This is a genomic window from Streptosporangium sandarakinum, from assembly GCF_013409935.1.
Lineage (GTDB): Bacteria > Actinomycetota > Actinomycetes > Streptosporangiales > Streptosporangiaceae > Streptosporangium > Streptosporangium nondiastaticum.
Genome location: NZ_JACCCO010000001.1, coordinates 1478230 through 1592184 on the forward strand (window position 1 = coordinate 1478230; position 113955 = coordinate 1592184).

The following is a 113955-nucleotide window of genomic DNA, read 5'->3' on the forward strand; positions in this document are numbered from 1 at the left end:
CGCCGCCCTGGGCTGGGACCTCGCCCCGGCCGACGCCTGGCGGCGCATCCTCGGCTCGGTCACCACCTACGCCGACCTGGAGCCGGAGCTCCTCGGCCCGGTCGAGCGGCTCATCGACTTCGTGACCGTCCCGCAGGAGGACGGCTGAGACCGGTGGCCGGCGCGGTCAGGTGAGGTCGCGGACCAGGGCGTCGGCCAGCAGCCGGCCGCGCAGCGTCAGCACCGCCCGGCCCGCCTTGAACGGCTCGACCTCCAGCAGCCCGTCGGCCAGTGCCCGGGCGACCACCGGCGGCCGCTCGATCTCCGCCAGGGGGAAGCCCTGGGCGAGCCGCAGCTCCAGCATCAGCCGCTCGACCGTCCGGTCCTCGGCCGACAGCACCTCGCGGGCGTGGGCGGGCGAGACGCCCTCGGCCAGGCGGCGGGCGTAGGCGGCCGGGTGCTTGACGTTCCACCAGCGGGTGCCGCCCACGTGGCTGTGCGCGCCGGGACCGACGCCCCACCAGTCGCCGCCCGTCCAGTAGAGGAGGTTGTGCCGGCAGCGCGCGGCCTCCGAGGTCGCCCAGTTGGACACCTCGTACCAGCCGAAGCCCGCCTCGGCGAGCATGGCGTCGGCGATGAGGTAGCGGTCGGCGGCCACGTCGTCGTCGGGCATCGGCAGCTCGCCGCGCCTGATCCTGGCCGCCAGGCGGGTGCCGTCCTCCACGATCAGCGAGTAGGCCGACACGTGGTCGGGCCCCGCCTCGATCGCCGCGGCCAGCGAGTCCCGCCAGTCGTCGTCGCTCTCGCCGGGCGTGCCGTAGATCAGGTCGAGGTTGACGTGGCCGAACCCGGCCTCCCTGGCCTCTCGTACGGCGTGCGCCGCCCGGCCCGGGGTGTGGCGGCGCTCCAGCACCCGCAGCACGTGCTCGCGGGCGCTCTGCATGCCGAAGCTCACCCGGGTGAACCCTCCATCGCGCAGCCCGGCGAGGTAGGCCGGGTCCACCGACTCGGGGTTGGCCTCGGTGGTCACCTCGGCGCCGGGGGCGAGCCCGAACTCCTCGTCGATCGCGCCGAGGATGCGGACCAGGTCGGCCGCGGGCAGCAGGGTGGGGGTGCCGCCTCCGAAGAACACCGTCTCGACCGGCAGGTCCGCGTCGCCGAGGACGGCCCGCGCCCGCCGCACCTCCGCGACGGCGGTCGCGGCGTAGTCGGCGTGCGAGGCGCCGGGCCCCAGCTCGGAGGCGGTGTAGGTGTTGAAGTCGCAGTAGCCGCAGCGGGTCACGCAGAACGGCACGTGGACGTAGAAGCCGAACGGCCGCTCACCGAGCCCGCGCAGCGCGCTGCCGGGGAGCCGGCCGGAGGCCGGTACGGGGTCGCCGTCGGGAAGTGTGGATGGCACGGGTCAAGTCTGCCGCCCCGGGACGGATGCCCGGTACCGCGCCCCCACCGCCCGGGCGGCCTCGTCGTACGCGCCGATCGCCGGGACCCCGCCCGCCGCTCCCCCGGCGGCGGGCGGCGGAGACCCTACTTCTTGGTCTTTTCGGAGGAGGACTCGGTGGACAGCGCGGCGACGAAGGCCTCCTGGGGGACCTCCACCCTGCCGACCATCTTCATCCGCTTCTTGCCTTCCTTCTGCTTCTCCAGCAGCTTGCGCTTACGGGAGATGTCGCCGCCGTAGCACTTGGCGAGGACGTCCTTGCGGATGGCCCGGATGTTCTCGCGGGCGATGACCCGGGCGCCGATCGCGGCCTGGATCGGCACCTCGAACTGCTGCCTCGGGATGAGCTCACGCAGCTTCTTGGCCATCTCCACGCCGTAGCCGTACGCCTTGTCCTTGTGGACGATGGCGCTGAAGGCGTCGACGGCCTCGCCCTGGAGCAGGATGTCGACCTTCACCAGCTCGGCCTCCTGCTCGCCGTGCGGCTCGTAGTCGAGCGAGGCGTAGCCGCGGGTGCGGGACTTGAGCTGGTCGAAGAAGTCGAAGATGATCTCGCCGAGCGGCATGGTGTAGCGGATCTCGACGCGGTCCTCGGACAGGTAGTCCATGCCCTGCAGGGCGCCCCGGCGATTCTGGCAGAGCTCCATGATGGCGCCGATGAACTCCGACGGGACCAGCACGGTCGCCTTCGTCACCGGCTCGAAGACCTTGTCCACCTTGCCGGTGGGGAACTCCGAGGGGTTGGTGACGTCGACCTCCTTGCCGTCCTCCATGATCACCCGGTAGACCACGTTGGGCGCGGTGGAGATGAGCGAGAGGTTGAACTCCCGCTCCAGGCGCTCACGGACGATCTCCATGTGGAGCAGGCCGAGGAAGCCGCAGCGGAAGCCGAAGCCCAGGGCGGCGGAGGTCTCCGGCTCGTAGACCAGGGCGGCGTCGTTGAGCTGGAGCTTGTCCAGGGCCTCGCGCAGCTCGGGGTAGTCGTCGCCGTCGATCGGGTACAGGCCGGAGAAGACCATCGGCTTGGGATGCTCGTAGCCGCCGAGCGGCTCGGTGGCGCCCTGGGCGGCCGACGTCACCGTGTCGCCGACCCGCGACTGGCGGACGTCCTTCACGCCGGTGATGAGGTAGCCCACCTCGCCGACGCCCAGGCCCTTCTCCGCGATCTTCGGCTCCGGCGAGATGACGCCGATCTCCAGCGTCTCGTGCGAGACGCCGGTGGACATCATCTGGATGCGCTCGCGCTTGCCCAGGTGGCCGTCCATGACGCGGACGTAGGTGACCACGCCGCGGTAGGTGTCGTAGACCGAGTCGAAGATCAGCGCGCGGGCGGCGGCGTCGGCGTCGCCGACCGGGGCCGGCACCTGCCGGACCACGTGGTCCAGCAGTTCCCGGACGCCCTCGCCGGTCTTGCCGGAGACCTTCAGCACGTCCTCCGGCTCGCAGCCGATGAGGTGGGCCAGCTCGGCGGCGTACTTCTCCGGCTGGGCGGCGGGCAGGTCGATCTTGTTGAGCACCGGGATGATCGTCAGGTCGGCGTTCATCGCCAGGTAGAGGTTGGCCAGCGTCTGCGCCTCGATGCCCTGCGCCGCGTCGACCAGCAGGATCGCGCCCTCGCACGCCTGCAGCGACCGGGAGACCTCGTAGGTGAAGTCGACGTGCCCCGGAGTGTCGATCATGTTGAGGACGTAGTCGGTCTCGCCGGCCTTCCACGGCAGCCGGACCGCCTGCGACTTGATGGTGATGCCGCGCTCGCGCTCGATGTCCATCCGGTCGAGGTACTGGGCGCGCATGGAGCGGTCGTCGACCACGCCGGTGATCTGCAGCATGCGGTCGGCAAGGGTGGACTTGCCGTGGTCGATGTGCGCGATGATGCAGAAATTGCGGATCACCGCGGGATCGGTCTGGCCAGGCTGAATGCGCACCGGTGTCCGTTTCGCAGTATTGACGAGATCTACGGCTGGCATCCCAGCCGTCTTCCATGGTGACATGTCCGGGTGATTGCCCGGACCAGAGCACGGCGCGGCCTGCGGTTTCTCGCGGTGGTGGCGGCCGTCCTCCTTGTGCTCCCGGGGGTGGCCGCGGCCACCCTCACCCTGCAGTTTACCGGGACCCCGGCGTCCTGGGCGAAGACGAGCGGCCACGACGCCCTGTGGCTGGGCCACGCCTGGGTGGACGGCCGCAAGAGCGCGGCGGACCTCAAACGCCTGGCCGACCGGCTGCGCCGGACCGGGATCCGGGACGTGTACGTCCACACCGGGCCGTTCAACGCCGACGGCTCGCTGCCCGACCGGAGTCCCGGGGCGCGCGACTTCGTGAAGCGGTGGCACGCCGAGCTGCCGGACGTGCGGGTGTCGGCGTGGCTCGGGCAGAAGGTGGACGGCTTCCTGGACCTCGACGACCGGGCCGTCCGGGACCGGGTCGTGGAGAGCGCCCGCTCGGTCATGGCGCTGGGCTTCGACGGCGTCCACTACAACTTCGAGCCGGTCGGCGACGGCGACGCCGACTTCCTGGACCTGCTGGAGCGCACCCGCCCGGTCCTCGGCGGCGGCCCACTGTCCACCTCCACCCCGCAGATCGAGCCGTTCCCGCTGACCCGGCCGGTGGTGCGGGGCGTCATCGGCCACGACAAGTACTGGTCGCCGGACTACTTCCGCCAGGTCGCGGCCCGCGTCGACCAGGTCGCGATCATGACCTACGACTCCTTCCTCCCCTCCGAGCTGCTCTACGGCGGCCACGTCGTACGGCAGGCCGTCTTCGCCCTGGACCTCGTGCCCCCGGACAAGACGCTGCTCATCGGCGCGCCCGCCTACCACGACCACGCCATGTCGTGGTCCGACGGGGCCGAGAGCGTCGCGACGGCGGCGCGGGGCGCGCGGCTGGCGCTGACCGCCCACGGCGAGCGCCGCGAGCGGTTCGGGCTGGCGCTGTACGTGGACTTCGCCACCACGGAACAGGACTGGGAGGAATACCGGCGGTTCTGGTTCCGGCCCTGATGAAAGAAGGGTAAGCTTGTCGGGCATCCTTCTGACCCGGCTGTCGATTTGAGCGATCGTCCGGTCCGTTGGTAGCCTGTTCAACTGCGTGTGGCGCGCCCTCTCTGCCCGCGCGCCCCACTCCGACAACTTTCACCGAGGCTTCTTCGTGGCGAACATCAAGTCCCAGATCAAGCGCAACCGGCAGAACGAGAAGGCCCGGCTGCGTAACAAGGCTGTCAAGTCGTCCCTGAAGACGGCGATCCGCAAGTTCCGCGAGGCCGCCGAGCAGGGCAATGTCGACGAGGCCATCGTGCTGCAGCGCGCCGCCTCCCGCCAGCTGGACAAGGCCGCCAGCAAGGGCGTCATCCACAAGAACCAGGCTGCCAACCGCAAGTCGGCGATCGCCCAGCGCGTCGCCGCCCTGTCGGCCGCCAAGTAATCCCGGTTCTTTCGGAGCGCCGCGTCCCTTCGGGGCCGCGGTGCTCCGGCTTTTCCGGCCCACCTCGCATCCCGCCCCGCCCGCCTCCGGGCCGCTGGCCGCCCACCGCGTCCGCCGCGTACCGTGAGCGGGCCGGGGCGGCCGTTCGTACGCCCCGGTCCCGTGCCGGCGCCGGCCGGGGCGGCCGGGTCCCGTTCCGTGGATCGTCCCGCCTGCGGCGGGGATCCACGGAACAGAACCTACCGACCGGTACGGCTGGCGACGACGGTCTGGATCATGTGCTCCAGCGCGTAGGCCGGGTCGGCGCCGCCGCCCTTGACCTGGGCGTCGGCCGCGGCGACGGCCTGCAGGGCGCGGGCGATGCCCTCGGGGCCCCAGCCGTTCAGCTGCTTCCTGGTCCGGTCGATCTTCCACGGCGGCATGCCGAGGTGGCTCGCGAGCTGCCCGCCCCGCAGGTTGCGCGGGGCGCCGCCCACCTTGGCCAGCGAGCGCAGGCTCCCCGCGAGCGCGCTGACCAGCAGGACCGGGGCCGTGCCGGTGGCCAGCGCCCAGCGGAGCTGCTCCAGCGCGTCCCCCAGCCGGCCCTCCACGGCCGAGTCGGCCACGGTGAACCCGCTGACCTCCGCCTGCCCCCGGTGGTAGCGGGCGACGGCGGCCTCGTCGATGGTCTTGCCGGGGGTGTCGAAGGCGAGCTGGTTGCAGGCCGCAGCCAGCTCCCGCAGGTCATTGCCGACCGCGTCGAGCAGCGCGGCCGCCGCGTCCGCGCCGATGGACCGCCCTGCCCGCTTCATCTCGGCCCTGATGAACGCCAGCCGCTCGGCCGGCTTGGTCAGCTTCGTGACGGTGACCACGTGGGCGCCGGCCTTCTTGACGCCGTCGGCCAGCGCCTTGCCCTTGGCCCCGCCGGCGTGCGCGAGCACCAGCACGGTGTCCTCGGCCGGGTGGGCGGTGTAGGAGACGATCTCGGTGACGACGTCCTTGACGAGGTCCTGGGCGGAGCGGATCACCACCACGGTCCCGCCGCCGAACAGCGACGGCGAGGACAGCCGGGTCAGCTCCCCCGGCTCGACCTTCGACCCGACCAGGTCGTGGACCTCCGCGCCGGAGTCGGCGGCACGGCACGCCGCGATCACCTCGCCCACCGCGCGATCGGCCAGCAACTCCTCGTCGCCGACCACCAGTGTCACCCGTGCCGGGTCGTTCGCCGCCATGCCCAGCAGCATGCCACGTGCGGGTGACCGAATCGCAATCAGCAAGCCGTTCGCGACCCGGACGCGGTCGTCCTCGGGCACGCTGTGGAGCAGCCGAAGGAGTTGACATCCTCCCCACGGCTGAAGCCCGGGGTCTCCACGCTCAAGGAGTTTCGATGAACCCCATGATGCGCTCCGCCGTCTGCCGTAACACCTGCCCGCGCTGCGGGTCGCCCCTTGACGAGGGGCCCGTCGTGTACCGCTGCGCGTGCTGCGGCCGTTCGGTCTACGCCGCCGACGTGAACACCGAGTTCCGCCGCCCGGCCCCGGCCTCTGCCTCGGCCCTGGCTCCGCCCCCCGCTCTGGCCCCGGCCCCGGCTCTGACCTGAGCCGGGGCCGGAAGGCGCCCGGCGGAATCCGGCGGGGCCTTACGGCGGTGGACCGCGCCCCCTGACGACGATCGCCAGGCCGTCCTTCCCGGCCACCACGGCGAGGTCTCCTGACAGGTCGGTGCGGTAGACCCGCACGCCCAGGTGACCGAGCCGGGCCAGGGTCGCGGGGGCGGGGTGACCGTAGTCGTTGCCCGCCCCGACGCTGATCAGCGCGGCCCGGGCACCGGTGGCCGCGAGGAACCCGGGGTCGCCCCTGGCGGACCCGTGGTGGGGGACCTTGAGGACGTCGGCCCTGGGCAGGCCCCGCCGCAGCAGCTCCGCCTGGGCCTCCGTCTCGGCGTCCCCGCTGAGCAGCGCCGACCCCGCCGCCCAGCTCACGTGGACCACGACGCTGGCGTTGTTCACGGCCGTCTCCTCCCCTCCGCCGGCGGCGGGCGCGCCCTCCGGCGGGCCGATGACCGTGAGCCGGGAGGGGCCGAAGGTCCAGCTCACGCCCGGCCGCGCCGCCCACTCGGGAATCCGCCGGCGGGCGAGGTCGCCGCTCAGCCGGAGCCGCCCGGGCCCGGATCCCCCGTGCGGGGTGACGACCACCGCTCCCACCTCGCGCCCCCGGAGGACCCCGTCCAGGCCGCCGATGTGGTCGAGGTGCGGATGGGTGAGGATGACCAGCGGCACCTGGCGGATCCCCATGGCGCGCAGGCACCGGTCGGTGGACACCGGATCGGGCCCGGCGTCGACCACCACGGCCCGCCCGGGGCCGGCGGCCACCAGGAGGGCGTCTCCCTGGCCGACGTCGCAGGCGACCAGCAGCCAGCGTTCGGGCGGCCAGCGGGACACGGCCGGCCCGGCCACGGCCACCGCGACGGCCGCGCCGGCCGCCAGGGCGAGGACGACCAGGCGCGGCCGCCGGTGACGCAGCACCAGGACGGCGGCGGGCACGGTGACGGCCAGCGCCACCAGACCGGGCACGCCGCCCGGCCACGGGATCACCGCCAGCGGGAGCCCGGCGGCCCGCCCGGCCACCGCGATGATCCACCCGGTGGCCAGCCCCGCAGGGCGGACCAGCAGCCGGGCGAGATCCATCTGCACGGGGGCGACCAGCGCGGCGAGGAACCCGATCAGCGTGGCGGGCGCGACGGCGGGCCCGGCGAGGAGGTTCGCCGGGATCGCCACCGGTTCGAGCTGCCCGGCCATCAGGACCAGCACGGGGGTGACGGCGGCCTGCGCCGCCGCGGGCACGGCGACCGCCTCCGCCGCCCAGCGGGGCAGCCGGGTGGCGAGGCGGTCGCGCCAGCGCGGTGCGAGGAGCAGGATGCCGCCCGTGGCGCAGACCGACAGCGCGAAGCCGTAGGAGCGGGCGAGGACGGGGTCGAAGAGGATCAGCCCGAGGACCGTCGCCGACAGGGCCGCCACCCCGTCGCGGGACCGGCCGGTGCCCAGCGCCACCACCGCGACGAGGCCCATGACGAGGGCGCGCAGCACGCTGGGCGACGGCCGGGCCACCACGGCGAAGGAGAGCATGGCCACCGCCGCGAGCACCGCCCTGGCCGGCAGGGGGAGCCCCGCGACACGGGCCAGGGCGATCGCCGCTCCGGCCACGATCGCCAGGTTGGCTCCGGAGACCGCGGTGAGGTGGCTGAGCCCGGCGGCTTTGAAGTCGGCCGTGACCTGCCGGTCCATCCCGGAGACGTCACCGGCCACCAGTCCGGGCAGCAGACCGCGCTCGTCGGGCGGCAGCACCGCGGCGGCCTCCCGCAGGCCGGAGCGGAGCGCCCCGGCCACCCGCTGCTCCCAGGAGGGCGCGCCCAGGACCCGCAGCGGCCCGCGCACGAGCACCACGGCGGCGAGCAGCTCGGCGGAGTCCGCGTGGACGAACCGGCCACGGACGGCGACCCGCTGGCTGGGCAGCAGCGGCCGCCACTCCCCGCCCGTGGTGAGCAGCATCACCGGGGCGCGCAACGCCACCCTGCCGCGCGCCGTCTCGACCGACTCGACCCTCGCGGGCACCGCGAAGCTCTCCCCGCGGTAGGGGCCCGCGCGCCGGGGCAGCTCCCGGGGGTCTCCCGTCAGCACCGCCTCGATCCCCGTCGGGGCTCCGCTCCTGACGAGCTCGGCCACCGGGCCCGTGCCGACGGCGTGGACCCGGAACGCCACCGTCCCGGCGACCGCGGCGACGCAGCCCAGCACCGCGAGGGCCGTGTTCCGCCAGGCGGGGTGCGCTCTCAGCACGCGCGCGCCCGCGGCCGTAACGAGAGCAGCCGCGGCGGCGAGCACGGCGGTGACGGCGCCCGCCGGGGCCGGGCAGCCCAGAAGGACGAGGGCGGTCGCCCACGAGGCGAGTGCGGGCAGGGCGAGCCGCGGAGTCCGGTCGAGGATCCGCGCCACACCCTCCGCCCGGTCCCTCCCGTCGGGGGTCCGCGCCACACCCCGCATCCGGTCCCTCCGGCCGAGAAACCGCGTCACACCCGTACCCTGTCCTTCATCTCGGCGTACTTCCGGTCGCCGATGCCACTGACCTCGCGGAGTTGCTCCACGGCGCGGAACCCGCCGTGCCCGTCGCGGTATTCGACGATGCGGCGGGCCAGCACCTCGCCGACGCCCGGCAGCTGTTCGAGCTGTTGCGGGGTGGCGGTGTTGAGGTCGATGACGGCCTCCGCGGGATCGGCCCCGGCCGGCGGCGCGGCGGCGGGTCCCGGTGCGCCGACGTCGATCTGCTCGCCGTCGACGAGTCTGCGGGCGAGGTTGAGGTGGCCGGTGCCGGCCCCCCGGCGGACGCCCCCGGCGGCCCGGACCGCGTCGGTGACCCGGGAACCCACGGGCAGGGTGATCACACCCGGACGACGGACCTTGCCGGTGACGTGGACCACGACCTCGGGGACGGCTCCGGGGGGCCGGCCGGCTCCCGCGGCACCCGGCCCCGGCGGCTCCGGGCCCTGCCGCGCGAGGTCAGGCGATGCGGAGGGAGGCGGGGGCGCCGGAGCCGCGAGCGGAGCGCCGGAGACGGGGACGGGCGGGGTGAGCGGTTCGGGCCGGGGCTGGGACCGCCAGGCGTAGAGACCGCCCGCGACGGCCGCGGCCAGGGCGACGAGGAGGAGCAGGCGCAGGCCGGGGCCGCTCGGTGCGAGCGCGGGGGCCTGCGCGGCGATGGCCGTGCGGAGGGCCTCGAAGGAGGTGGGGACGGAAGGGGGGACGGGTGCGGAACGCGGGCGCGCGGCGGGACCGCCGGGCGGAGGAGCACCCGGCGAGGACGGATCGTCCGCGAGCGGAGACAGGCCGCCGGACCGGAGCGGGCCTCCAGTTCGGAGCGGACCGGCGGGCGGCGCGAACGGGCCGCCCGGCGGGAGCGAGCTGGCGGGCGGCGTGAACGGGTCGCCCGGCCGGAACGGGCCGGGTGAGGGCGGGCCGGTGGGGACGGGCGCTGTCAGCGCCCGCAGCCGCGACTCGGCCCGGAACCGCTCGGTGTCGTGGTCGGTGATCCGCACATCCGGGACGCTACGGCGGCCTCGCCGACCGCATCCGGGCCGAATCCCGTTCTGGGGACAACCCGCCCTCCCGGGACGGCCTGTGGAAAAGCCCCGCCCGGTTCCGCCCGGTCCCGGCGCCGCGGGGAGACGCGGGCTCCCAAGGCCCTACGCCGGAGGAAGCCGGGTAAGGGGTTCAGCAGTGCGGGGAGACCGTCAGGCCCAGCATGCCGGGGCCCACGTGGGCGCCGATCACCGCGCCGACCTCCACCACGGTCACCGAGGCGAGTCCGGGGACGCGCTGGGGCAGCCGCGCGGCCATGGCGCCGGCACGGTCCTCCGCGGCGAGGTGCTGGACGGCGATGTCCACCGGACCGCTCCCCGCGGCCTGGACGGCGAGGTCCTCCAGGCGGGCGATGGCCCGGGAGGCGGTGCGGACCTTCTCCAGGGGGACGATCACGCCGTCGGCGATGTGCAACAGCGGCTTGGTCCGCAGTGCGGAGCCGAGCAGCGTGGCCGCCGCGCCGATCCGGCCTCCCCTGCGCAGGTGTTCGAGGGTGTCGACGTAGAAGAAGCTGCGGGTCGCCTTCATGCGGCGGCGGGCGGCGTCGGCCACCTCGGTACGGGTGGCGCCCCGCGCGGCGGCCTCGGCGGCGGCGAGGACAGGGAAGCCGAGGCCCATGGCGATCGACTCGCTGTCGACGACCTCGACGGGCACCAGCGAGTCCTCGGCCCCGGCGCGGGCCGCCTCGACCGTGCCGGACATCTCCCCCGACAGGTGGATGGAGACGATCCCGGCCGCGCCCCGCGCTGCGGCGGCCTCGTAGGCGTCCGCGAAGCGCTGGGGCGCGGGCCTGGAGGTCGTCACCGGAGCCCACTCGCCGAGCGCGTCGCTCATCCCCGCGCCGTCGATCTGGGCCACGTCGTCGAGCCCTCTGCCGCCGACGACGACCTGCAGCGGCACCACGGTGATCCCCAGGCGGGAGACGGCCTCCTCGGGGAGGTAGGCGGTGGAGTCGGTGACGACGGCGACCGATGGCGGCATATGCCGAGATTACCCGGCGGGACCGGCCGGATGCGGGGCGCCGTCGCCGGACCCGGCGGGCGGCGTCCCGGTGACCGGCCCGGCCCGATCACGGGATCGCCGGGCCACCCCGCTCACCGGGCCACCCGGGTGACCGCCTCGATCACCGGATCGCCGGATCGCCTTGATCGCTGGAGCGGCCCGTCCACCGGACCACCCCGATCGCCGGAGCGGCCCGTTCACCGGACCTGGACGGTCACCGGACCTGGACGGTCACTGGACCGGGACGCCGCCGCGCCACACGCGGCGGGGCTTGAGGCCGAAGGCCCAGGCGAAGGCGCCCTCGTGGTCGGCGTCCCACTGGACGATGTCGGCCAGCCGTCCGGGGGCCAGGACGCCCCGGTCGGGGGCGCCCAGGACGGTGGCTCCGCCGAGGGTGGCCGCGCGGAGCGCGTCGCCGACGCTCATGCCGAAGGCCGCCACGGCGAGGCTGATGACCAGGGACATCGAGGTGATGCCGCAGTGGCCGGGGTTGTGGTCGCTGCCGAGCGCGACCGTGACGCCCTGGCCCAGCATCCGGCGCACCGGGGGCAGGCTGCCGTGCTGGAGGGCGGTACCCGGGCAGACCACGGCGGGAACGCCGTACCTGGCCATCAGCGCGATGTCGTCGTCGGAGGTGTGGTGGAGCAGGTCGGCCGACGCGCAGCCCATCTCCGCGGCGAGCTGAACGGCGCCGCGGCGACTGTGGACACCGGCGTGGATGCGGGGCAGCAGGCCGACGTTGCGGCCGGAGGCGAGCACCCAGCGGGCCTCGTCGGTGGTGAAGTGGCCCTCGTCGCAGTAGACGTCGACGCTGTCGGCCCCGGCCGCCGCCGCGTCGGCGCACCAGGAGCCCACGGCCTCGACGTAGTCGCGCTGGCGGCCGAAGTACTCAGGAGGGACGACGTTCGCGGCCATGAACGTGACGTGCACGCGCGGCATCATCGGCTCCTTCTCCAGCTCGCGCAGGAGCCGCACGTCGGCCAGCTCGCCGTCGCGGGTGAGGTGGTAGCCGGTCTTGGCCTCGACGGTGGTGGTGCCGCTGAGCAGCCACTCGCGCAGGCGCTCGCGGACGCCGTTGCACATGGTCCACGGGTCGGTGCCGCGGGTCACCGTGACGGTGGAGCCGACGCCGCCGCCGGCGGCGGTGATCGCGGACATCGACGAGCCGCTGGAGCGCATCGCCATCTCGGCGTAGCGGTTGCCCGCGTAGACCGGGTGGGTGTGAGCGTCGATCAGGCCGGGGGTGACCAGCGCGCCGCCGAGGTTCTCCACGTGGTCGACGTCGACGATGTCGTCCACCACACCGGGAACGCTCTGCGGGAGGTCGGCCGCGCGGCCGACCCAGGCGATCCGGTCGTTGTGCACGAGGATCGCGCCGTTGCTGCAGACGTCGTTGCCGGTCCAGAGCCGGCCGATGTTGGTCAGGAGGCGGACCGTCATCGCATCACCGCCTTGTGCGCGGGGGGAGGCGTCGGGGAGGAGACCTGTCGCGGCCGGGCCGGGCCGCCCCGGCCGGTGCCGGACGCCGTGCCCGCCGGGATCGCTGTGCATCCGGACGACATCGGGGGGTCTCCTGCTCTTATCCGCTTGCTCGTTGGTGGGGCGGCGGTGGCGCCGGGATCATGATCAGGCGATTTCAGTTCAGTTACGTTATTTCACAAGTGAGCTTGCTGTACAGGCTAATTGGGAAGAACGCCGTTTCACCGTGACCACCGCCCACCGGCCGGCCCGGGAGCCGCGCCCGGAGTGAGGGGCCCTCTCGCAGCTCAGGCCACTTTTTCCTCATCCGTAACAGCGGACCCCGGGATACCTTCCGGCGTGCCGTCTTGCCGAAGTTTTTATCATGGCGACCTCGCCCTCGGCGGGAAAATGTCGCTTTTAACAACTTCTGTACGGTTTCTCGGAACCCTCAGTCCATTCCATCAAGGCCCCCGGCCGCAAGCGAAACCATTGAAACCCGGCCGGCGGAATATCTAGCCTGAGCACCCGCGGCGACGAGGACGCCTCCGGCGCGTGGCCGGAAACGGTCACCCCGGCGGGCGCGGAACCACCCGGCGCGTACGGCCCGCGCGCCGCGGAACCATCCCGCGCGTACGGCTCCGCACGGCGGAGGACCGAGGGCGTCACGACGGGCCCGCGCGACGGCCCCGGGGCGCTCCCTCTCCTCCGCCAAGCCCCCCTACCAGCAAAAATGCCATCGAAGTGGGGCCCAGCATGTAATCTTTCGTGGAACCACCCGTCAGCTGTAAGCATGGGAGCTACCTTGTCGGTCTCCGCGGACGCCGGTCGGCATCGCATCGAAACACTTCTGGCCACGCACGAAGACCAGATCTTCAGGCGTTGGCTCGAGATAGCGGGAGCTTCCTCCAGCGGGCACGTCGACCGTGGAAACCTCAACGGTCAGCTTCGTGAACTCTACAACGCCCTCGTCCGGTCCTTCGGCGACTCCGGCGACCCGGACGGCTCCAGCGAACTGCGCGGGCTGCTCGCCGAGCTCTCCCGCAACCGCGCCCGCCAGGGCTTCACCCCGACCGAGACCGCCACCGTGGTGTTCGGGCTGAAGGAGGCGATCTACGAGAGCGTCGGCGACGACGGCTCCTCCGAGGCGCTGCAGGGCTTCCTCTGGTTCTCCCGGCTCGTCGACGACCTGGGCCTCTTCACCATGGAGACCTACAGCGCGACCCGAGAGAAGATCATCCTCGACCAGGCCGAGCAGCTCCTCGAGCTCTCCACTCCCGTGGTCAAGCTCTGGGAGGGCATCGTCGCCGTGCCGCTGGTCGGCACGCTCGACTCGGCCAGGACCCAGGTCGTGATGGAGAAGCTGCTGCAGACGCTGGTGGACACCGGCTCCGAGCACGCGGTCATCGACATCACGGGTGTGCCCGCGGTGGACACCCAGGTCGCCCAGCACCTCCTCAAGACGGTGGTGGCGGCCCGGCTGATGGGCGCCGAGTGCGTGATCTCCGGCATCCGCCCGCAGATCGCCCACACCATCGTCACGCTGGGCATCGAGTTCGGCGACATCGTGACCAAGGCCACGCTCGCCGACGCCCTCGCCCACGCGCTGCGCGAGAGCGGCGTCGAGATCGTCAGGAATCGCGGGTCCCGCGTCGCCCTGCGGACCGTGGAGGAATGATGGATCGCGTACCCGTCCTCAAGCTCGGCGACATCCTGATCGTCTCCATCCAGATCGACCTCCAGGACCAGAGCGTGCTCGCGCTCCAGGAGGACCTGGCGAACAAGGTGGTGGAGACCGGCGCCCGCGGTGTGATCATCGACATCACCGCGGTGGAGATCGTCGACTCGTTCATCGGCCGCATGCTGGCGACCATCGCGGCCATCTCCCGCATGCTCGACGCCGAGACGGTCGTCGTGGGCATGCGGCCCGCCGTGGCGATCACCCTCGTGGAGCTGGGCCTTTCGCTGGGCGGCGTGCGCACCGCCCTCAACCTCGAAAAGGGTGTCGCATTGCTGAACCACATCGACGGCTCCGAGATCGCCACGGCAGCACGGTGACTGCCCCCGCCGAGCTGCCCATCCACGGCAACAGCGACATCGTGCTGGTCCGTCAGCGCGTCAGGACCGCCGCCGTGGAGGTCGGCCTCTCTCTCGTCGACCAGACGAAGGTCGTGACCGCGGCCAGTGAACTGGCCCGTAACGCCCTGGTCTACGCGGGGGGCGGGCAGGTTCGGATCGAGGTCGTGCACAACGGCGTGCGACGGGGCCTGCGGCTCGCCTTCAGCGACGACGGCCCCGGCATTCCCGACCTCGACCAGGCGCTCACCGACGGGTGGACCACCGGCGGCGGGCTCGGGCTCGGGCTCAGCGGCTCACGCCGGCTGATGGACGAGTTCGAGCTCAAGTCGGCTCCCGGCGAGGGGACGCTGGTGACGGTGACCAAATGGGCAAGGTGATCCGTTCCCAGAACGACACCTGGCGGCGGGCCGAGGACGCCAGCGCGATCGGCGCCCTGCGGCGGGTCGCGGTCGCGCTCGCCGAGGCGCGGGGGTTCGGTGAGGAGGACGCCGGGCGGGTCGCGGTCGCGGTGAGCGAGGCGGCGTCCAACCTGGTCAAGCACGCGGTCGAGGGGGTCATGCTGATCCGGCCGCACCCGGAGATGCCCGAGGCGATCGAGGTCGTCGCGCTCGACCGGGGTCCGGGCATGCGCGACGTCACCCGCGCCCTGCGCGACGGCTACTCCACCACGGGCACCCTCGGCATCGGCCTCGGCGGCATCGCCCGTATGGCCAACGGGTACGAGGTTCATTCCATGCCCGGCCGGGGCACTGTGCTCGGCATGTACTTCGCCACCCGCGGCGCCCCGCGGCCCGAGGCCCGGGTCAGCGGGGTCACTCGCCCCATCGGTGAGGAGATGGTCTGTGGCGACGCGTTCGCGATCGTCGAGACCGGCACCACCACGACCGTGATGCTCTGCGACGGGCTCGGGCACGGAGGTTTCGCGGCCCAGGCGTCGCAGGAGGCGGTGCGGCTGTTCCTGAAGGACGCGGACCAGTCCCCGGTCACCATCCTCGAACGGCTGCACGGCGGCATGCGGCAGACCAGGGGCGGCGCCGCGGCGGTGGCCCGCATCGACCGGGCCGCGGGCAGGATCACCTTCGCCGGGCTCGGCAACGTCTCCGCCTGGATCGCCTCCCAGGACGGTCGCCAGGGGATGATCTCGGTGCCGGGCATCGCCGGGCACCAGGCCCGTACCCTGCGCCAGTACGAATACGACATGCCACCGGAAGGCGTGGTCGTGCTCCACTCCGACGGGCTGTCGGACCGGTGGGACATCACCTCCTATCCGGGGCTCGTCACCCGCTCCCCCTCCGTCGTCGCCGCCACGCTGCTGCGGGACGCCGGGACCCGCAGGGACGACGCCTGCGTGGTCGCGGTGAGGACCGGCGAATGACGGGCCGGACGGCCGGCGAGGAGCTGATCCGGATCCGCGTCCGCGACGACTCCGACATCTTCGTCATGCGGAAACTCGGCCGCGAGGCGGCGGAGGCGGTCGGGCTGACACCCCAGGACCAGATCCGGGTGGCCACCGCGCTGAGCGAGATCAGCCGGGAGGTGCTGGGCGAGGGCCGCGAGGCGTACGCCGCGTTCCTGCTGGACGGCGAGGCCCTGGTCGTGACCATTGACCTTCCCACGACAACCGGTTTCCGGTCGGCGGACGGCGTGACGCTGGCGGGGCGTCTCCTCGACGAGATCGAGTTCGACCCCGCCGGGGGACGGGTGACGATGCTGAAACGGCTTCCCGCGGGGCGGCCCGACCGTTCGGTGGCTGAGATCCGCGCGCGGCTCGCCAGGCTGACACCGGCGACCGCCGTCGACGAGCTGCGGCAGCAGAACCGCGAGCTCGCCGAGACCCTCCAGGAGGTCCTGCAGCTCAACGCCGAGCTCCAGGAGACCAACCAGGGCGTGGTCGCCCTGTACAACCAGCTCTCCGAGGAGCTGGAGGAGACCAACCGCGGCGTGGTCGCCCTGTACGCCGAGCTCGACGAGAAGTCCCGGCAGCTCCGGGCGGCGAGCGACGCCAAGAACAGGTTCTGGGCCACGGTCAGCCACGAGCTGCGCACCCCGCTGAACTCGATCATCGGCCTCGTCCGGCTCCTGGTGGGCCCCGGGGGCGAGCCGCTGGCCGAGGAGCAGCATCACCAGATCCAGCTCATCGGCTCCTCGGCCGAGACGTTGCTGACGATGGTCAGCGAGCTGCTCGACATGGCCAAGGCCGAGTCCGGGCGGCTCGAACCGCACCCGTCCCGGGTCGACCTCGTCGCGCTGACCGAGCGGTTGCGGATGACGCTGCGCCCCACCAGCGGGAACGACCGGATCACGCTCTCGGTGGACGCCCCCGGCGAGGCGTCGGAGATGCTGGTGGACGAGGTGATGCTCACCCGGATCCTGCGGAACCTGCTGTCCAACGCGCTGAAGTTCACCCAGGAGGGCGAGGTCAGGCTCGACGTGCGGGCCGACGCCCCCACCCAGGAGATGGTCTTCACCGTGACCGACACCGGCGTCGGCATCCCCGAGGAGCACCTGGAGCGGGTCTTCGAGGAGTTCTTCCAGGTCCCGGGACCGATCCAGGTGCAGGTGAAGGGCACCGGCCTCGGCCTGCCGTACGCGCGCCGCCTGGCCGAGGCGATGGGTGGCACGCTCCAACTGGACAGCGCCCTCGGCGAGGGCACCCGGGTCACCGTACGGCTGCCGCACCCGCAGGACGGGGAGCCGGTGATCGGGCGGATCCTCGTCGTCGACGACAACGAGGAGTTCCGGGCCACCGTGCGGCGCATGCTCGCCGGGTTCGCCGCCCACGTCGACGAGGCCCCGGACGGGGAGGTCGCGCTGGAGATGATGACGCACGAGCGGCCCGACCTCGCGCTGGTGGACCTGCTCATGCCCCGCCTCGACGGCGCGGCGCTGATCGAGCGGATGGCCTCCGACGAGCGGCTCCGCGACGTGCCGGTGATCGTCGTGACCCTCGCGACCTCCCACCAGTACCCCCAGGGCGTCAGCAGGGTCCTGTCCAAGCAGGGACTGCGGAAGGAAAACCTGCTGGAGACCGTACGAGAGACCCTGGGGCGTGACGATGCCTGACGGACCGGCGACCGTGCTGGTCGTGGACGACACACCGACCAAGCTCTACATCCTGTCCAGCTGGCTGCGCCGCTCCGGGCACGAGGTGCTGCAGGCCACCGGCGGCGTGGAGGCGCTGGGCAAGGTCCGGGACCTCCGCCCCGACCTGGTGGTCCTGGACGTACGGCTGCCCGACATGAGCGGCTACGAGGTCTGCGAGCGGATCAAGGCCGACAAGGCGACGTCCTCGATCCCGGTCATCCAGATCTCCGGGGCGGCGATCACCCCCGCCGACCGGACACAGGGGCTGGAACGCGGGGCCGACGCCTACCTCGCCGAGCCGGTCGAGCCGGACGAGTTCGCCGCCACGGTCGAGGCGACGCTGCGCTACTACCGCGCCCGGCAGCGGGCCGAGCGGATGGCGGACCGGCTGGCGACCCTCACCGAGGTCACCCTGGAGATGAACTCCGCCGACACCTTCGAGGCCCTGCTGAGCACGGCCGTCGAGGGCGCCTCCCGGATCCTCGGCCGGCGCGCCGGGGCGCTGGCGATCCCGCCGGACGGCCGGACCCGCAGGTTCGCCGTGATGCCGCCGTCCACCGTGGCCGTCTCCAGGGCCGTCGCTCCCGACCTGCTGCGCCGGATCGGCGCGATGTCGCTGGGCAACGCCGCGGGGACCCAGGTGTTCACGGCCCCGGCGGATGAGTGGCTGAAGATGATGCCCGACGCCGGCGTCGACGACGGCGGCAGTGCCACGGCCGTGTTCTGCCGGACCAAGGTCGGCCGCCCGCCGGTCTGCCTGGGGGTGTACGCGGCCCCGCCGCTGGACCCCGACGAGACCAACATCCTGCGCCAGCTCGGCCAGGCCCTGGCCCTCACCGCCGACGCCCTCCGCGCCTACGCCGAGGAGCACGCGATCGCCCTGACGCTGCAGCGGAGTCTTCTGCCGGCGCGGATCCCGGAGACCCCGGGACTGGAGATCAGCTGGCGTTACCAGCCGGCCGTCGACAACATCGAGGTCGGCGGCGACTTCTACGAGGTGCTGCGGCTGGGCGACCAGGTCCTGCTGGCCATCGGCGACGTGCAGGGGCACTCCCTGCTGGCCGCGACGGTCATGGCGGAGCTCCGCCACGCGCTGCGCGCCTCCCTGCTCGGCCCCGTGGACCTGGGCGCGTCCATGGCTTTGCTGAACAACGTGCTGCGGTGCTACCACCAGCGCATGACCGCGACCGTGTGCCTGGTCCTGATCGATCCGGCGACCGGCGAGATGGAGATCGCCAACGCGGGGCACATCCCGCCGCTGCTGATCGGCGGCGAGACCCGCTACCACGGTCTGGGCAACCTGCTGCTGGGGGTGGCGGACGAGACCTACCGCGTCGACCGGCTCACCCTGGGCGAGGAGGAGTCCGTGCTGATGTTCACCGACGGGCTCATCGAGGACCGCGACAAACTGCTCGACGAGAGCCTGGAGATTGTGCGGTCCATGGCCGAGGCGTCCGACGAGGGCCTGGAGCCGTTCTGCGACCGGCTGATCCGGCAGTTCGGCGCCCGCGAGGACGACGTCGCCCTCGTGGCGTTCCGCCGCACGAAGACCGCCTGAGACCGCACGAAGGCCCCGGGACCGTACGAAGGGGCTTGGGACCGTACGAAGGCCGCCCGGGACGGCGGGCGCCTCGCGGGCCCGGCTCGGGACGAAGGCCGCCCGAGGACCTCGGACACGGCTCGGGGCCGGCCCGGCGACGCGGACCGGCCCCGAGGGGACGGCGGATCAGACGGTCTCGACCGGCTTGGCGGTCCGCTCCAGCTCCGCGAAGAGGCTGGGCATGACCCTGGCGTGCAGGATCGTGCCGTCCTCGGTGTGCTCCACGTCGATGACCTCGCCCTCGGCGTGGGCCCGGGAGATCAGGTCACCGCGCTGGTACGGCACCAGCATCCTGACCTCCTGGTCGAAGCGGGGCAGCTCGCGCTCGATGACGGCCATCAGCTCGTCGATCCCGGCGCCGGTGCGGGCCGAGACCACGACGGTGTGCTTCTCCCGCGCGGTCAGCTGGGCCAGCACCACCGGGTCGGCGACGTCGGCCTTGTTGACGACCACGATCTCCGGGATGTCCAGCGCGCCCTCGATGTCGGAGAGCACGGATCGCACGGCGGCGAGCTGGGACTCCGGGTCGGGGTGCGAGCCGTCCACCACGTGCAGGATCAGGTCGGCGTCGCCGACCTCCTCCAGCGTGGAACGGAACGCCTCGACGAGCTGGTGCGGCAGGTGCCGGACGAACCCGACGGTGTCGGCCAGCGTGAACAGGCGGCCGTCGGGGGTGTGCGCCCGGCGGACGGTCGGGTCCAGCGTGGCGAACAGCGCGTCCTCGACCAGCACGCCGGCACCGGTCAGCCGGTTCAGCAGGGACGACTTGCCGGCGTTGGTGTAACCGGCGATGGCCACGGCGGGGACCTCGCGCTGCACTCGGCGTGCCCGCTTGGTCTCCCGCGCGGTGGTCATCTCGGCGATCTGCCGGCGCAGCTTGGCCATCCGCTCGCGGATCCGGCGGCGGTCCAGCTCGATCTTCGTCTCACCGGGGCCGCGGCCGCCGATGCCGACGCCGCCCGCGGCCCGCCCGCCGACCTGACGGGACAGGTTGCCACCCCAGCCGCGCAGCCGCGGCAGCAGGTAGTTGAGCTGGGCCAGCTCGACCTGGGCCTTGCCCTCGCGGCTCTTGGCGTGCTGGGCGAAGATGTCCAGGATCAGCATGGTCCGGTCGATGACCTTGACCTTGACGACGTCTTCGAGCTGGCGGAGCTGGCCGGGGCTCAACTCACCGTCGCAGATGACGGTGTCGGCGCCGGTGACCGAGACGACGTCGGCGAGCTCCTGCGCCTTCCCCGAGCCGATGTAGGTCGCCGTGTCGGGCTTCTGACGGCGCTGGATCAGACCTTCCAGCACCTCGGAACCCGCGGTCTCGGCGAGCAGCTTCAGCTCCAGGAGTGAGTTCTCGGCGTCCACCGCCGTGCCGGAGGTCCAGACACCGACCAGGACGACCCGCTCGAGTCGCAGCCGGCGGTATTCGACCTCGGTGATGTCCTCAAGCTCGGTGGAGAGTCCCACGACCCGGCGCAGTGCCTGGCGGTCCGCCAGGTCAAGCTCACCGGTGTCGATCGGCTCGTCGAACAGGTCGATGTCCAGCGGCTCACGAGTGTCTATGTCGTTGCTCCATTCAGATGCATGGTTCATACGCGTCCTCATCTCACAGAGAACAACGCCTGAACCCTCCGGGTATCTTCCCTCGATGGTGCCACGCGGGCACCGCCATTCTCACCCGGTTATCGGCTGTTTCGCGGTAAGGACCCGCAGCGCGTCCCGGCCGTTCCGCCGCCGCCGGACCGGGACCCGCGCCGCCCGCCGCCCACCGTACGCGGGTCGGGCCGTTCGGGAGGGGAGGTTCAGGAGGGCAGCACGCCGATGTTCCCCGAGCCGGAGCGCGCCTTGACCTTCCTGGGGGAGGCCGGGTCGTTCCCGACCTGGACGGTCTTGTCGCCGGAGCCGGTGTCGAGGGTCAGCGCGTAGGTGTTCCGCGGCAGCCGCAGGGTGACGTCGCCCGAGTCGGATACGGCGGCGACCTGGTCCGGCGCGATGACGAACGCCGCCTCGACCGTCCCCGATCCTGCCTCGGCGGTGAGCCGCCGGGCGGTCAGGGAGCGGGCGGTGATGTCGCCGGAGCCGGTCTCGGCCCGCACGTCCTCGCTCTTCAGGCTCCGCAGGGTGATGGTGCCCGAGCCGGTCTCGGCGGTGAGCTCCCCGACCTCCGAGGAGCCGGCGTCGATGTCACCGGAGCCGGTCCTCGCGGTCGCCTTCGCCCCCTTCAGGCCGCGCAGGGTGATGGTGCCCGACTCGGTGTCGGCCGCGACGTTCAGCCCCTGCGGGATCTCGACCTTGTAGTGGATTTCGCAGCTGCCGGCGCACTTCTGGCGCAGGGTGAGCGTGCCGCCCTGGACCGGGTGCTCGGTCTCGGGCCGCCTCTTGCCGCGCCAGCGGAGCGTCTCGGTGACGTGGACGCCCTGCCGGTCCGAGGCGCCGACCACGATGTCCCCCGAGTCCGTGGCGACGTCCAGGGCCTTCAGGGAACCGGTGACGTCGTAGGAGACGACGTCCTGCTCGGACGGGCCGAAGCCGATGCCGACCCCGCAGCCGGAGAGCAGGGCGACGGCGCCCAGGAGCGCCCCGGCGACGACCAGGTTCTTCTTCATGGGTCCCTTTCCTCGGCACGCCTCGGCCGGGGGGTCTCCGCCCGTCCCGTGCCTCGGCCGCTCCCCGCCGCGGGGAGGCGAGGACAACTCTCACACGGCCCGGCGGCCGGGGGCATCCGGGACTCCCCCGAGCGCACCCTGAGGAACACCCCACCATTGACCGGCCGGGACCCGCCCAGTAGCGTCTATTCCACATCCCAGAATTATTTTTCCGCTATACGGAAAGGAAGCGCATGGACGGCGTTGAGATCACCGGCCCCGTGCTGGACAGGTTCGACGAGATCCTCACGCCGGAGGCGCTGGCCTTCGTGGCCGCCCTCCAGCGCGAGTTCGGCCCCCGCCGCCTCGACCTGCTGCGCGCCCGCCAGGAGCGGCAGGCGGAGCTGTCGGCGGGCGGCACCCTGGACTTCCTGCCCGAGACCGCGCACGTGCGCGAGTCGGAGTGGACGGTCGCCCCGCCCGCGCCCGGCCTGGTGGACCGCCGCGTGGAGATCACCGGTCCGGTGGACCGGAAGATGACGATCAACGCGCTGAACTCCGGGGCGAAGGTGTGGCTGGCCGACTTCGAAGACGCCAACGCCCCCACCTGGGAGAACACCGTCAGCGGCCAGCTCAACCTGCGTGACGCGCTGGACCGGGCCATCGACTTCTCCTCCGGCGGCAAGAGCTACGCGCTCGGGCCGGACGAGGAGCTGGCCACCATCGTGGTCCGCCCGCGCGGCTGGCACCTGGACGAGAAGCACGTCGTCGTCGACGGGTCCCCGGCCTCCGGCTCGCTCGTCGACTTCGGTCTCTACTTCTTCCACTGCGCCCGGCGGCAGATCGACAAGGGCAGGGGCCCCTACTTCTACCTGCCGAAGATGGAGTCGCACCTGGAGGCCCGCCTCTGGAACGACGTCTTCGTCCGGGCCCAGGAGCTGCTCGGCGTCCCGCGCGGCACGATCCGCGCGACCGTCCTCATCGAGACCTACCCCGCGGCGTTCGAGATGGAGGAGATCCTCTACGAGCTGCGCGAGCACTCCGCCGGCCTCAACGCGGGCCGCTGGGACTACCTGTTCAGCGTGATCAAGAAGTTCCGCACCCGGGGCCGGGAGTTCCTGCTGCCCGAGCGGAACGCGGTGACCATGACCGCGCCGTTCATGCGCGCCTACACCGAGCTGCTGGTCCGCACCTGCCACAAGCGCGGCGCGCACGCGATCGGCGGCATGGCGGCCTTCATCCCCTCCCGCCGGGACCCCGAGGTGAACCGGGTCGCGCTGGAGAAGGTCCGGGCCGACAAGACCCGCGAGTCGGGCGACGGCTTCGACGGGTCCTGGGTGGCCCACCCCGACCTGGTGCCGATCTGCCGCGAGGTGTTCGACGGCGTGCTCGGCGACCGTCCCAACCAGCTCGACCGGCTGCGCGAGGACGTCCGGGTGACGGCCGAGGACCTGCTGGCGGTCTCCAAGACGCCGGGTGAGATCACCGAGGCCGGGCTGCGCAACAACGTGGACGTGGCGCTGCGCTACCTGGCGGCCTGGATGGGCGGGCAGGGCGCGGTGGCGATCCACAACCTGATGGAGGACGCCGCCACGGCGGAGATCTCCCGGTCGCAGATCTGGCAGTGGATCCACAACGACATCGAACTGGCCGACACCGGGGCCGTGGTCACCAGGGAGCTCGTCGAGCGGATCATCGACGAGGAGCTCGACGGGATCAGGACGGAGCCGGGCTACGACGAGGCCCGTTACGCCCAGGCCACCGCCCTGTTCAAGGAGGTCGCCCTGGACGACGACTTCGCCGAGTTCCTGACCCTGCCCGCCTACGCGCGGATGCCCTGAGGCGGTGTGACCGCGCGGGGCGCATGGAAGGAGGGGCGATGGCGGCGGAGCCGCTCGCGGAGCTGACCCGGCGGCTGGAGGAGGCCCTCGGCCGCGGATCGGTGATCACCGATCCGGTACGGCTGCGCACCTACGAGTGCGACGGGCTGACCCACCACCGGGCCGTCCCCGGCGTCGTCGTGCTGCCGGAGACGACCGAGCAGGTCGCGGCCGTGGTACGGCTCTGCGGCGCCCACGGTGTGCCGTTCGTGGCCAGGGGCGCCGGAACGGGCCTGTCGGGCGGGGCGCTGCCCCGCACCGACGGGGTGCTGATCGTCACCTCCAGGATGCGGCGTGTCCTGTCGGTCGATATGGCCGCCCGGCGGGCCGTGGTGGAGCCGGGGGTCACCAACCTCGCGATCACCGAGGCCGTGCGCGACCTGGGCTACTACTACGCGCCCGACCCCTCCAGTCAGCAGGTCTGCTCGATCGGCGGCAACGTGGCGGAGAACTCCGGCGGCGCGCACTGCCTGAAGTACGGCTTCACGGTCAACCACGTGCTCGGCCTGGAGGTCGTCACCCCCGACGGCGAGATCGTCGAGCTGTCGGACGACGACCCCGGCTACGACCTGCTGGGGGTGTTCGTCGGCTCGGAGGGCACGCTCGGCATCGCCACCAAGATCACCGTACGGCTGACCCGGGCGCCGGAGGCCGTGACGACGCTGCTGGCCGCCTTCGACGGCATCGAACGGGGCGGCCGGGCGGTGTCGGCGATCATCGGCGGCGGCATCGTGCCGGCCGCCATCGAGATGATGGACGCCCTGGCGATCGAGGCGGCCGAGGCCGCGGTGGCCTGCGCCTACCCCGAGGGCGCCGGGGCGGTGCTCATCGTCGAGCTCGACGGGCCCGCCGCGGAGGTGGCCCGCCAGTACGAGGAGGTGACCCGGATCTGCCGGGAGACCGGCGCGTTCGAGCTGCGGACCGCCGACGGTCCGGAGGAGCGCGCCGCGATCTGGAAGGGCCGCAGGTCCGCCTTCGCCGCGGTGGGCCGGATCAGCCCCGCCTACATCGTGCAGGACGGGGTGGTGCCCCGGACCGCGCTGCCCGGGGTGCTGGCGAGCATCGACCGGCTGTCGCGGGAGCACGGCATCCGGGTGGCCAACGTCTTCCACGCCGGGGACGGCAACCTGCACCCGCTGGTGCTGTTCGACGACGCCCGGCCGGGGGAGGCCGAGCGGGCCGCGCTGGTCTCGGGGCGGATCCTCGACCTGTGCGTGGAGCACGGCGGGTCCATCACCGGCGAGCACGGCGTCGGCGTGGACAAATCCCGATATATGCCGAAGATGTTCTCAGAAGATGATCTCGACACCATGCAGCGGGTGCGCTGCGCCTTCGACCCCCGGAGCCTGTCGAATCCCGGCAAGATCTTCCCCACCCCCCGCCTGTGCGGCGAGGTCCCCGGGGTCCGCAGGGGCGCGCACCCGCTGGTCGAGTCAGGACGGGCGGAGCAGTTCTGATGGACGGCCGGCGCGAGGACACGCCACGGGAGACCGCGCCGCACGGGGCGGCGCCGTATCGGACGGCCGGACGGACCGTCCCCGAGCCCGGGACGGGCCCGGACCGGGCGGCGGGGACGGCCGCGCGCGAGGCCGCGGCGCCATACGGGACGGGGGTCGCGGTCCGGGAGGCCGGGCCCGGTGACGCCGTGTCCGGCGTCCGGCCCCGCTGGGTGGCGCTGCCGGAGAGCACCGGTGAGGTCGCCGCGCTGCTGCGCCACGCGGCCGCGCACGACCTCGCCGTGGTCCCGGTGGGCGGCGGCACCAAACCGCACCGTGGCCTGCCGCCCGAGCGCTGCGACCTGGTGGTCGGCACCGGCCGCCTCGACGGGGTGCCGGAACACGCCGCGGGCGACCTGATCGTCCGGGTCATGGCGGGCACGACCATGGGGACGCTGGCGGCCGTCCTCGCCGAACGGGGACAGCGGCTCTGCCTCGACGTCCCCGACGGCGGCGCCACGGTCGGCGGCACGCTCGCCACCGCCGAGGCGGGCCCGCTGCGGTTCCGCTACGGCACCGCCCGCGACCTGCTGATCGGCGTCACCGTCGTGCTGGCCGACGGCACGGTCGCCAGGTCGGGCGGCAAGGTCGTCAAGAACGTCGCCGGATACGACCTGGGCAAGCTGTTCACCGGCTCCCACGGCACGCTCGGCGTCATCACCGAGGCGGTCTTCCGCCTCAACCCCGTGCCGCCCGTCCGCCGCTGGGTCGTCGCGGAGCCGCCCGCGTCCGATTGGTCGTCCGGTTCGTCGTCCGGTTCGTCGGGGGGCGCGCTGGACGCGCTGGCCGGGCTGCTGGCCGCCTCCCCCGCCGAGCCGAGCGCGATCGAGGCCGACCTGCCCGGCCCCGGCCGGGAGCCCTCGCTCGCCGTCCTGGTCGAGGGGACCGCGGCCGAGGAGCGGGCGCGCGCCGTACGGGACCTGCTGGACGGACACTGTCCGGCGCGGGTCACCGATGAGGCGCCCGCGTGGTGGGGGGTCCCGCCCGGCGAGGAGACGCTGCTGGAGCTGCGGTTCCCGCCCGGCCGGGCCGGCGGCGCGCTGCGGGCGGTGGCGGCCGGCGTCCTGCCCGCCCGGGTGCGCGGGTCGGTCGCGTCGGGCGTTCTGCGTGCCGGGCTGCCCTCCGGCGTCGCGCCGCCGGAGTTCGCGGGGTTCGTGACGTCCGTCCGGGACGGCCTGACCGGCCTCGGCGGCAGACTGACCGTCGTCGCCGCGCCGCCCGCGCTGATGACCGCCGTCGACCCCTGGGGGCCGGTGAGCGCGCTGCCGCTGATGCGGCGGGTCAGGGAGCGCCTCGACCCCGACCGCAGGATGTCCCCCGGCCGCCTCCCTGGAGGGATATGACATGGACCCCGAGCTGATCGCCGACTGCGTGCACTGCGGGTTCTGCCTGCCGACCTGCCCGACGTACGTGCTGTGGGGCGAGGAGATGGACTCCCCCCGCGGCCGGATCCACCTGATGGGCCAGCACGTCGGCGGCACCCCGCTGACCCCGGAGATGGCCGGGCACTTCGACGCGTGCCTGGGCTGCATGGCCTGCGTGACCGCCTGCCCCTCCGGGGTGCGCTACGACCGGCTCATCGAGCAGACCCGTGCCGTGGTGGAGCGCGAGCACGTCAGGGAGCCCGCCGACCGGGCGCTGCGGGAGATCGTCTTTCAGCTCTTCCCCTACCCCCGGCGGCTGCGGGCGCTGCGGCTGCCGCTGCGCCTGTCCGCGGGGGCGCGCCGCCGGATCGCGCCGCGGCTGGAGCGGATCAACCCGTCCCTGGCGGCCATGGCCGGTCTCGCCCCCGACGTGCCGGCCCGGGTACGGCTGCCGCGCCGGGTCAGGGCCGTCGGCCGGCGCAGGGCCACGGTCGGGATGCTCACCGGATGCGTGCAGGGCGAGTTCTTCCCCCAGGTGAACGCGGCCACCGCCCGGGTGCTCGCGATGGAGGGCTGCGACGTGGTCATCCCGCCGTCGCAGGGGTGCTGCGGGGCGCTGTCGCTGCACGCGGGGCGCGAGGAGCAGGCCGTACGCCTCGCCCGCCGGACGATCGCCGCCTTCGAGCGGGCCGGCGTGGACACGGTGGTGGTCAACGCGGCGGGCTGCGGATCGACCATGAAGCAGTACGCCGAGATCCTCGGCGGCGAGTGGGCCGAGCGGGCCCGCGCGATCCGGACCGCCGACCTGGCCGAGTATCTGGCCGCCCTCGGCCCGGTGGCCCCCCGGCACCCGCTGCGGCTCTCGGTGGCCTACCATGACGCCTGCCACCTGGCGCACGCCCAGGGGATACGGTCGGAGCCGCGCGCGCTGCTGGCCGCCATCCCGGGCCTCACGGTGCGGGAGGTCGCCGAGGCGGCCGTGTGCTGCGGTTCGGCGGGCACCTACAACCTGCTGCAGCCCGAGGCGGCGCGTGAGCTGGGCGACCGCAAGGCCGAACGGGTGCTGGCCACCGGGGCCGACCTGCTGGTCTCGGCCAACCCGGGCTGCACCATGCAGATCACCGCGGCCCTGCGCCGCCGGGGCGGCCCGGAGCTGCCGGTCGCGCACACCGCGCAGGTCCTGGACGCCTCCCTGCGGGGCCTGGCGAAGGTGCCGTGAGCGTAGGACGGATCGGACAGGGGAATCGCATGAGCGGCGTGCAGTCGGTCGACCGGGCACTGGACGTGCTGGAGGCGCTGGCCGAGCGGGGCGGCGAGGCCACGCTGTCGGAGATCGCCGCCGGGACGGGCCTGCCGTACGGGACGATCCACCGGCTGCTGCGCGCGCTGGTCGACCGCGGGTACGTGCGTCAGGACGAGGGCCGGCGGTACGCGCTGGGCGGCGCGCTGCTGCGGCTCAGCGGGGTGGCCGAGCGCATGGTCGGCACCTGGGCGCAGCCGTACCTGGCGAAGCTGGTCGAGCTGTCCGGCGAGACGGCCAACCTCGCGGTGCTGGAGGGCGACTTCGTGGTCTACGTCGCCCAGGTGCCCTCTCCGCGGCGGCTGCGGATGTTCGCCGAGGTCGGCAGGCGGGTGCTGCCGCACAGCACGGCCGTGGGCAAGGTCCTGATGGCCGCGCGGCCGGACACCGAGGTGGCCTCCATCGTGGAGCGGACCGGCATGCCGCGGCGGACCGCCAACACGATCACCGACCTGCCCGGCATGCTCGCGGAGCTGGAGCGGGTACGCGGGCGCGGTTACGCGACGGACCTGGGCGAGGAGGAGCTGGGCGTGCACTGCCTGGCCGTCGGGGTGCGGGACGGCTCGCGGGTGGTGGCCGCGATGTCGGTGTCCGGCCCGGCCGAGCGGATCGACGCCCTCGACCGGGAGGAGCTGGCCGGGGGCATGAGGGAGATCGCCGAGGCGTTCCGCACCGAACTCGGCTTCTGACCGCCGGGTCCGCGCCGGATTCGCGGGAACGCGGGCGGCCGGGTCCGCGTGTCCGGGCGGTGGGGAGGACCGGGTCCTGGCGGGTACCCCGCGACCGGGGCGGCCGCGGGATCAGTCGTCGAGGGTGTGCACGGGGGTGTCCGTGGCCGAGCAGCGGACCTCGACCTTCACCTCGCCGGACTCCGACTCGAACTCGACGCGGGCCCGGCGGTCCGGCCCCCGGTCCACCTTGTCGACGTGGAAGCCCTGCGCCGGGCTCCACGACCGCAGGGTCACCAGTCCCCCGTCGCAGCGGGCGATCACGTTTCCGCCCGCCGTGGCGATCAGCCGGCTGTGGCCGGGCGGCGACCCGGCGGCGGTGGGCGCGGTGGGCGCGGGGGTCGCGGGGGTCACGGAGACGGCCGTGGGGGTGGCTGACGGCCCGGTGGCGGTCGGGGCGGCGGGGTCTTCGGCGGGGGCGTCCGCGGACGCCTCGGTCGCGCCGGTGGACGCCGGCCCCGCGGCGGTCGGGCCCGCGGCGGTGACGTCCGCGGCCGGGGTCGCGCGGGCGAGAGCCTCGCGGACCTCCCGCGCGGACAATGGACGACCGGCGGAGTCGGCCAGCGGCTCGCCGAGGACACCGATCACCGTGACGCCCGCCCCGGTCGCGATGGCGGCGGTGATCAGCCAGCCCGCGGCGGCGGCGAGGGGAATGCGCCTGCTCACGGGTCCCACTCTCCCAGCGCGATGGCTAAGGCGTGGTTAAGACGTCGATAACGTGCTTATGCCGAGGGTCACAACCGGGCTACCGTTGCGGCAAATGTCCAATGTGCTGCTCATCGAAGACGACGCCGTGATCCGCGCCTCGCTCACCCGCGCCCTGCGCGACCGGGGCCACGCGGTGGCGTCGGCCGCCGCCGCCCTCGACGGTCTCCGGCTGGCCGTCGAGGAGCGTCCCGACCTGGTCGTGCTCGATCTGGGTCTGCCCGACCTCGACGGCCTCGACCTGCTGCGCATGCTCCGGGCGGTCAGCCGGATCCCGGTGATCGTGGCGACCGCCCGGGACGGCGAGGCGGAGATGGTCCGGCTGCTCGACGCCGGAGCCGACGACTACGTGGTGAAGCCGTTCACCGCCGCACAGCTCGACGCCCGGATCCGCGCGGTGCTCCGGCGCGCCGGCGCCGGCCGCGCCGACGGCGCGGTGACCGTCGGGGCCTTGCGGGTGGACGCCCGCACCAGGGAGGCGAGCCTGGACGGCGCGCCGCTGGACCTCAGCCCCAAGGAGTTCGACCTGCTCCACTACCTGGCCTCCCGGCCCGGCGAGGTGATCACCAAGCGGGAGCTGCTCACCCACGTCTGGCAGGTCCCCTACGGCGGCGCCGACAAGACGGTGGACGTCCACCTCTCCTGGCTCCGCCGCAAGCTGGGCGAGACCTCCGCGGCCCCCCGGTACCTGCACACCGTGCGCGGCGTCGGCGTACGGCTGGCCGCCCCGGCATGAGGCGCTGGCTGGCCCTGCTGGTCGCGGCGACCACCTCCCTCGTCCTGATCGCCCTGCTCGTCCCGCTCGCGCTGCTGGTCCGCACGGCGGCCGAGGGCCGGGCGATGAGCGCCGCCGAGAGCGAGGCCGACTCGGTGGCCGTGACGGTCGGCTCGGTGGACGTCGAGACGCTGCGGCTCGGCACCGAGCGGGCGGCGCACCCGGTGACGGTCTTCTTCCCGGACGGGCGGGTCGTCGGCGCCCCCGGCCGGCGCTCCCCCGCCGTCGAGCTGGCCGCCCGGGGCCGCAGCGTCACGGCCGCGGTGCCGGGCGGGCGGGAGGTCCTGGTCGCCGTCCAGGGCGTGCCGGGCGGCACGGCCGTGGTGCGGGTCCACCTGAGCGACGCCGACCTGACCGAGGGCGTGGCGCGGGTGTGGGCCGGGCTGGCGGCCCTCGGCGTGGCCCTGGCCGGGCTCGGCGTCCTGGTCGCCGACCGGCTGGCCCGCGCGGTGACCGGGCCGGTCTCGGCCCTGGCCGGGGTGTCGCACCGGCTGGCCCGCGGTGATCTGGCGGCCAGGACCGCGCCCGGTGGCCCGCCGGAGGTCCGGGCGGTCGGCCTCGCGCTGAACCACCTCGCCGAGCGCATCACCGGCCTGCTCGCCGAGGAGCGGGAGAACGCGGCCGACCTGTCCCACCGGCTGCGCACCCCGCTGACCGGGCTGCGGCTGGAGGCGGAGTCGCTGGCCGACCCCGGCGAGGCGGCCCGGATCGAGGCCCGGGTGGACGCCCTGGAGCGGGCCGTCACCTCGGTGATCGTCGAGGCCAGGCGGCGGACGCGGGACCGGACCGGCTGCGACGCGGCGGCGGTCGTCTCGGCCCGGGTCGCGTTCTGGTCGGTGCTGGCCGAGGACCAGGGCCGCCGGCTCGACCTCGACCTGGCCCCGGGGCCGCTCCCCGTCGCGGTTCCCGCCGACGAACTGGCCGCGTGCGTGGACGCGCTGCTGGGCAACGTGTTCGCGCACACCCCCGAGGGGGCGGGCCTCGCCGTACGGCTGGCGGCGGCGGACGGCGGCGCGCTGCTGACCGTGTCCGACGACGGGCCCGGCTTCGGCATCGCCGCGCCGCCGGAACGCGGCAGGAGCGGCGCCGGATCGACCGGTCTCGGCCTCGACATCGCCCGCCGCACGGCCGAGTCGTCGGGCGGCTCGCTGTCCCTGGGCGCCTCCGCTACGGGCGGCGCGAGCGTCACCCTCCTGCTGGGCGGGGCGTAGAGTCCGCACGGGTCCGCACGGGTCCGCACACGTCTGCACGGCATGGCCGCGTCCCGGGGACGGCGCGGCGCGTCCGGAGGGCGGCGATCCGGCGGGCATGACGTTCCGGCGGGTGGTGTACGGCGAAGGCGTGACGTCTTTCGGGGCCGGTGGCGCCCCGGGAAAGAGCGCGGCTTGTTTTAGGGCGGGCTTAACGCGGCGCTATCGTGATCGCGGCGAACCTGGGCACATGAGACAGATCACCAAGGTCGCCCTCGCGACCGCCGCCACCGCGACCACCGCAGCCCTCCTGTTCGGCGAGGGCGGGACCGTCCTCGCCGCCGCCCGGCCCGCGGCCGGCGCCCCCCTCTCCTCCGTCGCCGCGACGGCCACCACCGTGGCGGTGCCCGCCGCGGCGACCGTCACCACCGCGGGCATCTCCTACCGCGAGGCCGTACGGATCGCCCGGAAGCGGGTGCCCGGCGCCCGGGTGACCGAGGTCGAGCGGGAGTGGGAGCACGGCCGCCGGGTCTGGAAGGTCGAGCTGCGTAAGGGCCGCTGGGAGTACGAGGTCCACGTGTCGGCCGCCACCGGGAAGGTCACCCGGGTCAAGCGGAAGCTGGACGACTGATCAGCAGGACTTCAGGACGGTCCGCATGGCGTCCTTCTCCGCGGCCGTCACCCACAGGTCGTACTTGACCTTCACCTGGATCTGACGGGAGACGTAGGGGCACCGGTAGGCGCGGCGCGGCGGCAACCAGGTCGCCGCGTCGCCCGCGCCCTTCTGGCTGTTCAGCGGGCCGTCCACGGCCAGCAGGTTCAGCGGGTCGTTGGCCAGCTCCTTGCGCTTGCTCTCCGGCCACTGCCGGGCGCCCTTCTGCCAGGCGTCGGCGAGGGCGACCACGTGGTCGATCTGCACCGCCGAACTGGTCTTCTGGCCGCGCTCGAAATTGATCGTCTTACCGCTGTAGGGGTCGTCCAGGACACCGCTCACCACGATGCAGTCGTGGGTTCCGGACTTGAACCTCTCGTCCTTCAGGTCGCGCTTGAGGATGTCGTTGCGGGTGTCGCAGCCGTTGTGGTCGACGTCCGACCATGCGGGCCCGAACTCCTCGCGGTCGAAGCCGGTCAGCGGGGCCCGGCCCTTGACCTGCAGCCTGTCGAGATCCTTGAGCGCCTGGGCCGCGGACCCCCCACCGGCCGCGCCCTGCCCGTCGCCGGGGGCGGCCCCGGTCAGACCGCCGCAGCCGGCCAGCGTGAACGCCATCGCCGCGGCGACCGCGCTCCGTCCCAGCGCCGATCGCATCATGCCACCTCTCACACCGCTTCGTTACCCATGAAGTGGCAAAGTACCCCACCCCCGACAGGCGGCCACCAAAACCTCAACGCTGCGGTGAGCCCGAAGCGGGAGGACATCTCCTACTTCGCCATATTTCGTCCCCTGGTCCTTCCGACGGCTCAGGCCCGGCCGTAGGAGTCCTCCAGCCGCTCGATGTCGTCCTCGTCGAAGTGGCCGAAGGCGATCTCCAGGATCCGGGTGGCCGGTCCCGAGGAGCTGAGACGGTGGGTCTGGCCCGCCCGGATCAGCACCCGGTCACCGACGGCCGGCTCGATCCGCTCGCCGTCGATCTCGAACACCGCGCCGGGGTCGATGGCGACCCAGAGCTCGTCGCGGTGCTCGTGCCGCTGCAGGCTGAGCCGCTGCCCCGGCGCCACTTCGATGATCTTCACCGTGGATTCCTCGTTGAGCGTGTACCGCTCGAAACCGCCCCAGGGACGCTCATCCCGGATAACCGCGCCGAGCCGGTCGATCTGCTGCAAGTCTCCTCCATTCACTCCCCCCGAGCCTGTCAGGTGACTCGGGTAAGAGGCACTCTCGCATGCCTTCATGACGAACGCACATGTTCCGCGTGAACGGGCGGCTCGCCCCGGCCAGGTGACGCCCCGGTCACCTGACCGGCCAGGTGACGAGCCGATCAGGTGACGAGGATCCCGCCGTCCACCGGGATCACCGCGCCGGTCACGTAGGAGCCGGCGTCGGAGGCGAGGAAGACCGCGGCGGCGACGAGCTCGGCCGGATCGCCCGCGCGGCCCATCAGCACCCGCGTCTCCAGCTGCCGGGCCATGTACTCCGGGGCGTACTGCTCGGTCATCTCCGAGGCGAAGAACCCCGGCTCCAGGCAGTTCACCCGGATGCCCCGGCGGCCCGTCCACTGCTGGGCCAGGTCCCGGGTGAGGCCGATGACGCCCGCCTTGGACGCGCTGTAGGCCGCCTGCGGCAGCCCGGCCGTCGTCTCCCCCAGGATGCTGCCGACGTTGACGATCGAGGAGCCGGGACGCATGACCTGGGCGCAGGCCTGTGCCATCCAGTAGGTGCCGTGCAGGTTGACGTCCACGACCCGGCGGAACTGCTCGGGGGTCTCCCTGAGGGCCGGCACCGCCGTGCCGACGCCCGCGTTGTTGATCAGGACGTCCACCGCGCCCAGCTCGGCGACGGCGGTCTCCACCAGCCTCCGGCAGTCGTCGGGGCTGGTCACGTCGGTCTGTACGGCGACGCACCGCCTGCCGGTCTCCTCGACCAGCGCGCGGGTCTCATCCAGGCGCTCCCTGCGTCGCGCGCCGATCACGACGTCCGCGCCCGCCTCGGCCAGACCGCGGGCGAACGCCACGCCCAGCCCCGAGGAGGCACCGGTGACGATCGCTACCTTGCCGTCCAGCCGGAATCGGTCCAGCATCCGGTTCCTCCCCGTTCGCGGAAATTACCGAACGAGATTCTAGAGGTGAACGCCGACCGCCCGTGAGGGGGCTTCCCTCACGGGCGGTCGATGCGCGGCGCTCCGGGCCGGCGGTTCCGGCCGGGACTGCGGCCCTGCGCGGCTTCGGCCTCCTACAGGCCGTACTCCTTGACGATGCGCTCGTGCCGCTCCACCTCGACGCCGATCGACCTGGCCAGGTCGAGCCAGGCCAGCGGGTGGACCCAGCGCTCGGTGGCGTCGTCGAGCAGGGCGTCCACCTCGACCGGGGTCACGTTCGGCGGCACCGCGATCCAGCCGAACACCCCGGGGACCCGCTCGCCGTTGGCCGGGTTGGTCACGGTGTAGTTCTCGTCGCTGTAGACCCACATCGGCCAGCCGCGCTCGGCCAGGACCTCGTTGAACTCGGCCCAGTCGGCCTCGCTCGGGGCCGCGCCGTCGAAGAACCAGCTCGTGTAGCCGCCGGGGCGGAGCATGCTGACCGCGGCGAACGGCGGGATGAAGCTCTCCTGCTCCTCCGGCTTCTCCGGGATCGGCTCCAGCAGCTGCGGGTCGAAGACGACGAGGTCACCGGCGTTGTAGTCCATGCCGGGGGGCTGCGGGATGGCCAGCCGGGCCGTGGCCGGGCCGGTGCGCAGGCTGATGACCGCCCGCTGGCTGCCGTCGGGCGCGGGGAGGATGACGCGCACCAGGCCCAGCTCCTCCTCGATCGGCCCCTCGGCCGACTGCAGCGGCATGCCGACCTTGGCGGCGCCCAGCCGTACCGTCTCCCAGTCCTCGGCGGCCGTCGCCATGGTGATCATCCGCCAGACGTCCTCGGCCTCGGCCTCGTCGGAGTCGATGATCTCCTTCAGGATCACGGCGCCCTTGGCGTTGTCGCCGGACTGCTGCACGGCGCCGGCCCACAGCCGCCTCGCCTCGATGCCCGCGCCGGCGGTCACCGCCGCCTCGGCCTCGGTCGCGGCCTGCTCCCAGCGCTCCCGCGCCCGGTGCAGGCGGCCCAGGGCCAGGTGGCGCTGCGCGGCGGGCAGCATCTCGGCCAGCTGCTCCAGCCGCTCGTCCTGGCGGGCCTCGACCAGCAGGCCGGTGATGTAGGCGATGTCCTGCGGGTCGGCCGTCGCGACGTCGCCGGACTCGACCAGGAGGGTCCAGTAGGTGTCGGCGCCCTGGGAGGGGTAGCCGAGGAAGCCCATCGTGGTGGTCTGCCGCCGGGTGGCCTCCAGGTCACGCCCGGCCAGCGGGGCCAGCCAGCCCGCCCAGCGCTCGGGGTCGGCGTTGAAGCCGTCGGCGGCGTCGAAGTAGGCGACCAATTCGGCCTCGGGGCCGGGGGCCGGGACCGGGGTGACCGCGTCGGCGGCGGCGCGCAGCTCGGCGACCCGTCCGGCGACGTCACCGGACTCGCGCAGCTCGCCGGCCGCGGATCCGGCGAGGTCGGCGAGCAGCCGGGCCTGCCAGGCGCCCTGCCGGGCGACGGCCAGGTGACCGGCGATGATCGCGAGGTCGACCCGGGCGCGGTGGCCGCCCATCATGGCGAAGTAGTCGATCCACTGCTTGAGCACCCGGCCGAGCTGCCAGCTGTTGGTGATCTGCTCCGAGCCGGAGAGGAGGCGGATGGCCCGCGCCCACTCCAGCCACACCCGCGGGTGGTCGGCCACCACGTCGAGGTCGGGCAGCGCCTCGACGGCCTCCGGCGCCCTGTCGAGCGTGGCGAGCGTGAACGCCCGCAGCACGCCCTCACGGTGCGCCTTGGCCACCGGGTCGTCGGGCTTGAAGTCGGTCGCGGCGTCCAGCGCGATCAGCGCGTCCTCCGGGCGCCCGGCGGCCAGCAGCGCGCGGGCCGAGGCGGCCCCCAGCTCCCAGCTCGCCTCGCGGCCGGCCTCGCGCAGCGCCGCCACGGCGGCCTCGGCGTGGGCGACCGCCTCCACCGGGCGGCCGGCGTCGATCAGGGCCGCGGCGTGCTGCTCGGCCACGGCGGCGAAGGCCGGGGAGGCGGGCGCGACGTCGAGGGCGCCCAGGGACACGAGCCGCTCGGCGGCGTAGCCGGGGCCGTCGGTGTTCGCCTGCGTGACGGCCAGCGCGATGACGGCTCCGGGGGCCGCCGGGCAGTCGCGGACGTCCTCGCGCCGGGCGAACTCGGCCAGCGCCTCGGCGTCGGCGAGGGCGACCGCGCCCTGGGCGCGGTCACCGATCCGGCCGACCAGGTGCCAGTAACGGGCGTAGAACTCGAGCCAGGGCTGCCCCATGGTTCCCGCCTGCTGGGCGATGGCCGGCGCGAGCACGTCGAGCTGCGCGTACCGGCCCTCCAGTGCCTGGGCGGGCACGTCGCCGATCGCCATCGCCAGGCCGGTGTTCCCGTCTTCGTGCAGTTGCCGCTGGGTGTCGCCGACCCAGGACCAGATGTCCACGTCCATGGGACGTCAGTCTGCCAGGTCGGCGACCATGCCCCAAACGACTTGACCATCTCACCGGGTCCGATGCCCCGGCCGGTCCGGTCGTGCCCCTTTCGCCACCCGGCCCGGTCGTGCCCTCTCCTCCGGCCGATCCGGTCGTGCCCCCTCCCCCGTCCGGCCCGGTCGTGTCCCGTCCGCCGTCCGGCCCGCCGTCAGATGAGGATCTCCCCCGAGGCGACCAGCACCGCGGGTCCCGCGAGGTGGCTGGTGTGCTCGTCGAGGGTGACGGTGAGGGTGCCGCCGGGGACCTCCACCTCCCAGGTGCCGGTGGTCTCCCCCGCCAGCCGCGCGGCCGCCACCGCCGAGGCCACGGTGCCGGTCCCGCACGACCGCGTCTCGCCCACACCCCTCTCGTGGACCCGCATCACGACCCGGCGCGGGCCCACCGCGTTGAGCAGCTCGACGTTCACCCCGTGCGGGAACACCTCGGGGTCGAACGCGGGCTGCCGGGTCAGGTCGAGTCCGGCCACCGGGTCGCCGATCACGCAGGCCAGGTGCGGGTTGCCCATGTCGACGCGGACACCTTCGTACCCGCGGCCCCCCACGACCGCCCGGCTCTCCCCCAGCACCCGGGGCGCGCCCATGTCCACGCTCACGTCGCCGCCGCCGCGGGCCAGCCGTACGCGTTTGACCCCGGCGCGGGTCGCCACGCCGAACTCGCCCTCGTCGGCCAGCCCCGACTCGACCAGGTAGCGGGCGAAGACACGCGTCCCGTTGCCGCACATCTCCGCGACGCCGCCGTCGGCGTTGCGGTAGTCCATGAACCACTCGGCCTCGCCGGCCTGGTCGGCCACCTCCGGGCTGAGCTTCGTCCGCGTCACGCGCAGCACGCCGTCGGCGCCGATCCCGGCGCGCCGGTCGCACAGCGCGGCCACCCTCGCCGCCGACAGCTCAAGCTCGCCGTCGGGGTCGGGGAGGATCACAAAGTCGTTCTCGGTGCCGTGGCCCTTCACGAATCGCATGTCCCAACTGTAGGCACGCCGCAGATCGGGAGGAGAATCGCGGACCCGCCCCGGACCGATCGCGAGTGTCCCCGGGCTGACCCGGCCGGGTCGCGGGCAGGCCCCGGAGGTCACCTCGCCGGCGCGGCGCCCTCCACCACGGCCAGCGCGCGGCCGAGCAGGGCGGGGTCCTCCTGCGGGAGCCACACCACCCGCGGGTCGCGGCGGAACCACGACTCCTGGCGCCGGACGAACCTGCGGGTCGCCCGGATCGTCTCCGCCTTCGCCTGCTCCTCGGTCCACTCGCCGTCGAGGAAGCGGAGCACCTGGGCGTAGCCCAGCGCGCGGCTCGCCGTACGGCCCTCGGCCAGGCCACGCCGCAGCAGCGACCGCACCTCGTCCACCAGCCCGGCCTCCCACATGCGCTCCACGCGCAGCGCCACCCGCTCGTCCAGCACGTCCCTCGGCACCTCGACGCCGATCTGCACGCTGTCGTAGACGGCGTCGTAGGAGGGCATCGTGGCCGAGAAGGGACGCCCGGAGATCTCGATGACCTCCAGCGCGCGGACGATCCTGCGGCCGTTGCCCGGCAGGATCGCCCCGGCCGCCTTCGGGTCGCGCTCGCGCAGCCGCTCGTACAGCGGGGCCAGGCCGAGGCGCTCCAGCTCGGCCTCCAGGCGGGCGCGGACCTCCGGGTCGGTGCCGGGGAACTCCAGGTCGTCGAGGGCGGCCCGCACGTACAGCCCGGACCCGCCCGCCAGGATCGGCACGGTCCCCTTCGCCCGCAGCTCCTCGATCAGCGGCCGGGCCATCGCCTGGTACTCGGCCACGCTCGCGGTCTCGGTGACGTCCCAGACGTCGAGCAGGTGGTGGGGGACCCCGCGCCGCTCCGCCGGGGTCAGTTTCGCCGTACCGATGTCCATGCCCCGGTACAGCTGCATGGAGTCGGTGTTGATCACCTCACCGCCCAGCCGGAGGGCGAGGTCGACGGCGAGATCCGACTTTCCGGCCGCCGTGGGGCCGACGACGGCGATGACTGGTAGCTGACGCACGGGACAAGTGTGTCAACCCCCCGGGTATGGGTGAGCCCGCTGGGTATGCATCCGGTTGACCTCAGGTCACGTCGAACGGGGGGGCACAGCCATGTCGATCATGGAGAAGCTCAGGGAGATGCTGCGGAGCAACCCACGGGCCGGGGAGTTCGCCAGGAAGGGCATCGACAAGGCCGAGCGGATCGCCAAGCAGAAGAGCCACGGCAAGTACGACGACAAGATCAACCTCGCGGCGCAGAAGGCCCGGAAGGCGGCCGAGAGGATGACCGCCCGGCCCGGCGAGCCCGGCCGGACCGGCGGGTACGGCGAGGCGGGCACCGCCGCGGGATACGGCGAGCACGGCACGTCGCCCGGCCGGCCCGAGGCCGACACCGACGCGCCGCCGGCCCCCGGCCGTCCCGGGACGCCGCCGGCTCCTTAGGGTCCCGGGCCCGCTTCCCCGGCCGGCCCGGCCGGAGGTCAGCCCCAGTCGAGCATCGGCTGCAGGTAGCCCTCCAGGGTCAGCAGCCACCGCTTGGACTCCACGCCCTCGCCGCCGCTGAAGCCGCCCAGGCCGTTCCCGGCGACGACCCGGTGGCAGGGGACGATGACGGGGATCGGGTTGGCGCCCATGATCGAGCCGATGGCCCGCGCGGGGACGCCCGTCCCGCTGCGGGCGGCGAGCTCGCCGTAGGTCACGGCCTCGCCGTACCCGACCGTCTCGTACAGGGTGCCCAGCACCCTGCGCTGCACCGGCGTGGTCAGCCGCCAGTCCACCGGCGACCCGAACACCCGCAGCTCCCCCGCGTAGTAGCGGGCCAGCTCGTCCAGCACCGGGGCCGTGCGCGCGGGGTCGCCGACCTCGGCCAGCCCCAGGCGGGCGAGCAGCCGTTCCCGCAGCCTCTCCTCGCGGCCGTGGCTCCAGCCGACACCCGCCACCCCGTCCTCGGTGACGGCGGCCAGCATGTCCCCCAGCGGGGTCGGGACGCTTCCGAACGCCACCGTTCCTACCATGTGCACCGTGTCCCTTCGCGAACTCGTCGTCCTCGGCACCTCAAGCGCGGTCCCCACCCGCCACCGTAACCACAACGGATATCTCCTGAGATGGGATGGTGAGGGGTTCCTGTTCGATCCCGGAGAGGGTACCCAGCGCCAGATGATCCGGGCGGGCGTCGGCTCCCACGACGTCACCTGGATCTGCGTCACCCACTTCCACGGCGACCACTGCCTGGGGGTCCCGGGCGTCGTCCAGCGCATCGCCAGGGACGGCGTCACCCACCGGGTGCGGGCGGCCTACCCGGCGAGCGGCGAGACCTACTGGCGGCGGCTGCGCCACGCCAGCGTCTTCGCCGACACCTCGGTGATCGAGGAGTGCCCGTTCTCGGGTCCGGCGCCGTCCTTCGACGCCGGGCCGGTGACCCTCACCGCCCGGCCGCTCGCCCACCCCGTCGAGTCCTACGGCTACCGCCTCGACGAGCCGGACGGCCGGCGGATGCTTCCCGGGCGGCTCGCCGAGCGCGGCGTCCGGGGCCCGGCGATCGGCGAGCTCCAGCGCGAGGGCTCGGTGCGCGCCCCGGACGGGTCGGTCGTGCTCCTCTCCGAGTGCAGCGAGCCCCGTCCAGGCCAGAGCGCGGCGTTCGTCATGGACACCGCGCTGTGCGACGGCGTCTTCGCGCTCGCCGAGGACGTGGACCTGCTGGTGATCGAGTCCACGTTCCTGTCCACGGAGTCGGACCTCGCCGCGCGGTACGGTCACCTGACCGCGGCCCAGGCCGGCCGGGTCGCCGCCGAGTCCGGGGTGCGCCGCCTGGTGCTGGCCCACGTCTCCGAACGCTACGACGCCGCCGACGAGCCCCGCTTCACGGAGGAGGCGCGCCTGGCCTTCGACGGCGAGGTGGTGCTCGCCCACGACCTGATGCGCGTCCCGGTCCCGCGCCGCGATCATCCGGTCCAGCGGGCGACGAAGTAGCCGACGCCGTAGGGAGCGGCGTGGTGGAGCACCTCGCCGTTCAGCGCGCCACCCGCCCCGGCGAGGACCTGGAGGGCGGCGCGGCCGGCCACCTGCAGCCCGGCGGCCTCGTCCGGGTCGAGCGCCGCGAGTTCCGCGGCCGCGCCCCGGGCCAGCGCGCCGACGATCGCGGCCTCGTACGGCTCGGCGCGGGAGTCGAGGTATCCGGGGGACTTCTCCGTCAGGCAGGCCGAGCCGTCGGCCATGACGAGCATCGCCACCCGTCCGGGCCCGCCCGCCAGCCGCGCGCCGAGCGCGGCGCACTCCGCCGCCGAGGCGTCGAACGGCACCGCGTGGAAGGCCGAGGCGGCCATTCCCGCCCGGTCGAGCAGCCAGCGCCCGATCGTCAGGGAGAGGGGCAGGACCGGCTCTCCCTCCCCGGTCCGGACGCCGGCGCCCCAGGGCGCGAGGCTCCCGGAGGCGTCGGCCCCGTGGTCGCCGGCCTGATCCGCCCCGCCGACCACCACGATCCGGTCGGGGCGGGAGTCGCGCAGCGCGCCCAGCGCGGCCGCGCAGGCCGCACGGAGATCGTCGAGCTCGGGGCTCGCCGCGCCGGCGAGCTCGGGGACCAGCAGCGGCGGGTGAGGACACACGGCGGCGGCGACAAGCACCCGGCCAGACTAAGGGATCGCGTGCCTGACGCCGCCGCCGGTCGTCAGCGGGTGGGGGACAGCGGAGGGACGGAGCCGGGAGGGCCGTCCGAGCGGGGGTCGGTGAGGCCGTCCTCGTCCGAGGACTGCCCGGTGCCGCTCTGGTGCTCCTTGGCCGGTGTGGACGGGTTCGTCTTACCGTTCGTCGTCTTTCCGGTCGCCGTCTTGCCGGTCGAGGAGCCGGAGCCGCTCTGCGAGCCGCTCGCGGCCGCACCGTCACCGCCGCCGGCGCCCTCGGCGCCCGACCCGTCGTAGCCGCTCGATCCGCCGAAGTCACCGGTTTCGCCGGACTCGTCCGACCCGCCGGACTCGGCGGATCCGTCCGAAGAGGCGTCTCCGGACCGGGTCCCGGACTCGCCGGAGGCCGGGTCCTGCCGGGCCTCCTGGCTGGTTCCGGTGCCCTTCGGCGCCGACGGGCCGGCGGGGTCGTCGCCGCCGGCGACGGCGAAGACGATGCCGCCGCCCACGACGGCGGCCACCGCCACTCCGGCGACGGCGGAGGCGACGGTCATGGCCGGACCGCGCTTCCGCCTGCGGGTGGGGGCGGGCTTGCCGGTGGGATCACCGGCGGGGGAAGGCTCACCGGCGGGACCGGCGAGGATCTCGGTCTCCCCGAGCCGCCGGGGGTGATCCGGCGAGAAGGGAACGGGGTCTCCGGGCTGTCGGGGATGGCCCGGAGACGAGGAAACGGGGTCTCCGGGCCGTTGAGGGTGACCCGGAGACGAGGGGACATGATCTCCGGGCTGTTGAGGGTGACCCGGAGATGAGGGGACGCGCATTCGGAACAACTCCCTGCGGTTATCGGGGGGAAACCTCCACGGCTTCCGCGGGCGCCGAACCACACTAGCCACAGGAAAGGTGTGATCGCACACCGATCACAACGGAATCACGACTTGTCATCGACGGGATCCGGCGGGGTCGCGGCGGCCGGAGGCGTCCCGGCGTCACCCCGGAAAACCGCTCCGACCGGCGGTTCGGCGGGCGGTCCCGCGCCGGGCGCGCGGAACCGGGAACGCCAGGACGCCGGCCGGAGAAATCGTGCGGATCAGGAGCGGACGGAGCAGCCCTGCGCCTCCTGCGGCAGCGGGGCGGGCCGGCCGATCGCCGGCATGCCGAGCAGGACGCCCCCGCCGGAGGCGGCCGGGGCGGCCTGCCTGGCCTCCCAGGCGTCGCCCGCGCGGGTACGGCGCAGGCCCAGCATCGGGCCGTCGGCGACCAGGTGGTGCGGCGCCGCGTAGGTTATCTCGACGGTGACCATGTCGCCGGGGCGCGGCGTCCCGGCGGCGTCGCCGTCCCGGGCGCTCGGCGTGAAGTGCACCAGGCGGTTGTCGGGGGCGCGGCCGGACAGGCGGTGGGTCGCCTCGTCCTTGCGGCCCTCGCCCTCGGCCACCAGCACCTCGAGCGTCCGGCCGACCTGCTTCTTGTTCTCCTCCCAGGAGATCTCGGTCTGCAGGGCGACGAGGCGCTCGTAGCGCTCCTGCACGACCTCCTTGGGAATCTGGTCGTCCATGGTGGCGGCGGGCGTGCCGGGCCGGATGGAGTACTGGAAGGTGAAGGCGTTGGCGAAGCGCGAGGCGCGCACGACGTCGAGGGTGGCCTGGAAGTCCTCCTCGGTCTCGCCGGGGAAGCCCACGATGATGTCGGTGGAGATGGCCGCGTCCGGCATGGCCGCGCGGACCCGCTCGATGATGCCGAGGTAACGCTCGGCGCGGTAGGAGCGGCGCATCGCCTTCAGGACGCGGTCGGAGCCCGACTGCAGCGGCATGTGGAGCTGGTGCATCACGTTGGGCGTCTCGGCCATCGCGGCGATGACGTCGTCGGTGAAGGCGGCCGGGTGCGGGCTGGTGAAGCGGACCCGCTCCAGCCCGTCGACGTCGCCGCAGGCGCGCAGCAGCTTGCCGAAGGCGAAGCGGTCGCCGAACTCCACGCCGTAGGTGTTGACGTTCTGGCCGAGGAGCGTGATCTCCAGGACCCCCTGGCCGACCAGGGTGCGCACCTCGTTGAGGACGTCGCCGGGACGGCGGTCCTTCTCCTTGCCGCGCAGCGACGGCACGATGCAGAACGTGCAGGTGTTGTTGCAGCCGACCGAGACCGACACCCAGGCGGCGTAGGCGGACTCCCGCTTGGTGGGCAGCGTGCTGGGGAAGGTCTCCAGCGACTCCTTGATCTCGACCTGCGCCTCCTGCTGGACGCGGGCCCGTTCCAGCAGCACCGGCAGCGAGCCGATGTTGTGGGTGCCGAACACCACGTCCACCCAGGGCGCCCTGCGGACGATTTCCCCCTGGTCCTTCTGGGCCAGGCAGCCGCCCACGGCGATCTGCATGCCGGGCCTGCTCACCTTCGTCGGGCGCAGGTGGCCGAGGTTGCCGTAAAGGCGGTTGTCGGCGTTCTCCCGGACGGCGCAGGTGTTGAACACGACCACGTCGGCCGTCTCCCCCTCGGGCACCGGAACGTATCCGGCGTCTTCGAGAAGGCCCGACAGGCGCTCGGAGTCGTGCACGTTCATCTGGCACCCGTAGGTACGGACCTCGTACGTGCGGGTGCTCTCCACGGTGGCAGTCATCTCAACAGACAAGGGTAGGCGCTCCGCGCGGCCCCCCGGTACGGCCGCCGGGCTCACCGGACCATGCAAACCGGCACCGAACCGGCGGCTCTCACGCGAATCTGACACTCCGGAACGGTCCTGACACGAATTCATCCCTTTTTCATTGGATATCTCCAGGTCGTGACCTGATCGGTACCGCAGGGTTAGCCCGAGGTGCCCTTCACGGCTTTACGTTGTGCTCCATGACGGAGAACGGGGACGCGACTCCTCTTGTCGTGCTCAAGGACGTGAACAAACATTTCGGCAGCCTTCACGTCCTGCGCGACATCAACCTGACCATCTCCCGCGGCGAGGTCGTGGTCGTCATCGGCCCCTCGGGCAGCGGCAAGTCGACTCTGTGCCGGGCGATCAACCGGCTGGAGACCATCGACGGGGGAACGATCACCTTCGACGGGCAGCCGCTCGCGGCCGAGGGCAAGGCCCTGGCCCGGCTGCGGTCGGAGGTCGGCATGGTGTTCCAGTCCTTCAACCTGTTCGCGCACAAGACGATCCTCGAGAACGTCACACTGGGGCCGATCAAGGTGCGGGGCGTCGCCAGGGCCGAGGCCGAGCGCCGGGGCATGGAGCTGCTGGAACGGGTCGGGATCGGCGCGCAGGCGTCGAAGTACCCGGCGCAGCTCTCCGGCGGCCAGCAGCAGCGGGTGGCCATCGCCCGCGCCCTCGCCATGGACCCCAAGATGATCCTCTTCGACGAGCCGACGTCCGCGCTGGACCCCGAGATGGTCCAGGAGGTGCTCGACGTCATGGTGCGGCTCGCCGCCGAGGGCATGACGATGGTGGTCGTCACCCACGAGATGGGGTTCGCCCGCCGCGCGGCCGACCGGGTGGTGTTCATGGCCGACGGCCAGATCGTCGAGGAGAACGCCCCCGACGAGTTCTTCACCGCTCCCCGGACCGAGCGCGCCAAGGACTTCCTCTCCAAGATCCTTACGCACTGACGGCTCTGACCCCCCTTTTTTAACGAAAGACGAGGTAGCAGTATGCGTGTACGTCGTGTTGGAGCCGTGGTGCTCGCGGCGGCGGCGATGGCGGCCGGCCTGACCGCGTGCAGCGGCGGCGGTGACGACAAGTTCGTCGTGGGCATCAAGTTCGACCAGCCCGGCCTCGGCCAGAAGCAGCCCGACGGCTCGTTCAAGGGCTTCGACGTCGACGTGGCGAAGTACCTCGCCAAGGAGCTCGGCTACGCCGACGACAAGGTGGAGTTCAAGGAGGCCATCTCGGCCAACCGCGAGTCGTTCATCCAGCAGGGCCAGGTCAAGATCGTGATCGCCACGTACTCGATCACCGACGACCGCAAGAAGAAGGTCGGCTTCGCCGGACCCTACCTGGTGACCGGCCAGGACATCCTGACCCGCGCGGACGACACGTCGATCAACAGCGTGGAGGACCTGAAGGCCAAGAAGGTCTGCGGCGCCCAGGGCTCGTCCTCGCCCGCGCGCCTGGTCGAGAAGTTCGGCGACGCCTGGAAGGGCCAGTACCTCACCGAGCAGCAGGGCTACGGCGCCTGCCTGCCGCTGCTGGAGAACAAGCAGGTGGACGCGATCTCCACCGACGCGACGATCCTCGCCGGGTTCGCCGCCCAGTCGCCCGGCAAGTTCCGCCTCGTCGGCAAGCCCTTCTCCGAGGAGAAGTACGGCGTCGGCGTCAAGATGGACGACAAGGACACCCGCGAGAAGCTCAACAAGGCGATCGAGAAGATGTTCCAGGACGGCAGCTGGAAGAAGGCCGTCGACGCCAACTTCGGCGAGTTCGGCAAGTTCTTCGCGAACCCGCCGACCGTGGAGCGGTACTGACCGGGCACTGATCGACACTGATCGGCCATGAGTCGGCCGGGGCGTCCCCACGCGCCCCGGCCGACGGCCATTGGAGGGACGAGTGCAGGCACTCATCGACGAACATCGGGTCATCCTGGAAGCCTTCTGGCTGACGATACGGCTCACGCTGGCCAGCGGGTTCATGGCGCTCGTGCTCGGGACGATCCTCGCCGCGATGCGGGTCAGCCCGCTGCCGGTCCTGCGGGCGATCGGCACGGCGTACGTCAACATCGTGCGGAACACCCCGCTGACCCTGGTGATCGTGTTCTGCGGCCTGGGCCTGGGGCTGGTCCTGGACGTCTCGTTCTCCACGAGCCTGTCCACCAACTACCTCTGGCTGTCGATCATCGGCCTGTCGGCCTACACGGCGGCGTTCGTCTGCGAGGCGATCAGGGCCGGGATCAACACGGTGCCGGTCGGCCAGGCGGAGGCGGCCCGGGCCATCGGCCTGACCTTCATGCAGAACCTGCGGCTGATCGTGCTGCCCCAGGCACTGCGGTCGGTGGTCGCGCCGCTGGGCAACATCCTGATCGCGCTGACCAAGAACACCACGATCGCCGCCGCCATCGGCGTCGGTGAGGCGTCGCTGACCATGAAGACGCTGTTCGAGGCGCACGGCGACGCGGTCGTTCCGATCTTCTTCGGGTTCGCGGTGGCGTTCCTGGTCCTGACCCTGCCCACCGGACTGCTGTTCACCTGGCTGTCCAAGCGACTGGCGGTGATCCGATGACCAGCACCACCCTGACCGCGGAGCCCAAGCCGGCGCGCGAGCGGCCCCGCTCCGCCGAGCGGGTCAGCGTCCTGTACGACGTGCCCGGGCCGAAGGCACGGCTGCGGAACACCGTGCTCACGGTCCTGGTGGTCCTCGTCGCGCTGTTCGCCGTCTACGCGATGGTGTCGAAGCTCGACGAGAAGAACCAGCTCGACGCGGCCCTGTGGACCCCCTTCCTCCGGGGCGACGTGTGGGTCAACCTCATCCTCCCCGGCCTGCTGAACACCCTCAGCGCCGCGCTGGTCGCCGCGGTGATCGCCGTGCCGTTCGGCTTCGTGTTCGGCATCGCCCGGCTGTCCGAGCACTCCTGGATCCGCGTTCCCGCGGGCGCCGTGGTCGAGGTCTTCCGGGCGATCCCGCTGCTCATGATGATCTTCGCGGTGATGTACGGCGGAAGCGCGGTCTTCGGGCTGACCGTGACCCCGTTCACGGCCGTGGTGACCGGCCTGGTCCTCTACAACGGGTCGGTGCTTGCGGAGATCGTGCGGTCCGGCATCCAGTCCGTGCCGCGCGGCCAGTCGGAGGCGGCGCTGGCGATCGGGCTGCGCAAGGGGCAGGTCATGCGGATGATCCTGCTTCCGCAGGCGGTCACGGCCATGATGCCGGCGATCGTGGCGCAGCTCGTCGTGCTGCTGAAGGACACGGCCCTGGGCTTCATCGTCTCCTTCGAGGACCTGCTGAACGCGGGCGCGCGGGTGCTGCCGTCCAACTTCAACAACATCATCCCCGCGGTGATGGTCATCGCGGTCGTCTACATCATCATCAACCTGATCGTCGGCGCCCTGGCCACGTGGCTGGAGCGACGCAGCCGCCGCAGCCGCAGGACGGCCGCCCGGCCGGTCGCCCCGGCCGACTCCGTCGCCGCCCCCGGCGCACCGGGCGGCGTGGCCGCTCCCGGCATGCCGGGCGGCGTGGCCACCGGGGACGACTAGCCCCGGCTTTCCCCGGGCGCCGGTACGGCGGCGTCCGCGACCGGCCTTTCCGAGGGCGGTCACCGCGACTCGCGGTGACCGCCCTCCATCGTTTCCCGGAACCGTCCGGAAGCCGTACCGGGCCGTACCGGTTCGTGCCGGCCGTACTGGATCGTTTCGGCCGTGCCGGGGTCGCGGTGCCGTACCGGGGTCGTGCCGGCCGTACCGGGGTCGCGGCGCCGTGCCGGGGGGCCGGGGTCCGACGCCCGCGCGGGATGGGGGCCATATCGACGACACGCGCCGAGTTATCAGGCAGGATGACGTCATGTCCCCCGAGCAGGCCGTCCTGCCGTACGCCACCTGGCCTTCGCCGATATCCACCGCCGAGGTGGCCCGGTCCGGGCCGCGCCCGGCGTACCCGACGGTGGCCGGCGGGCAGGTGTGGTGGACCGAGGACCGCCCCGCCGAGGGCGGGCGGACCACGATCATGCGGCGCGACCCCGACGGCGCGCTCCACGAGCTGCTGGCCGCGCCGTGGAGCGCCCGGACCCGCGTCCACGAGTACGGCGGGCGCTCCTACGCGGTCGTCCCCGGCGGCGGCGTGGTGTTCGCCAACCTCGCCGACCAGCGCCTTCACCTGGTGCTCACGGACGGCGAGCCCCGTCCGATCACGCCGGAGCCCGACCGGGACGCGGCGCTCCGCTACGCGGACATGACCGTCCGCGACGGCCGGGTCTGGTGCGTCCGGGAGCGGCACCACGACGACGGCCGGGTGAGCCGTTCGATCGTCTCGGTCCCGCTGGACGGCTCCGCCGAGCCGCACGAGCACGTCGGCGGGAGCGACTTCTACGCCTACCCGGAGCTCTCCCCCGACGGGGAGCACCTGGCCTACATCTGCTGGGACCACCCGCGCATGCCGTGGAACGGTACAGAGCTGCGGATCACCCGCCTGGCGGACGGCCGCTCGCGGACGCTCTGCGGCGGGCCCGCCGAGTCGGTACTGGCCCCCCGCTGGTGCGGCGACCGCCACCTGTACCTCGTCTCCGACCGGTCGGGCTGGTGGAACCTCTACCGGATCGCACTGGACGGCACCGCTCCGGAGGCGCTCCACCCGGCGGAGGAGGAGTTCGCCGGGCCGCTGTGGCAGCTCGGCGCCCACCCCTACGCCGTGCTGGACGACGGGCGGATCGCGGTCCTGCACGGGCGGGGAGACCTGCGGCTGGGCGTCCTCGACCCGGCCGACGGCACGCTGACCGACCTGGACGTGCCCTACACCGGCTGGGCCCCGGCCCTCGACCGCGACGGGCGTTCACTCGCCGGGATCGGGTACGGCCCGGCGACGCCCCGCTCGGTCGTTCGCCTGGACCTGCCGACCGGACGCGCCGAGGAGCTCCGGCAGGACGCCGGGGAGCCTCCGGAGACCGCCTACCTCCCGGTCGCGCGGAGCGTGGAGATCGAGGGCCGGTCCGGCCGGCGGGTCCACGCGTTCGTCCACCCGCCGTCGAACCCGCGGTGCCGCGGGGAGGGCGCCCCTCCCTACATCGTGTCCGTCCATGGCGGCCCCACCTCGCACAGCACGAGCGCACCCGAACTGGAAAAGGCGTTCTTCACCAGCCGGGGCATCGGCGTGCTCGACGTCAACTACGGCGGCTCCACCGGATACGGCCGCGCCTACCGCGACCGGCTGCGCGGCGAGTGGGGGGTGGTGGACGTCGAGGACGTGATCGCCGCCGCCGGGTGGCTGGCGGCTCAGGGGCTGGCCGATCCGGCGCGGATCGCGATCCGGGGCGGCAGCGCGGGCGGCTGGACCGCCATGGCGGCCTGCTGCGCCTCCGACGCGTTCGCCGGCGGTGTCTCCTACTACGGGGTGAGCGCGCTCGGCCCGCTCGTCGCCGCCACCCACGACTTCGAGTCCCGCTACGTCGAGTGGCTCGTCGGCCCGGAGGACCCCGCCCTGTACGCCTCCCGCGAGCCGCTCGCCCGGGTCGCCGGGGTGAGCTGCCCGATGCTGCTCCTGCAGGGTCTCTCCGATCCGGTGGTGCCGCCCGCCCAGTCGCGGGCGTTCGCCGACGCGCTCGCCGAGCGCGGCGTCCCGTGCACCTACATGACCTTCGAGGGCGAGGCCCACGGTTTCCGCCGCGTGGAGACCCGCAGCGCGGCCCTGGCCACCGAGCTCGCCTTCTACCAGCAGATCTTCCGAGGCTGAGAGGCCCGGCGCCGGTCCGTCCCGGCCGTCCCGCGGACCGGAGGGCACGGACCGGCGGGTCCGGCCCCCGTCAGGGCCGTCCCGCGGGCCGGCCGGGACGGACGGGAGAGCGGGCCGGGCGGGTTCAGCGTGCGAACTCGGTGGCGCGGGACTCCCGCACGACCGTGATGCGGATCTGCCCGGGGTAGGTGAGCTCCTCCTCCACCTGCTTGGCCACGTCGCGGGCGATCACCTGGGCCTGGATGTCGTCCACCCCGTCGGGCTTCACCATGACACGGACCTCCCGGCCGGCCTGCATGGCGAAGACCTTGTCGACGCCGTCGTAGGAGGTGGCGATCTCCTCCAGCCGCTCCAGCCGCTTGACGTACGCCTCCAGCGACTCGCGCCGGGCGCCCGGCCGGCCGCCGCTGATGGCGTCGGCCGCCTGGGTCAGCACCGCCTCGACGGTCTTGACCTCCACCTCGTTGTGGTGGGCCTCGATGGCGTGGACGACGTCCTCGTGCTCGCCGTACCTTCTGGCGATCTCCGCGCCGATGAGCGCGTGGCTGCCCTCGACCTCGTGGGTGAGGGCCTTGCCGATGTCGTGCAGGACGGTGCAGCGCTTGAGCAGCGTGGGGTCGAGCCGCAGCTCGGCGGCCATGATCCCGGCGATGTGGGCCGACTCGATGAGGTGGCCCAGCACGTTCTGGCCGTAGGAGGTGCGGTAGCGGAGCTGGCCGAGCAGGGTGACCAGTTCCGGGTGCATGTCGGTGAGGCCCAGCTCCACCAGGGCGTCCTCACCGGCGCGTACGCACAGCTCCCGGACCTCCGCCTTGCTGCGCTCGTACGCCTCCTCGATCCGCTGGGGGTGGATGCGCCCGTCTAGCACGAGCTTCTCCAGGGTCAGCCGGGCGGTCTCCCGGCGGACCGGGTCGAAGCACGACAGGAGGACCGCCTCGGGCGTGTCGTCGATGATGAGGTTGACCCCGGTCGTCGTCTCGAAGGCGCGGATGTTGCGGCCCTCGCGGCCGATGATGCGGCCCTTCATCTCGTCGCCCGGCAGGTGCAGGACGCTGACGACGGACTCGGCGGTCTGCTCGGTGGCCACCCGCTGAACCGCCAGGGTGACGATCTTGGTGGCGCGCTTCTCGCCCTCCTTGCGGGCGTCGCCCTCGATCTGCCGGATGATCAGGGCGGCCTCGCGCTTGGCCTGGTTCTCGATCTCCCGCACCAGCTCGGTCTTGGCCTCGTCGCCGGTGAGGCCGGCGACCCGCTCCAGGACGGCCCTGCGCTCCTCGGCGACCCGGTCCAGCTCCTCCCGGCGGGCGGCCAGCTCGGTCTCGGTCTCGGCGAGCTTGCGGGCCCGCTCGGCCTGGCGCCTCGCCTCCTCGTCCAGGCGCTGCTCCCGCTCGGCCAGCCGGTTCTCCCGGCGCTCCAGGTCGGAGCGGAGCTCCTTGATCTCGTACTTCAGGCCCCGGCTCTCCGCCTCGGCCTCCTTGCGCAACTCCGCGGCCGCCTCGACGGCCAGCTCGGACCTGCGCAGGATCTCCCCCGCGTCGTTCTCCGCCTTGGCGCGGATGTCGGCGGCCTCCCGCCGGGCGGCCTCCAGTTCGGTCTGAACCTCGGCCATCTGCGCGGGAGAAGGGCCTATCGGCCCGCCACCGGTACGGCGCAGCAACACGATCAGCGCGACTATCGTCACCACCGAAAGAACCGCGACGGCCCCGGTCAGTATGACGACCACAATCGGATCCATGCGCGCCCCGCCCTCCTCGCGTCGCGGATATCAAGCATGCGAGGGGTCACACGCACGGCACGGAGAAGTCAGGCGGTGTCGTCACCGCGGCAGGTGCCGACCGAGGGTCCGCTCCACACCGGCTGATCACGCCGGCGCATCGTCCGCCCTCATCCGCCGCATTTGTTCGCCCGTAATCAACCGTTATGACAATCCGCGCTGCGCGGAGTAACTCCTCACTGTCGTCGAGGCTAAGCGTCAAACAGGTAACGGGCAAGCAAAGGCGCACCATGAACCGGAGGGCTCGCCAAAGGGATGACCGAGGAACCCGGAACGGAGGGCTATTCGAAGGGATGATCGAGGTCGTCGGGGAAGGCCTGGCCGTCCGACTCCTCGTTCTCCAGGGCCTCGCGGACCACGCGGAACGCCAGCCCCGGGCCGTATCCCTTACGGGCGAGCATGCCCGCCAGCCTGCGGGTCCGGACGGCACGATCCAGACCCCGGGTGGCGGAGAGCTTGCGCGCCACCAGCCTGCGGGCGGTCTCCTCCTCCTGCTCGGGGTCGAGCTGTTCCACGGCCTCCTTCACCGTGTCCTCGTCGACCCCGCGGTGCCGGAGCTCCGAGGCGAGCGCCCTGCGGGCCAGCCCCCGCCCGGTGTGGCGCGAGCTCACCCAGGCGGCGGCGAACGCCTCGTCATCGATGAGCCCGACCTCGGAGAACCGTTCGAGCACCGCCTCGGCCGCCTCGTCCGGCACGTCGCGCTTGCGCAACGCCTCGGCGAGCTGCGCCCGGGTGCGCGGCCCCATGGTCAGCAACCGCAGGCAGATGGCACGCGCCACCGCCTGCGGGTCGGCGTCGGGTCCCTGGCTCGCCGGGGAACCCTCGACCGGCCCGTCCGGGAGTCGTCCGTCGGGGGCGCCCCGGGAACGCCTCCCCCCGCGCCGGCCCTCGCGCCTTCCCCCCTTCCGGGAGGGGCCCGAGGGCTCGGGCACGTCAGGCCAGGCGCCCCAGTCCCGCGGTCCGGCCTGGCCGGCCGGACCGGAGTCGGGCCCCGTCGGTCCCGTCGTCATCGGCCGGCCCCGGGTCAGACGTCACCCGGCTTGGGGGTCGCCTTGGAACCCCGGCCGGACGCGGCGGGAGCGGGAGCGGGAGCAGGAGCGGCGGGCGGGGCGGCCGGGCTGTCGAGGCGCGGGCCGATGCCGAGCTTCTCCTTGATCTTCTTCTCGATCTCGTTGGCCATGTCGGGGTGGTTCCGCAGGAAGTTGCGGGCGTTCTCCTTGCCCTGGCCGAGCTGGTCGCCCTCGTAGGTGTACCAGGCGCCGGACTTGCGGACGAAGCCGTGCTCGACACCCATGTCGATCAGACCGCCCTCGCGGGAGATGCCGACGCCGTAGAGGATGTCGAAGTCGGCCACGCGGAAGGGCGGAGCCATCTTGTTCTTGACGACCTTCACCCGGGTGCGGTTGCCGACCGCCTCCGTGCCGTCCTTGAGCGTCTCGATGCGGCGGATGTCGAGACGGACCGAGGCGTAGAACTTCAGCGCCTTTCCACCGGTCGTGGTCTCGGGCGAGCCGAACATGACGCCGATCTTCTCGCGGAGCTGGTTGATGAAGATCGCCGTGGTGCCGGTGCTGTTGAGCGCGCCGGCCACCTTGCGCAGGGCCTGGGACATCAGGCGCGCCTGGAGACCGACGTGGCTGTCGCCCATCTCGCCCTCGATCTCGGCCTTGGGCACCAGGGCCGCGACCGAGTCGATGACCAGCAGGTCGACCGCGCCGGACCGGATCAGCATGTCGGCGATCTCCAGCGCCTGCTCACCGGTGTCGGGCTGGGAGACGAGCAGCGCGTCGGTGTCGACGCCCAGCTTCTTGGCGTACTCGGGGTCGAGGGCGTGCTCGGCGTCGATGAACGCCGCGATGCCCCCGGCCTTCTGGGCATTGGCCACCGCGTGCAGGGCGACCGTGGTCTTACCCGAGGACTCGGGACCGTAGATCTCGATGATGCGGCCGCGCGGGAACCCGCCGATGCCGAGGGCGACGTCGAGCGCGATGGAGCTGGTCGGGATCACTTCGATGGGCGCCCGCGCCTCGTCGCCGAGACGCATGACGGAGCCCTTGCCGAACTGCCGCTCGATCTGGGCGAGAGCGGTCTCGAGCGCCTTCTCGCGGTCGTTAGCTGCCATGGGAGCCCCCCTGGAGGGTCACGGGATGAATCGGTTGCCAGAAAGCTACGGGGTGCGACCGACATTTTCTGGAAGAGCACGCCATCGATGGCGGCGTGTCCAATATAGCCGAACGATTGTTCGATCGAGGTTCGACGCCCCCGTCCGTCCCACGGCGCCCCGCGTCGCGGAGCGGACCGGCGCAGACCGGCGGCTCAGCGCCAGCCGGCGGCTCAGCGCAGACCGGCGGCTCAGCGCAGACCGGCGGCGACGTCGGACACCTTGCACACGGCCCGCCAGACGTCCTTGGCGGCGACGCCCTCGGCCAGCGCCTGGTTCACCGTCCTGCCGTCCAGGTCGGCGATGACGTAGTCGCGCGCCCACGACTCGGCGTAGGCGTCACCGAAGTGGAGTCTCATCCGGTTCCAGAAGTCCGACAGGCGCATGGCTCCAGTGTGACCCCTCCCCATGGTGCTCGTGACCGGACGCCCCGGAGGCGGTGCTCCGGGCGGGCGGTTCTGTCGGTGGCGGAGGGCAGTATGGATCCGTGACCGGCTCAGCGCTCGACCACTTCGGCCCGATGACCAGGGAATGGTTCGCCGGCGCCTTCGCCGCGCCCACCGCCGCCCAGGAGGGGGCGTGGGCCTCGATCGCCCGCGGGGACAACACCCTCGTCGTCGCGCCCACCGGCTCCGGCAAGACGCTGGCGGCGTTCCTGTGGTCGCTCGACCGGCTGGCCGCCGAGCGCGCGGCCGAGGCCGGCGGCGCGGACGGCGGGCCGGGCTCCGCGACCCCGCCCGGCGGGACCGCGCGGGGCGCCCGCGACTCCGGCGACCGGCGGGGCACGCGGGGCTCCGGCGGGTCCCGTGGGCGCACGCGCGAGGACGGCGAGGCCGCCCGGCGCTGCCGGGTGCTCTACGTGTCGCCGCTCAAGGCGCTGGCGGTCGACGTCGAGCGCAACCTCCGGGCGCCGCTGACCGGGCTGCGGCAGACCGCCCGGCGGCTCGGGCTGCCGGCGCCGGAGATCTCCGTGGCGATCCGGTCGGGCGACACCTCACCGGAGGAACGGCGCCGGTTCGCGGCCAGGCCCGCCGACATCCTCATCACCACCCCCGAGTCGCTGTTCCTGCTGCTGACCAGCCAGGCCCGCGAGGCGCTGCGCGGGGTGGAGACGGTCATCGTCGACGAGGTGCACGCGGTGGCGGGCACCAAGCGCGGCGCCCACCTGGCCCTCACCCTGGAGCGGCTCGACGCGCTGCTCCCCGCCCCCGCGCAGCGTGTCGGCCTGTCGGCGACCGTGCGCCCGGTGAGCGAGGTCGCCGAGTTCCTCGGCGGTCCCCGCCCGGCCGTCGTGGTGCAGCCCCCCTCGGAGAAGGAGATCGAGATCGAGGTCGTCGTCCCGGTCGAGGACATGACCGAGCTCGACTCCGCCCCGGCGCGGCCGTCCTCCGGTGACGGCGACGGACCCGGCGGAGGTCCCGGCGACGGTGCCGGCGACGACCTCGGCGACGACCGCTGGCTCACCGAGCCGCCCGCCCGGCGGTCCATCTGGCCGCACGTCGAGGAGCGGCTGTTCGACCTGATCGGCGCCCACCGCTCGACGATCGTGTTCGCCAACTCCCGGCGGCTGGCCGAGCGGCTCTGCACCCGGCTCAACGAGCTGGCCTGGGAGCGGCGGCCCGACGACACCGGCGGCACGGGGGAGACCGGCTCCCCGCCGCCCGCCCCGTCCACCGCCCCGGCGGAGATGATGGCGCAGGCGGGCGCGTCCAAGGGCGTGGTCCCGGAGATCGTCCGGGCCCACCACGGGTCGGTGTCGAAGCAGGAGCGCGCGGCGATCGAGGACGCCCTCAAGTCCGGGCGGCTGCCCGCCGTCGTCGCGACCTCCAGCCTGGAGCTCGGCATCGACATGGGCGCGGTCGACCTGGTCGCCTGCGTGGAGTCGCCGCCGAGCGTCTCCAGCGGCCTGCAGCGGATCGGCCGGGCCGGTCACCGGGTGGGGGCGGTCTCCCGCGGCGTGATCTTCCCCAAGTACCGCGGCGACCTGGTGCAGACGGCGGTGGTGGCCGAGCGGATGCGCGCCGGGGAGATCGAGGAGCTGCGCTACCCCCGCAACCCGCTCGACGTGCTCGCCCAGCAGATCGTGGCGATGACGGCGCTCGACGAGTGGACGGTGGACGACCTGGAGGCCCTGGTACGGCGGGCCGCGCCGTACCGGACGCTGCCCCGCGGCGCCCTGGAGGCGACGCTCGACATGCTCGCCGGGCGCTACCCGAGCGAGGAGTTCGCCGAGCTGCGCCCGCGGATCGTCTGGGACCGCGTCACGGGCGTCCTGCGGGGCCGGCCGGGGGCGCAGCGGCTGGCCGTGACCAACGGCGGCACGATCCCCGACCGGGGGCTGTTCGGCGTGTTCCTGGCCGGGGAGAAGTCCTCGCGGGTGGGCGAGCTGGACGAGGAGATGGTCTACGAGTCGCGGGTGGGCGACGTGTTCGTGCTGGGCGCGACGTCCTGGCGGATCGAGGACATCACGGCCGACCGGGTCCTGGTCTCCCCCGCGCCCGGCCGGCCGGGCAAGCTGCCGTTCTGGCACGGTGACAGCGCGGGGCGCCCGGCCGAGCTGGGCCGGGCGATCGGCGCCTTCCTCCGCGAGGTGTCCGCCTCGGGAGGCGGGGCGCCGGAGCGGATCCGGGCGGCCGGGTTCGACGGGTTCGCCGCGGCCAACCTCCTGTCCTACCTCGCCGAGCAGCGGGAGGCCACGGGATACGTCCCCGACGACCGGACGCTGGTGGTCGAGCGGTTCCACGACGAGCTGGGCGACTGGCGCGTCGTGCTGCACTCGCCGTACGGCGCGCGGGTGCACGCGCCGTGGGCCCTGGCGATCGGGCGGCGGCTGCGCGAGCGCTACGGCGTCGACGTCCAGGCGATCCACTCCGACGACGGGATCGTGCTGCGCATCCCGGACACGCTCTCCGACCCCCCGTCCGACGTCGCGGTCTTCGACGCCGAGGAGATCGAGCGGATCGTCACCGAGGAGCTCGGCGGCTCGGCGCTGTTCGCCGCGCGCTTCCGGGAGTGCGCGGGGCGGTCCCTGCTGCTGCCGCGCCGCACGCCCGGCAGGCGCACCCCGCTGTGGCAGCAGCGGCAGCGGGCCTCGCACCTGCTGGCCGTGGCGAGCCGCTACGCCTCGTTCCCGGTCGTGCTGGAGACGATGCGCGAGTGCCTGCAGGACGTCTTCGACGTGCCGGGCCTGGTCCGGCTCATGCGCGACATCGCGGCGCGGCGGGTGCGGCTGGTCGAGGTGGAGACCTCCCAGGCGTCGCCGTTCGCCGCGTCGCTGCTGTTCAACTATGTCGGCGCGTTCATGTACGAGGGCGACGCCCCGCTGGCCGAGCGCCGCGCCCAGGCGCTGGCGCTCGACACGACCCTGCTGGCCGAGCTGCTGGGCCAGGCCGACCTGCGCGAGCTGCTCGACCCCGACGTCATCGCCGACACCGAGCGCGAGCTGGCGCGGCTCGACCGGCCGCTGCGCGACGCCGAGGACCTCGCCGACCTGCTGCGCTCGCACGGCCCGCTGCTCGCCGAGGACGTCGGCCTGCGCGGGGGCGACCCGGCGTGGCTGGCCGGCCTGGAGGAGGCCCGGCGGGCGATCAGGGTGCGGATCGCCGGTCAGGAGCGGTGGGCGGCGATCGAGGACGCCTCCCGGCTGCGCGACGCGCTCGGCGTGCCGCTGCCGGTCGGCGTGCCGCAGGCGTTCCTGGAGCCGGTGAACGACCCGCTGGGCGATCTGGTCGCCCGGCACGCCCGCACCCGCGCCCCGTTCGCGGCGGCCACGGCCGCGGCGCGGTTCGGCCTGGGGCAGGCGGTCGTCACCGACGCGCTGCGCCGCCTGGCCGCGGCGGGCCGGGTGGTGAGCGGGGAGTTCCGGCCCGGCGGCCGGGGCGAGGAGTGGTGCGACGCCGGGGTGCTGCGGCTGCTGCGCCGCAGGTCGCTGGCCCGGCTCCGCAAGGAGGTCGAGCCGGTCTCCCCCGAGACGCTCGCGGCCTTCGCCCCCGCCTGGCACGGCGTCACCGGCGTCTCCCGGGGGAGCAGGCCGCCGATCGACGCGCTGGTGGGTGCGATCGAGCAGCTCCAGGGCGCGGCGGTGCCCGCCTCCGCGCTGGAGACGCTGGTCCTGCCCTCCCGGGTGCCGGGATACGACCCGTCGCTGCTGGACGAGCTGACCTCCTCGGGCGAGGTCGTCTGGGCCGGTCAGGGATCGCTGCCGGGCGCGGACGGCTGGGTGGCGCTGTACTTCGCCGACACCGCGCCCCTGCTGATGCCCGAGCCGCTGGAGATCACCATGACCCCGCTGCACGAGGCGGTCCTGTCCGCCCTCGGCGGCGGGGGCGCGCTGTTCTTCCGCGAACTGGGCGCCCGCGCCGGCGCGCTCCTCGCGTCCGGCCCGTCCCCGGACGACGTGGTGCTCACGGCCGCGGTGTGGGACCTCGTGTGGGCGGGCCGGATCACCGGTGACACGCTGGCGCCGCTGCGCGCCACCCTCGGCACCGGACGCCCGGCGCACCGCCCGGCCACCACCCGCAGGCGGCGGCCGGTGCTGCCCAGCCGCAGCGGCCCGCCGACCGTGAGCGGGCGCTGGTGGCTGCTGCCGGAGCCCGCGGGGGACGCCACCCAGCGGGCGCACGCCCAGGCCGAGACGCTGCTGGAGCGGCACGGCGTGGTGACCCGGGGCGCGGTGGCCGCCGAGCGGCTGCCCGGCGGGTTCGCCGCCGTCTACCAGGTCCTGCGCGCGTTCGAGGAGAGCGGCCGCTGCCGCCGGGGCTACTTCGTCGAGGGCCTGGGCGGGGCGCAGTTCGCCCTGCCGGGCGCCGTGGACCGCATGCGCGCCGCGGCGAGCCCGCTCCGGCCCGTCGAGCCGGCCCCCGACCTCTGGAGCACCCGGAAGCCCGTGGCGGACGTGCCGCGGGCGGTGGTGCTGGCCGCCGCCGACCCGGCCAACCCGTACGGCGCCGCCCTGCCGTGGCCCTCCCATCCCGGGGAGGTGTCCCACAAGCCGGGCCGCAAGGCGGGCTCCCTGGTGGTGCTCGTCGACGGGCATCTGGTGCTCTACGTCGAGCGCGGCGGCAAGACCCTGCTGTCCTTCGCCGGCGGTGAGCGGCTGCGGCCCGCCGTGGACGCCCTTGCGCTGGCGGTGCGCGACGGCGCCCTCGGGAAGCTGACCGTGGAGCGCGCGGACGGCTCGGCCGTGGGCGACTCCCCCCTGGCCGCCGCGCTGGAGGCCGCCGGGTTCCATCCGACCCCGCGCGGCCTGCGCCTGCGCGCCTGACCGGAGACCGCCGTACGGTTCCGGGAGCACCCGCGCGCGGGCCCGGCCGGGGCCGGTCAGACGATTCCGGGAACCACCCGCACGCGGATCCCGCCGGGGCCGGTCAGACGGTTCCGGAAGCCACCCGCGCGCGGGCCCGGCCGGGGCCGGTCAGACGGTTTCGGAGAAGACCTGCTCGCGGGCCTGGCCGAGGGCCGAGACCAGGGCCCCGCGCAGCACGGGGTTGCCCTCGACCCGTGAGACCACGACCCGCGGCCGGCTCGGGCAGATCCTGGCCACCGCCTCCTCGACCCTGGCCGCGAGCGTGGGGCCGCCGGCGCGGCCGACGTCGCCGCTGAGCACGACCAGGCCGGGGTCCAGCACCACCGAGACCGCCGCCACGCCGACGGCCAGCCGGCCGGCCAGCTCGACGAGGAAGTCCTCCGCGCCCTCCTCGACGGCCGCGCGGACGTGGTCGCCCAGGGACGCGGACACGTCGGAGAGAGTGACCCCGTGCGAGCCGTTCGCGGAACCCGCCGCGTCGGCGCCGCCGATCCCGGCCCCTGGGACCGGCACGGAGAGCGGTACGGAGACCGGCGCGCGGCCGGAGCCGATGCCGTGCGCGCCGGCCAGGCCGCGCACGGCGTCCCCGCCGACCAGGCGCTGGAAGGAGCCCGACTGCGGCTCGTGCACGTCGGTGGGGAGCGGCTCCCCCGGCACCGGGAGCCAGCCGATCTCGCCCGCGCCGCCGGTGAAGCCCCGGTGCAGCCGCCCTCCGAGCATGACCCCGAGTCCCTGGCCGACCCCGGCCCAGACGAGCACGAAGTCGCCCAGTCCCGCGGCGGCGCCGTGGACGTGCTCGGCCAGCGCGGCGAGGTTGACGTCGTTCTCTATCCGCACGGGGACGTCGAGGGCGTCGCGAAGTCCGGCGAGCACCCCCACGTGCCAGGACGGCAGGTCGAAGGAGAAGCGGACGTCGCCGGTGGCCGGGTCGACGACGCCGCGGGTGCCGATCACGAAGGCGCGCAGCCGGGAGCGGGTGATGCCGGCCGACGCGCAGACCTTGTCGACGGCGCCGCAGACCAGGCGGACCGGATCGTCGTGGCCGTTGGGGTCCACCGACACCTCGGCCACGGTCTCGCCGGTGATGTCGGCCACCGCCGCGCTGACCCGGCCGGGCTGGACGTCCAGCCCGGCGGCGTACGCGCACGACGGCACGAGGCCGTAGAGGGCGGCGTTGGGGCCGCGCCCGCCCGCCTGCTCGCCGACCACCGCGACGAGCCCGCGCTCCTCCAGTCGGGCCAGCAGCTGCCCCGCGGTGACCTTGGACAGGCCGGTGTGCTCTCCCAGCTCGGCCCGGGTCAGGGGTCCGCCGGCCAGCAGCAGTTCCAGCGCCGCCCGATCGTTGAGCTGGCGCAGCAGCCGGGGTGTTCCCGGGCGTCTGGGCAAGGTCCGCTCCCCCCGTCACGATCCGCTAACGGTCGTTTCTTTTAAGAAAGTTTATTGTTAGTTTAACCATGGTCAGCCCGCAGGCGACAGTCCCGCGGGCCACAGGACGCCCACTCCGCCCGGAGCGCGCTCAGGTCGCGGGGACCCGAGCCGACAGCCCGAAGAGCGTCACCCCCGTTGAAAGCCGGAAAGGGAGAACTCCAGTGAAGTTCGCGAGAATCGCCACCACGACGGCCGCCACCGCCGCCCTCGCGCTGGGCCTGGCCGCCTGCAGCGGCTCTGATTCGTCCGATGGCGCCGCCACCTCCGGGGCGTCGGCGCCGGCCGCCTCCGGCCCCAAGTTCGCCGGTCAGACGCTCACCATGTGGCGGCTCGGCGACAGCAACCCCGCCGCCCAGAAGTACATGGACGAGCTGAACGCGGCCTTCGAGAAGGAGTCCGGCGCCAAGGTCAACCTCGAGTGGATCCCCTGGCCCCAGGTGAACGACAAGTTCACCGCCGCCGCCGCGGGCGGCGCCGGCCCGGACGTCACCGAGATCGGCAACGACCAGGTGCCGCTCTGGCAGAGCCAGGAGGCGCTGTCCCCGATCACCGAGCTCGTGCAGTCCGGCGACCAGGCGGAGATCCCGAAGAACCTCCTCGGCCTGGAGACCATCGACGGCGATGTCTACGCCGTCCCGTGGGGCGCGGGCTCCCGCGCGGTGCTCTACCGCAAGGACTGGTTCAAGGATCTCGGCATCGAGGTTCCGAAGACCTGGGACGAGGTCGTCGCCGCGGCCAAGAAGATCCAGGAGAAGAAGGGCAAGGACGTCGACGGCTTCGCCTTCAACGGCGGCTCCGACGCCAACCACCTGCTCGCCGCGTTCGCCTGGTCCGAGGGCGGCGAGTACGCCGTCAAGGAGGGCGACAAGTGGGTCGGCAAGGTGACCGACCCCGCGTTCAAGGCCGGCTTCGCCACCTACACGGGCCTGGTCACCGACGGCCTGTCCAGCAAGTCGCGCCTCACCCAGAACACGGTGGACATCCGCAAGCGGTTCGCCAACGACAAGGTCGGCATGTACCTGACCGCCGGCTGGGACCTGCCGGGCATCGAAGAGGACAGCAAGGGCAAGCTGAAGGGCGACAAGCTGGGCTTCTTCCCGCTCCCCGCCAAGACCGGCGGTGAGGCCCCGTCCTTCTTCGGCGGCAACGACATCACCGTCTGGGGCAGCGCGAAGAACAAGGAACTGGCGGCCGCCTACGTCAAGATGGCCACGAACAAGGAGTGGGCCGGCCGCTACGCCTCCGAGGGCGGCCTGCTGCCGATCTACCCCGAGGCGCTGGCGAAGCTGAAGGACGACCCGGCGCAGGCCCCGTTCGCCGCCGCCTTCGCCAAGGCCAAGGCGTTCCCCGCCGACTCCAACTGGACCGAGGCCAACGAGACCAAGGCCGTGCTGCAGAACGCCGCCCGGTCGGTCATCGAGGGCAAGGCCAGCGCCGACGATGCCCTGGCCAAGGCCAACGGGGAAATCGAAGAGATCCTGAACCAGTAGCCCCATGACGAACACGTCCACGGTCGCCCGGGGCGGGGATTCCTTCCCCGCCCCTGGGCGGCGCCGTCACGCCCCGCAACGTCCCGCCAAGGCCCGCGGGCTCTCCCCCCGGGCCGTCCCCTACGTCCTGCTCGCGCCCGGCCTGCTGGTGATCGCCGGGCTGCTGCTCTATCCGCTGGGGCAGATGATCTTCATCTCCTTCCAGAAGGTGGGAATCCCCCAGATCAACGGGAAGAAGCCGGCGACCTGGGAGGGCTGGGACAACTACACCAGGGTCCTCGACAACGAGATCTTCTGGTCCTCTCTCCGCAACACCCTCGTGTTCGCGGCCATCACGGTGACCCTGACGCTGGTCCTCGGGACCGCGGTCGGCACCCTGCTCAACCGGCTGGGCAAGAAGATGTCCACCTTCGTGGTCATCGGCATCATGTCGGCCTGGGCCGTACCTCCGGTCGCCCAGGGCGTCATCTGGCGATGGCTCTTCGACGCCGACGCCGGAATGATCAACTGGGCGCTGAACCTGCTGCCCGACGGGCTGTCGGAACTGCTGTTCGGGCGGTCCGACTGGACCGGCGAGCCGTGGCTGAACGACGCGTTCACCATCTACCTGGTGCTGATCGTCTGCGTGCTCTGGTCGTCGTTCCCGTTCGTCGCGGTGTCGGTGCTCGCCGGTCTCAGGGGCATCCCCGCGGAGCTCTACGAGGCGGCCCGGGTCGACGGCGCCACCCCCTGGCGGATCTTCCGGAAGATCACCTTCCCGCTGCTCAAGCCGGTCTTCTCGGTGCTGACGATCCTGTCCATCATCTGGGACTTCAAGGTCTTCAGCCAGCTGTACGTGCTGATGGGCGGGCCGAACAACCGCGAGGCGTTCAACCTGTCGCTCTTCTCCTTCGCCGAGGCGTTCCGCAGCCCGCCGAAGATGGGCGTCGGAGCGGCGATCGCGGTGATCCTGACGCTGATCCTGCTCGTCGTCACCGCCGTCTACATCAGGCAGATCGTCAAGACGGAGGACCTGCGATGACCCCGTTCGCCCGCAAGCGCCTGACGAGGATCGCGCTGAACGCGGCCGGCCTGCTGGTCTTCCTGTTCGCGGTGTTCCCCGTCTACTGGATGGTCTCGACCTCCTTCAAGGCCAACGACCAGATCTTCACCACCGACTTCATCCCGTTCCCCACCCACTTCACCGTCGAGCACGTGGACCGGGTGCTCAGCGAGGGCGTGGCCGGCAACTCCATCTGGCTCTACATGCGCAACAGCGCGATCGTCGCCCTGGGCACGGTCCTCATCGGCGCCGCGCTCGCGCTGCTGGCGGCCACCGCCATCGCCCGCTTCACGTTCCGGGGCCGTACGAGCTTCCTGATCCTCCTGCTCATCGTGCAGATGATCCCGGCGGAGGCCCTGCTCATCCCGCTCTTCCTCAACGTCAAGCGGCTCGGCCTGTACGACCAGCTGCTGGGCCTGATCGTCATCAACGTCGGCCTGACGCTGCCGTTCGGCATCTGGATGCTGCGCACGTTCGTCGCCGCGGTGCCCAGGTCGCTGGAGGAGGCCGCCTGGATCGACGGCGCCAGCCGGATGACGACCTTCTGGCGGGTGCTGTTCCCGCTGGTGGCCCCCGGCCTGGTGGCGACGAGCATCTTCTCGTTCATCACCGCGTGGAACGAGCTGATCTTCGCGCTCATCCTGATGTCGGACTCCTCGGGCTACACGATGCCCGTCGCGCTGCAGTTCTTCTTCGGTCAGCGCGGCACCGACTGGGGCGCCATCATGGCCGGCTCCACGATGATGACGATCCCCGTCGTCGCCTTCTTCCTCGTGGTGCAGCGGCGGATGGTCTCCGGCCTCGTCGCGGGCGCCGTCAAGGGCTGACCCCGGCGCCGGTACGGTCCCGCGCCCACGCGGTGCGGGCCGTACGGCACGCCATCGGCGACGACGGCGACACCGGCGGCCGGGCCCGCGCGGCCCCGCCGCCCCCATCCCCTCCACCGGGCCACCTCTCCCGGCAACTTTCCAGGTAAGGAGCGTTCCAGCGCCATGTCCGAGTTCACCGCGAGTCCCGGCGACCGCGGCCTTCACCGCCTCGCGGCCGGCACGCTGCTCGCCGCCTTCCAGGGTGTCACCGCCCCAGAGTGGGTCGTGCGGGAGCTGGAGGCCGGCCTCGGCGGCGTCACCCTCTTCGGCTTCAACGTCGCCGGCCCCGACCGGCTGGCGGCCCTCACCGCGCGGCTGCACGAGGCGGGCGAGCCGGTCGTCTCGCTGGACGAGGAGGGCGGCGACGTCACCCGCCTCGACTACCACGTGGGCAGTCCCTACCCCGGCAACGCCGCCCTGGGCGCCGTCGACGACGTCGAGCTGACCCGGCGCGTGCACCGGGCGATCGGCGACGACCTGGCCCGTTGCGGGATCAACCTCGACATGGCCCCGTCCGCGGACGTCAACAGCGCCGACGACAACCCGGTGATCGGCACCCGCTCGTTCGGATCGGACCCCGCCCTGGTGGCCCGGCACACCGTCGCCGCGGTGCGGGGCCTGCAGTCGGCCGGGGTGGCCGCCTGCGTCAAGCACTTCCCCGGCCACGGCGCCACCCTCCAGGACTCCCATCTGGAGGTGCCGCTCGTGAACGCCTCGCCGGAGCTGCTGCGCGTGCGTGAGCTGGTGCCCTTCCGCGCCGCGATCGAGGCCGGGACCAAATCGATCATGACCGCGCACGTCCGCGTCCCGGCGCTGACCGGGACGCTCCCCGCCACGCTGTCACCGGCCGCCCTGACCGGGCTGCTCCGCGGCGAGCTGGGCTACGACGGGGTGGTCATCTCCGACGCCCTCGACATGCGGGCGGTCACCGACGCCTACGGCCTGGTGGGCGGCTCGGTGCTCTCCCTGGCCGCCGGAGCCGACCTGCTCTGCCTCGGGCCGCTGCCGACGGAGGAGGACGTCCGCCGGATCATCGCCGGGATCGTCGCCGCGGTGCGGGACGGCCGCCTGCCCGGGGAACGTCTGGAGGAGGCGGCCGAGCGGGTGACGCGGCTGCGCGCCTGGTTCGCCGCGTCCCGGTCGGACGCGGCGGCGGCGGGCGCGGCGGGCATGGACGGGGAGCGGGTGGTCGGCCTGACCGCGGCCCGCCGGGCGGTCAGCCTCACCGGGACCACGGCCCCGCTCGTCGATCCGCTGGTGGTGGAGATGGAGACCCCGCCGACCATCGCGGTGGGGGACGTGCCGTGGGGGTTCACCCCGTTGCTGCCCCGGGCGGAGATCGTACGGGTCCGGCCGGAGGACGCCGACGTGCCGGGCCTGCTGGCGCGCGCCGCGGGCCGCTCCCTGGTCGTGGTGGTCAAGGACGCCCACCGCCACGCCGTCGGCCGTTCGGTGATCTCGGAGCTGCTGGCCGCCCGCCCCGACGCGACGGTGGTGGAGATGGGCCTGCCGGTCTGGCGGCCCGAGGGCGTGACCTACCTCGCCACGTACGGCGCCGGCCGGGCCAACGCCCAGGCCGCCGCCGAACTGCTCGGCGTCTGACGGTCCCGTCCGACCGGTTCGCCCCTGTCCGACCGGCCCGGCCGAGCCGGTCGGACGGGGATGGGCGGGAGCGGCGCGGCCGTACGGGCGGGCCGGTCGTACGGGGCCGGGCGGGAACGGCGCGGCCGTACGGATGCCCGGGCGGCGCGGACGGCTCAGGACGCGAAGAGTTCCTCGCGCGCCTGCTCCAGCGCCGCCAGCACGGCGCCGCGCAGCACCGGGTCGCCCTCGACCTCACCGGACACCACCCGGGGACGCACCGGGCACATCCGGGCCACGGCCTCCTCGATCCTGAAGGTCAGCTCACCGCCGCCCGCCCGGCTGACCTCGCCGGCGAGCACCACGAGCCCGGGGTCCAGCACCACGCACACCGACGCCACGCCCAGCGCCAGCCGCCGGGCGATCTCGTCCAGCAGCGGCCGGCCGCGCTCCCCCGCCTCGACGGCCGCCGCCACGCACTCGGCCGCGCCGCGCCCGGCGAAGCCGTACGTCCGGGCCAGTTCGGTCACCGCCTCGTCGGTGACCAGCGACTGAAGCCCTCCGGCGAGGGACGGCATGCGCCCGGGGACCTCCCGCACGTCCTCGGCGAGCGGCACACCCGGCACCGGCAGGTAACCGATCTCCCCGGCGCTGCCGGAACGGCCGCGGTGCAGCCGGCCGCCGAGGACGACGCCGAGGCCGATGCCGCGGTCCACCCAGAGCAGCACGAAGTCGTCGGCCCGCCGCGCCGCGCCCAGGGCGCGCTCGGCGACGGCCACCAGGTTCACGTCGTTCTCTATCCTGACGTCGCGGCGCAGGTCGCGGGCGAGCCGCTCGTGGATGCCCTCGCGCCAGCCCGGCAGGTCGAAGGAGAACCGGATGTCCCCGGTGCGGGGATCGACGACGCCGGGAGTGCCGATCACGACCGCCCGCAGCCTGGCCAGGGCGACCTTGGCGGACCGGCACGCCTTGACGATCGCGTTGTGCACGAGGGCGACCGGGTCGTCGTGCCCGTCCGGGGCGACGGTCACCTCGGCCACGATATCGCCGCTGATATCGGCGACGGCGGTGGTGACGAATTCCGGCCCGACGGCCAGGCCCGCGACATAGGCGGAAGACGGAATAACCCCATAAAGGGCGGCATTCGGCCCTCTTCCTCCCGCCTGCTCCCCGGTCACCTCGACCAGGCCGCGCTCTTCGAGCCGGGCCAGCGTCTGGGACGCCGTCACCTTGGAAAGCCCGGTCAGCTCACCGATCTGCCCCCGGGTCAGGGGACCGGAGTCGAGCAGGAGCTCCAGGGCGGCCCGGTCGTTGATCTCCCGCAGAAGCCTGGGAACGCCAGGACGTCGCTCCATACGCATGCTCTCTTGTCCGCCGTTTCCCCGTCGCTTTTTGCATTCAGGCGAGAAGCGTTCGCATTAGTCAATAAAGGTTCCTGACAGCTTAGCCGCGCGGGGACCGCCACGGGTTCCCGCCGTACCTCCGCTGGTTTCCGCCGGGGCGCCCCTCCCCCACGACGCTCCAGGCGCGGTCCGTCACGGAGGGTCACGGGCGCCCTCACCGGACGAGCCGGGCGCCGGCCGCAGAGGCGACATGTTCGGCTCTTCCGATCCCTGGCGCCTAAGCAGTCAATAGCAGGCGGGATAATCGACTACATGCGCCTATCTGCTCGTGTCGACTATGCCCTTCGTGCCGCCGCCGAACTCGCCGCCGCCGGTGACGGACCGACCACGGTGGGCGAGCTGGCCAAGGAGCAGGACATGCCGCCGAAGTATCTGGAGAACATCCTGCTGCAGATGCGCCGGGCCGGCCTGGTCCGCGGCCAGCGCGGCCCCGAGGGCGGCTACGTGCTGGCCCGCCCGGCGCGGGAGATCACCCTGGCCGACGTGATCCGCGCGGTGGACGGCCCGCTGGCCAACGTCCGGGGCGAGCGGCCCGAGCACGTCGGCTACCGCGGCCCCGCCGAGTCGCTGCAGAAGGTCTGGATCGCGCTGCGCGCCAGCGAGCGGGCCATCCTGGAGGAGGTCACGCTCGACAGCGTGGCCACCGGCATGCTCCCCGAGCGCGTCATGACCCTCGCCGCCGACCCCTCCGCCTGGGACTGAGCCGGCCCCATGCCCGAGGGCGACGTCGTCTACCGCACCGCGAGGCGGCTGGGCCGGGCGCTCGACGGCCGGGTCCTGGTCAGGTCCGACTTCCGCGTCCCGCGGTACGCCACCGCCGATCTGACCGGCAGGCGGGTCCTTGAGACCGTCTCGCGCGGCAAGCACCTGCTCACCCGGGTGGAGGGGGACCTCACCGTCCACACCCACCTGCGGATGGAGGGGAGCTGGCAGATATCGCCCGCCGGACGGCGCGTCCCCCCGGGTGACGTGGTCCGCCTCGTGCTGGCGAACACCGAGTGGCAGGCGGCGGGGGTACGGCTCGGCATGGTGGACCTGGTGGCGACCGCCGAGGAGCATCGGCTGGTCGGGCATCTGGGCCCCGACCCGCTGGGGCCCGACTGGGATGTGGCGGAGGCCGCGCGGCGGCTCGCGCGCGATCCCCGGGCGACCATCGGCGAGGCGCTGCTCGACCAGCGCAACCTCGCGGGGGTCGGCACCGTCTACCGGGCCGAGACGCTCTTCCTCGCGGGGGTCTCGCCGTGGCGGCCGGTGGGTGAGATCGAAGATGTGGAGGGGATCGCCGCGCTCGCGCGGCGGCTGCTGCACGCCAACCGAGACCGGGCGACCAGGGCGACGACGGGCGACCCACGCCCGGGACGGGACATGTGGGTGTACGGCAGGGCAGGAAGGTCATGCCTGCGCTGCGGGCATCGGATCAGTCGTGGCGAGATGGGGGCACAGCCGCAGGAACGGCTGATCTTCTGGTGCCGTCACTGCCAGCCGGGAGGACCGACCGGCTAGGCGGCGACCATGTCGTTGACCTCGGGGAAAACATCCTCGGAAAGAGACCCGGGCACGGTCTCGGCGATCGGCAGGCGCTCCCGCTCGGGAACGTCGCCGGCGAGCACCGGGGCGTGCTGGAGCTCGGCCAGGGCGAACTGGTCGGAGACCTCGCGGAGCACCTGCGACAGCGGCACACCGAGGGCGCCGCAGATCGACGCGAGCAGCTCCGAGGACGCCTCCTTCTGGCCACGCTCCACCTCGGAGAGATATCCGAGGGAGACACGGGCCAACGTGGAAACCTCACGCAGGGTGCGACTCTGCCGCACCCGCAGTCGCCGCAGCACGTCACCGAGCAGCTGACGCAGCAGGACCATCTGTCGCTCCCTCCCCAGCGCGGGAGTCTGGGCGACCCCCCGCGCGATCGGTTCGTGCCGCCCGTTCGTGCGCGACCCTTGGTACATACTCCTCGCCGTCATCATCGCTTGACCTTTACATCACTCACAGTTCCACCGTACCCGCATCCACCGATGCGACGGCAGACCACGGTGAGCATGTTCGCTGGGGACGTAACGCGGTAATCACCCGGAATGTTCCCTCACGCTCGTCTCCAGAACTCTCCGCAGAAGGTCCACTGCCTCGATCACCGTCGACCGCCGGATCTCGTCACGCGTTCCGGCGAGGTTCAGATCTTCCTGCCATACCCGCCCATCCGAACCGCTAACGGCCAAATGCACGGTACCGACCGGTTTTCCGTCCTGCGGGTCGGGTCCGGCCACCCCGGTCGAGGCCAGGCCGTAGGAGGCGCCGGTGAGCCGGCGGACGCCGTCCGCCATGGCCGCGGCGACGTCCGGGTGGACCGCCCCCTCCCGCGCCAGCAGGTCGGCGGGGACGCCCAGGAGACGGTGTTTGAGCTCGGTGGCGTAGGAGATGACGCCGCCGGCGAAGGCGGCCGACGCGCCGGCCGGGACGGTGAGGGCCGCACCGATCATCCCCGCGGTCAGCGACTCGGCCACCGCCACCGTCTCCCCCCGGCGGACGAGCAGGGACAGCACCTCGGCGGCGGGCGGGACGCGGCCCATCAGGCCTCCCTCGCCTGCTTCGCCACCTGCCGCAGCTTCACCGCGCGGACGACGTAGTCGACCCCCGTCGCCACGGTCACCACGACCGCGGCGCCCATCACGACCCAGCGGAGCACATCCGGCATGCCCGGCCACATGTAGAGGGCGATCGCGGCGATCTGCAGGACGGTCTTCACCTTCCCGCCGTAGCTGGCCGGGATGACCCCGTGCCGGATCACCGCGAACCGCAGGAGGGTCACGCCCAGCTCCCGGCCGAGGATCACGACGGTGACCCACCACGGAAGCTCGCCCAGGACCGACAGGCTGATCAGCGCGGCGCCGGTCAGCGCCTTGTCCGCGATCGGATCGGCGATCTTCCCGAAGTCGGTGACCAGACCGTAGCGGCGGGCCAGCTCGCCGTCCAGCAGGTCGGTGAGCGAGGCCACCAGGAAGATCACCAGCGCGGTGATCCGCCAGCCGTCCCCCTCCAGGAAGAGGCACACCACGAAGAACGGGACCATCGCCAGACGGAGCACCGTGACGACGTTGGCGATGTTCCAGGCGCTCGGCCTGGGACCCATGGACGCCGAGGTCGATCCGGTGCCGGTCTCTGGCGTGTTGGTCATACGCTCTCCCGGCCGGGCGGCGCGCTCACGGAGCGGCCTTGATTCGGGCGATCAGGTCGACCCCCTCGGAGTCGACGACGACGGCCCGCACGATCTGCCCCGGCACCAGGCCGATGCCCTGGACCGTGACGGAGCCGTCCACCTCGGGCCCCTGGTGGGCCGCCCGCCCCTCGTAGCCGCCGTCACCGAGGTCCTCCTCGATGAGGACGTCCACCTCGGTGCCGATGCGCTCTTCGGCCCGCTGGGCCATGAGCTCGTCCGCCAGCTCGGTGAGCGCGGCCACCCTGGCGTCGATGACCTCCTGGTCGAGCTTGCCGGGCAGGGACGCCGCCTCGGTGCCCTCCTCGTCGGAGTAGCCGAAGACGCCGATGACGTCGAGCCGCGCCTCCTGCAGGAAGTCGACCAGCTCGCCGAACTCCTCCTCGGTCTCACCGGGGAAGCCGACGATGAAGTTGGACCGCACGCCCGCCTCCGGGGCGCCCGCGCGGATGGTCTCCAGCAGGTCGAGGAAGCGCCGGGGGTCTCCGAAGCGGCGCATCCTGCGCAGCACCGTGCCGCTGGCGTGCTGGAAGGACAGGTCGAAGTAGGGCGCCACGCCCTCGGTCGAGGAGATCGTCTCCAGCAGGCCCGGGCGGAGCTCGGCGGGCTGGAGGTAGCTGGCCCGCACCCGGTCGATCCCCTCGACGGCGGCCAGGGCCGGCAGCAGTCTCTCCAGGGCCCGCAGGTCTCCGAGGTCCTTGCCGTAGGAGGTGGAGTTCTCGCTGACCAGGACGAGCTCCCTGACGCCCTCGCCGGCCAGCCAGGCCGCCTCGGCGAGGATCTCCTCCGGCTTCCGTGACACGTAGGCGCCGCGGAAGGCGGGGATGGCGCAGAAGGTGCACCGCCGGTCGCAGCCGGAGGCCAGCTTCAGCGAGGCCACCGGGCCGTCTCCGAGGCGTTTGCGCAGCGGGCGGGGACCGCTGGCCGGGGCCAGGCCCTCGGGCAGGTCGCCGTGGCCGGGGATGTGGGATTTGGGGGCGGCGGCGCGCTCGACCGGCGAGATCGGCAGCAGCGTCCGGCGGTCGCGCGGGCTGTGCGGGACGAGTGGCCTGTCGGCCAGCACGTCGTCCAGCCGCGCGCCGATCTGGGAGTAGTCGTCGAAGGAGATGACGGCCGACGCCTCGGGCAGCGCGTCGGCGAGCTGGTCGCCGTAGCGCTCGGCCATGCAGCCCGCGGCGACCACTTTGGCGCCGGAGTCGGCCGCGGCGAGCAGCGTGTCGATGGAGTCCTTTTTCGCTGAGTCGATGAAGCCGCAGGTGTTGACGACGATGACGTCCGGATCGTCGTCGCCCACCTGCCAGCCGGCAGCCTCAAGGCGCGCCGCGAGCTCTTCGGAGTCGACCTCGTTGCGCGCGCAACCCAGTGTGATCAGCGATGCGGTTCGGCGGGATGACATGGTGAACACTACGGTATCGGGAGTTGGCCACCATCGGCGCACTCCCCCTCCCCCAGGTTCCCCCTCCCGGCCTCTCCGGCCCCTCTGGAAGGCTCTCCCGGTCTTACCCGGCTCCCCCGTACGGTCAGGACTTGGAAGCCTTGTAGGAGTGTTTGAGCACCTCTCCCCCGGAGCCCGGGACACCGAGGTCCACGCCGTTCATCCGGACCGAGAAGGCCCCGGCATCACCGAAGGTGACCTTCAGCGCCTTCTGCGCCCGCCACACGGACGCCTGCCCGGCCGTCATCCGGCCGGAGAAGAGCCGGCGCCCGGCCGAGTCCTTGACGTCGAGCCAGGACGGGCGTCTCGCCGTGATCTGGAGGACCACCTCGCCCTGCTTCGGGGCGAGCGCCGCACCGGCCCGGCGCTGACCGCCGGCCAGCGGCCGCGCGTGCGCCGAGTGCGGCGCGGCCGACTTCTTGGCCGGGCGGATGTCGGCGGTCGGGGTCTCCTCCCCGCCCATCATCTTCACCACGCCGAACACCACGAGGATGGCCAGCGCCACCCCCATGGCCATCGTCCAGTTGGGTGAGCGGCGCTCCCGGATGTTGATCGGCTTGTCGGCCTGGAAGACGCTGGCCGCCCGCACCGGCAGCGGAACGCCCCCGTGCAGCTCGTCGTACTCGTGCACCATGGCCTCGGGATCCAGCCCGAGGACCTTGGAGATGTTGCGTATGTGACCCCGCGCGTAGAAGTCGCCCCCGCAGTGCGAGAAGTCGTCGCGTTCCATCGCGTGGATCAGTGCCTCGCGCACGCGCGTGCGCGCGCTCAACTGCCCGACGGTCATGCCCGCCGCCTGGCGTGCCTCTGCCAGACTGCCGCCAATGCTCATGCCGCACGCCCCCCAGCCCCCGACGTTGCGTAGTGAGTCCTATTCAATCAGTAATCAGGGGGACTGTGTACGCCGGGGGGGTCATCACCCTCTCAAGTCGGCCAGGAGACCCGGCAGGTCGTCGGGTTTGACCAGCACCTCCCTCGCCTTCGACCCCTCGCTCGGCCCGACGACGTTGCGGCTCTCCAGCAGGTCCATCAGCCGCCCCGCCTTGGCGAAGCCCACCCGCAGCTTGCGCTGGAGCATGGAGGTGGAGCCGAACTGGGTGGTGACGATCAGCTCGGCCGCCTGGACCAGCAGTTCGAGGTCGTCGCCGATGTCCTCGTCGATCTCCTTCTTGGCGGTGGCGGCGGCGGTGACGTCCTCGCGGTACTCGGCCTGCATCTGGGCCTTGCAGTGCGCGACGATCTCGACGATCTCCTTCTCGGAGACGAAGGCGTTCTGCAGCCGCATGGGCTTGCTCGCGCCCATCGGCAGGAACAGCGCGTCACCCTGGCCGACCAGCTTCTCGGCGCCGGGCTGGTCGAGGATGACTCGGCTGTCGGCCAGGCTGGAGGTGGCGAACGCCAGCCGGGACGGCACGTTCGCCTTGATCAGGCCGGTGACGACGTCCACCGACGGCCGCTGGGTGGCGATCACCAGGTGGATGCCGGCGGCGCGGGCGAGCTGGGTGATGCGGACGATGGAGTCCTCGACGTCGCGCGGGGCGACCATCATCAGGTCGGCGAGCTCGTCCACGATCACCAGCAGGTACGGGTAGGGCTGGTAGACCCGCTCGCTGCCGGGCGGCGGCACGAGCTTGCCCGCGCGCACCGCCTTGTTGAAGTCGTCGACGTGCCGGAAGCCGCTGGCGGCCAGGTCGTCGTAGCGGCGGTCCATCTCGCCCACCACCCACTCCAGGGCCTCGGCGGCCTTCTTGGGGTTGGTGATGATCGGCGTGATGAGGTGCGGGATGCCCTCGTAGACGCTCAGCTCGACCCGCTTGGGGTCGACCAGGACCATCCGCACCTCGTCGGGCGTGGCGCGCATCAGGACCGAGGAGATGAGGCCGTTGACGCAGACCGACTTTCCGGCGCCGGTGGCGCCCGCGATGAGCAGGTGCGGCATCTTGGCGAGGTTGGCCACGATCGTGCGGCCCTCCACGTCCTTGCCCAGGCCCACGATCATGGGGTGCTCGTCGGCCTGGGCGACCTGGGAGCGCAGGATGTCGCCCAGCGACACGAGGTCCTTGTCGGTGTTGGGGATCTCCACCCCGATCGCCGACTTGCCGGGGATCGGGCTCAGGATGCGGACGTCGGCCGACTTGACCGCGTAGGCGATGTTCTTGGTGAGCGCGGTGACCTTCTCGACCTTGACCGCCGGGCCCAGCTCGATCTCGTAGCGCGTCACCGTCGGGCCGCGGGTGAACCCGATCACCTGGGCGTCGATGGCGAACTGCTCCAGGACGCTGGTCAGCGCGTTGACCACGACGGTGTTGGCCTTGGTCTGCGGCTTCGGAGCGCTGCCGGAGCGCAGGAGCTGGGTGTCGGGCAGCGTGTACGGGCCCGACTGCGAGGAGAGCACGAGCTGCTCGACCTTGCGCGGCGCCGGGGTCGGCGCGGGCGGCTCGACCGGCGCGGGCCTGGGCGCGGGCGGCTCCTCCACCAGCCCCGGCACGATCTCCGGTGAGTGCTCGGCGGTCCGCTCGCCCGTCTCGGTGAGCAGCGGCGTGTCGTACGGCCGGGCGCCCTCGGGCCCCTCCCGGCCCTCCTCGCCCCCGCCCTCGCGGTCGTCGCGGGACCGCTCGCCGGGCTTCTTGCGCGCCGGGCGTTTGCGCGGCTCGCGGGTCCGGGCCGGGAGCTCCCGGTTGAAGAGCATGTGCCGGATCTCGGTCAGCCGTTCCGGGACCCGGTGCACCGGGGTGGCGGTGATCACCAGGACGCCGAAGCCCGCCAGGATCAGCAGCAGCGGGACGGTGATGAAGGCGGGCAGGATGCTCGCCGGGGGCGCGGAGACGATGAATCCGATCATGCCGCCCGCGGCGGCGACCTTGTCCATGCCGTCGGCGCCGCCCCCGGACGGGTACGGCGTGCCGTGCGCCACGTGCACGACGCCGAGCAGCCCGGCCACGAGGGCGGACCAGCCGATGCCCATCCGGCCGGTGTCGGCGTTCTCGTCCGGGTGCCGCAGCAGCCGCCAGGCCAGCAGCGCCACCAGGATCGGCGCCAGCCAGGCGAGTGAGCCGAACGCCCCGCGCATGAAGCCGTTGACGATCTCCGAGAACGTCCCGGTGGTCTCCCGCCAGATCAGCGCCGCCAGCACGATCGCCCCGGAGAAGACGGCCAGCCCGAGCCCGTCGCGGCGGTGGACGGGATCGAGCTCACGGGCGTTCTGGCCCATGGCCCGCGCCGCGCTGCCGACGGCCCCGGCTAGCAGCATCCAGATCCCCATGAGCAGCTTGCCGAACATGATGAAGACCCAGCTGATCGGGTCGGGCTGCGAGGGTGCGGACCTGCGGGCGGCGGGCTTCGCCCGCGCGGCGGCCGCCCGCCTGGCGGGGGCCGTACGGGAGGGGGCGGACCTCGCCCGGCCAGGGCCTCCCTTGGCCGGGGACTTGCCTGAAGGTCGGGACGTACGGGTGGCCATGGTAGCGAGGCTAACGAGCCCGGGGGCGGATCGCGCGGCGGCGCGCCGGGGAGGGCCGAAGAAGCCGGGAGGACCGGAGAAACCGGAGACCGGGGAGACCGGCAGGCGCCGGGCGGACGGTGGAACCGTTCCGCCCGGCGCCGGGGAGATCCCGGAGGGGATCAGGAGTAGGAGATGTCGGAGGAGGAGTAGAGGCAGTTCACGCCGTCGGCGCCGCTGCCGATGTGGCTCGGCTCCCCGCTGGTCACGCCCTTGTACTTGTCGCAGATCACGACCTTGCGGCTGGAGTCGTCGACGATGCGGATCGAGGAGAACCGGGCGGTGTCGCCGTAGTTGGTGTTGATGCCGGCGATCACCTTGCCCGGGGTCGTCGCCACCACGTTGGAGATGACCACGTTGCGCTGGTACTGCTTGGAGCAGTTGCCGCAGGACCGGTAGAGCTTGCCGAAGTTCTCGACCCGGAAGTTCTTTATGTACATCGTGCCCGGGCCGTTGTGCTGGAAGACCTTGTCGGTGGCTGACCTGGCGCCGCCGCCGTCGATGATCATCGTCTGGGAGGCGGAGGTGCCCTTGAAGGTGGCCGCGTCCTCGCCGACGTCCTCCCACCAGACGTTCTTGAGCGTGCAGGTGCCCGTGCAGTGGATGCCGTCGGCCGCGGGCGCGCCGAGGATCACGTTCTGCAGTGTGGCGCCGTCGGCCAGCTTGAAGATCGGGTCCTGGCCCTCGCTCTGCCCGCCGTCACCGAGGTCTCCGGTGCCGTAGTAGCGCTTCATGCCGCCGTCCATCGAACCGCTGACGTTGATGGTGGCGCCGACGGCCTGCTGGCCGTTCGGCGAGGGCCAGGAGCCGGTCGGCGGGTTCGTCGGGCCGGTGGTGGGGGTGACCGTGGGGGTCGGGGATGGGTCGGGGCCGGAGCCGGCGGACTTGAGGGCCCACTGCTTGCTCGCCGCCGAGTCGCAGGAGTTCTGCTTGACCGTGCTCCCCTCGGCGTTGAGGCACTTGGTGCTGCCGGCGTTGACGACCCGGTAGTTCGAGCCGCCGGCGGTCAGGTCCCAGCTCTGGAAAGCGCTTCCCGAACAGGCCTGCTGAATGACGGGTTTGCCCGCCGAGGTGCTGGCGCCCTGGATGTCGGCGCACTTGCCGCTGTGCGAGGCGACCAGCTTCTGGCCGCCGGAGGCGGACGAGAGCCGCCAGGTCTGGCTGGCGGCGCCGTTGCACGAGGACTGGGTCAGCACCGCGCCGTCGGACGCCGAGGCGCCCGTCACGTCGAGGCAGAGTCCGCTGAAAGAGTTCACCAGCGTGTAGGACCCGGAGGCCGGCGCGGCGGAGGCGGGGAGCTGCGACCCCACCACCGCGCCGGCCGCGAGCAACGCCGCGGCACCCGCCACGACGCAAGCCCGGAGCCTGCTTTTCGTCGACACGATCATCTCCCTTGTGAGCCTGGCTCGTTGAGCCCGTCAGGTGGGCCGAAGGTTGTTTCACAACATAGAACTACTTCCTGTGAAATGGAAAAGCCGGAACCGGCCGACCTTCGGGACCGAAGGAAAGCGCATTCCGTCCTATGTATTGACATGATGTTTCATGTAATAGAACCTCCTCATCAACGAGGCGTTGGGAGGAGACTTCATGTCCGCGCTCGACTGGTCCATTCTGGGCGCGTACTTCCTGGTCATGGTGGGCATCGGCGTGTGGTCGAGGAGCCGGATCAGAAGCGTGATCGACTTCTTCACCGCCGGAGGCCGGATCCCCCGGTGGCTGTCCGGCATCTCCCATCACATGTCGGGCTACAGCGCGGTCATGTTCGTGGCGTTCGCCGCGGTGGCCTACACCTACGGCCTGGCCATGTACGTCTGGTGGGCGCTGACGATCGGCATCGGCGTCGGCATAGGCGCCTTCCTGTGGGCGGCCCGGTGGAACCGGCTGAGGTCCCGGCACGGCGTCGTCTCACCGCTGGAGTACCTCGCCCGCCGCTACGACCTGCCCACCCAGCAGGTGCTCGCCTACAGCGGCGCGCTGCTGAAGGTCGTCGACATCGCGGCCAAGTGGGTGGCGATCGCCATCCTGCTCCGGGGCTTCACCGGGATGCCGATCTTCTGGGGCATCACGATCACCGGCGTCGTCACCCTCGTCTACATCACGGCCGGCGGCCTGTGGGCCGACGTGCTGACCGACTTCGGGCAGTTCGTCATCCAGGGCTTCGCGGGCGTCGCCATGTTCGTCGCGATCATGAGCCACCTGGACGGCGTGGCGACCCTGTGGACGATGTGGGACAGGCTGCCCCCGGGACACGGCGACCCGTTCGCCGGGCCGTACACCACGACGTTCTTCCTCGCCCTGCTGTTCATCAAGACCTTCGAGTACAACGGCGGCATGTGGAACCTGGCCCAGCGCTACATGGCCTCGCCCTCGGGCTCGGCGGCCAGGCGGTCGGCGCTGCTGTCCAGCGCGCTGTGGCTCGTCTGGCCGCTGGTGCTGTTCATCCCGATGTTCGCGACCCCCCTCATCGTTCCGGGCCTGGCCGACCCCGAGGAGGCCTACGTACGACTGGCCCAGAACCTGCTGCCGCAGGGCGTGATCGGCCTGGTGCTCGCCGGTTTCTTCTCGCACACCATGGCCATGGTCGCCTCCGACGCCAACGTGATCTCCTCCGTGATCACCAGGGACATCGCCCCGGCGATCGTCCGCAGGGTGCGCGACCTGTCGGCGCGGGCCGAGCTGACCTTCGCCCGGATGACCACGTTCGTCTTCGTGCTGGTGAGCATGACGATCGCGATCGCGACCCAGGGCGAGGGCGTGGTGCTGAAGATCGTCGTGGACCTGGTCGCGGCCACGATGGGGCCGATCTCCATCCCGCTGATGCTGGGCATGCTCCCCTGGTTCAAGCGGAGCGGTCCCACCGCCGCGATCGTCTCCTGGGCGGCGGGCCTGGGCGTCTGGGCGTACGTCAAGTGGATCCTGGAGTCCAAGGACACCGCGATGGTGGTCGGGGTGCCGCTGGCCACGTCGCTGGTCCTCTACGTGGCGGCCGGGTTGCTGAGGCCGGAGAACCGGGCCGACCGCGACGCCCTGGTGGACTCCCTGGGCGACGACACCGAGCCGGCGCGGGCCGGAGCGGGCGTCTGACCGCGGCGCCGGGGCGGGCCGTACCCGTACCGGAGGCCGCGCGGGCCGTACCCGTGCCGGAGGCCGCGCGGGCCGCCCCGGAGGCCCGATCGCGCCACCGGGGCGGCCCCGCCGCCTCGCCACGCGGGCGGGAGGGCCCGTCGCCGCCCGGCGTCCTGCCGGACGGCGGCGGGGCGTTCCCTCCCGCCCGCGCCTACCTGTCGGACTCCAGGACGCCGCCGTTGGCGACGTCGGACTTCTCGATCTCCGTGAAGACGATGCGCACCGCCTCCGGACGGACCTTGAGGACGTCCACGGCGGCCTGGGTCACCGCGCTGACGAACTCCCTGCGCTGGTCGAGGGTGCGGCCCGAGAGCAGTTCGACGGTGATGTTCGGCATGCTGAACCTCCGCTCCATTTTGTTGCATTACATGCGAGCACATCCCATTACATGAAACAATATGGAAACGTGCGCACCTGTCCCGCCGGACCGGGTGGAGCGGCCGGCGTCGCCGTACGGAGCGGGAAGGGGGTCAGCGGGCCCGGAGCGGGTCGGGGGCGCCGAGGGCCTGCGAGACCTCCCGGGCGGCGCTCACCACCTCGGGGGCGAGCCGCTGGATCTCCTCGCGGCCGAGGTCCATCGCGAGGGCGGAGATGGAGATGCCGCCGAGCACCCGGCCCGTGTGGTCGAGGACCGGGGCGCCGACGCACAGCACGCCCGGGAGGTTCTCCTCGTCGTCCAGGGCGTACCCGCGGGCCCGGACCACGGCGAGGTGGGCCAGCAGGTCCTCCTCGGTCACCAGGGTGTTGGGCGTCCGCCCCGGCAGCCCCGCGCGGGCGCAGATCTCCCGCACCTCCTCCTCCGGGAGCTGCGACAGCACGGCCTTGCCGATGGCGGTGCAGTGCAGGGGCAGGCTCATGCCGATCCGCGAGGGCATCTGGTACGGCCGGCGGCCCTCCAGCTTGTCGACGTAGACCGCCTCGTCCCCGCTGCGGACGGCGAAGTGCGTGGTGTAGCCGGTGCGCTCGTGCAGCGCCCGCAGCGCCCCGGACGCCTGCCGTGCCGGATCGAAGCGGTTCATGACCCGGCCCGCCAGGGTGAGGATCCGGGGGCCGGGCTCGTAGCCCCCGGAACCGTCGGACCGCGCGAAGCCCCACTCGACGAGCGACTGGAGGATACGGTGGACCGTCGACTTCGACACGCCCGTCGCCGCGGCGATGTCGGTCACGCGGTGGTGCTCGGCGATCGCCTCCAGCACCGCCAGCGCCTTGTCAATAGAGCTGCCTTCCCTGACCACGCTGCGAGCCTACTGGTCAGCGCGCCAACCAGCCTCCGTCCACCGCCAGCAGATGGCCGTTGACGTAGTCGGACGCGGAGGAGGCGAGGAAGACCGCCGCGCCCACGAGATCCTCCGGCGTGCCCCAGCGGCCCGCCGGGATGCGCCCGGCGATCTCGGCCTCCCGTACCGGGTCCTCGCGCAGCCGCCGGGTGTTCTCCGTCGCGATGTAGCCGGGGGCGATCGCGTTGACCTGCACGCCGGAGGCGGCCCACTCGCAGGCCAGCACCCGGGTCAGCCCGGCGACGGCGTGCTTGGAGGCCGTGTAGCCGGGGACGTTGATCCCGCCCTGGAACGACAGCATCGAGGCGATCATGATGATCTTCCCCGAGCGCCGGGTGAGCATCCCCGCGCCGACCGCCCGGCTGAGCAGGAAGACCGCGTCGAGGTTGACGTCGAGCACGTCGCGGAAGTCGGCGTAGGAGTGCCCGGCCGCCGGGGCCCGGCGGATGATCCCGGCGTTGTTGACCAGCACGTCGACCGGGCCCAGCCGCTCGGCGGCCTCCGGGATCCGCCCCGGGTCGGACAGGTCGAGGATCCAGCGCGTCGCCCGCCGGCCGGTGCCGCGGACCTCGGCCTCGACCTCGTCCAGGTCGTCGTCGCGTCCGTGCAGCACCAGGTCGGCCCCGGCGGCCGCCAGGCCCACCGCGACCGCCCGGCCGATCCCGGTCCGGGCGCCGGTGACGAGCGCGGTCCTGCCCTCCAGCGAGAACATCAGCGCATCTCGCCGATCGCGACCTGCTCCATGTCGTCGTACGCCTGGTTCTCCCCGCCCATCGCCCAGACGAAGGAGTAGTTGTGCGTGCCGAAGCCGCAGTGCACCGACCAGGGCGGCGAGATCACCGCCTGGCGGTCGGCGACCACGAGGTTGCGGGTCTCGTCGGGGCGCCCCATCAGGTGGATCACCCGCTGGTCGGCGGGCAGGTCGAAGTAGAAGTAGACCTCGGTCCTGCGCTCGTGGGTGTGGCAGGGCATGGTGTTCCACATGCTGCCGGGCGTGAGCACGGTCACGCCGAGCACGAGCTGGCAGCTCCGGATGCCCTTGGCGTGGACGTACTTGTGGATCGTGCGCTCGTCGGAGCCCTCGGGGGAGCCCAGCCGTACGGGCTCGGCGTCCTCCAGGGTGGCCTTCACCGTGGGGAGGGAGGCGTGCGCGGGGGTGGAGACGAGGTAGAACGGGCCGCCCTCGAACGTCACCTCCCGCGCTCCCATCCCGGCGTACAGGCACTCCTTCCCGGCCAGCTCGTACGGCGTGCCGTCCACCGTCACCGTGCCCGCCTCGCCCACGTTGACCACGCCCAGCTCGCGGCGCTCCAGGAAGTACCCGGCCCGCAGCCCGTCGGGGCAGGGCAGTTCCAGCGGCCCGTCGCCGGGCATCGCGCCGCCGACGACGATGCGGTCGTGGTGCGAGTGGACCAGGCGGACCTCCCCGGGCACGAAGAGCTGCTCCGCCAGGAAGCGGCGGCGCAGCCACTCGGTGGTCGCGCCGGGGATCTGGTCGGGTGCCGTGGCGTGCCGTACCTCCATCGAACCTCCATGTTCCGTTCCGCGTTCGGCAATCTGTTCTATTACATGGAATTAAAGCTTGCTACATAGAACATGTCGAGCGTACGGCACACCGTCTCGGCCAGGCCCCCGGCGACCCCGGAAAGCGCGGTGCCCGGCTGTCCCTGGAACGCGGTGCCCGGCCGGCCCGCCGGCTTGCCCCTGACGCGCGGGTCAGGGGTTAACGTCACGGCGCCGCACACCCCCCGGCTTCCCGCACCTTCCCATCCGACCGAGGGACATCACATGCCCACTCCACCGCGAATCTCCCGCGAGGTCCGGCTCGCCGCCCTGCCCGACGGCCTGCCGGGGCCCGAGCACTTCGAGGTCGCCGAGACCCCGCTGCCGGCTCCCGGAGACGGCCAGGCACTGGTCAGGAACCGTTTCTTCCACGTCTTCGCCGCGCTTCGCACCCTCATCGGCGGAGGTGTGAACGACGCGCCGTTCCCGCCGCTGCGCCCCGGCGACACCCTGTTCGGGGCGGCCGTCGGCGAGGTCGTCTCGGCCCCCGAGGACAGCGGCCTGCACCCCGGCGACCTGGTCTCACACTGGCTCGGGTGGCGCGAGTACGCCGCCGTGGACGTGACCGGGTGCACCCCGCTGGACGGCTCCCTTCCCGACCCGGCCGCCCACCTGGCGCCGGGCCGATTGGCCTACACCGCGCTGACCAGGGACGCTGAGGTCCGGCCCGGCGACACGGTCTTCGTCTCGGGCGGCGGCGGCGCGGTCGGCTCGATGGCCGGGCAGATCGCCCGGCTGCTCGGCGCGGGCCGGGTGATCGGCAGCACCGGCTCGCCGGAGAAGGCCGGACGGCTGGTCTCCGAGCTGGGCTACGACGCGGCCGTGGTCCGCGGCGCGGGCCCGATCGGCGAGCAGCTTGCGCGGGTCGCGCCCGGCGGCGTCGACGTCCTGCTGGACAACGTCGGCGGCGAGCAGCTCCGGGCCGCGGTGGCGGAGGCCCGGCCCGGGGCACGGTTCGTTCTGGTCGGCGCACTGTCCGGCCAGCTGTCACCGCACGGTTCCGGCGCCGAGGCGCCGGTCGAGCTGGACTCCTACCGGCTCATCCTCAGGCAGGTCACGATCCGCGGCTTCGGCGGCGCCGACGGCCCCGAGGGACTCTCGCGGTGGAACGAGCGCTTCGGCGGCTGGCTACGCTCCGGCGATGTCGTCTTCCCGCACGTGCGGGTGCGCGGCATCGAGAACGCCCCGCGGGCGCTGCACGAGGTGTTCCACGGCCGGCACATCGGCACCGTTATCGTGGAACTCTAGATTCCGTTCCGTGGGTCTTCGCCGTGCCGGGATCAGCGGAACGGAACCCGGACCCGCCGGGGCGGGGCCGCGGAACGGAGAACCCGGGACCGGAGGGCTGATGAGGATCGGCGACGCGGCGGCCGCGGCGGGGACCACCCCGCGCGCGCTGCGGTTCTACGAGCAGCGCGGGCTGCTGCCCCCGCCGCCGCGCACGGCGGCCGGGCAGCGGGAGTACGGCCCCCGCGAGGTGGCCCGGATACGGATCGTCCGCGAGCTGCTGTCCCTCGGGCTGACCGTCGAGGACGTGCGGAGCCGCGCCGATCGCCTGCACCTCCTGGAGGGCGACGCTTCGCCGTACGACGCCCCCGGATGCGCCGAGGGCCGGGGGGTCGTCGGGCGCCGGCTCGCCGCGTTCGACGAGGAGATCGCCCGCCTGACCCGGCTGCGCGAGCGGCTCGCCGCCCGGACCGGCGTGCGGGACGTCCCGGCTCCGTAGCCGTACGACGGTCCGGCGCCGTATCCACCGACACCCCGGCTCCGTAGCCGCACGGCCCCGGAAAGAGGGCTCCCGCCACACGGCGGAAGCCCTCTTTCGGAAGCCGGACCCGTCAGACCTCGATGACCACGGGGACGATCATCGGACGGCGGCGGAAGGTGTCGCTCACCCACCGGCCGACGGTCCTGCGGACCACCCGGCGGATCTGCTGGGCGTCGGCGACCCCGTCGGCCGCGTTGTTCTCCAGCGCCCTCTCGATCTGCGGCAGGATCTCGCTGAGCATGTCCGGGTCGATGCCGGAGCCCCGGGCGTGGATCTCCGGGCCGCCGGCCAGCTTGCCGGTGGCGGAGTCGACCACGATGACGATGGAGATGAAGCCCTCCTCGCCCAGGATCCGCCGGTCCTTCAGCGCGAAGTCGGTGACGTCGCCCACGGAGGTGCCGTCCACGTAGACGTACCCGGCGGAGACCGCGCCGGCGATCCGGGCGCGGCCGTCGACGAGGTCCACCACGACGCCGTCCTCGGCGATCACGATGTGGTCGCGCGGCACCCCGGTCAGCGCGGCCAGCTCGGCGTGCGCCCGCATGTGCCGCCACTCGCCGTGCACCGGCATGAAGTTGGACGGCCGGGTCACGTTGAGCAGGTACAGCAGCTCGCCCGCGGCGGCGTGCCCGGAGACGTGCACCTTCGCGTTGCCCTTGTGCACCACGCGGGCGCCCCACCGGGTCAGGCCGTTGATCACCCGGTTGACGGCGGTCTCGTTGCCCGGCACCAGCGAGGACGCCATCAGCACGGTGTCGCCCTCGGCGATCCGGATCGGGTGGTCGCGGTTGGCCATGCGCGACAGCGCGGCCATCGGCTCGCCCTGGGAGCCGGTGCAGATCAGCACCAGGTCCTCCGGCGGGAGTGCCTCGACGTCCCTGGAGTCGATGATCAGCTCCGGCGGCACCTTCAGGTAGCCCAGGTCGCGGGCGATGCCCATGTTGCGGATCATCGAGCGGCCGACCAGCGCGACCTTGCGGCCGTGGTTGGCCGCGGCGTCCATCACCTGCTGGACCCGGTGCACGTGGGAGGCGAAGCTCGCCACGATCACGCGCTTCTGCGCGGTGCGGATCACCTCGTCGATGACCGGCGCGATCTCCCGCTCGCTGGTGACGAACCCCGGCACCTCGGCGTTGGTCGAGTCGGACATCAGCAGGTCCACGCCCTCGGCCCCGAGCCTGGCGAAGCCCCCCAGGTCGGTCAGGCGGCCGTCCATCGGCAGCTGGTCCATCCGGAAGTCACCGGTGTGCAGCACCAGCCCGGCCGACGTCCTGATCGCGACGGCGAGCGCGTCCGGGATCGAGTGGTTGACCGCGAAGAACTCGGTCTCGAACGGCCCGAACCGGTGCCGCTCTCCCTCGACGACCTCGACCTTGACCGGCTGGATGCGGTGCTCGGTGAGCTTGGCCTCCACCAGCGCCAGCGTCAGCTTCGATCCCACGATCGGGATGTCACGCCGCTCGCGCAGCAGGTACGGCACGGCGCCGATGTGGTCCTCGTGGCCGTGGGTCAGCACCAGCGCCTCGACGTCGTCCATCCGGTCGCGGATGTACTCGAAGTCGGGAAGGATCAGGTCGATGCCGGGCTGCTCGGGCTCGGGGAACAGCACCCCGCAGTCGACGATCAGCAGGCGCCCGTCGTGCTCGAAGACCGCCATGTTGCGGCCGATCTCTCCGAGGCCGCCCAGCGCGACGATGCGCAGCCCGCCCTCGGCCAGCGGCGGCGGCGTCCCGAGATCCGGGTGGGGGTGGCTCATCCGGTCACCCCTTCCCGGTGCGCCGCGAATCCCTCACCGGGCGCCGCGGGCCTCGGCCGGACGGGGTACCCCCCACGTTCTCCATGTTCTCTGTGGCTCAAGCTTCCGTTCCTCCCCACTGCGGCCACTTCCGGCCGCCACGTTTCCTTTGTCATGCAACCCCGTCGGGCAGCTTCACGCCGCCCGCGACCAAGTCTTCTCGCAACCGTGCGACCTGCTGCTCCGTGGCCTCCGCCAGGGGCGGCCGCACGGATCCGGCCGGGCGGCCCAGCAGGGCCAGCGCCGCCTTCGCCATGATCGCCCCGCCGGCCTGCGTCATGATCCCGGAGACCACCGGGAGCAGCCTGCGGTGTACGGCGAGCGCGCCCGAGACGTCGCCCGCGCGGTACCGCTCCATCAGGTCGGCGATGTCCGCGCCCGCCACGTGCCCGATCACGCTGACGCAGCCCGCGGCGCCGACCGACAGCCACGGCAGGTTGAGCGCGTCGTCACCCGAGTAGAACGCCAGGCCCGTCGCGGCCATCACCTGCGAGGCGGCGAACAGGTCGGCCTTGGCGTCCTTGACCGCGACGATCCGCTCGTGGGCGGCCAGCCGCAGGAGGGTCTCGGTCGCGATCGGCACGCCGGTGCGCCCCGGGATGTCGTACAGCATGACGGGCAGGCCGGTGGCGTCGGCGACGGCGGTGAAGTGGCGGTGGAGCCCCTCCTGGGGCGGCTTGCTGTAGTACGGGGTGACCACCAGCAGGCCGTGCGCCCCGGCTCGCTCCGCGGCCCTGGCCAGCTCGACGCTGTGGCGGGTGTCGTTGCTGCCCGCCCCGGCGACGACCACGGCGCGGTCACCGACCGTCTCGACGACGGCGCGCAGGAGACGCTCCTTCTCCTCGTCGGAGGTCGTGGGCGACTCGCCCGTCGTGCCGCTCACGACGAGACCGTCGTTGCGCTGCTCGTCCACCAGATAGGCCGCCAGGCGCCGAGCCCCCTCATAGTCGACCGAGCCGTCCTCGGCGAACGGCGTGACCATCGCGGTCAGCATGCGCCCGAAGGGCGCGTCGGAGGTTCTCGTCGGCGCTGTCATAGACCGAACGGTACCCGGACTCCCTCAAAACGGTTGACCCCGCCACCCCGTTCGTGCTTCGCACGAGGACGGGCCGGTGAGGACGGATCGCCTCGCGCGCCCCGCCGCAGGCGACGGGCACGGACGCGGCGGCCGCCGGAGCGGGCCGTTCCCGCTCCCGGGACGTCTTCCCCGTCGACTCCCGAGCCACACCCCACAGTACTCGAAGCCTTCCCCAGGTGAGGGTCAGGCGAGACCGGAGCCGCCCGGTTTTCCTGCTTTTATGGCAAAAAAGCTTCAAAATCCGCAATGACGGATCATCGACCGGACGTCCTGCTCACCGGACGCATGGGAGACCGCCGATATGTGCTCGGGGGTACACACATCGGCGGTCTCTTCCGTTGAATCGGGGCCGCTTACCTGGGCGTTACACGGTCTCTGAGATATTTTCTGGCGCTTTCGACGGAAGGCAAAGTTGGGGCTCCAAACAGGCGTGATCACCCTCCGTATCGTCACGGATACGACAGGATGAGGCGACGCCCGCCGACCCCTGGGATGGACATCGTGGCAACCTCCGATCCTGTCTACCTGCGCGTCGTCGCCGACATCCGCCGCCAGATCGTCGACGGCTCCCTGCTCCCCGGCGCACCCGTCCCCTCCCGCGCCCAGCTCACCCGCAAGTACGGCGTGGGCGAGACCGCGGCCCGGCACGCGCTGCGCGTGCTGGCCGCCGAGGGCCTGATCGTCGGCCGCGTCGGCTCCGGCCACTACGTGCGGGCCCAGCCGGTGCTGCTGCCCCTGCACCGCTGGCGCCTCCACGACCATCACGTCCCCTTCGGCGCCGACCCCGGCCCCGAGGACGTGCGCGTCACCTGCGACCGCCGGTCCGAGACGGCCACGGCCACCCCTGACATCGCCCTGCGCCTGCGCCTGGGCGGCTGCGCCACGGTGGCTCGCACCCACTACGTCTTCCGCGGCGACGGCAGGCCGATCCAGCTCGCCACCTCCTACGAGCCCGCCGGGCTCGGCGAGTCCGGCCCCGGCGTCGGCCCTGATGAGCATCTCCGCGGGCCGGCCGCCCGCCTCGCCGCCCTCGGCATCAAGGTCACCGAGATCGTGGAGCAGGTCCGCACGCGCGTCCCCCAGCCCGCCGAGAGCGACGCGCTCGCCCTGCCCGCGGGCGTCCACGTCCTGCACGTGGAGCGCACCCACTGGGCCGGCGACCGCCCGGTCGAGACCAGCGACATCGTCATCCCGGGCGACCGCTTCCGCCTGATCTACACTCACGCGGTCCAGCAGTAGACCCGTTCCGCGAGCCGTGCGGGTCACGCGGGCCGCCGTGGAACGCCGTACGGCGAGGCAGGACTCCCGCCGCGGGGGCCCGCGAGATCCCCCGGGCTCCCGGGCCCCGCGGACCCGGGCAGGCCGGAATGTCGGCGGCCCCTGGTACAACCGACCTGGTTTCCCGAGCCGGAGGTGCCTCGCGTGCGCGTCAAGGACATGCCCCCCAGCGACCAGCCTCGCGAGCGGCTCCTGTCGAACGGCGCGACCGCGCTGGCCGACCGGGAGCTGCTCGCGCTGCTGATCGGCTCGGGGAGCCGGGGCACCAACGCGGTGGAGCTCGCCTCCCACCTGATCGCGCACTGCGGCGACCTTCGGGGACTGGCCCGCTCCGACGCTCACCGCCTGATGTCCGTCCCCGGCATCGGCCCCGCCAAGGCCGCCCGGGTGATCGCCGCCTTCCACCTGGTGCGCCAGGCGCAGTCGGAGCCGGAGCGGCGGCGGATCACCTGCTCGGGAGACCTCGCCTCGGTCGCCGCGCCGCTGCTGCGCGGCCTCGGCCGCGAGCGCGTGGTCGTCGTGGTCTGCGACGCCGGGGGCGCGGTGACCCGCCGGGCGGTCGTCAGCGAGGGCGGCGGAGACCACGTCCCGGTGTCCGTCCGCGAGATCGTCAGCACGGTCCTGACCTCGGACGGCATCTCCTTCGGCCTCGCCCACAACCACCCCGGCGGCTCCCTCGACCCCAGCCCCGACGATCTGGAGCTCACCGCGCGCCTGCACGAGGCGGCCGAGACCGTCGGTCTCCGCTTCCTGGACCATGTGATCGTCACCGACACCGCCTGGCGCCGGATCGGTCTCGGCGCCCCCTGACGACGTCTCCGAGGTGGTTCGAGGTGAGGGCGCCGTGCCACCCGGACGGCACGGCGCCCCACCCCGGGCCTGTCCGCGGACCCCTCCCCCGCCGTGGCCGGCCAGGCGTCTCCTCACGACATTGTGAGGAGACGTCCGGCCGATCCTCGCCACGGCGGGAACCCGCGGAACAGGACCCGACCCGGCGAGTCGATGGAGCGTGGGAAGCGACTCGCCGGACGGCCGGGCCCCGGCGGGCGGCATGGGGTCGCCCGCCGGGGATCCTTGTGGTCCCGCATCGGCCCTCCACCGATGCGGGACCGCCTCCCGTCTCGAGCGCCATGGCCCCCCAAGAGACGGGTGGTTGGTATGCCCGGCGGCGGGAGACCCCTGCGCGTCCCGCCGCCGGGCACGTTCATCGGCCGTCACCGCGCGGTGCCGGCCAGCAGGCGGCGCCAGAGCTCCTGCGTCCGGCTCGCGATCTCCCACGGTGACTCGTGGACGACCGTCACGCCGTTCCGCCGCTCCGTCCGCCGTACGAACATCAGCCCTCCCGCCTGACACAGCTCGTAGAACGTGGCCAGGCAGTCGCAGGTGTGCTCCTTCACCCGCACCCGCGAGGTCCTCGGCCGCTCGGGCCGCCAGTCGACCAGCCCGTGCTCCGGCCAGAGAGTGCTCGGGTGAACGCTGTGATGGCGCTCCCCGTTCGGTGTCACCCATGGTTTCCGCCTGACCACCCTCCGACTATAAGCCACCTCGTACCTCTACGTCTATCTGCCCGTATCCTTCACGGCAATTAGACGTCTGGTTTGTGGGTATACGTCCTTGTTGGTCTAGCATTTGACCGTGCTTGATCGAGACGGCCCCATACCGGTCTACAAGCAGATCGCGGAGATGATCCGCGAACGGATCACCACCGGGGACATCACCCCCGGCGAAGCCATGCCCAGCGAGGCGGAGCTGGAAAGCGAGTACGGCATCGCCCGCACGACCGCGCGGCGGGTCGCCCGGGAACTGCGCGAGCAGGGACTCGTCTACACGGTCCAGGGCGAGGGCACCTTCGTCGGTGAGCCCGACGTTCCGCGCGCGCCCCGCAAGACGCCCCGTTACCAGCGGATAGCCGAAGAGGTCGCCGAACGCATCCGGCGGGGCGATTTCCCGCCGAACCGCGCGATCCCCAGCGAGAAGGCGCTCATGGCGCAGTACGGCGTCGCCAAGGCCACCGTCCGGAACGCCGTGGCCCACCTCCGCGAGCAGGGATGGGTCTTCACCGTGTCGCACCGGGGGACGTACGTGTCCGCCAAGGAGAAGTGGCCCGACACGACACACAACCCGTGAGACGCGCCGCCGTGACACGTGCGGCGCGCCGTGACCGCGGCGCGGTTCCTCCGGTGGCCGCCGGGACGGGCGGACAGGCGTTCGACTGATCTTCCGGGGTCGTGATCGGATCCGCGCCCGCGCGGCCGAGGACCGGGGGAACGCCCGGAGACACGCGGTCTCGACCGGGGCGGCATGAGTTCCGGCCGGGGCCGAGCGGTTTTCACGACATGACCAGCCGGATCACGGACCGCCGTATATCTTCCGGATGTGCTCGACCACGACGGGGACACCCACGTCTACCTCCAGATCGCCGAGATCATCCGGAAGCGGATCACCGCCGGAAGGTTGTCTCCCGGGCAGCGGGTCGCCAGCGAGGCCGAGATCAGGCGGGAGTTCGGCGTCGCCAGGACGACCGCCAGGCGAGCGTTGCGGCTGCTGCGCGAGGAAGGGATCATCTATGCCCTCCAGGGCGAGGGCACCTTCGTGGGGCCACCCGGCAAGGGCGTCCGGCAGCCGAGCAGGACGCCGATGTACCGGCGGATCGCGGATGACGTGATCGGGCGCATCCGCGGCGGCGCCATCCGGCCACGTCGCCCCATCCCCAGCGAGACGGCCCTGACGCAGGAGTACGGCGTGGCACGGGAGACCGCCCGCCGGGCCGTCGCCCTCCTCCGCGAACAGGGATGGATCTACACCGTGCCGCAGCGCGGAAGCTTCGTCTCCCCCGAGGAGGAGTGGCCCGCCGAAGAGCCGGGACTCCGCTGAGGATCAGCCCGGCAGCTTGGCGGCGATGACGCCGAACGGGTTGATCGCCGGGGCCTTCTCGAAGAGGTCCGGGGCCTGCTCCGACAGTGCCCTGATCAGCTCACCCGACATGTGGGCGTCGCGGGCCTGCTCGTCGGGGAATGCGTCGAAGACCGCGTACAGGGTGGAGCCCAGGCGGATCGCGAACCAGGCGGTGGTCCCCGGCTCCTTCTCGACGAGTTGGAGCGCCTCGGTCAGGAAGCCCTCCGCCTCAGCCTCCTTGCCCGGCTTGACTTCCAGCAGGGCGAGCAATCCCAGGGTGACCATGTCGCCTCCCGCGGGTCTCTCCGATGAAGGACCTGTCACCCTCAGCGTTCCCAGACCGGGGCCACGACTACCGGATCCGTCCGCGGCGCTTCGCCCTGCCGTCCTCCGTCCCCCGCGGCACGAGGGCCGCGGCCGTCGGATCCGCCCGTGGCACTCCCCCGCCGGGGAGCGCGGCGGGCGTCCGCGAGGTCACGAGCCGGCGCGCGCCCGCAGGGCCGCGAGGGCCCGGTCGGCGTGGGCGCGCATGTTCGTCTCGCTGTGCACGACCTCCAGCACGCGGCGGTCGGTGTCGATGACGAAGGTCATCCGGCGGGTCAGGAACGGCCCGGCCGCGAAGGCACGGCGGGCGCCCAGCGCGCGGGCGACGGCGCCGCCGGGGTCGGACAGCAGGGGGAAGCCCAGCTCGTAGGTGTCGGCGAACCTCTTCTGCCGGGCGACACCGTCACGGCTGATCCCGACCGGATGAGCCCCCAGCGCGGCGAATTCGCCGGCCAGGTCACGGAAGTGGCAGCTCTCGGTCGTGCAGCCGGAGGTCATGGCGGCCGGATAGAAGAACAGCACCACCGGCCCCTCGGCCAGCAGGTCGCTGAGGCGCCGCGCCGTACCGGTCTCGTCGGGAAGTTCGAAGTCCTCGACCACGTCCCCGACCGCGGGCCCACCGCTCATGCCTTGTCCTTCCCTCGCGCCGCCGGCGCGTCCTCTCCCGCCCCGGGGCGGAACCGTGCCCCGGTTCTCCGGTCCCCCATTGTGGGGTGGGCGCCGGCCCGCGGGACAGGGGCCCCGGCGACCGGCCGTACGGGGCTTTCCACGGGGCCGGCGGCGGTGGCCGCCCCGGGTGGGGCGGCGTGCTAGCGTCGCCGCCCATGACGGAGAACGTGTACGTGGGCAACGCCGGCGTGGACGCCCCCGGTGACCGCGGCTGGCTGCTCGGGCACTTCAAGCCGGTCGGCGACGTACGGCACAGCGAGGACGTGGAGATCAAGTGGGGCGTGCACCCCCGCGGCGACGAGCGCGCGGAGTGGGTGCGGGGTGAGAAGCGCACCGCGCTGCTGGTGCTGATCAGCGGGCGGTTCCGGGTGGAGCTGCCGGGGCGCAGCGTGGTCCTGTCCGAGCAGGGTGACTACGTGGTGTGGGGGCAGGGCGTGGACCACTCCTGGTACGCCGAGGAGGAGTCGGTGGTGCTGACCGTGCGCTGGCCGTCCGTCCCCGGCTACGCCGTCGCCTGAGTCCCTCCCGAGGCCGTGGACACGCCCGGCGGACCCACCTGCGGCTTCGTGCCCGTCTCCGCTCCTGGCCCGGCCTGTCCGGCGGGGAGCCCGGCCCCGCCCCCCGGGCGAAGGCACCCACCACCCTCGATATCGGCATCACCGCGAGCCCCCGCGGAGTGAACCGTGACCCGCCCGTCCGCGCGCGTGCCCGCTCCGCGCGCCAGCATCGGGACATGAGCGCTGAATCCCGGACCGTCACCTTTCCCGACGGCCGTCACCTGACCTGCGACACCTGTGGCAACGAACAGTTCGAGCAGCATTCCTGGAAGCTGCAGACCACGGGGATGACCTTCATGAACCTCGACTGGGCCAACCGCGACGCGACCTGCTACGTGTGCTCGGTCTGCCGGCGGATCCACTGGTTCCACCTCTGAGCCGCCGGCGGATCCGCCGGCCCGCGCGCCGGCGCCCGGCATCGGGCGTCCGATGCCGGGCGCCCGCTCAGAACACCGGGATGATGTCGTCCGGGTCGAGGACGTCGACCTGGACGCCGTCGATGTCGAGCTCGGGGATCGCGGGGAACTCGATGCCCCAGCGCTGCACGATGACCCGGATCTTGGCCATCGCCACCCGCCAGTTGTCGGCCTGCTCATCGTAGGAGAGCACCCCCAGGCCCGCGTCGCGCGCGTGGCCCATCAGGACGCGGTGGTTGGCCAGGAAGTACGGCGGCAGCTCCCAGAAGCCGTCCGGCGGCTCCCACAGGATCATGGACAGGAACACGAACCCCGCCCGGAGCTGCCGGGTGATCAGCGTGCGGGTGTCGTCGGTGAGGCCGGGCCACTCCTTGTCGAGGATGGTCATGCAGATCTGCAGGTGGCGGGACTCGTCGCGGCCGATGCGGTGGAACATCTCGCTGAAGACCGGGTGCCTGGTGCCGCTCGCCATGCCGCGGAAGAGGGTGGAGGCCGCCATCTCCCCCATCATGAAGCTGGTGAACAGCACCGGCAGGGTGTACTTGCCGACGGCGCTGTTGTAGCCGGTCCAGTAGCGGCCGCCGTTGTGGTAGAGCCAGCCGATATTGTTGTGGGCGGCCTTCTCCAGGTCGGTGACCGGGGTCCAGTCGAGCGGACCGCCCGGCCAGAGCCTGGCGATGGCGCGCTGGCAGCACTCCTCGTGGTTCATCTCGTCGCGGGTGATCGAGAAGAAGCACTTGCGGACCGGGTCCTCCTCGTGCTTCTCGAACGCCTGGATGGTGGCGCGGGCGAAGACCGCCGGGCCGGAGGCGTCGAAGTTGGCCAGCACGGAGAACCAGTACATGATCCCGAGCCGCTGCTCGGTCGTGAAGGCGGCCGGGTCGAGGTCGTCCCAGGGCAGGTCCGCCGGGTTCCAGACCATGCGCTTGGACTTCTCGTAGATGGCCGCCAGCTTCTCGGTCTCGACCCGCCATTCCATCGGGTAGATGTTCGGTTGGGGAACCGCGGGGGCGGGCCAGAACCCGCCCTCGGGAACCGTCAGGTCCGCCATGATGCCACCCCTTCGGCCGCCCGGTTGTGACAGGCACAGCTCACATCCTGCGCCCGGATGTCACAATCTTTCAAGAGCGTGCCCGCTGGGAGGCGGCGACACACGCGAGCACCGCGACGGCCGCCACGACCGTGACCGGCCCGAACCGCTCGCCCATCAGGAGCCAGGCCCACACCAGCGTCAGCAGCGGCTGGGCGAGCTGGGTCTGGCCGGCGCGGGCGATGCCGCCCGCGGCCAGGCCGGCGTACCAGGGGATGAAGCCGAGGAACATGGAGAACAGGCCGACGTAGGCGAATCCCGCGACCGACACCGCGTCCGGCCGCGATTCCGTCGCCAGCGCCAGCGCGACGGTCACCGGGACGGTCAGGGGCGCGGCGACGACGAGGGCGTGGGAGATGACCCGTGAGCCGGGGATCTCGCGGGCGAGCCGGCCGCCCTCGGTGTAGCCGACGGCGGCCGACACGAGCGCACCGACGAGCAGCAGGTCGGCTCCGGTGACGTGACCGCCGCCCCGGCTGAGGGTGAAGGCGGTGATCGCCGCGGCGCCCAGGGCGCACGTCGCCCAGAACAGCGGCCGGGGCCGCTCCCCGCCGCGTACGGCGGCGCAGGCGGCGGTGGCGGCGGGCAGCAGCCCGATGACCACCGCGGCGTGGGAGGCGCTCGCCCCGGCGTCGAGCGCCAGCCCGCTGAAGAGGGGGAAGCCGATCACGACGCCGGCCACGATGAGCAGGTAGGAGCCGAGCAGGCGGCGGGGTGGCAGCAGGGGCGCCCGGGTGGCGAGGAGGAAGACCAGCGCCGCGGCGGCGGCGACGGAGGCCCGGCCGACGGCCACGAGGTAGGGGTCGAAGCCCCTCATCGCGAACGCCGTGGCCGGGAACGACATGGAGAACGTCAGCACGCCGAGCCCGGCGAGGACGGTGCCGCGCCACGCCGTACCCGACAGGGCCTCCGGGTGGGGCACCGCTACTCGATTCCGGACAATAGCGCTACTCTTATCTATCATGAATGACGATAGCAGTATCGTCCGATTGGCGGCCAGCATCAGGGAGACCGCGGCCCGGATGCGCCCCGGCGACCGGCTGCCGTCGAGCCGCGAGCTGGTGCGGGCCTACGGCGTGAGCCCGGTGACCGTGTCGCGGGCCCTGGGACGGCTCGCCGCCGAGGGCCGGGTGGTCGTCAGGCCCGGCAGCGGCACCTACGTCGCCCCCGCCACTCCCCGCCCGGACGACGCGGCGGACCTGTCCTGGCAGACGGTGGCCCTCGGCGACCGGGTGGTGGACGACGCCGGGGTGAGCGGTCTGCTCACCCCGGCGCCGGAGGGCGTCGTCCCGCTCACCGGCGGCTATCTCCCGGAGGCGCTGCGGCCGGAGCGGGCGCTGTCGGCCGCGGTCTCCCGTGCGGCGCGCCGTCCCGGCGTCTGGGACACGCCGCCGCTGAACGGCCTGGCCGAGCTGCGCGGGTGGTTCGCCCGGGAGGTCGGCGGCGGCGTCACGGCGGCCGACGTCCTGGTGGCCGCCGGGGGCCAGGCCGCCCTGACCCACGCCTTCCGCGCGCTGGCCGCGCCGGGCACACCCGTCCTCGTCGAGACGCCCACCTACCCGGGCGCGCTCGCCGCCGCGCGGGCGGCCGGGCTGCGGGCCACGGCCGTGCCGGTGGACCACGACGGGGTGCGGCCGGAGCTGCTCGCGGAGGCGTTCGCGGTGACGGGCGCCCGGATCTTCTACTGCCAGCCCACCCTGCACAACCCCACCGGCGCGACACTGCCCCTGGACCGGCGGCGCCAGGTGCTCGCGGTGGCGCGGGCCGCCGGGGCGTTCGTCGTCGAGGACGACTACGCCAGATACCTGACGGCCTCTCCCGCCCCGCCCCCGCTGGTCTCGCTGGACTCCCACGGCACCGTCGTGCACGTCAACTCGCTGACCAAGCCGCTGTCGGCGGGCATGCGGGTCGCCGGGGTCGTCGCCCGCGGGCCCGCCGCGCGGAGGCTGCGGGCGAGCCAGGTCGTGGAGTCGTTCTTCGTGCCCAGATTGCTCCAGGAGACGGCGCTGGAGCTCGTCGGCTCCTCCGCCTGGCCCCGCCATCTGGCGGCGCTGGGCGCCGAGCTGGCGGCCCGCAGGACCGCGCTGGTCACGGAGCTCACCGCCCGCCTGCCGGCCGCCGGGATCCACCTCGTGCCCGCGGGCGGGCTCCACCTGTGGTTACGGCTGCCGTCCGGCACCGATGAGGACGCGGCTGTGGAGGCGGCCCGGCGGGCGGGCGTCACGGTCAGTCCCGGCCGCATCTACCACCCGGCCGAGCCTCCCGGGCCCCGCATCCGGGTGACCCACTCGGCCGCCGCCCACGTGGCGGAGCTGACCGAGGGGGTGCGGCGGCTGGCGGCCGCGCTGGAGGAGACCCGCTGACGGACCGTACGGCGGCATTTTCGGCCCTGCGGAAACACCACCGAACCGGCCGCGATGGAGTCGCACGGAACACAACCCTCTAATGCCATACAGTGGTTGCGAAGAGGTGATCGCCCCGATGAACGATCCTGCGGCCCTGGTCTGCGACTTCGTGAACACCTATGACGTCGAGAGCGGCACCGACGCGGTCCCGTCCCCCGCCGCGCTGGCCGCATGGCTCGCCGGGCGCGGACTGGCCGCGCCGTCCGACACGGCCACCGGTGACGACCTCGCCCTGGCCGTCGCCCTGCGGGAGACCCTGCGCGAGGCGCTCCGCCGCAACCACGACGCCCGCGCCGCCGACGCCCCCGACGGCTCCAGCGGTTCCGGCGGTCCCGACGGGCCGGTGGGCGACGGCGCGGCCACCGGCGGACGGCCCGGCCCCCCGTCGCGGGTGTTCGCCGGGCTCCCGCTGCGGGTGACCCTGACGGCCGGCGGACCGGCCCTGGAGCCGGCCGCGGAGGGGGTGCCCGCGGGTCTGGCGCGGATCGCGGCGGCGGTGATGGCCGCGCACGCCGCCGGGATGTGGCCCAGACTGAAGGTGTGCACCGAGAGCACCTGCCAGTGGGCGTTCGTCGACTCCTCGAAGAACCGCTCGCGGTCCTGGTGTTCCATGAGGGTGTGCGGCAACCGCACAAAGACCCGGGCATATCGGGCACGACGCCAGGCGGAGACCGGATCGCGTCATCTACGAGCCGGATTCCCCGATACGGTGTAGGGGCCTGTCTCACGGATCACCGTGCCTGATGCCCGCTCGCGTGGCCGGAGAACCGCGAGGCAGCGCGTCCTGAGGCGACGGCACGGCAGCAAAGGAGCGGGCCGAGATGGCAGACGTAGGCGTGCGGGTGGCTCGGCACGATGATGTCGCCGCGGTGACGAGCACCCAGATTCGCGCCTGGAAATACGGCTACCGGGACTTCCTTCCCGAGGGGCCGCTCGAGCAGATGACCAATGCGGCGGCCGAGGCGATGTGGCGGCGCCAGTGGGACGAGGCGATCGTCAGCCCGCCGTCCTCCCGCCACCGGGTGCTGGTGGCGGTCGAGCAGGTCGTCCTCGACACCGACGCGTTCCCCGCGCTCGGTCCCGGCGGGATCGAGGCGGCCGCGGCGATGCGGGGCGCCGAGCGCGTGGTGGGCCTGGCCTCCCACGCCCCGGCCGAGGACCCCGACCTGAACCCGGACACCACGGCGGAGATGCTCAGCTTCCTGGTGGATCCCGACTACGTCCGGCGGGGGCACGGCAGCCGCCTGCTCAACGCGACCGTCGACTACCTCCGTGACGACGGCTACCACACCATCGTGACGTGGGCCTTCGCCGACAACCACCGGGTCCTCGGGTTCCTGGAATCGGCGGGGTGGGGTGAGGACGGCGCCGAGCGGGTCCTTAACATGGGGCGGCCGGTGCGGATGGTCCGCCTGGCCACCGACATCAGCTGAACGCCGGCGCGCGCCGGCCCGGGGCCGCGAGGCGTCCGGGGCGGCCGCGAACCGGTGACAACGCCCGAGAGGAACCCCGCAGCCCATGGCCACCCCGAGCCAGTGGATCGCCGGAGCACGTCCGCGTACCCTTCCCGCCGCCGTCGTCCCCGTCGCCGTCGGCACCGGCGTCGCGATCGGGGACGACGGGGCGGTGTGGTGGCGCGCCCTGCTCGCCCTGTTCGTGGCACTCGCCCTGCAGGTCGGGGTGAACTACTCCAACGACTACAGCGACGGCGTGCGCGGCACCGACGACCAGCGGGTCGGGCCGATGCGCCTGGTCGGCTCGGGGGCGGCGGCCCCCCGCCAGGTCCTCGCCGCGGCCCTGGGCTGCTTCGCCGCCGCCGCGGTGGCGGGGCTGGCGCTGGTCCTGGTCACCCGGGCGTGGTGGCTGCTGGCGGTGGGCGCGCTGGCGATCGCGGCGGCCTGGTTCTACACCGGCGGCTCCCGGCCCTACGGCTACCGCGCGCTCGGCGAGCTGTCGGTGTTCGTGTTCTTCGGCCTGGTGGCGACGGCGGGCACGACGTTCGTCCAGCTCGAACGGCTCTCCTGGACCGCCCTGGCGGCCTCCGTGCCGGTCGGCCTGCTGGCCTGCGCGATGCTGGTGATCAACAACCTGCGCGACATCACCACCGACGGCCCGGCGGGCAAGCGCACCATGGCCGTGGTGCTGGGCGACAGCCGCACCCGCGTCCTCTACACCCTCTGCCTGGTCCTGCCGCTGGCCGTCGCGCTCGTCATGGCGGTGTGGCGGCCGTTCGCGGCGCTGGCCATCCTGTCCGCGCCGCTGGCGATCGCCCCGGTGCTGTTCGTCGGGCGCGGCATCACCGGCCCGGCCCTGATCGCCACGCTCCAGCAGACGGGCCGCTTCCAGCTCGCCTTCGGCCTGCTGTTCACCGTCGGCCTCGCCCTCTGACCCTCCGTACGGCCCGGCCGGCGGCCCCGGCGACCGCCGACCCTCCGCACGGCCCGGCACCGCGCCCCGATGTCACACCGGAGCGCGGCCTCTCGTCCTTCCCACGAAAGCATGGAAGAGGGAGAGGGAACATGTCCCATATCGTGATCGTCGGCGGCGGGTTCGCGGGAGTCTGGGGCGCCGTCGCGGCGGCCCGCGTGCGGGGCGGTGAGGACGGTCCGCGCATCACGCTCGTCACCCCGGACGACGACCTCGTGCTGCGTCCCCGGCTGCACCGACTCGACCCGGACGCCGCCCGCGTGCCGTTGAAGCGGATCCTGGCGCCGGTGGGCGCGGAGCACCTGCGGGCGAAGGTGACGGACATCGACACCGCGGGGCACCGGATCACCGCGGACGGCCGCGAGATCGGCTACGACCGCCTGGTGCTGGCCGCCGGCAGCCGCCTGGTCCTCCCCGACCTGCCGGGCGCCGAGCACCTGTTCGACGTCGACACCGCCGAGGGCACGGCCCGGCTCGCGGCCCGCCTGAGGGGGCTGGACGAGTTCACAGCCGTCGTCGTCGGGGCCGGATTCACCGGCCTGGAGGTCGCTACCGAGCTCGCCGCCCGCGGAAAGGTGGTGCTGGTGGAGCGCTCGGACGTCGTCGGTCCCGACCTCGGGCCCGGACCGCGCCCGGTGATCGAGGCTGCCCTGGCCGAACTGGGAGTCCGGCCCCTGCTCGGCACGACCGTCGCCGCCGTGGACGCCGGGGGCGCGACCCTCGCCGACGGCACCCGGATCTCGGCCGACGTGGTCGTCTGGACGGGAGGCGTGCAGGCCAGCCCGCTCACCGCGCTGGTCCCCGGCGAGCGGGACGGCCTGGGCCGCCTCGCGGTGGACCGGCACCTGCGGGTCCTCGGCGAGGCGTCCGGTGACGTCTTCGCCGCCGGAGATGTCGCCGCCGCCCTCGCCGAACCCGGCCGCCACGTCCTGCAGTGCTGCCAGCACGCCGTGCCGATGGGGAAGGTGGCCGGCCGCAACGCCGCCGCCGGCCTGCTCGGGTTGCCGCCGGAGGACTTCGCGCCCGACCCGTACGCCACCTGCCTCGACCTCGGGGCCGCCGGGGCGGTGACCACCATGGGCTGGGAGCGCACAGTGCGGCTGACCGGGGCGGCGGCCAAGGAACGGAAGGAGCTGGTCCTGAGGATGATCCAGCCGCCGCTCGACGACGCTGCGGAGATCTTCCGTGCGGCCTCCCGTCAGGGCGTGGGCATCCCTCGCTGACCCCCGTGCCCCGGCTCAGCGGCCGGAGAGCGGGCGGCGCATCACCACGCGGGGCGCGAGCTCGATGCCCAGCTCGCGTTCACGCGCCACCAGCGCGGCCATCTCCGGCCCCCACTCGGCGGGATCCAGTACGGCGAAGCCCCGCCGGGCGTACCAGGGCGCGTTCCACGGCACGTCCCTGAACGTCGTCAGCGTCACGGCCGCCGCGCCGGTCGAGGCCGCGTGGTCGCAGACCGCCTCCAGCAGCCGTCCCCCGATGCCGCGCCGCCCGTGATCGGGGTGGACGGCGAGCTGGTCGAGGTGGACGTCACCGTCCACCCGGCCGATCATGGCGAAGCCGACCGGCGGCGTGCCGGCCACCAGGACCTGCGACGGGTCGTCGGTCTCCTCGATCATCGTGGTGCCCGGCGGGAAGGTGATGCCCACCGCGGCGAACATCCCGTCCGCGGCGGTCTCCACCGCGGCCAGCCCGACCAGTTCACTCGCCTCGGCCCAGCGCACCCCGGCCGGATCCGGGCGTCGATCTCCTGTCACGGAACCGGAGGATACCGGGGACGCGTGCCCCCTCGCCGGGTGACCGGACCGTTGGGAAGGCCCGCGGCAGCCGGGTGCCCGGGACACCGGGACACCGGGCTGCCGCGGGGAGATCCGGCGGAGATGCGGAGGTCGGCGTCCCGGACGACACGAGAGGACGCCTCCGTGCGCCCCGGACGACACGGGAGGACGGTGTCGGACGGCTCGCCGGGCCCGTCAGATGCCGCTGGACGGGCCCAGGACGGCCGCTCAGAGGTCGAGCAGGTGCTCCAGGCCCACGGTCAACCCCGGCGTCTCCCGCACCCGGCGCACGCCCAGCAGGACGCCGGGAGTGAACGACGAGCGGTTCATGGTGTCGTGGCGGAGGGTGAGGGTCTCGCCGTCCCCGCCCAGCAGCACCTCCTGGTGGGCGATCAGCCCGGCCAGCCGTACGGCGTGGACGTGGACCCCGTCCACCTCGGCGCCGCGCGCGCCGTCCAGCTCGGCGCTGGTGGCGTCGGGCATCGGCCCGGTCCCGGCCTTGCGCCGCGCCTCGGCGACCAGCTCGGCCGTACGGCGGGCGGTGCCGGAGGGCGCGTCGGCCTTGTTCGGGTGGTGCAGCTCGATGATCTCGACGGAGTCGAAGTAGCGGGCGGCCTGCTGGGCGAAGCGCATCATCAGCACGGCCGCGATGCCGAAGTTGGGGGCGATCAGCGCGTTGACGCCGGGGTTGGCGTCGAGCCAGCCGCGCACGGTGGCCAGGCGGCCGGCGTCGAAGCCGGTGGTGCCGACCACCGGGTGGACGCCATGGGCGATGCACCATTCGAGGTTGCCCATGACGACGTCGGGGTGGGTGAAGTCCACCACCACGTCGCAGCCGGTGAGCCCCTCGATCGGGTCGCCCTTGTCGAGGGGGGCGACCAGCTCCAGGTCACCGGCGGCCTCGACGGCCTTGCACACTTCCCTGCCGACGCGTCCGCGCGCGCCCAGAACTCCAACCCTGATCACGGCCACCAGGCTATACCGTCGGCCGTCCCGTCCCTCGCGAGCGCCGCCCCGCGCGGCGGGGTCCGCGGCGGGGCGGCGCCACGGGGAACGGCCCGGACACGGGACGACCCGGTCGCGGCGCTGCCCGGACGCAGCGCGTGTCGGACGAGGAACGGCCCGAGCGAGGAACGGCCCGGACATGAGGCAAAACGGAGCGCGACGACCCGGACGTGGGACGGCCCGGACGCGGAACGGCCCCGGCGCTCGGGAGCGCCGGGGCCGTCCGTCGGCCGTGAGACCGCCGGCCCTGGGAGGGCCGCCGGTCAGCCGGTCAGGGCCGCGCTGAAGTCCTTGCCCTCGTAGGGGCCGATGACCGCGAGGGTCATCGGGCGGCTGAGGACGTCACGGGCGACGGCGGTGATCTCCTCGGGGGTGACCGCGTCGATCCGGGCGAGGATCTCGTCCACCGACAGGTGCTCGTCGAAGACCAGCTCGCCCTTGCCGATCCTGGACATCCGGGAGCCGGTGTCCTCCAGGCCCAGCACCAGGCCGCCGCGCATCTGCCCCTTGCCCCGGACGATCTCCTCCTCGGAGATGCCCTCGGCGGTGACCCGCAGGAGCTCCTCGCGGCAGATCTTCAGCACCTCGTCGATCTTCGACGGCAGGCAGCCGACGTAGACGCCGAACTGGCCGGTGTCGGCGTAGGAGGAGGTGTAGGAGTACGCCGAGTAGGCGAGCCCCCGCTTCTCCCGGATCTCCTGGAACAGCCGCGAGGACATGCCGCCGCCGAGCGCCGCGTTCAGCACGCCGAGCGCGAAGCGGCGGTCGTCGGTGCGGACCAGGCCTGTCGTGCCGAGGACCAGGTTGGCCTGCTCGGTCGGCCGGTGCAGCACCCGGACGCCGGAGCGCGACTCGACGCCGGGCCCCGAGACGCGCGGGGGAACCGGCGCGGCGTCCCCGCCGAGGGCTCCGGCCCGCTCGTAGGCGGCGGCGACCAGCTCCACGACCCGCTCGTGGGTGACGTTGCCCGCCACCGCCACGACGGTGTGCGTGGGCAGGTAGTGCCGCCGGTAGTACTCGGCGATCCGGTCGCGGTCGATGGCGTTGATCGACTCGATCGTGCCGAGGATCGGCCGGCCGACGGGCGTGTCACCGTACAGCTCCGCGGAGAACTGCTCGTGCACCACGTCCGACGGGTCGTCGTCGTGCATGGCGATCTCTTCGAGGATCACGCCGCGCTCGGCCTCGACGTCCTCGGGAGTGATGGCCGAGGAGGTCACCACGTCGGAGAGGACGTCGATCGCCACCTGGAGGTCCTCGTCGAGGACCCGCGCGTAGTAGCAGGTGTACTCCTTGGCGGTGAAGGCGTTGATCTCACCGCCGATGCCCTCGATCGCCGCGGAGATCTCCAGCGCGTCCCGCGTGGGGGTGCCCTTGAACAGCAGGTGCTCAAGGAAGTGGGAGGCCCCCATGTGCTCGGGGGCCTCGTCCCTCGATCCGATGCCGACCCACATGCCGACCGCGACGGAACGCACGGTCGGCATGGACTCGGTCACCACCCGGAGCCCACCGGGGAGGACGGTGCGCCGCACCACCCCGGCGCCGTCCTTGCCGGGGTGCAGAGTGGTCGTGATCACGAGTTGCGGTCTTCCCCCCCGCGGCTGCCGCCGCCGCTGCGGGTACGGGTGCGGGTGCGGCGCGGCCGCTCCTCGCCCGACGCGGCCGACGCGGCCGCCGGGGCGGCGGACGCGACGGGGGCGTCGTCACCCGACTCCGGGGTGCCGGCCTCGCCCTTGGCCTCCGCCTCCCGCTCGACGACCTCGACCGGGACCAGGGACAGCTTGCCGCGCGAGTCGATCTCGGCGATCTCCACCTGGACCTTCTCGCCGACGTTCATGACGTCCTCGACGTTCTCGATGCGCTTGCCGCCGTGCAGCTTGCGGATCTGGGAGACGTGCAGCAGGCCGTCCTTGCCCGGCATGAGGGAGATGAAGGCGCCGAAGGCCGCGATCTTGACGACCGTGCCCAGGTAGCGCTCCCCGACCTCCGGCATGTGCGGGTTGGCGATGGCGTTGATCGCCGACCGGGCCGCCTCGGCGGACGGGCCGTCGGTGGCGCCGATGTAGATCGTTCCGTCGTCCTCGATCGTGATCTCGGCGCCGGTGTCGTCCTGGATCTGGTTGATCATCTTGCCCTTCGGGCCGATGACCTCGCCGATCTTGTCGACCGGAACCTTGATCGTGATGATGCGCGGCGCGGTGGCGTTCATCTCCGCCGGAGAGTCGATGGCCTCCTGCATCACGTCGATGATGGCCAGCCGCGCGCCCTTGGCCTGCTTCAGCGCGGCGCCCAGGACCGAGGCGGGGATGCCGTCGAGCTTGGTGTCGAGCTGCAGCGCGGTGATGACGTCCTTGGTGCCGGCGACCTTGAAGTCCATGTCGCCCATGGCGTCCTCGGCGCCGAGGATGTCGGTCAGCGTGACGTACTGATCGCCCTCGTTGATCAGGCCCATCGCGATGCCCGCGACGATGCCCTTGAGCGGGACGCCCGCGTCGAGCAGCGCCATCGTCGAGGCGCAGACCGAGCCCATGGAGGTCGAGCCGTTGGAGCCGAGCGCCTCGGAGACCTGGCGGATCGCGTAGGGGAACTCCTCGCGGGCCGGCAGGACCGGGATGAGCGCCCGCTCGGCGAGCGCGCCGTGGCCGATCTCGCGGCGCTTGGGCGAGCCCACGCGGCCGGTCTCACCGGTGGAGTAGGGCGGGAAGTTGTAGTTGTGCATGTAGCGCTTGGTGCGCTCGGGGTTGAGCGTGTCGATCATCTGCTCCATGCGGAGCATGTTCAGCGTCGTGATGCCCATGATCTGGGTCTCGCCGCGCTCGAACAGGGCCGAGCCGTGCACCCGGGGCACGACGTGGACCTCGGCGTTGAGCTGGCGGATGTCCTTGACCCCGCGGCCGTCGATGCGGACGCCCTCGCTGATGACCCGCTCGCGCATGAGCTTCTTGGTCACCGTGCGGAAGGCCGCGGAGATCTCCTTCTCGCGGCCCTCGAAGTCGGCGCCCAGCTTCTCCAGCGCCAGGGCCTTGACGCGGTCGAGCTCGGCCTCGCGCTCCTGCTTGCCGGCGATGGTCAGCGCCGCGGCGAGCTCGCTGCGGATCGCGGTGCCCACCGCCTCCAGGACGTCGTCCTGGTAGTCGAGGAACAGCGGGTACTCGGCGGTCTCCTTCGCGGCGACCTTGGCGATCCTGGCCTGCGCGTCGCACAGCACCTTGATGAACGGCTTGGCCGCCTCGAGGCCCTGCGCCACGGTCTCCTCGGTCGGCGCGACGGCGCCCTCGGCGACGAGCTTGAGCGTGTCGCGGGTGGACTCGGCCTCGACCATCATGATCGCGACGTCGCCGTCGTCCAGGACGCGGCCGGCGACCACCATGTCGAAGGTGGCGCGCTCCAGCTCCGGGTGCGTCGGGAACGCGACCCACTGGCCGTCGATCAGCGCGACGCGGACGCCGCCGATCGGGCCGGAGAAGGGCAGCCCGGCGAGCTGGGTGGACAGGGACGCGGCGTTGATCGCGACCACGTCGTACAGGTGGTCGGGGTGCAGCGCCAGGATGGTCGCCACGACCTGGATCTCGTTGCGCAGGCCCTTGACGAACGACGGGCGCAGCGGCCGGTCGATCAGGCGGCAGGTGAGGATGGCGTCCTCGGAGGGACGGCCCTCACGGCGGAAGAAGGAGCCGGGGATGCGGCCCGCGGCGTACATCCGCTCCTCGACGTCGACCGTCAGCGGGAAGAAGTCGAGGTTCTCCTTGGGATGCTTGGAGGCGGTGGTGGCCGAAAGGACCATCGTCTCGTCGTCAAGGTAGACGACGGCGGAGCCCGCCGCCTGGCGCGCCAGCCGCCCGGTCTCGAACCGGACGGTACGCGTGCCGAATGAGCCGTTGTCGATGACGGCTTCGCTGTTGTGGACACCCTCCACGGGGGACCTCCTTGTGGGATCGGTCGCCCGCGCCCGCGGTCAGGCACGCGTGCCGCGCCTGATCGCTTCGTGCCGGCCTCCCCGTAGGTGCAGCGCCGGTCTTCGATCGAAGCGCCCGGTTCCGTACGGCTCTCGCCGCGATGACCGGGGGCCACTACCGAGGACCGGCCCTCCCACGCCGTGGGGCGCGCTTGCTGGCGGACGCGGGGCAGTTGTCTCGGCTGTTCAGTTTTGCGCACCGGGCCGGTGTCCCCGTGGCGCGACGCGCCGGACACCGCCCGATGAGGTCGGGGAGCGGCGCGTACGCCGCTCCCCGATCATTCTATCGCCGCAGGCCGAGCCGCTCGATGAGCGAGCGGTAACGCTCGATGTCCTTGCTGGCGAGGTACTTGAGCAGACGGCGACGACGACCGACGAGCAGCAGCAGGCCGCGGCGGCTGTGGTGGTCGTGCTTGTGCACCTTCAGGTGCTCGGTGAGCTCGCTGATGCGCTTGCTGAGCAGCGCGATCTGCACCTCGGGGGAACCGGTGTCGGTCTCGCCCTTGGCGTACTCACCGATGATCTGCTTCTTTGCTGCGGTGTCGAGCGACACGTCTCTCCTTGAACCTCTACGGGCACGCGGGATCTCAGATGCCCGAACGACCATGCGTGCCTACAGTCGCCGTGGCGGTGTCAGCACCGGCGTCGCGACCTCGTCGACATCGCCGGTCACAGAACTGACATGCCAGATTACCACCCGGCTCCAAGGTCTCGCACATCCGGCGCCGGGCGCCCCCGGCGTCATGCCCGCTGATACCCCTCGCGGCCCGTTCCATGCCCGCCGGTGGGAACCGGGTCCCCCGGGACGGCTCAGAAGGAGTCGGGAGGGGTCCAGACGGCGGTGAGGCGGCGGGCCTCGTCGACGTCGGCCCGCATCTGGCCGATGAGCGCCTCGACCGAGTCGAACCTGAGGTTGTCGCGGAGCCGCGGCCCGAAGTCGACGGCCACGTGGGCGCCGTACAGCTCCAGGTCGTCACGGTCGAGCGCGTACGCCTCGACGGTGCGGGGAACGCCCTCGAAGGTCGGGTTGGTGCCCACGGAGATCGCGGCGGGCCAGCGCTCGCCGTCGTAGGCGACGGGGAGGTTGCCGTTCGGGACGCACTGCAGCCAGCCGGCGTAGACGCCGTCGGCGGGGATCGCGGTGAAGGCGGGCGACTCGACGTTGGCGGTGGGGAAGCCGAGCTGCCGGCCCCGCTGGTAGCCCCGGACCACCACGCCCTCGACCCGGTGGGGGCGGCCGAGCGCCACCGCGACGGCCTCGGTGTCGCCGGCGGCCAGCCGGTCCCGGATGAGGGTGGAGGAGATGATCCCCCCGTTGCTCACCAGCGGGACGGCCTCGGCCACGAAGTCGTACTTCTCGCCGAGCGTCTGCAGCGTCTCGATGTCGCCGGCGGCCTTGTGGCCGAACCGGAAGTTCTCACCGACCACGACGCCGCCGGCGTGCAGCCGGTCGACCAGGATGGTCTGCACGAACTCGTCCGGGCTCATCCGGGAGAACTCCAGCGTGAACGGCAGCACGCAGACCGCGTCCACGCCGAGCGCGGCCAGCAGCTCGGTGCGGTGCCGGGGCGTCGTCAGCCTCAGCGGGTGCGTGCCCGGCCGCACCACCTCCTCCGGGTGGGGGTCGAAGGTGACCACGACCGAGGACATGCCGAGCTCGCGGGCCATCTCCACGGCGCGGGTCACCATCTTCTGGTGACCGCGGTGAACCCCGTCGAAGACGCCGATCGTGATGACGGACCTGCCCCAGTCCCCGGGCACGTCTTCCAATCCGTGCCAGCCTCGCACCGCAGCCTCTTCCCTCGTACCGGATCGACTTCCTAAAGCCTGCCACGTCCCGGGGGCTTTCCCGCAACCGGGGAGGCCGCCGGAGATGACAGGCCACCTTACCTCGGACGTGGGAGCCGCCCTCCCGGGCACCGCCCCCGGGGCGCGAAGACGCACCATATCCGGGGCACGGAGACGCATCGCGTTCGGGGCACGGAGACGCGCCGCGTTCAAGGCACGAAGACCGCCAGCGACCTGGTGAACCTGCCGCGCTCCTCGACCAGCGCCAGGAGCGTGCCGTCCGGGCCGAACACCCCGATCGGTCCCTCACCGGCCCCCAGGGCGGGCAGCCGCCCGCCGTGCCCGACGACGGCCGCCTCCTCGGCGGTCACGTCCCGCCGCGGGAAGGCCGCGGCCACCGCCTCGGCCATCGGCGTGATCACGCAGTCCGCGGCGAGCTGCTCGATGGTCCGGGCCGCCGCCAGGTCGTAGGGGCCCACCCGGGTGCGGCGCAGGAACGTCAGGTGCCCCCCGGTGCCCAGCGCGGCTCCCAGGTCGCGGGCCAGGGCCCGGATGTAGGTGCCGCTGGAGCAGGTCACCGAGGCGTCGACGTCGACGACGTCGCCCTCGCGGCGGACGGCGGTGACCTCGAAGGCCGACACGGTGACCGGCCGCCCCCGCAGTTCGACCTCCTCCCCCGCCCGGACCCGCTTGTAGGCCCGCTCGCCGTTCACCTTGATGGCGCTGACCTGAGGCGGGACCTGCGTGATCCGGCCGGTCAGCGCGGCGACGCCCTTGGCGATCCCCTCGTCGGAGACGTGCGCGGCGGACGCGGTGGCGGTGACCTCGCCCTCGGCGTCGTCGGTGTTGGTGGACACCCCGAGCCGGATCGTGGCGTCGTAGCCCTTCTCGGTGAGCGCGAGGTGCCCCAGCAGCCGGGTCGCCTTCTCCACGCCGACCACCAGCACCCCGGTGGCCATCGGGTCCAGCGTGCCGGCGTGTCCCACCCGGCGGGTGCCGGCGATGCCGCGGAGCTTGCCGACGACGTCGTGGGAGGTCCATCCGGCGGGCTTGTCCACCACGATCAGCCCGCTCGGCGGCGGGGTGCGCTTGGCGCGAGCCGTACTCATGTCGGGGTCGTCCTTCTGCGAGAGCCTCTGCGGGAGCTTCGGCGGGGTTCTTCCGGGCGCGGATTCTTCTGGGCGCGGGCGGTCCGGGTCGGGTTCTCCGGGTCGGGTTCTCCGGTGCGGGTTCTCCGGTGCGGATTCTCGGCGCGGTCCCTCCGGGCGCGGGGTTCCTCAGGCGGCGCGGCGCAGCAGCGCGCGGAAGGCGGCCATCGTCTGCTCGACGGGCTGGTGGGAGGTGAAACCCGCCGCCTTGGCGTGTCCGCCGCCGCCCAGCGTGGCGCAGACGCGGGAGAGGTCGATCCCGCCCTTGGAGCGGGTGGAGACCTGCCAGGCCCCCTCGTCGTCCTCCTTGAGGATCACCGCCACGTCCGCGTCGTCGGTGCGGCGGACCACGTCGATGATGCCCTCCACCTCGTGGTACGGCAGGCCGTAGGCCGCCCGGTCGTCGCGGGTGACGTATGTCCAGACCAGTCCCAGGCCGTCGCCCGTCTCCGGTTCCAGGACCACCCGCTCCAGAGCGAGGCCGAGCACCCGGAGGTAGCCGAACGGGGAGCGGTCCCACAGCTCCCGGGCGATCTCCTCGGGGTTCAGGCCGGTGGCGATGAGCCGCCCGGCCATGGCGTGCACCTCGGAGGTGGTCGAGGAGTGCCGGAACGACCCGGTGTCGGTGACCAGCCCGGCGTACAGGCAGGTCGCGATGTCGCGGTCGACCGGCAGGCCGAGCCGCCGGATCAGCTCCTCGGCGAGCACCGCGGTGGCCGCGGCGCCGGGATCGACCAGGTTGAGCGTGCCGAAGCCGAGGTGGGACGGGTGGTGGTCGACCACCACCAGCTCGCGCGCCTTGCCCGCGACGCGGGCCAGCTCGCCCAGCCGGTCGGCGGTGGGCGCGTCGAAGGAGATCATCAGCTCGGGCGCTGCGGGGTAGTCGTCGGGATCGACGAGAAGCTCCTGGCCCGGCAGGAAGCGCAGCAGCCGGGGCACCGTGAAGCCGCGTTCCCCGAAGGAGGCCACGACCCGCTTGCCCACCGCCCGCAGCGCCAGCCCGACAGCCAGGGTCGAGCCGAGCGCGTCACCGTCCGGGGAGATGTGGCAGGCCAGCGCGACCTCCTCGGCGGAGGAGATCAGCTCGACGGCCCGGTCCCAGTCACGGCCGGGAACCGGGCCCTCGTCACGCGGCTGCGGCGTCACGTCGCCGAGCGTCCCGCGCGCTCGGACGGCTCGCTCTCGGCCTCCTCGGCCTCCTCGGAGCCCTCCCTGTCCTCGGGCCTGCGGTAGGGGTCGGTGTCACCGGCGTGCCGCGCGGTCTCCGCCCGCTTGGCGATCTCGGCGTCCCTGGCCCTCGCCTCGGCGAACAGGTCGTCGAGGTGCCGGGCGTTGTCGGGGAGGGGGTCGTGGGTGAACAGCAGCGTCGGCGTGTGCCGCAGGCCGGTCTGGCGGCCCACCTCCGAGCGGATGAGCCCCTTGGCGCTCTCCAGCGCCGCCGCCGAGTCGGCCCGCTCGGCCTCGGAGCCGAACACGGTGTAGAACACCGTCGCCTCACTCAGGTCGTTGGTGACCCGCGTGTCGGTCACCGTCACGAAGCCGAGCCGAGGGTCCTTGATCCGGCGCTCCAGCATCTCGGCGACGATCTGCTGGATCCGGTCGGCGATCTTACGTGCGCGTCCTGCGTCCATGTTCGCTCTCCCCCCTTCTCACAGTACGGCCGGACGCAAACGGGGGGCGGCCGGCCGTCTGCGGCTAGTCCTCGTTGTCGTTGTAGAGCCGCTGCCTGGCCGACAGCAGCTCGATCTCCGGGTGGAACGCGACCAGGCGCTCGCAGTCGTCCATGACCGCGCCGCAGTTCGCGGCGGTCGCCGAGACGACCGCGATTCCGATCTCCGTACGGCGGTGCAGGTCCAGATGGCCGGTCTCGGCGACGGCCACACCCGGGAACCGTCGCTGCACCTCGGCGATGATGGGTCGCACCACGGAGCGCTTCTGCTTCAGCGAGCGGACGTCGCCGAGCAGGATGTCCAGTGTGAGGGCACCTACATACATGTCGGATCACGCCACGAGTGTCATCGTGCCGCCGGCGGGCGCGGCACCGCCCGCCGGCCGGTGGCCCCCGCCCACGAGGTGGGCGAGGGCCTTCCGGCCGGCGGGCGGCCCGTCACCGGACCGGGACATCAGACGCGCGGCTTCTCCCGCATCTCGAACGTCTCGATGACGTCGTCGATCTTGATGTCGCTGTAGCCGACACCGATACCGCACTCGAAGCCCTCGCGGACCTCGGTCGCGTCGTCCTTGAACCGGCGCAGCGAGGAGACCGTGAGGTTGTCGGAGATGACGACCCCGTTGCGGATGAGCCTCGCCTTGCTGTTGCGGACGATCGTGCCCGAGCGGACCAGCGCACCGGCGATGTTGCCGATCTTCGGCACCTTGAAGACCTCGCGGACTTCGGCGGTGCCCATCTGGACCTCTTCGAACTCGGGCTTGAGCATGCCCTTGAGGGCCGCCTCGATCTCCTCGATCGCCTGGTAGATGACCGAGTAGTAGCGGATGTCGACGCCCTCGCGCTCGGCCAGGTCGCGCGCCCGGACCTCCGGACGCACGTTGAAGCCGATGATGACGGCGTTGTCGTCGGCGACGGCCAGGTTGACGTCGTACTCGGTGATCGCACCGACGGCGCGGTGGAGCACCCGCAGGCGCACCTCGTCACCGACGTCGATCTTGAGCAGGGCGTCCTCGAGGGCCTCGACCGAACCGGAGACGTCACCCTTGATGATGAGCTTGAGCTCGTCGACCTGGCCCTTCTCCATCTCGCTGAAGAGCTCTTCGAGGGTGCGGCGACGGCCGGACCTGGCCATGTCCGCGGTGCGCTTGCGCGCCGCCCGCTGCTGGGCGATCTGACGCGCCATGCGGTCGTCGGTGACGACGATGAAGTTGTCACCGGCGCCCGGCACCGCGGTCAGACCGAGGACCTGGACCGGACGCGACGGGCCGGCCTCGTCGATCGACACGCCGTTGTCGTCCAGCATCGCCCGGACGCGGCCGAAGGCCTCGCCACAGACGATCGAGTCGCCGACGCGGAGCGTGCCGCGCTGCACCAGCACGGTCGCGACCGGGCCGCGGCCCCTGTCGAGGTGCGCCTCGATGGCGACGCCCTGGGCGTCCATCGCGTCGTTGGCCCGCAGGTCCAGCTCGGCGTCCGCGGTGAGCAGGATGGCCTCGAGCAGGTCGTCGATGCCGGTCCCGTTCTTGGCGGAGATGTCGACGAACAGCGTGCTGCCGCCGTACTCCTCGGCCACCAGGCCGTACTCGGTGAGCTGGGCACGGACCTTGTTGGGGTCGGCGCCCTCCTTGTCGACCTTGTTGACCGCGACCACGACCGGAACCTCGGCCGCCTGGGCGTGGTTCAGCGCCTCGATGGTCTGCGGCTTCACACCGTCGTCGGCCGCGACCACCAGGACGGCGATGTCGGTGACCTTGGCACCGCGGGCACGCATGGCGGTGAACGCCTCGTGACCCGGGGTGTCGATGAAGGTGATCTTCCGGTCTTCGCCCTCGTGCTCGGCGGCGATCTGGTAGGCACCGATGTGCTGGGTGATGCCACCGGCCTCCCGCGCGACCTCGTTGGTGTGCCGGATCGCGTCGAGCAGCTTGGTCTTACCGTGGTCGACGTGACCCATGACGGTCACCACCGGCGGACGCGCGACCAGGTCGCCCTCGTCACCCTCGTCCTCGCCGAACTCGATGTCGAAGGACTCGAGGAGCTCGCGGTCCTCCTCCTCCGGGCTGACCACGAGCAGGTTGTAGTCCAGCTCGGCGGCCAGGAGCTGCAGCGTCTCCTCGTTGACCGACTGCGTGGCGGTCACCATCTCGCCCAGGTGCAGCATGATCTGCACCAGGGACGCCGGGTTCGCGCCGATCTTGTCAGCGAAGTCCGACAGGGAGGCGCCGCGCGACAGCCGGATCGTCTGGCCGTTGCCACGCTGAACCTGCACGCCGCCGATCGCCGGGGCCTGCATGTTGTCGAACTCCTGGCGCCGCTGGCGCTTGGACTTGCGACCGCGGGTCGGGCGTCCGCCCGGACGGCCGAAGGCGCCCGCCGTGCCGCCACCGCGGCCACGGCCACCGCCGCCACCGGGACGACCGGCGAAGCCACCGCCACCGCCGCCACCGGGACCACCGGTGCCGACGCCGGGACGGCCACCGCCGCCACCGGGACGACCGGCGAACCCGCCGCCACCCGGACGGCCACCGCCGCCACCGGGACGACCGGCGCCGCCACCGGGACGACCACCGCCGCCCGGACGGCCGGCGCCACCGCCGGGACCGGCGGGACGGCCCTGAGGCATCATCATCGGGCTGGGACGCGGACCGCCGGGACGCGGACCGGCGACACCGCCGGCGCCGCCACCCGGACGCGGACCACCCGCGCCGGGACCCGGACGCGGTCCGGCCGCACCGGGCGGGCCGGGACGAGGCCCCGGACGAGGTCCGGCGCCTTCGCGCTGTCCCTGCTCGCGGGGACCGCCGTCGCGCGGACCGCCGGGACGCGGGCCACGGTCGCCCGGGCCTCCGTCACGACCGCCGGGACGCGGCGGACGGGCCTGGCCCATGCCGCTGGCGTTCGAGGAGAACGGGTTGTTGCCGGGACGCGGGCCGCGCGGACCCGGACGCGGGCCGGGCTTGGGACCGCCGGCGCCGGCGCCGGAACGCGGAGCCGAGGGGGCGCCGCCGGGACCGCCCGCGGGGCGGCCCTCCGGACGCGCCGCCTCGGGACGCGAACCCTGGGCGGGACGCGGACCCGGACGCGGACCCGGCCTGGGGCCGGGAGCCGGGCGCCCGGCCTCGGACCGGGGCGCCTCGGATCGGGGCGCCTCGAAGCGCGGCGGCTGGACCGGCGAGGGCTGCTGCTGCTGGGGCTGGGGCTGAGAGACCTGCGGGGCCTGCTGATCCTGCGGCGCGGGAGCCGCGGGACGGGCCACGGGGCCGGGCCGCGGGCCCGGCTTGGGAACAGGTCCCGGCCTGGGAACTGAGGATCGCGGCGCCGCGGGGGCGCCGGTTCCGGCCTGGCCTTCGGCCGGCCGGGGTGCCGCCTGCGGCGGCCTGGACGGCCTGTTGCCGCCCCTGTCGGACGACCCCTTGGCGGGGCCGCCCAAAGCTTCGGTGAGCCGACGGACCACCGGCGCCTCGATGGTCGAGGACGCCGAACGCACGAACTCGCCCATCTCCTGGAGCTTGGCCATGACGACCTTGCTCTCGACGCCGAACTCCTTGGCGAGCTCGTATACCCGGACCTTCGCCACTGCACTCCCTTACTCGGCCCGGGAGGCACAGCCGCCGGACCGTCGTTACGTAGACGTACTCATCGCCGCATGCTCATCAGGCGCTCATAGCTATCTGACCAGCCCATCAACTCGGCGTCCTACATGACAGTTGGCAACCATTTCACCCGATCCTTTCGGAGTGGAGCTCTTCCAGGTGAGCCCGTACCGGCGACGGGTCGAGCGGTCCCGCGACGCGAAACGCCCGCGGAAACGCCCGCCGCCGCTCGGCGAGCTCCAGGCAGCTCAGGGAGGGGTGCAGTGAAGCACCACGCCCGTGGAGCCGTCTTCGCAGGTCGGGGACGATGACGCCCTCGACCGCCACCAGGCGGAGCAGCTCGGAGGAAACCGTGCGAACCCGGCACCCCACACACGTTCGTAGTGGGGCGGCCTGGTCACCATATTCCAGCTTACCGCGTGGGCGCATCTGCGGAACCGGCCGCCTCCCCCGTCTGGGTGTCCGACCGGATGTCGATGCGCCACCCGGTGAGGCGATTGGCCAGCCGGGCGTTCTGCCCCTCCTTGCCGATCGCCAGGGAGAGCTGGTAGTCCGGCACGGTCACGCGGGCGGCACGCCCCTCGGTGTCGATCACCTCGACATGCGAAACACGCGAGGGCGACAGGGCATTCCCGACGAACTCCGCCGGGTCCTCCGACCAGTCGATGATGTCGATCTTCTCGCCGTGGAGTTCGGCCATCACGTTGCGCACCCGCGAGCCCATCGGGCCGATGCAGGCGCCCTTGGCGTTGACGCCGGGCCGCCGGGAGCGGACCGCGATCTTCGTACGGTGGCCCGCCTCACGGGCGATGGCCGCGATCTCGACGGTGCCGTCGGCGATCTCCGGCACCTCCAGGGCGAACAGCTTCTTCACCAGGCCGGGGTGGGTGCGCGACAGGGTCACCGACGGCCCCTTGGGACCCTTCTTGACCTGCACGACGTAGCAGCGGATGCGCTCGCCGTGGACGTACTCCTCACCGGGCACCTGCTCGTTGTGCGGCAGCACGGCCTCGATCTTGCCGAGGTCCACCAGGACGACCCGCGGGTCCTTGCCCTGCTGGATGATCCCGGCCACCAGCTCGCCCTCGCGGCTGGCGAACTCGCCGAAGTTGATCTCGTCCTCGGCGTCCCGGAGCTGCTGCAGGATGACCTGCTTGGCGGTGGTCGCGGCGATGCGGCTGAAGTTGCCCGGGGTGTCGTCGTACTCCCGGACCACCTGGCCGCCGTCGTCCAGCTCCGCGGCGTAAATGGTCACGTGCCCGGTCTTGCGGTCGAGTTCGGCGCGGGCCTTGGCCGCCGCCCCCTCGCTCCGGAAGTACGCGATCAGCAGCGCGTCCTCGATGGCCTTGACGACCAGGTCGAAGGAGATGTCCTTCTCGCGTTCCAGGCTGCGCAGGACGCTCATGTCGATGTCCACGAGGCTCCCCCTTAGCCCTCGTCGCCGTCTTCGCCGTCGTCATCGGCGTCGTCGAACCGGCGGAACTCCACCTGCACCCGTCCTCGGGCCAGGTCCTCGTACTCGACGCGGCGCGGCGTGCCCGCCACGTCGAACTCCACACCGGTCTCGTCGGTGGCGACGATCCGGCCCTCCACGCTCGTGCCGTCCCGCAGGTCGGCCTTGACCAGCCGGCGCACCGCCCGGCGCCAGTGGCGCGGCTCGGTGAGCGGGCGGTCGACCCCGGGGGAGGAGACCTCCAGCACGTAGGGGGAGCTTCCCATCACGTCTCCGGCGTCCAGCGCCTCGGAGACGGCCTGGCTGACCTCTGCGACGTCGTCCAGGCTGACGCCGCCGTCGCGGTCGACGACGACACGCAGCAGGCGCCGCTTGCCCGCCGGA

103 protein-coding genes and 1 pseudogene (2 of these 104 cut by a window edge) are annotated in these 113955 nt (G+C 72.8%); 46 read left to right on the forward strand and 58 right to left on the reverse strand.

What is annotated here, in order from left to right:
- Nucleotides 1-148, forward strand: the final stretch of a protein-coding gene (locus tag HDA43_RS06520; protein WP_179818803.1) for a DUF3097 domain-containing protein. Its footprint begins 668 nt before the window's first position; only the last 148 of its 816 coding nucleotides appear in the window; its start codon lies beyond the left edge, outside the window; the stop codon is at nt 146-148.
- Between the two features lie 18 nt (nt 149-166).
- Here HDA43_RS06520 and hemW read toward each other — a convergent pair whose 3' ends face one another.
- Both hemW and lepA read right to left on the reverse strand, forming a co-directional pair.
- On the reverse strand, nt 167-1378 hold the full coding sequence (gene hemW / locus HDA43_RS06525; RefSeq protein ID WP_179818804.1) for a radical SAM family heme chaperone HemW: 1212 nt from the start codon (nt 1376-1378) through the stop codon (nt 167-169).
- Nucleotides 1379-1503: 125 nt separating this feature from the next.
- Nucleotides 1504-3384, reverse strand: a complete 1881-nt coding sequence (gene lepA, locus HDA43_RS06530) for a translation elongation factor 4 (protein ID WP_218911626.1) — start codon at nt 3382-3384, stop codon at nt 1504-1506.
- 30 nt (nt 3385-3414) lie between these two features.
- Here lepA and HDA43_RS06535 point away from each other — a divergent pair, with 30 nt between their 5' ends.
- Both HDA43_RS06535 and rpsT read left to right on the forward strand, forming a co-directional pair.
- Complete coding sequence (locus HDA43_RS06535; RefSeq protein ID WP_179818806.1) at nt 3415-4413, forward strand: glycoside hydrolase family 18 protein; 999 nt, start codon at nt 3415-3417, stop codon at nt 4411-4413.
- 148 nt (nt 4414-4561) lie between these two features.
- Nucleotides 4562-4834, forward strand: a complete 273-nt coding sequence (gene rpsT / locus HDA43_RS06540; RefSeq protein WP_179818807.1) for a 30S ribosomal protein S20 — start codon at nt 4562-4564, stop codon at nt 4832-4834.
- A gap of 239 nt (nt 4835-5073) precedes the next feature.
- On the opposite strand, the gene holA is transcribed toward rpsT, so the two are convergent.
- Nucleotides 5074-6045 carry a DNA polymerase III subunit delta gene (holA, locus tag HDA43_RS06545; RefSeq protein ID WP_179818808.1) on the reverse strand — a complete coding sequence of 324 codons (972 nt, stop codon included), beginning with the start codon at nt 6043-6045 and terminating at the stop codon, nt 5074-5076.
- 155 nt (nt 6046-6200) lie between these two features.
- On the opposite strand from holA, the gene HDA43_RS06550 reads away from it, so the two are divergent.
- The gene (locus HDA43_RS06550) at nt 6201-6413 is read left to right on the forward strand and encodes a hypothetical protein (protein WP_246423915.1); all 213 of its coding nucleotides are present in this window, start codon (nt 6201-6203) and stop codon (nt 6411-6413) included.
- Nucleotides 6414-6452: 39 nt separating this feature from the next.
- Here HDA43_RS06550 and HDA43_RS06555 read toward each other — a convergent pair whose 3' ends face one another.
- From HDA43_RS06555 to HDA43_RS06570, 4 genes are all read right to left on the reverse strand, one after another.
- Nucleotides 6453-8879 (reverse strand): ComEC/Rec2 family competence protein, encoded by a 2427-nt coding sequence (locus tag HDA43_RS06555; protein WP_312873056.1) that lies wholly within the window; start codon nt 8877-8879, stop codon nt 6453-6455.
- Nucleotides 8876-9898 (reverse strand): ComEA family DNA-binding protein, encoded by a 1023-nt coding sequence (locus HDA43_RS34805; protein ID WP_312873057.1) that lies wholly within the window; start codon nt 9896-9898, stop codon nt 8876-8878. The genes HDA43_RS06555 and HDA43_RS34805 overlap by 4 nt, the downstream gene beginning before the upstream one ends.
- A 175-nt stretch (nt 9899-10073) precedes the next feature.
- A complete protein-coding gene (locus tag HDA43_RS06565) occupies nt 10074-10922 on the reverse strand; it encodes a DegV family protein (protein ID WP_179818809.1) in 849 nt (282 codons plus the stop codon).
- A gap of 252 nt (nt 10923-11174) precedes the next feature.
- On the reverse strand, nt 11175-12383 hold the full coding sequence (locus tag HDA43_RS06570; RefSeq protein ID WP_179818810.1) for an amidohydrolase family protein: 1209 nt from the start codon (nt 12381-12383) through the stop codon (nt 11175-11177).
- A gap of 811 nt (nt 12384-13194) precedes the next feature.
- Between HDA43_RS06570 and HDA43_RS06575 the strand changes: the two are divergent.
- From HDA43_RS06575 to HDA43_RS06600, 6 genes and pseudogenes are all read left to right on the forward strand, one after another.
- Nucleotides 13195-13935: pseudogene (locus tag HDA43_RS06575) on the forward strand (STAS domain-containing protein); the annotation flags it as partial.
- Between the two features lie 143 nt (nt 13936-14078).
- Nucleotides 14079-14459, forward strand: a complete 381-nt coding sequence (locus HDA43_RS06580) for an STAS domain-containing protein (protein WP_218911627.1) — start codon at nt 14079-14081, stop codon at nt 14457-14459.
- Complete coding sequence (locus HDA43_RS06585; protein WP_179818813.1) at nt 14456-14857, forward strand: anti-sigma regulatory factor; 402 nt, start codon at nt 14456-14458, stop codon at nt 14855-14857. Before HDA43_RS06580 ends, HDA43_RS06585 begins: the two co-directional genes overlap by 4 nt.
- Nucleotides 14845-15855: an ATP-binding protein gene (locus HDA43_RS06590; protein ID WP_179818814.1), complete on the forward strand. Its 1011-nt coding sequence runs from the start codon at nt 14845-14847 to the stop codon at nt 15853-15855. The genes HDA43_RS06585 and HDA43_RS06590 overlap by 13 nt, the downstream gene beginning before the upstream one ends.
- Nucleotides 15852-17543 (forward strand): ATP-binding response regulator, encoded by a 1692-nt coding sequence (locus HDA43_RS06595; RefSeq protein WP_179818815.1) that lies wholly within the window; start codon nt 15852-15854, stop codon nt 17541-17543. The genes HDA43_RS06590 and HDA43_RS06595 overlap by 4 nt, the downstream gene beginning before the upstream one ends.
- Entirely contained in the window at nt 17536-19122 is a 1587-nt protein-coding gene (locus HDA43_RS06600; RefSeq protein WP_179818816.1) for a fused response regulator/phosphatase, read from the forward strand. Before HDA43_RS06595 ends, HDA43_RS06600 begins: the two co-directional genes overlap by 8 nt.
- A 168-nt stretch (nt 19123-19290) precedes the next feature.
- Here HDA43_RS06600 and hflX read toward each other — a convergent pair whose 3' ends face one another.
- The gene (gene hflX / locus HDA43_RS06605; protein WP_246423916.1) at nt 19291-20748 is read right to left on the reverse strand and encodes a GTPase HflX; all 1458 of its coding nucleotides are present in this window, start codon (nt 20746-20748) and stop codon (nt 19291-19293) included.
- A gap of 209 nt (nt 20749-20957) precedes the next feature.
- Nucleotides 20958-21761 (reverse strand): DUF4097 family beta strand repeat-containing protein, encoded by an 804-nt coding sequence (locus HDA43_RS06610; protein WP_179818817.1) that lies wholly within the window; start codon nt 21759-21761, stop codon nt 20958-20960.
- 233 nt (nt 21762-21994) lie between these two features.
- Here HDA43_RS06610 and aceB point away from each other — a divergent pair, with 233 nt between their 5' ends.
- The 5 genes from aceB to HDA43_RS06635 are packed head-to-tail and all read left to right on the forward strand — an operon-like array spanning nt 21995 to nt 28469.
- Nucleotides 21995-23581, forward strand: coding sequence for a malate synthase A (gene aceB, locus HDA43_RS06615; protein WP_179818818.1), 1587 nt, complete (start codon nt 21995-21997; stop codon nt 23579-23581).
- A 38-nt stretch (nt 23582-23619) separates the two neighbouring features.
- Complete coding sequence (locus HDA43_RS06620; protein WP_218911628.1) at nt 23620-25077, forward strand: FAD-linked oxidase C-terminal domain-containing protein; 1458 nt, start codon at nt 23620-23622, stop codon at nt 25075-25077.
- Nucleotides 25077-26459 carry an FAD-binding oxidoreductase gene (locus tag HDA43_RS06625; protein ID WP_179818820.1) on the forward strand — a complete coding sequence of 461 codons (1383 nt, stop codon included), beginning with the start codon at nt 25077-25079 and terminating at the stop codon, nt 26457-26459. The genes HDA43_RS06620 and HDA43_RS06625 overlap by 1 nt, the downstream gene beginning before the upstream one ends.
- Nucleotide 26460: 1 nt before the next feature.
- Nucleotides 26461-27699, forward strand: coding sequence for a (Fe-S)-binding protein (locus tag HDA43_RS06630; protein ID WP_179818821.1), 1239 nt, complete (start codon nt 26461-26463; stop codon nt 27697-27699).
- A gap of 29 nt (nt 27700-27728) precedes the next feature.
- The gene (locus HDA43_RS06635; protein ID WP_179818822.1) at nt 27729-28469 is read left to right on the forward strand and encodes an IclR family transcriptional regulator; all 741 of its coding nucleotides are present in this window, start codon (nt 27729-27731) and stop codon (nt 28467-28469) included.
- A 111-nt stretch (nt 28470-28580) separates the two neighbouring features.
- Here the strand turns inward: HDA43_RS06635 and HDA43_RS06640 are convergent, their stop codons facing one another.
- On the reverse strand, nt 28581-29174 hold the full coding sequence (locus HDA43_RS06640; RefSeq protein ID WP_179818823.1) for a hypothetical protein: 594 nt from the start codon (nt 29172-29174) through the stop codon (nt 28581-28583).
- A gap of 94 nt (nt 29175-29268) precedes the next feature.
- Here HDA43_RS06640 and HDA43_RS06645 point away from each other — a divergent pair, with 94 nt between their 5' ends.
- The 3 genes from HDA43_RS06645 to HDA43_RS06655 all read left to right on the forward strand — a co-directional run bounded on the left by HDA43_RS06645 (nt 29269) and on the right by HDA43_RS06655 (nt 31809).
- A complete protein-coding gene (locus HDA43_RS06645; protein WP_179818824.1) occupies nt 29269-29949 on the forward strand; it encodes a response regulator transcription factor in 681 nt (226 codons plus the stop codon).
- Nucleotides 29946-31199, forward strand: coding sequence for a sensor histidine kinase (locus tag HDA43_RS06650; RefSeq protein WP_179818825.1), 1254 nt, complete (start codon nt 29946-29948; stop codon nt 31197-31199). Before HDA43_RS06645 ends, HDA43_RS06650 begins: the two co-directional genes overlap by 4 nt.
- 229 nt (nt 31200-31428) lie before the next feature.
- Nucleotides 31429-31809 carry a PepSY domain-containing protein gene (locus HDA43_RS06655; RefSeq protein ID WP_179818826.1) on the forward strand — a complete coding sequence of 127 codons (381 nt, stop codon included), beginning with the start codon at nt 31429-31431 and terminating at the stop codon, nt 31807-31809.
- Here the strand turns inward: HDA43_RS06655 and HDA43_RS06660 are convergent, their stop codons facing one another.
- From HDA43_RS06660 to miaA, 6 genes are all read right to left on the reverse strand, one after another.
- Nucleotides 31810-32487 (reverse strand): HNH endonuclease family protein, encoded by a 678-nt coding sequence (locus HDA43_RS06660; protein WP_246423917.1) that lies wholly within the window; start codon nt 32485-32487, stop codon nt 31810-31812.
- A 149-nt stretch (nt 32488-32636) separates the two neighbouring features.
- Nucleotides 32637-32999 (reverse strand): phosphomannose isomerase type II C-terminal cupin domain, encoded by a 363-nt coding sequence (locus HDA43_RS06665; RefSeq protein ID WP_246423918.1) that lies wholly within the window; start codon nt 32997-32999, stop codon nt 32637-32639.
- A gap of 155 nt (nt 33000-33154) precedes the next feature.
- Nucleotides 33155-33913: an SDR family NAD(P)-dependent oxidoreductase gene (locus tag HDA43_RS06670; protein WP_179818828.1), complete on the reverse strand. Its 759-nt coding sequence runs from the start codon at nt 33911-33913 to the stop codon at nt 33155-33157.
- Nucleotides 33914-34065: 152 nt separating this feature from the next.
- Nucleotides 34066-36342 (reverse strand): tetratricopeptide repeat protein, encoded by a 2277-nt coding sequence (locus HDA43_RS06675; protein ID WP_179818829.1) that lies wholly within the window; start codon nt 36340-36342, stop codon nt 34066-34068.
- 191 nt (nt 36343-36533) lie between these two features.
- Nucleotides 36534-37343: a diaminopimelate epimerase gene (gene dapF / locus HDA43_RS06680; RefSeq protein WP_179818830.1), complete on the reverse strand. Its 810-nt coding sequence runs from the start codon at nt 37341-37343 to the stop codon at nt 36534-36536.
- Nucleotides 37344-37453: 110 nt separating this feature from the next.
- A complete protein-coding gene (gene miaA / locus HDA43_RS06685) occupies nt 37454-38374 on the reverse strand; it encodes a tRNA (adenosine(37)-N6)-dimethylallyltransferase MiaA (RefSeq protein WP_179818831.1) in 921 nt (306 codons plus the stop codon).
- A 91-nt stretch (nt 38375-38465) separates the two neighbouring features.
- Here miaA and HDA43_RS06690 point away from each other — a divergent pair, with 91 nt between their 5' ends.
- Nucleotides 38466-38795 carry an antitoxin gene (locus tag HDA43_RS06690; RefSeq protein ID WP_179818832.1) on the forward strand — a complete coding sequence of 110 codons (330 nt, stop codon included), beginning with the start codon at nt 38466-38468 and terminating at the stop codon, nt 38793-38795.
- 38 nt (nt 38796-38833) lie between these two features.
- On the opposite strand, the gene HDA43_RS06695 is transcribed toward HDA43_RS06690, so the two are convergent.
- A complete protein-coding gene (locus HDA43_RS06695) occupies nt 38834-39355 on the reverse strand; it encodes a methylated-DNA--[protein]-cysteine S-methyltransferase (protein WP_312873059.1) in 522 nt (173 codons plus the stop codon).
- Between the two features lie 19 nt (nt 39356-39374).
- Between HDA43_RS06695 and HDA43_RS06700 the strand changes: the two genes are divergently transcribed.
- The gene (locus tag HDA43_RS06700) at nt 39375-40322 is read left to right on the forward strand and encodes a ribonuclease Z (protein WP_179818833.1); all 948 of its coding nucleotides are present in this window, start codon (nt 39375-39377) and stop codon (nt 40320-40322) included.
- On the opposite strand, the gene HDA43_RS06705 is transcribed toward HDA43_RS06700, so the two are convergent.
- The 3 genes from HDA43_RS06705 to miaB form a co-directional block, all read right to left on the reverse strand.
- The gene (locus HDA43_RS06705; protein ID WP_179818834.1) at nt 40295-40972 is read right to left on the reverse strand and encodes a class III extradiol ring-cleavage dioxygenase family protein; all 678 of its coding nucleotides are present in this window, start codon (nt 40970-40972) and stop codon (nt 40295-40297) included. The two genes, HDA43_RS06700 and HDA43_RS06705, sit on opposite strands and share 28 nt — an antisense overlap.
- Before the next feature lie 44 nt (nt 40973-41016).
- Complete coding sequence (locus tag HDA43_RS06710) at nt 41017-41523, reverse strand: hypothetical protein (RefSeq protein ID WP_179818835.1); 507 nt, start codon at nt 41521-41523, stop codon at nt 41017-41019.
- Between the two features lie 533 nt (nt 41524-42056).
- On the reverse strand, nt 42057-43574 hold the full coding sequence (gene miaB / locus HDA43_RS06715; RefSeq protein WP_179818836.1) for a tRNA (N6-isopentenyl adenosine(37)-C2)-methylthiotransferase MiaB: 1518 nt from the start codon (nt 43572-43574) through the stop codon (nt 42057-42059).
- Nucleotides 43575-43798: 224 nt separating this feature from the next.
- Here miaB and HDA43_RS06720 point away from each other — a divergent pair, with 224 nt between their 5' ends.
- The 5 genes from HDA43_RS06720 (at nt 43799) to HDA43_RS06740 (ending at nt 49319) form a co-directional block, all read left to right on the forward strand.
- Entirely contained in the window at nt 43799-44554 is a 756-nt protein-coding gene (locus tag HDA43_RS06720; RefSeq protein ID WP_179818837.1) for an amino acid ABC transporter ATP-binding protein, read from the forward strand.
- A gap of 42 nt (nt 44555-44596) precedes the next feature.
- Nucleotides 44597-45409 (forward strand): glutamate ABC transporter substrate-binding protein, encoded by an 813-nt coding sequence (locus HDA43_RS06725; RefSeq protein ID WP_179818838.1) that lies wholly within the window; start codon nt 44597-44599, stop codon nt 45407-45409.
- Nucleotides 45410-45491: 82 nt separating this feature from the next.
- Nucleotides 45492-46160, forward strand: coding sequence for an amino acid ABC transporter permease (locus HDA43_RS06730; RefSeq protein ID WP_179818839.1), 669 nt, complete (start codon nt 45492-45494; stop codon nt 46158-46160).
- Nucleotides 46157-47134, forward strand: a complete 978-nt coding sequence (locus HDA43_RS06735) for an amino acid ABC transporter permease (RefSeq protein ID WP_179818840.1) — start codon at nt 46157-46159, stop codon at nt 47132-47134. Before HDA43_RS06730 ends, HDA43_RS06735 begins: the two co-directional genes overlap by 4 nt.
- A 304-nt stretch (nt 47135-47438) precedes the next feature.
- Complete coding sequence (locus tag HDA43_RS06740) at nt 47439-49319, forward strand: S9 family peptidase (RefSeq protein WP_179818841.1); 1881 nt, start codon at nt 47439-47441, stop codon at nt 49317-49319.
- A gap of 124 nt (nt 49320-49443) precedes the next feature.
- Here HDA43_RS06740 and rny read toward each other — a convergent pair whose 3' ends face one another.
- The 4 genes from rny to HDA43_RS06760 all read right to left on the reverse strand — a co-directional run bounded on the left by rny (nt 49444) and on the right by HDA43_RS06760 (nt 53640).
- Nucleotides 49444-51054: a ribonuclease Y gene (rny, locus tag HDA43_RS06745; protein WP_179818842.1), complete on the reverse strand. Its 1611-nt coding sequence runs from the start codon at nt 51052-51054 to the stop codon at nt 49444-49446.
- 320 nt (nt 51055-51374) lie between these two features.
- A complete protein-coding gene (gene recX, locus HDA43_RS06750; RefSeq protein ID WP_218911631.1) occupies nt 51375-52103 on the reverse strand; it encodes a recombination regulator RecX in 729 nt (242 codons plus the stop codon).
- Nucleotides 52104-52117: 14 nt separating this feature from the next.
- Complete coding sequence (gene recA, locus HDA43_RS06755) at nt 52118-53215, reverse strand: recombinase RecA (protein ID WP_179818843.1); 1098 nt, start codon at nt 53213-53215, stop codon at nt 52118-52120.
- Nucleotides 53216-53445: 230 nt separating this feature from the next.
- The gene (locus HDA43_RS06760; RefSeq protein ID WP_179818844.1) at nt 53446-53640 is read right to left on the reverse strand and encodes a DUF3046 domain-containing protein; all 195 of its coding nucleotides are present in this window, start codon (nt 53638-53640) and stop codon (nt 53446-53448) included.
- 134 nt (nt 53641-53774) lie between these two features.
- On the opposite strand from HDA43_RS06760, the gene HDA43_RS06765 reads away from it, so the two are divergent.
- Complete coding sequence (locus HDA43_RS06765; RefSeq protein ID WP_179822895.1) at nt 53775-58517, forward strand: ATP-dependent helicase; 4743 nt, start codon at nt 53775-53777, stop codon at nt 58515-58517.
- Nucleotides 58518-58667: 150 nt separating this feature from the next.
- Here HDA43_RS06765 and HDA43_RS06770 read toward each other — a convergent pair whose 3' ends face one another.
- Entirely contained in the window at nt 58668-59945 is a 1278-nt protein-coding gene (locus HDA43_RS06770) for an ROK family transcriptional regulator (protein ID WP_179818845.1), read from the reverse strand.
- A gap of 203 nt (nt 59946-60148) precedes the next feature.
- Here HDA43_RS06770 and HDA43_RS06775 point away from each other — a divergent pair, with 203 nt between their 5' ends.
- The 4 genes from HDA43_RS06775 to HDA43_RS06790 all read left to right on the forward strand — a co-directional run bounded on the left by HDA43_RS06775 (nt 60149) and on the right by HDA43_RS06790 (nt 64990).
- Nucleotides 60149-61477, forward strand: coding sequence for an extracellular solute-binding protein (locus HDA43_RS06775; protein WP_179818846.1), 1329 nt, complete (start codon nt 60149-60151; stop codon nt 61475-61477).
- 4 nt (nt 61478-61481) lie between these two features.
- Nucleotides 61482-62498 carry a carbohydrate ABC transporter permease gene (locus HDA43_RS06780; RefSeq protein WP_179818847.1) on the forward strand — a complete coding sequence of 339 codons (1017 nt, stop codon included), beginning with the start codon at nt 61482-61484 and terminating at the stop codon, nt 62496-62498.
- Nucleotides 62495-63346, forward strand: coding sequence for a carbohydrate ABC transporter permease (locus HDA43_RS06785; protein ID WP_179818848.1), 852 nt, complete (start codon nt 62495-62497; stop codon nt 63344-63346). The genes HDA43_RS06780 and HDA43_RS06785 overlap by 4 nt, the downstream gene beginning before the upstream one ends.
- A 165-nt stretch (nt 63347-63511) precedes the next feature.
- The gene (locus HDA43_RS06790) at nt 63512-64990 is read left to right on the forward strand and encodes a glycoside hydrolase family 3 protein (RefSeq protein WP_179818849.1); all 1479 of its coding nucleotides are present in this window, start codon (nt 63512-63514) and stop codon (nt 64988-64990) included.
- A gap of 155 nt (nt 64991-65145) precedes the next feature.
- Here the strand turns inward: HDA43_RS06790 and HDA43_RS06795 are convergent, their stop codons facing one another.
- Complete coding sequence (locus HDA43_RS06795) at nt 65146-66324, reverse strand: ROK family transcriptional regulator (protein WP_179818850.1); 1179 nt, start codon at nt 66322-66324, stop codon at nt 65146-65148.
- A gap of 300 nt (nt 66325-66624) precedes the next feature.
- Here HDA43_RS06795 and HDA43_RS06800 point away from each other — a divergent pair, with 300 nt between their 5' ends.
- Both HDA43_RS06800 and HDA43_RS06805 read left to right on the forward strand, forming a co-directional pair.
- Nucleotides 66625-67074 (forward strand): RrF2 family transcriptional regulator, encoded by a 450-nt coding sequence (locus HDA43_RS06800; protein WP_179818851.1) that lies wholly within the window; start codon nt 66625-66627, stop codon nt 67072-67074.
- A gap of 9 nt (nt 67075-67083) precedes the next feature.
- A complete protein-coding gene (locus tag HDA43_RS06805; protein WP_179818852.1) occupies nt 67084-67875 on the forward strand; it encodes an Fpg/Nei family DNA glycosylase in 792 nt (263 codons plus the stop codon).
- On the opposite strand, the gene HDA43_RS06810 is transcribed toward HDA43_RS06805, so the two are convergent.
- From HDA43_RS06810 to HDA43_RS06840, 7 genes are all read right to left on the reverse strand, one after another.
- Entirely contained in the window at nt 67872-68231 is a 360-nt protein-coding gene (locus HDA43_RS06810; protein ID WP_179818853.1) for a helix-turn-helix domain-containing protein, read from the reverse strand. The genes HDA43_RS06805 and HDA43_RS06810 overlap by 4 nt on opposite strands.
- 204 nt (nt 68232-68435) lie before the next feature.
- Nucleotides 68436-68936, reverse strand: a complete 501-nt coding sequence (locus HDA43_RS06815; RefSeq protein WP_179818854.1) for a CinA family protein — start codon at nt 68934-68936, stop codon at nt 68436-68438.
- Nucleotides 68936-69541, reverse strand: coding sequence for a CDP-diacylglycerol--glycerol-3-phosphate 3-phosphatidyltransferase (gene pgsA / locus HDA43_RS06820; RefSeq protein ID WP_179818855.1), 606 nt, complete (start codon nt 69539-69541; stop codon nt 68936-68938). The genes HDA43_RS06815 and pgsA overlap by 1 nt, the downstream gene beginning before the upstream one ends.
- Before the next feature lie 25 nt (nt 69542-69566).
- Entirely contained in the window at nt 69567-70976 is a 1410-nt protein-coding gene (rimO, locus tag HDA43_RS06825; RefSeq protein WP_179818856.1) for a 30S ribosomal protein S12 methylthiotransferase RimO, read from the reverse strand.
- A gap of 124 nt (nt 70977-71100) precedes the next feature.
- Nucleotides 71101-71847: a helix-turn-helix domain-containing protein gene (locus tag HDA43_RS06830; protein ID WP_179818857.1), complete on the reverse strand. Its 747-nt coding sequence runs from the start codon at nt 71845-71847 to the stop codon at nt 71101-71103.
- 84 nt (nt 71848-71931) lie between these two features.
- Complete coding sequence (locus HDA43_RS06835) at nt 71932-74472, reverse strand: FtsK/SpoIIIE family DNA translocase (protein ID WP_179818858.1); 2541 nt, start codon at nt 74470-74472, stop codon at nt 71932-71934.
- Between the two features lie 161 nt (nt 74473-74633).
- Nucleotides 74634-75893 (reverse strand): pectate lyase, encoded by a 1260-nt coding sequence (locus HDA43_RS06840; RefSeq protein ID WP_312873061.1) that lies wholly within the window; start codon nt 75891-75893, stop codon nt 74634-74636.
- Between the two features lie 205 nt (nt 75894-76098).
- On the opposite strand from HDA43_RS06840, the gene HDA43_RS06845 reads away from it, so the two are divergent.
- Nucleotides 76099-77595, forward strand: coding sequence for a sodium:solute symporter family protein (locus HDA43_RS06845; protein ID WP_179818860.1), 1497 nt, complete (start codon nt 76099-76101; stop codon nt 77593-77595).
- Nucleotides 77596-77788: 193 nt separating this feature from the next.
- Here HDA43_RS06845 and HDA43_RS06850 read toward each other — a convergent pair whose 3' ends face one another.
- The 4 genes from HDA43_RS06850 to kduI form a co-directional block, all read right to left on the reverse strand.
- Entirely contained in the window at nt 77789-77974 is a 186-nt protein-coding gene (locus tag HDA43_RS06850; protein ID WP_179818861.1) for a tautomerase family protein, read from the reverse strand.
- A gap of 133 nt (nt 77975-78107) precedes the next feature.
- Nucleotides 78108-78872, reverse strand: a complete 765-nt coding sequence (locus HDA43_RS36320) for an IclR family transcriptional regulator (RefSeq protein ID WP_179818862.1) — start codon at nt 78870-78872, stop codon at nt 78108-78110.
- A 16-nt stretch (nt 78873-78888) separates the two neighbouring features.
- Nucleotides 78889-79626 (reverse strand): SDR family oxidoreductase, encoded by a 738-nt coding sequence (locus tag HDA43_RS06860; protein ID WP_179818863.1) that lies wholly within the window; start codon nt 79624-79626, stop codon nt 78889-78891.
- The gene (kduI, locus tag HDA43_RS06865; protein ID WP_179818864.1) at nt 79626-80438 is read right to left on the reverse strand and encodes a 5-dehydro-4-deoxy-D-glucuronate isomerase; all 813 of its coding nucleotides are present in this window, start codon (nt 80436-80438) and stop codon (nt 79626-79628) included. Before kduI ends, HDA43_RS06860 begins: the two co-directional genes overlap by 1 nt.
- 264 nt (nt 80439-80702) lie before the next feature.
- On the opposite strand from kduI, the gene HDA43_RS06870 reads away from it, so the two are divergent.
- Nucleotides 80703-81725, forward strand: coding sequence for an MDR family NADP-dependent oxidoreductase (locus HDA43_RS06870; RefSeq protein ID WP_179818865.1), 1023 nt, complete (start codon nt 80703-80705; stop codon nt 81723-81725).
- A gap of 100 nt (nt 81726-81825) precedes the next feature.
- Nucleotides 81826-82203, forward strand: a complete 378-nt coding sequence (locus HDA43_RS06875; protein WP_179818866.1) for a MerR family transcriptional regulator — start codon at nt 81826-81828, stop codon at nt 82201-82203.
- Nucleotides 82204-82315: 112 nt separating this feature from the next.
- Here the strand turns inward: HDA43_RS06875 and HDA43_RS06880 are convergent, their stop codons facing one another.
- Nucleotides 82316-84001, reverse strand: a complete 1686-nt coding sequence (locus HDA43_RS06880; RefSeq protein ID WP_179818867.1) for a ribonuclease J — start codon at nt 83999-84001, stop codon at nt 82316-82318.
- A gap of 151 nt (nt 84002-84152) precedes the next feature.
- Nucleotides 84153-85076, reverse strand: a complete 924-nt coding sequence (dapA, locus tag HDA43_RS06885) for a 4-hydroxy-tetrahydrodipicolinate synthase (RefSeq protein WP_179818868.1) — start codon at nt 85074-85076, stop codon at nt 84153-84155.
- A gap of 543 nt (nt 85077-85619) precedes the next feature.
- Here dapA and HDA43_RS06890 point away from each other — a divergent pair.
- Together HDA43_RS06890 and HDA43_RS06895 are read left to right on the forward strand one after the other, a co-directional pair.
- Entirely contained in the window at nt 85620-86357 is a 738-nt protein-coding gene (locus tag HDA43_RS06890) for a GntR family transcriptional regulator (RefSeq protein WP_179818869.1), read from the forward strand.
- 183 nt (nt 86358-86540) lie between these two features.
- Nucleotides 86541-87206 carry a JAB domain-containing protein gene (locus tag HDA43_RS06895; RefSeq protein WP_179818870.1) on the forward strand — a complete coding sequence of 222 codons (666 nt, stop codon included), beginning with the start codon at nt 86541-86543 and terminating at the stop codon, nt 87204-87206.
- 404 nt (nt 87207-87610) lie between these two features.
- Here HDA43_RS06895 and HDA43_RS06900 read toward each other — a convergent pair whose 3' ends face one another.
- The gene (locus HDA43_RS06900) at nt 87611-87901 is read right to left on the reverse strand and encodes a hypothetical protein (RefSeq protein WP_179818871.1); all 291 of its coding nucleotides are present in this window, start codon (nt 87899-87901) and stop codon (nt 87611-87613) included.
- A 130-nt stretch (nt 87902-88031) separates the two neighbouring features.
- On the opposite strand from HDA43_RS06900, the gene HDA43_RS06905 reads away from it, so the two are divergent.
- Nucleotides 88032-88523 carry a GntR family transcriptional regulator gene (locus tag HDA43_RS06905; RefSeq protein WP_179818872.1) on the forward strand — a complete coding sequence of 164 codons (492 nt, stop codon included), beginning with the start codon at nt 88032-88034 and terminating at the stop codon, nt 88521-88523.
- Between the two features lie 249 nt (nt 88524-88772).
- Nucleotides 88773-89270, forward strand: coding sequence for a GntR family transcriptional regulator (locus HDA43_RS36325; protein WP_179818873.1), 498 nt, complete (start codon nt 88773-88775; stop codon nt 89268-89270).
- A gap of 3 nt (nt 89271-89273) precedes the next feature.
- Here the strand turns inward: HDA43_RS36325 and HDA43_RS06915 are convergent, their stop codons facing one another.
- Both HDA43_RS06915 and HDA43_RS06920 read right to left on the reverse strand, forming a co-directional pair.
- Complete coding sequence (locus HDA43_RS06915; RefSeq protein ID WP_179818874.1) at nt 89274-89576, reverse strand: putative quinol monooxygenase; 303 nt, start codon at nt 89574-89576, stop codon at nt 89274-89276.
- Nucleotides 89577-89765: 189 nt separating this feature from the next.
- Entirely contained in the window at nt 89766-90242 is a 477-nt protein-coding gene (locus tag HDA43_RS06920) for a peroxiredoxin (RefSeq protein WP_179818875.1), read from the reverse strand.
- 197 nt (nt 90243-90439) lie between these two features.
- Here HDA43_RS06920 and HDA43_RS06925 point away from each other — a divergent pair, with 197 nt between their 5' ends.
- A complete protein-coding gene (locus HDA43_RS06925) occupies nt 90440-90802 on the forward strand; it encodes a cupin domain-containing protein (protein WP_179818876.1) in 363 nt (120 codons plus the stop codon).
- A gap of 215 nt (nt 90803-91017) precedes the next feature.
- Nucleotides 91018-91218: a hypothetical protein gene (locus HDA43_RS06930; RefSeq protein WP_179818877.1), complete on the forward strand. Its 201-nt coding sequence runs from the start codon at nt 91018-91020 to the stop codon at nt 91216-91218.
- 67 nt (nt 91219-91285) lie between these two features.
- On the opposite strand, the gene HDA43_RS06935 is transcribed toward HDA43_RS06930, so the two are convergent.
- Both HDA43_RS06935 and HDA43_RS06940 read right to left on the reverse strand, forming a co-directional pair.
- Nucleotides 91286-92308, reverse strand: a complete 1023-nt coding sequence (locus tag HDA43_RS06935) for a hypothetical protein (protein WP_179818878.1) — start codon at nt 92306-92308, stop codon at nt 91286-91288.
- A 70-nt stretch (nt 92309-92378) separates the two neighbouring features.
- Nucleotides 92379-93269: a DMT family transporter gene (locus HDA43_RS06940; RefSeq protein WP_312873064.1), complete on the reverse strand. Its 891-nt coding sequence runs from the start codon at nt 93267-93269 to the stop codon at nt 92379-92381.
- A 58-nt stretch (nt 93270-93327) separates the two neighbouring features.
- Here HDA43_RS06940 and HDA43_RS06945 point away from each other — a divergent pair, with 58 nt between their 5' ends.
- The 5 genes from HDA43_RS06945 (at nt 93328) to HDA43_RS06965 (ending at nt 98402) form a co-directional block, all read left to right on the forward strand.
- Entirely contained in the window at nt 93328-94710 is a 1383-nt protein-coding gene (locus HDA43_RS06945) for an aminotransferase-like domain-containing protein (RefSeq protein WP_312873385.1), read from the forward strand.
- Nucleotides 94711-94828: 118 nt separating this feature from the next.
- On the forward strand, nt 94829-95467 hold the full coding sequence (locus HDA43_RS06950) for a CGNR zinc finger domain-containing protein (RefSeq protein WP_179818881.1): 639 nt from the start codon (nt 94829-94831) through the stop codon (nt 95465-95467).
- Nucleotides 95468-95573: 106 nt separating this feature from the next.
- Entirely contained in the window at nt 95574-96185 is a 612-nt protein-coding gene (locus HDA43_RS06955) for a GNAT family N-acetyltransferase (protein ID WP_179818882.1), read from the forward strand.
- Between the two features lie 85 nt (nt 96186-96270).
- Nucleotides 96271-97140, forward strand: coding sequence for a 1,4-dihydroxy-2-naphthoate polyprenyltransferase (locus HDA43_RS06960; RefSeq protein WP_179818883.1), 870 nt, complete (start codon nt 96271-96273; stop codon nt 97138-97140).
- A gap of 131 nt (nt 97141-97271) precedes the next feature.
- Complete coding sequence (locus tag HDA43_RS06965; RefSeq protein WP_179818884.1) at nt 97272-98402, forward strand: NAD(P)/FAD-dependent oxidoreductase; 1131 nt, start codon at nt 97272-97274, stop codon at nt 98400-98402.
- Nucleotides 98403-98417: 15 nt separating this feature from the next.
- Here the strand turns inward: HDA43_RS06965 and HDA43_RS06970 are convergent, their stop codons facing one another.
- From HDA43_RS06970 to rimP, 14 genes are all read right to left on the reverse strand, one after another.
- Nucleotides 98418-98936 (reverse strand): GNAT family N-acetyltransferase, encoded by a 519-nt coding sequence (locus HDA43_RS06970; RefSeq protein WP_179818885.1) that lies wholly within the window; start codon nt 98934-98936, stop codon nt 98418-98420.
- Nucleotides 98937-99185: 249 nt separating this feature from the next.
- Nucleotides 99186-99923, reverse strand: coding sequence for a 4-hydroxy-tetrahydrodipicolinate reductase (gene dapB, locus HDA43_RS06975; protein WP_179818886.1), 738 nt, complete (start codon nt 99921-99923; stop codon nt 99186-99188).
- Nucleotides 99924-100225: 302 nt separating this feature from the next.
- Nucleotides 100226-101536, reverse strand: a complete 1311-nt coding sequence (locus tag HDA43_RS06980; protein WP_179822898.1) for a M16 family metallopeptidase — start codon at nt 101534-101536, stop codon at nt 100226-100228.
- On the reverse strand, nt 101536-103878 hold the full coding sequence (locus HDA43_RS06985; RefSeq protein WP_179818887.1) for a polyribonucleotide nucleotidyltransferase: 2343 nt from the start codon (nt 103876-103878) through the stop codon (nt 101536-101538). Before HDA43_RS06985 ends, HDA43_RS06980 begins: the two co-directional genes overlap by 1 nt.
- 322 nt (nt 103879-104200) lie before the next feature.
- On the reverse strand, nt 104201-104470 hold the full coding sequence (rpsO, locus tag HDA43_RS06990; RefSeq protein WP_179818888.1) for a 30S ribosomal protein S15: 270 nt from the start codon (nt 104468-104470) through the stop codon (nt 104201-104203).
- 257 nt (nt 104471-104727) lie between these two features.
- On the reverse strand, nt 104728-105705 hold the full coding sequence (locus HDA43_RS06995; RefSeq protein ID WP_179818889.1) for a bifunctional riboflavin kinase/FAD synthetase: 978 nt from the start codon (nt 105703-105705) through the stop codon (nt 104728-104730).
- Between the two features lie 209 nt (nt 105706-105914).
- On the reverse strand, nt 105915-106814 hold the full coding sequence (gene truB / locus HDA43_RS07000; protein WP_179818890.1) for a tRNA pseudouridine(55) synthase TruB: 900 nt from the start codon (nt 106812-106814) through the stop codon (nt 105915-105917).
- A gap of 168 nt (nt 106815-106982) precedes the next feature.
- Entirely contained in the window at nt 106983-107999 is a 1017-nt protein-coding gene (locus HDA43_RS07005; protein ID WP_179818891.1) for a DHH family phosphoesterase, read from the reverse strand.
- A complete protein-coding gene (gene rbfA / locus HDA43_RS07010) occupies nt 107996-108484 on the reverse strand; it encodes a 30S ribosome-binding factor RbfA (protein ID WP_179818893.1) in 489 nt (162 codons plus the stop codon). Before rbfA ends, HDA43_RS07005 begins: the two co-directional genes overlap by 4 nt.
- A 64-nt stretch (nt 108485-108548) precedes the next feature.
- The gene (locus HDA43_RS07015) at nt 108549-108848 is read right to left on the reverse strand and encodes a DUF503 domain-containing protein (protein WP_179818894.1); all 300 of its coding nucleotides are present in this window, start codon (nt 108846-108848) and stop codon (nt 108549-108551) included.
- A gap of 128 nt (nt 108849-108976) precedes the next feature.
- Nucleotides 108977-112102: a translation initiation factor IF-2 gene (gene infB, locus HDA43_RS07020; protein WP_179818895.1), complete on the reverse strand. Its 3126-nt coding sequence runs from the start codon at nt 112100-112102 to the stop codon at nt 108977-108979.
- Nucleotides 112103-112244: 142 nt separating this feature from the next.
- A complete protein-coding gene (locus HDA43_RS07025) occupies nt 112245-112547 on the reverse strand; it encodes a YlxR family protein (protein ID WP_179818896.1) in 303 nt (100 codons plus the stop codon).
- Nucleotides 112531-113535, reverse strand: a complete 1005-nt coding sequence (nusA, locus tag HDA43_RS07030; RefSeq protein WP_179818898.1) for a transcription termination factor NusA — start codon at nt 113533-113535, stop codon at nt 112531-112533. The genes HDA43_RS07025 and nusA overlap by 17 nt, the downstream gene beginning before the upstream one ends.
- Nucleotides 113536-113546: 11 nt before the next feature.
- Nucleotides 113547-113955, reverse strand: partial view of a ribosome maturation factor RimP gene (gene rimP, locus HDA43_RS07035; protein WP_179818899.1) — the 3' portion only. The gene runs 92 nt beyond the window's last position; the window shows 409 of its 501 coding nt (coding positions 93-501); its start codon lies beyond the right edge, outside the window — the gene reads right to left on this strand; its stop codon occupies nt 113547-113549.

Bases quoted from the DNA above. Each gene is read 5' to 3' on its own strand.
- lepA (WP_218911626.1), bottom strand. From the start codon at position 3,384: ATGCCAGCCGTAGATCTCGTCAATACTGCGAAACGGACACCGGTGCGC.
- holA (WP_179818808.1), bottom strand. From the start codon at position 6,045: ATGGCGGCGAACGACCCGGCACGGGTGACACTGGTGGTCGGCGACGAG.
- HDA43_RS06550 (WP_246423915.1), top strand. From the start codon at position 6,201: ATGAACCCCATGATGCGCTCCGCCGTCTGCCGTAACACCTGCCCGCGC.
- HDA43_RS06565 (WP_179818809.1), bottom strand. From the start codon at position 10,922: ATGCCGCCATCGGTCGCCGTCGTCACCGACTCCACCGCCTACCTCCCC.
- HDA43_RS06570 (WP_179818810.1), bottom strand. From the start codon at position 12,383: ATGACGGTCCGCCTCCTGACCAACATCGGCCGGCTCTGGACCGGCAAC.
- HDA43_RS06580 (WP_218911627.1), top strand. From the start codon at position 14,079: ATGGATCGCGTACCCGTCCTCAAGCTCGGCGACATCCTGATCGTCTCC.
- HDA43_RS06590 (WP_179818814.1), top strand. From the start codon at position 14,845: ATGGGCAAGGTGATCCGTTCCCAGAACGACACCTGGCGGCGGGCCGAG.
- HDA43_RS06595 (WP_179818815.1), top strand. From the start codon at position 15,852: ATGACGGGCCGGACGGCCGGCGAGGAGCTGATCCGGATCCGCGTCCGC.
- HDA43_RS06600 (WP_179818816.1), top strand. From the start codon at position 17,536: ATGCCTGACGGACCGGCGACCGTGCTGGTCGTGGACGACACACCGACC.
- hflX (WP_246423916.1), bottom strand. From the start codon at position 20,748: ATGAACCATGCATCTGAATGGAGCAACGACATAGACACTCGTGAGCCG.
- HDA43_RS06610 (WP_179818817.1), bottom strand. From the start codon at position 21,761: ATGAAGAAGAACCTGGTCGTCGCCGGGGCGCTCCTGGGCGCCGTCGCC.
- aceB (WP_179818818.1), top strand. From the start codon at position 21,995: ATGGACGGCGTTGAGATCACCGGCCCCGTGCTGGACAGGTTCGACGAG.
- HDA43_RS06620 (WP_218911628.1), top strand. From the start codon at position 23,620: ATGGCGGCGGAGCCGCTCGCGGAGCTGACCCGGCGGCTGGAGGAGGCC.
- HDA43_RS06625 (WP_179818820.1), top strand. From the start codon at position 25,077: ATGGACGGCCGGCGCGAGGACACGCCACGGGAGACCGCGCCGCACGGG.
- HDA43_RS06630 (WP_179818821.1), top strand. From the start codon at position 26,461: ATGGACCCCGAGCTGATCGCCGACTGCGTGCACTGCGGGTTCTGCCTG.
- HDA43_RS06635 (WP_179818822.1), top strand. From the start codon at position 27,729: ATGAGCGGCGTGCAGTCGGTCGACCGGGCACTGGACGTGCTGGAGGCG.
- HDA43_RS06645 (WP_179818824.1), top strand. From the start codon at position 29,269: ATGTCCAATGTGCTGCTCATCGAAGACGACGCCGTGATCCGCGCCTCG.
- HDA43_RS06650 (WP_179818825.1), top strand. From the start codon at position 29,946: ATGAGGCGCTGGCTGGCCCTGCTGGTCGCGGCGACCACCTCCCTCGTC.
- HDA43_RS06655 (WP_179818826.1), top strand. From the start codon at position 31,429: ATGAGACAGATCACCAAGGTCGCCCTCGCGACCGCCGCCACCGCGACC.
- HDA43_RS06660 (WP_246423917.1), bottom strand. From the start codon at position 32,487: ATGATGCGATCGGCGCTGGGACGGAGCGCGGTCGCCGCGGCGATGGCG.
- HDA43_RS06670 (WP_179818828.1), bottom strand. From the start codon at position 33,913: ATGCTGGACCGATTCCGGCTGGACGGCAAGGTAGCGATCGTCACCGGT.
- HDA43_RS06675 (WP_179818829.1), bottom strand. From the start codon at position 36,342: ATGGACGTGGACATCTGGTCCTGGGTCGGCGACACCCAGCGGCAACTG.
- dapF (WP_179818830.1), bottom strand. From the start codon at position 37,343: ATGCGATTCGTGAAGGGCCACGGCACCGAGAACGACTTTGTGATCCTC.
- HDA43_RS06690 (WP_179818832.1), top strand. From the start codon at position 38,466: ATGTCGATCATGGAGAAGCTCAGGGAGATGCTGCGGAGCAACCCACGG.
- HDA43_RS06710 (WP_179818835.1), bottom strand. From the start codon at position 41,523: ATGACCGTCGCCTCCGCCGTCGCCGGAGTGGCGGTGGCCGCCGTCGTG.
- miaB (WP_179818836.1), bottom strand. From the start codon at position 43,574: ATGACTGCCACCGTGGAGAGCACCCGCACGTACGAGGTCCGTACCTAC.
- HDA43_RS06720 (WP_179818837.1), top strand. From the start codon at position 43,799: ATGACGGAGAACGGGGACGCGACTCCTCTTGTCGTGCTCAAGGACGTG.
- HDA43_RS06725 (WP_179818838.1), top strand. From the start codon at position 44,597: ATGCGTGTACGTCGTGTTGGAGCCGTGGTGCTCGCGGCGGCGGCGATG.
- HDA43_RS06735 (WP_179818840.1), top strand. From the start codon at position 46,157: ATGACCAGCACCACCCTGACCGCGGAGCCCAAGCCGGCGCGCGAGCGG.
- HDA43_RS06740 (WP_179818841.1), top strand. From the start codon at position 47,439: ATGTCCCCCGAGCAGGCCGTCCTGCCGTACGCCACCTGGCCTTCGCCG.
- rny (WP_179818842.1), bottom strand. From the start codon at position 51,054: ATGGATCCGATTGTGGTCGTCATACTGACCGGGGCCGTCGCGGTTCTT.
- recX (WP_218911631.1), bottom strand. From the start codon at position 52,103: ATGACGACGGGACCGACGGGGCCCGACTCCGGTCCGGCCGGCCAGGCC.
- recA (WP_179818843.1), bottom strand. From the start codon at position 53,215: ATGGCAGCTAACGACCGCGAGAAGGCGCTCGAGACCGCTCTCGCCCAG.
- HDA43_RS06760 (WP_179818844.1), bottom strand. From the start codon at position 53,640: ATGCGCCTGTCGGACTTCTGGAACCGGATGAGACTCCACTTCGGTGAC.
- HDA43_RS06765 (WP_179822895.1), top strand. From the start codon at position 53,775: ATGACCAGGGAATGGTTCGCCGGCGCCTTCGCCGCGCCCACCGCCGCC.
- HDA43_RS06780 (WP_179818847.1), top strand. From the start codon at position 61,482: ATGACGAACACGTCCACGGTCGCCCGGGGCGGGGATTCCTTCCCCGCC.
- HDA43_RS06785 (WP_179818848.1), top strand. From the start codon at position 62,495: ATGACCCCGTTCGCCCGCAAGCGCCTGACGAGGATCGCGCTGAACGCG.
- HDA43_RS06790 (WP_179818849.1), top strand. From the start codon at position 63,512: ATGTCCGAGTTCACCGCGAGTCCCGGCGACCGCGGCCTTCACCGCCTC.
- HDA43_RS06795 (WP_179818850.1), bottom strand. From the start codon at position 66,324: ATGGAGCGACGTCCTGGCGTTCCCAGGCTTCTGCGGGAGATCAACGAC.
- HDA43_RS06800 (WP_179818851.1), top strand. From the start codon at position 66,625: ATGCGCCTATCTGCTCGTGTCGACTATGCCCTTCGTGCCGCCGCCGAA.
- HDA43_RS06805 (WP_179818852.1), top strand. From the start codon at position 67,084: ATGCCCGAGGGCGACGTCGTCTACCGCACCGCGAGGCGGCTGGGCCGG.
- HDA43_RS06810 (WP_179818853.1), bottom strand. From the start codon at position 68,231: ATGGTCCTGCTGCGTCAGCTGCTCGGTGACGTGCTGCGGCGACTGCGG.
- HDA43_RS06815 (WP_179818854.1), bottom strand. From the start codon at position 68,936: ATGGGCCGCGTCCCGCCCGCCGCCGAGGTGCTGTCCCTGCTCGTCCGC.
- pgsA (WP_179818855.1), bottom strand. From the start codon at position 69,541: ATGACCAACACGCCAGAGACCGGCACCGGATCGACCTCGGCGTCCATG.
- rimO (WP_179818856.1), bottom strand. From the start codon at position 70,976: ATGTCATCCCGCCGAACCGCATCGCTGATCACACTGGGTTGCGCGCGC.
- HDA43_RS06830 (WP_179818857.1), bottom strand. From the start codon at position 71,847: ATGAGCATTGGCGGCAGTCTGGCAGAGGCACGCCAGGCGGCGGGCATG.
- HDA43_RS06835 (WP_179818858.1), bottom strand. From the start codon at position 74,472: ATGGCCACCCGTACGTCCCGACCTTCAGGCAAGTCCCCGGCCAAGGGA.
- HDA43_RS06845 (WP_179818860.1), top strand. From the start codon at position 76,099: ATGTCCGCGCTCGACTGGTCCATTCTGGGCGCGTACTTCCTGGTCATG.
- HDA43_RS06850 (WP_179818861.1), bottom strand. From the start codon at position 77,974: ATGCCGAACATCACCGTCGAACTGCTCTCGGGCCGCACCCTCGACCAG.
- HDA43_RS06860 (WP_179818863.1), bottom strand. From the start codon at position 79,626: ATGTTCTCGCTGGAGGGCAGGACCGCGCTCGTCACCGGCGCCCGGACC.
- kduI (WP_179818864.1), bottom strand. From the start codon at position 80,438: ATGGAGGTACGGCACGCCACGGCACCCGACCAGATCCCCGGCGCGACC.
- HDA43_RS06870 (WP_179818865.1), top strand. From the start codon at position 80,703: ATGCCCACTCCACCGCGAATCTCCCGCGAGGTCCGGCTCGCCGCCCTG.
- HDA43_RS06875 (WP_179818866.1), top strand. From the start codon at position 81,826: ATGAGGATCGGCGACGCGGCGGCCGCGGCGGGGACCACCCCGCGCGCG.
- HDA43_RS06880 (WP_179818867.1), bottom strand. From the start codon at position 84,001: ATGAGCCACCCCCACCCGGATCTCGGGACGCCGCCGCCGCTGGCCGAG.
- dapA (WP_179818868.1), bottom strand. From the start codon at position 85,076: ATGACAGCGCCGACGAGAACCTCCGACGCGCCCTTCGGGCGCATGCTG.
- HDA43_RS06915 (WP_179818874.1), bottom strand. From the start codon at position 89,576: ATGGTCACCCTGGGATTGCTCGCCCTGCTGGAAGTCAAGCCGGGCAAG.
- HDA43_RS06920 (WP_179818875.1), bottom strand. From the start codon at position 90,242: ATGAGCGGTGGGCCCGCGGTCGGGGACGTGGTCGAGGACTTCGAACTT.
- HDA43_RS06925 (WP_179818876.1), top strand. From the start codon at position 90,440: ATGACGGAGAACGTGTACGTGGGCAACGCCGGCGTGGACGCCCCCGGT.
- HDA43_RS06930 (WP_179818877.1), top strand. From the start codon at position 91,018: ATGAGCGCTGAATCCCGGACCGTCACCTTTCCCGACGGCCGTCACCTG.
- HDA43_RS06935 (WP_179818878.1), bottom strand. From the start codon at position 92,308: ATGGCGGACCTGACGGTTCCCGAGGGCGGGTTCTGGCCCGCCCCCGCG.
- HDA43_RS06950 (WP_179818881.1), top strand. From the start codon at position 94,829: ATGAACGATCCTGCGGCCCTGGTCTGCGACTTCGTGAACACCTATGAC.
- HDA43_RS06955 (WP_179818882.1), top strand. From the start codon at position 95,574: ATGGCAGACGTAGGCGTGCGGGTGGCTCGGCACGATGATGTCGCCGCG.
- HDA43_RS06960 (WP_179818883.1), top strand. From the start codon at position 96,271: ATGGCCACCCCGAGCCAGTGGATCGCCGGAGCACGTCCGCGTACCCTT.
- HDA43_RS06965 (WP_179818884.1), top strand. From the start codon at position 97,272: ATGTCCCATATCGTGATCGTCGGCGGCGGGTTCGCGGGAGTCTGGGGC.
- truB (WP_179818890.1), bottom strand. From the start codon at position 106,814: ATGAGTACGGCTCGCGCCAAGCGCACCCCGCCGCCGAGCGGGCTGATC.
- rbfA (WP_179818893.1), bottom strand. From the start codon at position 108,484: ATGGACGCAGGACGCGCACGTAAGATCGCCGACCGGATCCAGCAGATC.
- HDA43_RS07015 (WP_179818894.1), bottom strand. From the start codon at position 108,848: ATGTATGTAGGTGCCCTCACACTGGACATCCTGCTCGGCGACGTCCGC.
- HDA43_RS07025 (WP_179818896.1), bottom strand. From the start codon at position 112,547: ATGCGCCCACGCGGTAAGCTGGAATATGGTGACCAGGCCGCCCCACTA.